Raw genomic sequence first — 113365 nt, 5'->3', positions numbered from 1 at the left:
TTTAAATCACCAACCTTCGCCGCGCTTAATGCTGCGACGACCAGCCCTTATAGCTGCCCACGTTGTCACGCGTGACGAGTTGCGGCGTCATCTGGATCAGCGGATTGGCGGGCTTCTTGCCATTCATGATGTCGTAGCCTACGGTCACGGCCGTTTGCGCCATCTTCCACGGATCCTGGCTCGCCGACGCCTGCACCAGCGTATCCGTCTTGAGCGCCGATTCAATATCAGGCGCGCCGTCCACCGACGTAATCACGATGTTGCCGCGATGCAACTGCTTCGCCGCCAGATCGCTGCCCACGGCCTGCGGATCGTTGATGGTGAACACGCCCGCCACTTGCGGGAAGCGCGTCAGATAACCCTGCATCGCGTTCATGCCGCCTTCGCGCGAACCTTTGCCATCCTGATCGTCGGAGAGTACCTTGATGCCCGGCGATTTCGCGAGCACCTGCTTGCAGCCGTTCACGCGATCGATCACCGCCGACACCTGCGGGCCATTTTCGATAATCACATTGCCCTTGCCGTTGATTTTCTTCGCAAGGAATTCGCAGGAGATTGCACCGGCCTTGACGTTATCCGTCTGCACGGTGGCGTCCGCACCCGCTGCGCTCACGTCCACGGCGACCACCACGATGCCGGCGGCGCGCGCCTTGCGCACGGCGGGTTCAATGGCCTTCGGATCGGAGGCGTTCAACAGAATCATGTCCACGTGCGCCGAAATGAAATTGTCGATCTGCGTGAACTGCTTGTTCAGGTCGTAATCGGCGGAAACGGCTGTGACTTTGGCGTTCGGGTTGATCTGCTTAGCCTTCGCTTCCGCGCCCTGCACGATGGTCACGAAATAAGGATTGCCAAGCGAACCCACGGTGATGCCGATCGACTTCAACTGCTTGTCGGCGGCGTGTGCGCCCTGAAGCGCGAATCCCATCGTCAGAGCAACAGCGGCGAGCAGAGTCTTTTTCTTGAACATGAACATGTCTCCAGAGAGGTCCTGTTAGTGTCGTGCAGGGCGGGCGCAGGAGGACCGCTTGCGCCCGCGGTTTTAATTCATCGATGTCTTGCGGTAGAGCGAATCAGGTGCGAGCCGAGCCGCGCTGGCGGTAACGATCGAGCGCCACTGCGCCGACGATCACGAGGCCCTTGATGATGTATTGCCAGATGTCCGACACGCCCAGCAGCACGAGGCCGTTGGTGAGCACGGCGATGATGAGCGCGCCAATCAGCGTGCCGACGATCGAACCCACGCCGCCCACGAAACTCGTGCCACCCAGAATCACGGCCGCGATGGCGTCGAGTTCATACGACTGACCGAGTTGCAGGCCGTTGGCCGCGTAGAGGCGCGCCGCCGACATTACCGCGCCCAACCCGGCGAGCAGGCCCGACACGGCATAGACGAACATTTCGATAGCCCAGACCTTGATGCCCGAGAGGCGCGCCGCTTCCGGGTTGCCGCCCACCGAGTAAATATGCAAGCCCAGCACGGTACGGCGCAGCACGAACCACGAAGCCGCTACCACGACAAGTGCGATGATCACGAGCCAGGGCACGCCCAGCACCGAACCGTTGCCGATAAAGGCAAACGACAGTTGCGGGTTGAAGATCGTGGTGTCGTGGCCCATCAGGCGCGCGATACCGCGCACAGCCGTGAGCGAGCCAAGCGTGACGATGAAAGGCGGCAGACGCAGCAGGGAAATCAACGCGCCGTTGATGACGCCGAAGCCCAGGCCCACGCCGAGAGCGGCCGGAATACCGAGCCAGCCCATGCCCGCGATGGTCGAACCGAGCATGGCGGCAACAGCCGCAGCAGCGAGAATCGAGCCCACTGAAAGATCGATGCCGCCCGTGAGGATCACGAACGTCATGCCGGCGGCCAGCACGATATTGATGGAGGCTTGCTGGGTCACGATCGACAGGTTCTCGAAGGTGAAGAAGCCGTCGTTGAGCAGTCCGAAACCAATGCACAGCAGCACCAGCACCGGCAGCATGCCTGCCGTGCGCATGATGGACTTCATGCGCGCGCGATGGCCGTCGATGGCTTGGCTGCGCGTGGACTGCGTGCCTTGCGCAGCAGGTGTGCCATTGGCCGCGACGCCGTGGCGGGGAATAATATTTTTCATGATGTCGTGCTCCTCAATATCTCTTCGACGGATGCGTGCTGCGTGCGTCCTGTAGGTGTCTGCGTTTCAGGCGGCCTGTGTATCAGGCGGCCTCATCCAGCGCGCCCTGCGAGCCGGTGGCGAGTTCGATGATGGCTTCCTGACTGATGGGCTTGCCGGTATAGCCGCCCAGCTCTCCGGCGAATTCGCCTTCGCGCATGACCAGCACACGATCGGCCACGCCGATGATTTCGGGCAGCTCGCTCGAAATCACGATGATCCCCACGCCGGTTTTGGCGAGGTCGTTGATGATGCGGTAGATCTCCGACTTCGCACCGATATCGACGCCGCGGGTCGGTTCGTCGAGGATCAGCACGCGTGGCTTCGTTTCCAGCAGGCGCGAGAGCAGCACCTTCTGCTGATTGCCGCCCGAGAGCGCACCCACGTTCACGCGCGGGCTGGGTACGCGAATCGACAGCGCGCGGATCGAGTCCTTGGCGCGCGCCGAACCGCGTGCGAGATCGAGCACGCCAAAGCGCGCATCGCGTCCGGCCACGGCCACGTTGATGTTGTCGCGCACGCTCATATCGAGGAACAGGCCTTGATGCTTGCGGTCTTCGGTCAGATAGACGAGTCCCGCGTCGATGGCGTCGCGCGGCGTATGCACGGCAAGCGTGCGCCCGTCGATGGCGATCTCGCCGCGTGCGCGTGGTTCCGCGCCGAAGATCAGGCGCGCGAGTTCCGTACGGCCCGCGCCCACCAGTCCCGCGATGCCGAGCACTTCGCCCGCATGCAGATCGAGACTGCAGCCGCGCACGCGCTTATCGTCCGCGACATCGCGCACGGTCAATACCACCTTGCCTGGGTCGTAAGGCGCGTGGGCTTTTTTGTAGAACCCCGAAATATCGCGGCCCACCATCATGCCGACGAGGCTTTCGGCGCTGAGTTCCTCGCGCATCAGCGTGCCGACGTAGCTGCCGTCGCGCAGCACCGAAACGCGGTCGGATAGCTCATAAATCTCGGCCATGCGATGGCTGATGTAGATGATCGCGAGACCTTCTTCGCGCAGTTGCAGAATCAGCTTGAAAAGGCGTTCGGTTTCGCGCGAGGAGAGCGGCGTGGTGGGTTCGTCCATCACGATGATGCGCGCTTCGGTATGCACGGCGCGCGCGATTTCCACTAGCTGGCGTTCGGCGATCGATAGCGAGCCCACCAGCGTGGTCGGCCCGAAAGTCGCGCCCAGACGCGTGAGCACGTCCTCGCAGCCGCGCTCCATCGCTGCACGGTCAACCACGCCGAAGCGGCGGCTGCCTTTGCGCAGCTCGCGGCCCGCGTAGATGTTTTCGGCCACGCTCAGATTGGGCGCGAGGCTCAGTTCCTGATAGATCACGGCCACGCCCAGTTCGCGGGCGGCAAGTGGCCCATCGATTACCACGGCCTGGCCGTCGAGCAGGATCTCGCCGCCCGGATCGGCCTGATAGGCGCCCGAGAGAATCTTCATGAGCGTGGACTTGCCCGCGCCGTTCTCGCCCATCAGCGAATGGATCTCGCCGGGCCAGACCGAGAGGCGCACATTGTCGAGCGCGCGCACGCCGGGAAAGGTCTTGCTGATGCCCCGCATTTCCAGCAGCGGGGGCGTCGACTCAGAGCGCGACATGGCTCACCTCCTGGGCTTGCGCCTGCATTTGCGTTGGGTTCTGCGACGTTGCCTGCATCTGCGCGCCGGCGCCCATCAGGATGCCCGCGCGCGGAGAAAAGTTGAAAAACATCGGCAGCGTGGCCGCGCCGAGTGCGCCCGCGTCCGGACCAAAGGTGCCGCGCACCAGTTCGGGCGTGCCGCGCGCCTCGGGCGCAGTCGCCGCGACGGCCCAGCGCAGGCGCTCCATGAGCGTGTCGATCAGGCCCGCGTCCACATCGGCGTCCAGCACGACGGCGGGCACGTCGAGCACGCACAGCGCCGAACGTAACGCGGGCGCAAGCGCGTCGATGCAGTCGTCGAGCCATTCTTCGACGGCGGGGTGACCGCTGGCGATATGACCTTCGATATCGGCACGGCTTTCGACACGCGCGCCGCGATATTGCAGGTGTCGGCGCAGCGCGATCAGCGACGCGCGCGAAAGCAGAATGTCCCACTTGCCGTCAGGCTTGTATGCCGAGGGCAGGGTGCTGGGCGGCACCGGCATCACCGCGAAATCGCCCGCATTGCCGGTCAGGCCGCGCACGCAGTCTCCGTCCACCGCAATGCCGCCGCCGATGGCCGGGCCCAGGAAGAGGTAGAGGAAGTCGTCGCGTTGACGCCCGCAGCCGTAGAAGATTTCAGCGATGGCGGCGGCGTTGCCGTCGTTCTCGCTGAATACCGGCAACGCCAGCGCGCGGCCCAGTTCACCCGCGAAATCGACTTCGCTCCAGACGCGGAAGGTATCGGTGGGCAAACCCAACTCGCGCAGCCAGCTGCCGAGGTTGTACGGTTGCGCCACGCCGATGCCGGCCAGACGCTTGCGTTCTTCCTTATCCAGCAGTCCTGATAGTTCATTGATGTCGTGCTGGACGATTTCCTGCGCTTGCGCGGGGCTTGGCAACAGCATGTCGTGCGAGCGGCGCTCGATCATCTGGCCCGCGAAGTTCACCAGCACGGTTTCGATATTGGTCCGGTCGAGGCGCACGCCGATGGCGAACGCGCCGCGCGGAGAGAGGCGCAGCAGCGAGGCGGGCTGGCCGCGTCCGCCGTCGAGGCGCCGGCCGCTCAGTTCGATCAGGCCGCTCTGGATCAGCGAGGTAATGATGCTGCCAACCGCCGTGCTGGTGAGGTTCGCAAGGCGGGCGAGATCGGCCTTCGAGGCTTCGCCGGCGCGCCGCAACGCCTGCAACAGCAGTCGCTCATTGAAGCGGCGAACATTGGCCGAGTTGCTGCCCTGGCCCACATGCGGACTTCTCACGCGTCTCCTCCGGTGGGGCCTGCTGGCCCGCTTTAAATAAATCAAGTTGATTTATTTAAGAGGACCGGGACGTCGATGTCAAGAAGCGGGGATGCTGCGCTGTGTCAGGCCAGATGGGGCTGCTCAGGCGGAAACCCTTGTCGTTATTAGCTTTGCAGGCGCTCATGCGGCGCATACGCCTTTGCCCGCTTGGGGTAAATCCCGAGTCAAGGGGCTAGAAATTCGAGTATTTGATCTTTTGGTGGTCAATTATTCGAGAGGGACGCCTCTGCGAAATCGGGTGGCAACCTGGCATGGGTAGCGTGCTTTTCCTGACCATGCCGATGATCTGGATATTAGTAAGAAATACTAAGTTATTAAACTGCGAGGCTCACGAAAATCAATCAAAAAGGGTGATCGGCATCCATCCCGTGGATATCCCGGCACGGTCAATCGCGTGGCGCAATTTATCGAGTTAATGGCGCGGAGCGTCATGGTTGCCATCTTTTGGCTGATCGATACTCACCGCAATCAGAAGAGCACACCCTGATCGTCAGCGCAGCAAAGGACGTCAATATTGACCTCCGGTGCGACGAGAAAACTGGCAGGTGCCCCAAGACATCACGATCCTATTTGCTGAGAACTCCTAAAATGACACGAGACACGAAGATCGATTTTATCTATCTGTCTGAGCAGGACATGATTGCGGCAGGTGTTACCGATATGCCGGCGTGCGTCGACACCATGGAGGAGATGTTCGGTCTTCTCTATCACGGCGATTACCGCATGGCCGGTGCGAACAACGACTCGCACGGCGCCGCAGTGTTCTTCCCGGAGCAATCGCCATTCGAGCATATGCCAAAGCCGACGGCAGACCGTCGCTTCATGGCCATGCCGGCCTATCTGGGCGGTCGCTTTCGCACGGCTGGCATGAAGTGGTACGGCTCGAACATTGAGAATCGTGAGAAAGGCCTGCCCCGTTCAATTCTCACTTTCGTCTTGAACGATGCCGATACGGCTGCGCCGCTGGCGTTCATGTCCGCGAATCTGCTTTCGGCTTATCGCACCGGCGCGATTCCGGGCGTTGGCGCACGACATCTCGCCCGCAAGGACTCGCGCGTGGTCGGCATCGTTGGGCCCGGCGTGATGGCCAAGACCACGTTGATGGCGTTGATGGCCGTGTGTCCGCTTATCGACACGGTGAAGATCAAGGCGCGCGGCCAGGCGAGCCTGGACAGTTTCCTGACGTGGCTGGATCAGACCTTCCCGCAGGTGAAGACGGTGACCCTCGTGGATACCGTCGAGGCCGTGGTGCGCGACTCCGACATCGTCACCTATTGCAGTTCCGGCGCGACCGGCGATCCCTCGCAGTATCCGCTCGTGAAGCGTGAGTGGGTGAAGCCGGGCACGTTCCTGGTGATGCCCGCGTCCTGCAATATCGACGAAGGCATGGAACAGGCAGACGTGCGCAAGGTGGTCGATAACACCGGTCTCTACGAGGCATGGTTCGAGGAATTGCCCAAACCCGCTCATACGCATGTACCCGTGATCGGCGTGCGTTTCATGGACATGATCGCCGAAGGCAAGATGTCGGCGGATCAGCTGGAGGATCTGGGCAAGATTGTGGCTGGTGAGTCCAGCGGCCGAAACAACGACGAAGAAATCATCATCATGTCGGTGGGTGGGATGCCGGTCGAAGACGTTGCATGGGGAACGGTTGTGTATCGCAACGCCGTGGAGCGTGGCATCGGCGTCAAACTGAATCTGTGGGATGTGCCCGTCCTGCGTTGATTGGACGGTTGCGGCGAGGTGGTGCGAAAAAGCCGCACTCGCCGTTTTGCACCCAGCGCGTGTATTCGTGGAGAAAGTATGACCAGGGTAGTCAAGATCAAGACGGGCTCGAAGTTCGAGGAAATCGGCAGTTATTCGCGCGTGGTATGTGTCGATAACTGGATTTATGTGTCGAACACCGCCGGGCGTCATCCCCAGACACAGCAGATTCCGGAAGACGTGGTCGAACAGACACTTCAGGTGTTTGCCAATATCGAAGCCGCGCTTGCGGCCGTCGATGCAACGCTTGCCGATGTCATAGCGTCGCGCGTATTCATTCAGAACCCTGACGACACGATGGCCGTGATGACGAAGATCGGCGAGAAGTTTCGCGGCATCGATCCGGTCAGTACGGTGACCTGCCCGCCGCTCGGTTCGACCGTCTATAAGGTCGAAATCGAAGTCACGGCATACCGTGGCGCGTCGCGCGTCGAGATCGAAAAACGCACCGTTGCGCTTTGAATTGATGTACCGGCGGCTCGTCATGCCGCCTGGTGCGCGTCTTGTTTGAGGATGATCCGTGGCCCCCAGAATTCAGCCCGTCACAACATCGACGGCATTTCCCTCCAGCACGACCGTTGTGGTGATCGGCGGCGGTATTGTCGGTTTGTCGGCCGCACTCACGCTCGCCGAGCAAGGCATCCCCGTCGTGGTGCTGGAGAAAGGGCGTATCGCGGGGGAACAATCCTCGCGCAATCTCGGCTGGGTACGCAAGATGGGGCGCGCCGCACCAGACGTGCCCATGTCGCTGGCCGCCGATCGTTTATGGGCGCAAATGCCCGCACGCGTCGGTGTCGATGTCGGTTATCGTCAGGCAGGCATCATGTATCTCGCCTCCACCGAAGCCGAAATGGCCGCGCATGAGGGATGGATTCGCTCGGTCGGCCATCTGGATCTCGATTCGCGCATGCTGACGAAAGACGAGATCGATGCCACGGTCCCAGGCGGTAAGGGCAGATGGGCTGGCGGCATTCATACCCCATCGGATGGGCGCGCAGAACCTACGTTGGCTTCAAGCGCGATTGCCGAAGCGGCGCTGCGCCTGGGCGTCGTCATCATGGAGCAGTGCGCCGTGCGTACTTTGACGTTCGCCGGCGGCAAGGTCAGCGGCGTGATGACCGAGCGCGGTGAAATTCGCTGTGAACAGGTGTTGCTGACCGGCGGGCTTTGGTCGCGGCGTTTCCTCGGGAATCTGAATGTATCGCTGCCAACGCTGCCGCTGATCTGTTATGCGATCCGCACTGCGCCGATGGCAGGACCCACGGATATCGCAGTTGGCGGCCCTGACTTCTCGTTTCGCAAGCGGCTTGACGGGGGCTTTACGATCACGCATCGCGCGGCGCTGGGCGCGCCATTGCTGCTCGATCACCTATTGATTGGCCGACAATATTTGCCCGCGCTAAAACATCAGCGTCATGCACTGCGTCTTTCTTTCGGCAAGGATTTCGCGCGCGATCTGGCATTGCCGCGACGCTGGAAAGGCCATGCCGTTTCGCCATTCGAACGTGTGCGTACCATGGACCCCGCGGTCAATGAAGGCATCAATGCCGAAGCCATGCGCAATCTGGCTGCTGCGTGGCCGATATTCGACAATGCGGTGGTTGAAGAAGTGTGGGCAGGTTGCATGGATATCACGCCCGATTCGTTGCCCGTCATTGGGCCGGTTGCAGGCTTGCCGGGTTTAACCGTGGCGACCGGATTTTCCGGGCATGGCTTTGGTACTGCGCCCGCCGCGGGGCATCTGGCCGCAGATCTCGTGGCAGGCAATACGCCGATTATCGATCCGTCGCCTTATCGGCTTGAGCGATTTTCGAATCCGCATAAATAACGCTCACACGCAGGCGTTACTTTCGTTGCGCGCGCAATGGAAATTAAAACTGAAACGGCATTTGGTGGTTTATCGAAATGCATAATTTTGTTCGCTTGAGCAATGCGCCCAAAGGGCGATAAAGTGCGCCGAAGTGAGTGTTGCCAATGTGCCGCGCTCGATCGGAGACGAACATGAATACTACTCATCGAAGCAGCAGTTTCCCGATGATTCGCGGCGCCGTGATGGGTCCCATCGTGCGCGCACTCGACGCAGGCGGCGCCGATTGCGATGCGCTTCTTGCCCAGTTCGGCTTGAGCCGGCGCCAGCTTGCCGATCCCTATGAAATCGTGCCGCTCAGGCGTTATGTCGAGGCGTTCGAGCTGGCGTCGCAGGTTCTCGATGAACCGTGGATCGGCTTGCGTCTTGGCCGGGAAATACCGCTTTCCGAACTGGGTCCCGCAGGTCTGGTGTTTACCTCGTCGCCCAAACTCGGATCGGCGATCCGTCGCTTCAGTGAAGCGCTTGGTTCATGGCAAAGCGCGGTGCTGGTCGATCTCGCCAGCGATAGCGGCTGGCCCATGTGGCGCTATCGCATCGCCAGCTCCGAGATCTGGCCGCGCCGCCAGGATGCCGAATACACCGTCAGTTCCATGTGCCACATGATCCGCCTCGTGCGCGGGCCGCAATGGGTGCCGGTCGAGGTGCATTTCGAGCATGCGGCTCCCGCCGATACCAGTCCCTATCATCGGATCTTTCGCGTGCCGGTGAGATTCCAGCAGCCGGTCAGCGGCGTGGTATTGCATCCTCATGACCTGGACACCACGCTCACGAGTGCGGATACGCGCCTGGCTCGCCTGATGGAGTGCCACGCCACCGATCTGATCTCACGCGAGACGGTGCCCAATGGTCTGGTGGATCAGGTGCGCGATCTGGTGATGCGCCGTCTTGCTAGAGAAAAGCTCGTAATTGCCGACATCGCGCGTGATATTGGCCTGTCGAATCGTACGTTGCAGCGCCATCTGGCCGCAGCCGGTACATCCGTGCGCGACATCATCCGCGAAGAGCGCCAACGCAGCGTGACGGTGTTGCGTGAGCGCGAAGGCATGACCAACTCGGCAATCGCGCATGCGGTGGGTTATGCGGACGCAACCGTTCTGTGGCGTGCGAAGCGCCAATGGAACCGGTCGGCCTGATTGTGTGGCGTGGTTTATCGATACTCTGGCGTAACCCGCCAGTTCGCAATCGAGTCGGAGTGCTTAACATGAAATACGGTAATCAACTATTTCATGACCTCGCCGCGATGTGCCATCGCCGCGTGAGCTACTCAGGAGAACAACCATGTCGCTTCGGCTCGACAATTTCATCGACGGCGCATTTCAGGCCGCAGCCAGCGCGGAGACCTTTGCGAAAATCGAACCGGCCACCGCGCTCGAACTGGCAACGGTCGCCGCGTCGGGTCAGGCCGATGTGGAGGCGGCCGTCGCAGCCGCCCGTCGCGCGTTTCTCGGTAGCTGGCGCGACGCCGGCGCAGTGCGTCGAGGTCAATATCTGAACCGGCTGGCGGATCTGGTCGAACGCGACGCCGATGTCTTTGTCGATCTGCTCGCCTGTGAGCAAGGGCGCGCGTCCATGGAAATGCGCCTGATGGACGTCCCGATGACGGTGGACACCTTGCGTTATTTCGCTGGCTGGGCGGACAAGCTGGAGGGGCGCACGATTCCCACGGCGGGCAGTATGGGGCGTCAGACGCTGAACTACACCGAGCTGGAGCCGCTGGGCGTGATTGCGCAGGTGATTCCATGGAACGCACCGCTGATGATTTGCGCGTGGAAACTTGCGCCTGCGCTCGCGGCGGGCTGTACGGTCGTCATCAAGCCGTCTGAAGATGCGCCGGTGGCATTGACGCATTTGATGCGTCTGGTGGCCGAAGCCGCCATACCGCCAGGAGTCGTTAATCTTGTCCATGGCATCGGGCCGACGGCTGGGCGTGCGCTGGTGACGCATCCGGACATCGCCAAAGTCAGCTTCACGGGCAGTACAGAAGTCGGTCGTGCAATCTCCCGCGATCTTGCTGGTACGTTCAGGCCTCTCACGCTTGAACTGGGCGGCAAGGCGGCGCAGATCGTGATGGCGGATGCCGATATCGAACAGGCGGTTGCGGGCCTGATGATGGGCCTTTACGCGAACCAGGGGCAGACTTGCGCAGCGGGGTCGCGCATCCTCGTGCATCGCTCGATCAGCAAGGCGGTTTCTCAGGCGCTGGCCGCCGCGACCGACGCAATCCGGGTGGGCGACCCGCGCGAAAATGGTGTGCAAATGGGCGCGTTGATCAATGCGCGTCACAAGGCGCGCGTCGAACGTTATATCGATCTGGCTATTCAGGAAGGCGCTACGCGGCTTGCAGGCGGCAGGGCTGTGCCGGACCACGGCAACTTCGTGAGCCCAACGCTTTTCGCTCACGACGATCCGAATGGCACGTTGGCCCAGGAAGAGATTTTTGGCCCAGTAGGTGTCGTGATTGCGTTCGACGATGAAGAAGAGGCCGTACGCATCGCCAATTCCACGCGTTATGCGCTCTCGGCTTCGTTGTGGACGCGCGATGTGTCGCGCGCGCATCGCCTTGCGAGACGGGTCGACGTGGGCGCGGTGGCGGTGAATTGCTGGAGTCCGCTGGACCCGCGTCTTGCCTGGGGCGGCCATAGGGATAGCGGCGTGGGCCATGATCTTTCGCGTCGTGCACTTGAATCGTATCTGCGCGAAAAAACAGTAACGCTCGCACTGTGAAATCGGAACGGCGGAAGACCGTGTTGTCATCGAATGGTCTTCCGCTTGAGGCATGCGTTCAGAACTTATGCCGCATGCCGATGCGGATTACCGCCTGCTTGTCGTTCGCCGATGCCGACGGTCCGTTAATGGCCGCCACCGCGGCTTTGCCCGTCGAATCGACGCCCGACGCCTTTTGATAGACGCCGATGATATAAACATCGGTGCGCTTGGAGAGCAGATAATCCAGTCCCGTTGCGAACTGGTTATAGGACGCGCCGCCTTGTCCCGCCATGGAATTGCCATGGGTGTAGTCATAGGCCGCGCCCCACAACAAGGCCGGCGTGAATTGATAGCGGAAATTCGCTTCGACGTTATTGAAGATCGCCGTGCCGCTCAGGCCACGCGGATTTGGCCCGGACGAAAGATCGCCAAGATCGCGAAAGCGGGTATTCGAATAAACGACGCCTGCGGTAGCGGAGCCAATCGTATAGGCGGCTGCCGCATCGAGCACGGTCATCGATTTCGCCGATGCATAGCCGGAATAGACCGGCGAAAGCATGTTATTGCCTGGTACGCCATTGACCACGGCGGCGGGGCTGCCGCCGCTACCAAAGAAGGCCGTGTTGGGGTTCTGCACGTCGAGATAGCCAGCGGCGAGTGTCAGCGCGCTGCTTGAATAACTGGCGGTGGTCGACCAGATGCGGTTGCGCGCAAAGTTGCCCGCTACGCCTCCCGGGCTAAACATGCCCGCGACCGTCAAGCCTGCATAGTTATTGCTGGTGAATTTGATCGCGCTGTTGGTGGAGTTGGTGTTGTTGATATTGTCGAGATCGCCCGGGTGTGCAGCCATATAACCGCCCCATTGGCCGCCGGCCTCCATCGTGCCAATCATGTCGACATTCGTATCGTATTGACGGCCCAGCGTGATCGTCCCGTAAGGCGAAGTCATGCCCACATAGGCTTTCTTGCCGAACAGCAGGCCGCCTTGGCCCGCCTTGCCCGTGCTGGCGTCGAAGCCGTTTTCAAGCACGAAAATCGTTTTAAGACCGCCACCCAGATCTTCCGTACCGCGCATGCCCCAGCGGCTTTGCTGCATCACGCCGCTGAGCAGGCGAACCGCGCTATGACCCGACACACTGCCGTTGGCATTGGCGGTGGCGGCATTGCTGAAATAGCTGAGGCCTTCGTCGATGATGCCGTAGAGCGTCACGGAACTTTGTGCGTAGGCACAAGCAGGGGCGAGGGCGGTAGTGCAAAGGGCGAGAAGCGCTTTTTTCATGGGGTTTTTGACGCTCAGGTTGTAATTGCACGAATCAGGGCGGACCACGCTGTGCGGGTACGCGAGGGGTCGGGCGGCTGTTGACAGCCGCCTGACGAATCGTTGTGCTACTGGAGGGGCGGACGTTACGCTTCGAGCACCGGCGGACGCCGCAAGCTATGCGCGGCTGCCTGCTCGTAGGCATGGCCGAGTTGCAGCACGCCCCAGTCGTCGCGATAACGGCCGGCGATCTGCATGCCGATGGGCAGGCCCGAAGCGCTAAATCCGCAAGGCACCGCAAGCACTGGCGATTCCGTTGAGGAGAGGTACCAGCAGATGCGCATCCAGTCGATGTAACTCGTGTACGTCTGGTTCATGAACGACGCCGGCCAGCGCAATGCTGCGTCGAAAGGATGCATCTGTGTGGCTGGCAGCACATAGAACGCGTGCTCGTTCATGAAGGCGCGCATGCGCTGAAACAGTGCGGTCTTGCGTACGAACATCTGGCCAAGATCGGCCGCGCTCATCGAGCGGTGCAAGCGGTATTCATCCAGTATTTCTGGCTTGAGAAACGATTGCTGCTCCGCATCGAGTTGATCGAAAAGCGTGCCGATCATCCATGCGCGTTCCATTCTGAAGACGTCTTCCGCATCGGCGAGATCCGGATCGGCAAAAACCACTTCGCAGCCGAGCGATTCGAAAATGGCCGCTTGCGCTCGCACGGTGCGCTCGATCTCCGGATCGACCGGCAAACCCGCGAGATTTGCTGAGAACGCCACACGCACGCCGCGGAAATCGCGCTCCAGCGGTTGAACGAATAGCTTCCCGGGTTCGCCAAGTTCCGCTGCCGTCTCGCCGCTCGGTCCTGCGATGGCGCTTAGCAGCAATGCCGTATCCGCGACGTTGCGCGCCATTGGACCGTCCACGCCCAGCGTAGCCCAGCCATTCAGATCGGGCGCGCGGGGTACGCGGCCCGGGGACGGCCTGAGTCCCACGACGTTGTTCCAGGCAGCGGGATTTCGCAATGAGCCGCCCATGTCGCTGCCGCAAGCCAGCGGATTCATGCCGCACGCGAGCGACGCAGCCGCGCCGCCGCTGCTGCCGCCCGCCGACTTGCCGGGGTCCCAGGGATTGCGCGTTACGCCGAACACGCTATTGAACGTATGCGAGCCCGCGCCGAATTCCGGTGTGTTCGATTTGCCGATCATGAGCGCGCCCGCCGCATCGCAACGTCGCACGATCAGGGCGCTTTGAGTGGGGACATGCTGTTCGAAGGCTTCTGAGCCATAGGTGGTGCGTACGCTGCGCGTCGCCGTGAGGTCCTTCTGCGAGACCGGCAAGCCGTGCAGCACGCCTTGCCATTCGCCGCGCGCCCAGCGTGCGTCGATTTCGCTTGCGCGCGTGCGCAACGTATCTATATCGCCGAGTGTGACCAATGCGTTGACTTGCGGATTGACCGCAGCGATGCGCGCCAGATGCGCATCGAGAATGTCGAGCGTGCTAATTTCGCGCTTGCGTTGCAGTTCCAGTAAGGAAATGGCAGATGCTTCGCATAACGAATCAATCGTGTTGATCGAGTGAGATGTCTGCATGTCGTACATGAGTGAATTCCGCTAGTGCGTTGGAAAGAGGGAGGAGAGACTAGATCGCTTCGCGTGCACGTTCCGCGATGAATGCCAGCGGCACCAGCGAGAGCACGCCGCAGACAATGACGTACCACGCGGGCGCGGTGGGATTGCCGGTCGCGCCGATCAACCAGGTCACGAAGAACTGGGCGAAGCCGCCGAAAATCGACACGCCCGCCGCATAAGCAAGCGAAAGTCCCGTGGCGCGCGTGCTGCGCGGAAAAATCTCGGTCAGGAGGGGCCCCGTGGCGCCCGCATTGACGGAGTGCAGCGCAGCGAGTGCGCTAACGACCAGATACAGCGTGAGCGCGGAAGGGCTGTGCGTGATAAGCAGAAAGCCCGGCAAGACCAGCGCGGTCAGCAATACGCGCGACGCGAAATTCACGCGCTTGCGTCCATATCGATCGGACCAGATGCCGCCGACGGGCGACATCACCAGCATCACCGCGCCCGAAAGAATGCCGCACCACATGGCGGTATCCATCGGCAGGTGCAGGAATGTGATCGCATAGGTCGACATGTAATAGAGCACGATGAAATGTGCCGACGTGCCGCCAATCACGAGCAGCAGTGCAAACAGGAGTTGCATCCCGTCGCGGGTAAAGACCGTCTTGAGCACGCCCTGACCCGCGCGCTCTGGAGCGGCCGTGTCGCTTGCGTCTTCACCAATGCGCGAACGCAGATAGAGGCCGAGCGGCGCGATCAGCACGCCTGTGAGAAAGGGCAGACGCCAGCCCCAGCTTTCGAGCGAGGCGGTATCCAGGTAGTGCGAAAGCAGAAAACCCACCATCGACCCCGCAAGCGCCGCCGCGCCCTGGCTCGCAAACTGCCAGCTCGTGATGAAACCGCGCCGGCTGGCGCTGGCGCGTTCGGCCAGCAGCGTGGTGGCGACGCCCACTTCGCCGCCTGCGGAAAAGCCTTGTAGCAGCCGTGCGACCAGAATCAGGAGCGGTGCCGCCATGCCAATGTGCGCATACGTAGGCGTGACGCCGATCAGGCCGGTGCCCAGCGCCATGGCCAGCAGCGTGAGGTTCATTGCCGTGAGGCGGCCAAAGCGGTCCGCAATGACGCCGAACATCACACCGCCCAGTGGCCGCGCCACGAAGCCCACGCCGAAGGTGCCCACAGAAAGCAATAACTGCTGTTGTGCCGAAGCCAGCGGAAAAAAGAGCTTGCCGAGCAGCACGGCGAAGAAGCTATAGACGGTCAGATCGAAGAATTCGAAGGCATTGCCAATCGTGGTCGCGACGATCAGGCTGCGCGTGGAGACCGCGCGCGTCGATGTGCAGGCGCCAGGCGTTGTGCCGCGTAGGGAGGGGGACTTCATGAACGGAATTCCTGTCGTGGGTGAATCGTTCGCGGGTGTTTCGCGCACAGCGCGAGACGCATGACTTGCTGATGACGACAGGCACAGTCTAGGGAGACAAAATAACGCCACGGATTTGCTTTTTCTTATTGTGATAACACGGGGTTATCGCGTGCGCATGTCGCCCTATGGCGCGCCGGTGATCCGGGCTATGCCCCATGTTCGCGCTATTTCGTCCGAGGTAGCATCAGTGGAAGCCATGCAGCCGGAGTCGCGGTGCTGCGCCTTTTCCTATCGACGCGGGATCTCACTCTTGAAACATAATCAGCTACGCGCGCTGGTGGCGATTGCCGAGCACGGCAGCCTGCGGGCGGCGGCCAAAACCGTTTGCCTGTCGCAACCGGCGTTGACCAAGGCCATTCGCGAACTGGAGCAGGATCTGGGCGTGCCGCTCGTCACGCGCAACGCGCGCGGCGCCCAGCTCACGCAATTCGGTCGCGCGATCTATGCACGGGCAAAGTTGATTCTCGCGGAGATGCAGCACGCACGCGACGACGTGTACCGGCTTTCCGGCATGGAGGGCGGAGTGGTGTCCTGTGCGGTTACGCCACTCATTTCCCTCAAGTATCTTCCGCGTGCGATGCGCATGTTCAGGCAACGCATGACGACGACGCGGCTTTCGGTACAGGAGGGCTTTCTGACTCAGGCTACCGCAGGCGTGCGTGACGGCACGCTCGATTTCGCCATTGCGATTGTCAATGACGCGAAGATTTCAAGCGAATTCCAGTTTAAACCTTTGCTCGAAGCGGACTTGATCATTTCGGCGCGCAAAGGACATCCGCTCGCGAATGCGCGATCCATCTTCGATCTGGGAGCCGCTGACTGGATGCTGAATACGACGCCCGAAAGCATCGGGCGCGTCGTACAGGATTATTTCGTGGACATGGGAGCGGCCGCGCCGCGCGTGGTGATCGAATGCAGTTCGTTCAGCGCGAGCTTTTCTTTATCGGCCAACAGCGATCTGCTTTCGTGCTGCCCAAGAAGCTTTCTGGAATCGAGCTGGTTTAGCGATCAGGTGATCGCCGTGCCGGTGGAAGAGCCGTTGCCGCGAGTTTCGGTGGGCATCATCTCGCGGCGCGACGCGCTCAATACGGCGGCGTGCGATTACCTGATCGACTGCTTTTCTGAGGCAGTTTCTGCGCTGCCGTTAGCAGCGCTGTGTCCATGATTCGGGTGCTATCACGTTGGCTCACGCGTTTCACGTGTGAATAGCAGCGTTACCGCCGTGATGACGCCGAGCACGGCCAGGAATAGCGAAACAGGCCAATATGCGTGGAAGCGTGACAGTAGCGCAGTAGCGATCAGTGGCGACAGGCCGCCGGCAAAGATTGACGCCACCTCATGCCCCAGCGCCACGCCTGAGTAACGGACTTCGGTGCTGAACAGTTCGCCGACCAGTGCGGGCAGGGTGCCGATCATCGCGCCGTGACAGATCGCAGCGCCAGCCACCAGCGCGAGCCAGATGAGCGGCGCGGAATGCGTATTCAGCAGCCAGAAGAACGGAAAGGCCATCGCAACGAGCGAGAGCGCGCCGATCATATAGACGGGCTTGCGGCCGATGCGATCGGAAAGCTTGCCCCACGCGAGCATCGCGCCCATTTCGATGATCATTGCGAGCATCACGCCGATCAGCATGGTGGAATTCGGAATACCCGCGAACTTGCCGTAGACCAGCGAGAAAGCGAGAAAGATATAGGCGCCGCCGTTTTCCGCAACGCGCAGACCCATCGCAATGAGAATCTCTTTTGGATGACGTTTGATCGCTTCGAGCACCGGCATGTGTGAAGTCTTGCCCGCTTGTTCCGCGGAAGCGAAATCGCGGCTTTCGGGCAGGCGGCGGCGAATATACACGCCGATCACGAAAATAAGCAGGCTCGCCAGAAACGGCAGGCGCCATCCCCACGTCACGAATTGATCGTGCGGCAACGCCTGAACGGCAAGAAAAGCCGCGGACGAAAGTACGAAGCCGCCGCCCACACCCAACTGGCTCCATGCCGCGTAATAGCCGCGCTTTTCGGGCGGCGCGCTTTCGCTGATCATCAGCACGCCGCCACCCCATTCGCCGCCTGACGCGATGCCCTGAAAGATTCTCAACGTGACGAGCGCAACCGGCGCCCACATACCAACCTGCGCGTAACTGGGTAAAAGCCCAATGCCGAAAGTGGCAACGCCCATGATCAGCAATGTCCAGACTAAAGAGGTTCGTCGCCCGTAGCGGTCGCCGATATGGCCGAAGACGATGCCGCCGAGCGGGCGCGCTACGAAGCCGATAGCGAACGCGGCGAAGGCGCCCAGCGTACCGACGAGCGGGTCGGCGTTGGGCGGAAAGAACAGTTGCCCGAAGATCAGCGCCGCCGCCGTGCTGTAAATAAAGAAGTCGTACCACTCCATCGCATTGCCTGCCACGGACGCAATCACGATGCGCTTGAGGGACGGTTCCGATTGTGCGCTCGTGTGAGCCGCGCGGGCCGGTGAATGAACGGAAGCCATATCTACTCGCGTCGAAAGATTCAGTGCAAGCGTCCACGCCAGTTGCGTGGCGAATGGCAATCAGTGTCCAGGTCAGGCTGCGTGGTGTCAAATCAACCGAAATTGCATGCCATTATCGGCACGATGGATATGTGCGGCTATTTCAGGTTTTGCGTGTGCGCCTGAAAAATGACAGGAGTATGAGCGGAAGCGGCAAGGACAACAAAAGAATCCAGATGAGCACGTAGACCGACTGCAGTCCATCGTTCTGCAGATTCACGAATAGTTTCACCGGGATGCCTTGTGGAAAGTACGAGAATACCGCCGCAATACCAAACTCGCCGATCATTCTGACCCAGGCGACGATGGCGCCCGTGCAGATCTCCCGCGCGGCAATAGGGAGACTGATGTGCCAGAACACGCTCCACGGCGTGCAGCCCAGATCCTGCGCGGCTTCCTCCAGCGCGGGCGGAATGTTTTCGAACGCGGTTCTGGCGGAAACGACGAACCAGGCGAGGCCGCCATAGATCTGCGCGACGATGAACGACGCCGCGTTGTTATTGAGCGACCAGCCCAGGCGCGTGAGGAGTTCGCCGAGCGGGCTGTATGGCCCGTAGGCGCAGACAAGAAGAATGCCGGTCGCCAGAGACGGAGTCAGCAGCGAGAACAGGACGAGCGTTTCGACCGCGCGCCCAATCCATCCGGCAGTTTTCGCCAGCCAGATCGACAGCGGTATGCCGATTGCGATGATGATCAGCAGCGCCCACGCACTGAGTGTCAACGAAACCCGCACCGCATCCCAATCGCCATAGGCAGCGGTAATGCTTCCCCAGTGTGTCTGGCCGATCAAGGCAAGAAAGGGCACGGCCAGGACCGCGAGTGCAGGTACGCGCAAGGCCCAGGCTAGCGCGCGTGGACGATCCAGATGGCGCGCAGACATAAACTGCGGCATGGGATTAACGGAGCGTTTCGCCCTTGGGCTGACCGTATCCGCGCTGTTTGAAAATGGTCTGTCCTTGCGGACTCAACGCAAATTCGGCGAATTTCTTCGCTTCTTCCGGATTCGGCGCATTCTTGAGGATAGCGACATAAAACACCAATGGCTGCGGCGTAAGCGACTTCAATTCGCCAGCGGGATTGCGGATGCTGAAGGAGACCGTGTTGTACCAGTCTTTCGCGTAAGCGGGGTTGCTGAGATTGATTGCGTCCGGAAGCGGAATATAAGGTAGCCCGGCCGATTTCACGGCGCTTTCATAACCTGACGATGCATCCACCTGACCGGCTTCCAGTCGCGTCAACAGACCGCCTTCAGCGAATACTTCCTGCGGGTTTTCCGTGTCCCCGAGGAGCTTTTTCGCCAGACCCGGTTGTTGGTAGTAACGCTCGGCGAGCATCATCGTGAAGATGATGTTCTGGCCTTGCGGGTCGATTTTTGCATCGGTTCGACCAAAACGAAGGCCCGGTTGTGCAAGCACTTGCCACCACGGTTGTGCGCCGGCTGCCTGGCTTGCCGCGAGCTGGCTGGCGTACCGGCTCTTGGGGTTATAGGCGATCACCATGCTGGTGCTGGCGACCGGGATGGCTTCGTCGATCAGACCCGCGCGTTTCAGAATTGCCATCGGCCCGGGTGTGATCGAGAAAAACACATCGGCAACGAGCTTTTTCGAAGCCAGAAGCCGGGCCATTCCGTATGCGCCTTCGCCTTGCCCCTGATACTGGACGTGGTTTGCTTTCGCGAAAGCAGGGCCGAGGCCCTGATCCATCACGACACCCATCGAACCCGCATAGGTCACTCTCACCGCCTCTTCAGCGTGCGCGCTGCCAAACGCCAAGGCAACGACTGCGGTGGATACCCACGCAGCAATACTCGATTTCATGCTTTTCCTCATACCAGTTTCACAAACGATTCCATCCGGCGAGGGCGAATGTAGCGTAATGGCAGTTGTCGGGACGATTACAGTTTGAGCCTTTTGCATGGGCAACAGCATCACGACGGCACATGCATTCGATTTATCAAGCTGATTTTGTCAACGTATATAGCGCGTGAGACATCAAGAAAGTGTCAAGAAAGCCGGTCTTTCGTTTGTTTTTGCCATGCATTTTTCTCATTGCCTCATGAGAAACAAGACTTGGACGGATGACAGTTTTGTGGCTACATTTTGGCGCCGTTATTTCTGCGCGCCGAATCCCGTTCACGCAAAGATGAAAATCGATTTAAGCAGCAGAGATGCTGCGTTTTCTTGTTGCGGCGAACGATAAGATGCACCGGCCCTTTCTGCCACTTCGGCTCAAGCCACTGCACGTTCACAACGAAATATCATGGAAGATGCAAAGAGGCTTCGTCCTCAAAGGCTCGTCTCAAGCTGCCGTAACCCGTATACGCGTAGAAAGTTTCTGAAGCTTGGCGCCTCTGCGCTGGTGGTGGGCCTTGGTCCCGAACTGGCAGCGGCAAACACCGATCCAAAGGTCGTGGGTGTTCGAGTCTGGCCTGCCGCTGACTACACGCGTGTGGCGATCGAATCGACGCAGCCGCTCGAAGTCAAGGAACATCAGCTTGGCACGCCGGAACGGCTGGTTATCGATCTGCAAGGTCTGACGCTGGATCAGCGCCTGAGGGATATCGTGGCGCAGATTCATCCAGACGATCCGCATATCAAAGGCGTTCGCGTGGGGCAGTTTTCGCCGCAGATCGTGCGGCTGGTCGTCGACCTCAAGGGCGCGGTGTCACCGAAGGTCTTCTCGACTGCACCGGCAGGCCGCTATGGCTATCGGCTGATGGTCGATCTTTATGCGGCATCGGCATCGGTTGAATCGACTTCTTCCTTGCAGGTGCAATCGCACGCCCACACCAATCTGGCGCGAAAGCTGACCATCGCAATCGATCCCGGTCACGGCGGCGAGGACCCCGGCGCCATTGGCGGCGCAGGGACCTACGAGAAACACGTCGTACTGGATATTGCACACCGGTTAAACGAGCGGATCCGCGCTTCGTCAACTATGCAGGCCATCATGACGCGCGACGACGACTTCTTCGTGCCACTGGCCACACGGGTCGCCAAGGCCAAAAGTGCTGGCGCAGACCTGTTCGTTTCCATTCACGCGGATGCTTTTACGACTTCGGCTGCGCACGGTTCGTCAGTATTTGCGCTGTCTGAGCACGGCGCGTCGAGCGCTGCCGCGCGCTGGATCGCGAAAAGCGAAAATGCCTCGGATGAAATCGGTGGACTCGATCTGGGCGGCGCTGATCGTCATCTGGCGCCAGTGCTGTTCGATATGTCCACGACGCAGCAAATCAACGACTCGCTCAAGTACGGCGCGTTCGTGCGCGATGAGATTGGTCAGATCAATCAACTGCATGGCAGCGGTGTCGAGCAGGCAGCGTTCGCGGTTCTGAAGGCACCCGATATTCCGTCGATTCTGGTGGAGACGGCATTCATCAGTAATCCGGAAGAAGAGAAAAAGCTTTTGAACGCTGCATATCGACAAAAAATGGCCGATGCGATCTTCAAAGGCATTCAGCGATATTTCGAGAGCCATCCGCCGCTTGCGCATCGCGTGCAGGTCTAACGGCGCTGCGGGCGGTACACACGCGCGGTATGACCTCCATCTTATATATGCGCTCAGCGCATTGATTCAGAAAAATAAGTAACAAAACGCATACATTGATCGGGATACCATTCGGGTTATCCCGGAATACACGTTTTCAGGCCGTTCCCATGAGTTCCAGTTCCACCGCCATTTCTCACAGCAAGCCTTTGGCCTTCGCCCTCGTCACCGTCCTCACAGGCATTGGCGCGGGGCTTGGCGGGATGGGGCTCGCTTTGCTGCTGCATGCCATCCAGCATGTCGCCTATGGCTACAGCATCGGACAGTGGGTGGGGCATGAAAGCTTTCTGGAAGGCGTGAGCGCCGCATCGCCGATGCGCCGGCTAGCCGTTCTGTCGTTCTGTGGCGCCGTCGCGGGCATCGGCTGGGCGGCGTTATATCGTTATGGCAAGCCGCTGGTCAGCATTCGCAAGGCGGTGAGTTCCGCCGATCCGCGCATGCCTTTCGTCAGCACGATGGTGCATGCGCTGCTGCAGATCGTCACGGTCGCATTGGGCTCGCCGCTAGGACGGGAAGTCGCGCCGCGTGAAATCGGCTCGCTGTTTGCCGGTCGTCTTGCCCATCGTGCGGGGCTTACGAGCGACGATTGTCGTCTCATGGTGGCATGCGGCGCGGGCGCGGGCCTCGCAGCGGTCTATAACGTGCCGCTGGGTGGCGCGGTGTTCGTGCTGGAAGTGCTGTTGGGCACGTTCGCGCCTCGCGCGCTGATTGTCGCGCTCGTGAGTTCGACGATTGCGGCGGTAGTGGCGTGGAGCGGATTGGGCAACGAGCAGCAATACCTCGTTCCCGCGTTTGACTCAAACGGCCCACTGCTGATCTGGGCGGCCGTCTGCGGGCCACTGTTCGGTCTCGCTGCATGGGGCTTCGTCAAACTCACTTCCAGTGCACGCGCACACGCTCCGCGCGGTTTGAAACTGGTCGTGTACTCGATCGTGAACTTCGTGGCGATCGGCGCACTGGTGATCGTGTTTCCGCAACTCGCCGGGAATGGCAAAGGCGCTGCGTCGCTTTCGTTCGATGGCAGTCTCACCATCGCGCTGGCCGCCGCGCTGCTTGTGCTGAAGGTTGCCATCGAGGCTTCGAGCCTGCGCGCGGGCGCAGAGGGCGGTCTGCTCACACCGGGTCTGACAAACGGCGCGTTGCTTGCGGTGGTGCTTGGCGGAGTGTGGAGCTTTTTCTTTCCGACGCTCGCGCCTGGTGCGTGTGCGCTGATTGGTGCAGGCGCGTTTCTCGCCGCTTCCATGCAGATGCCGTTGACCGCCGTGGTGCTGATCGTAGAGTTCACGCATGCGGACCACAATCTGCTTTATCCCTTGTTGCTCGCGGTTGCTGGTTCGGTCATGACAATTCGAGTGATGCCTGCCGTGCTGGCCTGGATGAGCCATTCGCGCCTGCGTGCGGAGATTGCGGAAAAGCAGGTCGAACATTCGAACGTTTGAATATTGCCACTTTTGCGCTCATCTCACGCTATATCTGTTCGCTCAATGTCATTCCGTCAAAACGCTGTGATAGCGCTGTGCTCGATCAGCACATTTCTTGTTTTGACCGTTCTGGTTGCGCTTTGCTATTCGCTTTCCGGACATGTCGATGTCGCCGCGACCTCTCAAGATAATCGCTTTGTTGCGTGGCTGTTGCATGCGACCTATCAGCATTCGCTCGATCTACAGTCATCGGCGGTAGTCGTGCCGGGCAATCTGCTGACGCCGGAACATATTAAAACTGGCGCCAGACTTTACGATCAGCACTGCGTATTTTGTCATGGCGCACCGGGCGCGATCCCCGATGCTATTGGTACGGGCATTTCACCTCCGGCTCCCAGGTTGCTCGCGGCCGTGCGCAAGAACAATCCGCAATCGACATATTGGGTTATGCGGCATGGCGTGAAAATGACCGCGATGCCTGCATTTGGGAGATCGCTGCCAGATGGTGATCTCTGGAATCTGGTTGCCTTCCTGCGCGCTGACAAAGGGATCGACGCCGCGCACTACGATTTACTCCGCAAATGAGCGAAGGCGGAAAGCCGATGAAACCCTCTTTCCGCCTCAAGCCGTTTAGAACTGGTGCCGCAGACCGGCAACGAACAGCAGTTGATGCCCGTTCGCCGAAGGCGTCACATTGAACATCGACGCATTGAAAACGGTGTTTCCGCCGCCGCCGCTCACCGTCTGGTAGAGGCTTTCAAGGTACACGTCGGTATGGTGGCTAAAGCGGTAGTCGGCCTGCACAATTGCTTCGTGCCATTTGGGGTTGAGGCTCGAACCCGACGCGTCGAAGTGACCATCCGTATAGGTGTAGGAAGCCGCCAGGCTCAAGGCAGGTGTGACGAAATAGCGACCGTTGATTTCGAAATTGTCGAAACTCAGCATGTCGCCCACCAGCGGCACGAGACTGCCGCCTTGCCAGACGCTGGTGACGTCGCGAGTGGAAGAGTGGGTCCACACCACGCCAACGGCGGCGTGACCGAACGAATATTTGCTGCCTAGTCCCCAGACACGCTCTCGGCCGCCTGTGATCGTTGCATCGCCGTCACTATTGCTGACCGCGCCGTCCGCATTGAAATTCGCCGAACCCGCCGAGCGATCGGTCTGTCCATAGCTCGCTACGAGTGCAATGGGTCCATTCACATAACGGGCGCCAAAACTATAAGCGCGATTGTTGGCGAACTGTCCCGCTTCGTTCGAAAAGCCATACATCGCGCCGAGTGTGAGGCCGCGGTATGTCGGACTCACATAGCGAACCGAATTGCGGATGCTGGTATGGCGAATCATGTCGTCGTTATTGAACGGGTGGGATGCAAGATTGCCGCCCCAGCCGCGCCCTTCGGCGCTCAGCGCGGAAAGCCATTGCGACATGAAACTGTATTGACGGCCAAGCGTGATTTTTCCGTCGGTCGCGGAGGACAAGCCGATATATGCCTGCCGTCCGAACATGTCGCCGGTATTGCCAAGCTTGCCATTTGCGCTGGAAAAACCATCTTCGAGCTGGAAGATCGCAGCGAGTCCGCCACCGAGATTCTCCTTGCCCTGCAAACCCCAACGCGAAGCATGCGTTCCTCCGCTGTCCATTTCGATACCGCTCGTGCCGTGGCCAGCCGAACCGGTGGCCATATTGTTCGCATAGATCAATGCCGTATCGATGGTGCCGTATAAGGTCACGCTGCTCTGCGCGTGGCTGTGGCTGGAAAACGCAGCGAGAATCGCCGAGGCTAATAGCAGTTTTTTCATCTTTTCAATTTCACGTCGCCCGCAAGCCAACCCGCCGCGTAGGGTGGGGCGATATATCTGTTGAGATACAACCACGGCGAAAAAATTGGCGCAACGATGCGCCTTCACAAAATAACCACAAAGCCATCAAATCAATGACAGATGACTTTCTGTGTTGCAAGAATTGACTTCAAATCCTCTAAAAATAATTTAAAAAAGAAATGTCGAAGCGAATGTTAGGCGTGCGGTTCGCATCGATAGCAGTACAGTCGTTAGCATAAATTTGAAGTACAGTTCGTTCGCGCGTGGCGGTGAATTGACGCGCAGAGGCACAAAGAAAACCATAATTGAGTGTGATAGTTTTGATCCGAATAATTGAATATTATTCGGAACGGGGTAGCTCTAATATCAACTGCACAGACGACGTCAATGACGCGTCGTCTAGAAGTCACAACCCAGATTTCATCAGTTGTATTCAGGCATTTGCCAGGAGCTATCCATGACCGACTTGTCCCGACGAAAAATGCTGGTAGGCGCAGCAGCCGGCGCTGCCGCACTGGGCGTTGCCGCTACCGCGAAGGCCGCTACGTTCGGCAATCCGGACCGTCCGCCAGAAGGCCGGGTCAACGCGAAGAGCCCCACCAGTCTTGACGATCCGGGCCCGCAGAACCCTACGCTCGCGAATGAATTCCCCGATTTCCAGAATCCGCCTGCCACTGACATCAACGGTATGGATCTCTTCTGGGCATCGTTCAACAACGCGCACAAGCGTTATCAGAACGGCGGCTGGGCGCGTGAAGTGACGCAGAACGATTTCGCTATTTCGGAGGATATCTCCGGCGTCAATATGCGCCTGTCGCAGAACGGCATTCGGGAAATGCACTGGCATCAACAGGCCGAATGGGCAATCATGCTCGAAGGCGAATGCCGTATCACGATTCTGGACGAGCAAGGTCGCTGCCAGGTGGCCGATGTGAAGAAGGGCGATCTTTGGTATTTCCCCCCGGGGCTGCCGCATTCGCTTCAGGGCCTGGGACCCACGGGCGCGGAATTCATGATCGCCTTCGATAATGGTAAGGCATCCGAATTCAATACGCTGCTGGTCACAGACTGGATTGCGCATACGCCGCCGGAAGTGCTGGCGGCGAACTTCAACGTGCCGCAGGACGCCTTCAAGAATATCCCGACCGACAACCTGTGGATTTTCCAGGGCGACGATCCTGGACCGCTGGCAGCCGCACAGGCCGCGGTCAAATCGCCGCTGGGCGCACCGGATTTCCCGTTTGTCTTCTCGCTTGGTTCGATGAAGCCCTTCAAGGAAACCAGGGGTGGCAGCGTGCGTATTGCGGACAGCCGCAACTTCAAGGTATCCACGGGTATTGCCGCGGCGATGGTGACGATCAAGCCGGGCGGCCTGCGCGAACTTCATTGGCATCCGAACGCCGACGAATGGCAATACTGGATTCAGGGCGAAGGCCGCATGACCGTGTTCGACACCGGCCCGAAGGCCGCGACCGCCGATTTCCGTGCCGGCGATATCGGTTACGTGAAGAAGAGCCTAGGTCACTACATCGAAAACACCGGCGACACCGACATCATCATGATCGAGGTATTCAAGGCCGATCACTTTGCCGAAGTGTCGCTGTCCGACTGGCTCACGCATACGCCGCCGAAGCTGGTGATGGAACATCTGAACATCACGGAAGACGTGCTCAAGCGTTTCCCGAACAATCGTCCGGACGTTCTGCCGGCCTGACGGTGTAGCGCCGCGATGTCCCGCCCACTCTGCACCATATGGCATGGCGTTGGTGCAGAGTGGGCGGCTTGTCGATGGGTCAGGCGGCGGCAGCGATCTGCATCGCATAGGGCGCGGCATGAACGCCCATATCCGCTCGTGCGATGAGCGAAGCGCCTTCCTCCAGAAGAAACGATTTAAATGCGTTGGCCACGGGAGAAAGCGCTTTTCCCGCCAGACGGGTGATTTTCAGTTGGCGAACGACCGGAAGGCCGACGATATCCAGTACGTTCAGCATGTGCGCACGGGACTCGAGCTCGATCGCGGACGCGGGCAGAAAGCTGATGCCGAGCCCCGCCATGACGGCCTGTTTGATGGCTTCGTTATTGGGGATCTCGATGGTGTCGGCAAGTTTGTCGAGCACATCCGGCATGCTGTTTTCCATCGCCGCGTGGGTATCGGAACCGCGTTCTCGAAGGATGAAACGCTCGTTAGCGAGTTCCGCGCGTGAGATCCGTGCGCGACGCGCAAGCGGATGATCGGTCGCAGCGATCACCACGAAACGATGCGGTGCAAAGCTTTCGACACATATGCGGCTATCGGTGGGCGATTCCGACATCACCGCCAGATCGATTTCATTGGCTTCCAGCAGGCGCAGCAACTCGTCGCGATTGCCAACCTTGAATTCAAGCTTTACACCATCGTTACGCCGACGAAACTCAGCAATCAGGCGCGGAAAGAAATACCCACAGGCCGTGACGACGCCAATCTTGAGGCAACCCCCAAAGCCGCTTTTCATCTGCGCAAGAATCTGTTCGACCTGATTGAAACGGTCGATGATTTCGCGGGCGTGGCGCGCCATCTCCTTGCCTGCATCGGTCAGGAAGATCTTTTTACCCAGTTGCTCGAATAAAGGTACCCCGGCATGTTCCTCCAGATGCTTGATCTGGGTCGAGACCGCCGGTTGGGAAAGATGCAGTTCAGTAGCGGCACGCGAAAAACTCAAACGTCGAGCAACGGTCTCGAAGGTCTTGAGCTGACGTAACGTTGCATTTTTCACGGTATTAGACCTCGGGTGCTGGAAAAGTCGCCTCGTCAGTCGCGTTCCACTGCCGGTTCGGCGTTCGTGCGATTCGCAAATCGATCTGAGGCGTAGGGTGCGTCGAACCTGTACGGCGCAGCATAGAAGATCCCCCGGCGATCGGCCATGTTCGCAACATTGAAGAATGTTCATCTTCGGCGCACGCACACTGTTGGAACGCTCACCATCGCGCTAGCCGTGGCTCTGACACCTTAGCGACGTTACATCTGTAATGCGCGCGCCGATTCATGCAATCAACGCGCAATCGGGAATAGAGAAACTCCCGGCAGCTTGTCCCGGTTGACGAGTCTGGGAGTTCTCGACCAGCCATGAATGCGACTGTGTTGGCTATCGAGCAGGGTTTCGTTGCGGCTACAACGTCGCACACATCGAAAGCGGCAGGGAGGGCCTGAAGCGTGCGTTGAACGCCAGGCTACGACCCGGTGCTCGATTGGCCATCGGAACTTCCAGCTGACGCCTAATCATCGATCTGGAAAAACCCATGCGCATTCTTTTTGTTGGCCCGCACACTCACGAATCGGAATGGCTTTGCAAGGCGCTGCGCGAAAGCACGCATAGTGTCCTGTGGAGTACGACGTTTGCTGCTGGCATTCGCGCCGGTCAGGAAGAGTTGTTTGACGCGGTGATACTTATGCCTCAGTCGCTGGCGCCGCTGTCCGGACTGGCCGAGGTTGTGGGTGACATCAGGAGCGTTTCGTCGGACGCGGTGTTTTCGCTTGTTGTAAAGGAATGCACCGCAAGTGAACGCGCGGCGTTCCTCAGAGCCGGTGTCGATACGTGTTTCTCCAGGCCTTATTCGTTCGTGGAAATGCACGAGAAAATTCTCGCGTTCTATCGCACGACGGCCTATGCGCGGCGCAATCGCCGGGCGTTTGAACCGCGCCTGACACTCAACGCATCGACACGTGAACTGGTGGACGGCACAACGCGGCTAGCGATAACGAAGCGTGAATTTCTTGTGCTCGAATGCCTGCTCCGCAATTTCGAGCTTCCCGTCAAGCACGAGCAGCTTCTGCGCTATGCCTGGTGTGACGAAGAGGAAAGCGATATTGCGACCATTCCACCTCTCATCTGGCGACTGCGGCGCAAGATGAAAGAGACGCTGCCAAATGTCTCTATCGTCACTGAACTCGCGTATGGATACCGGCTCACGCACGACATTGAACCTTCAACGATGACATTTCGCGCGAATCAACCGCTTACCGCGACAGCTTGCTCCATTTGAAGCTACCGAATTGAAGTTTGTCCTTGCTGAATTCCGGTCGCCGCCGGCCGGCACTCAATTGTTGCGTGACGATCGTATTGACCTGCTGCAACCGCCGGCCGGCAATCTTGATGGCACGGATGGGCGCGATGCTCAACTGGAAATCGTGCAACGTCACGAGCGTTTTGTATTTTTCAATGCCTTCTGCTGAAAATCTCCAGCCCTTTCCAGCCATGCCGTCGCGCAAGGCGGCGGAGAGGGCATTCTGGCACCCCAGCACCTCTGCAAACGTCACTCGCCCGTAGCCTGCCTCGGCGAGAAAACTGGTGACGAACATCAGTGTGGTCAATGCCTGCGTCGCGCCCAGCCATCCGTTGCCTGTACACATGGCTTCCAGCGCTACGTGATAGCGCATCGACAGTGCATCAGCGCTAGCAGCGGGGAGTGGCAGTACGAACTCGGGAGTCGTCATCATATCGTCGCTCGAAATGCGGAATAGCGCGTGGTTCGCTATTGGCGTTGTTTTGACGAGAAAATGATATCCAGTCGATCAGGGATCGAGAATTTTTGACGATGAAGATAAGTTTAATTCTGCACAGAGCGAGTGAGTCAATAAATTTTATTTCACGATTTTATAAATGGAAAACGTTGAGCGAGCGGATACGATTTCTACGTCTTCTTTCCTTAACGAAATCATGAAATTCAAATTCCTGGTAGCACTATCGGTTCTCGTTGCTAGCGCATCGGCCGTAGCGGCACCGCACCTGACATCCCAGCAATGTAACGACTATCCCTTCAAGCCGTTAAAGAAAGAGGTAACGCATGCGCAACTCCAGCACGAGTTGGCGGAGCTGGAGGCCGTTGGATATGACCCGTCTCACGACGATATTGAATACCCGCAGGATCTGCAATCCGCACAACGTAGGCTTTCAAAGGAATACGCCCGCGATTGCATGGGCTCCAGCCAGCACGTAGCCGCGAACTGATCTCTGTAGCCAAACGTCACACCGAAAAAACCCGACTCAGAGCGCGTGCGATGTCGATTTGCTGGAGTGGTTTGCGCAGCACCATGCGAACACCTGCGTTTGCCGCTTTGCGTTCGAGATCGGCGGTGCCATATCCGCTGCACAGAATAACGGGGATCGCGGGACGAATTTCCAGTATTCGTGCGGCGAGATCGAGCCCGCTCAATTCCGGCATGGTCTGATCCGTCATGACGGCGTCGAAGCGCTCTGGATGACGGGCAAACGCTTCCCAGGCAGCGCTGCTGGATTCAAAGCCTACCGGCTCGTACCCGAGTTCGGCGAGCAGTTCTTCCGCCAGACTGACGAGCGCTTTCTCATCGTCGACAACGAGCACGACTTGCCCGGCGCCGTGTGGCAGTATCACGGGTTCGTTGATGACCTCCGGCGCGGTTTCTGCGCTTACTGGCAGGAACACCTCGAATAGGCTGCCGGTTCCGGGCACGCTTTTAACTGATATGGCTCCGCCATATTCACGCACGATGCCATCGACCAGCGAAAGTCCCAGCCCCGTGCCTTCGCCCGTTCTGCGCGTGGTAAAGAACGGATTGAAAATACGTTCGATGAGGTCCGTAGACATCCCCACACCGGTGTCGCTCACGCTAAGTTTCACGAAGTCGCCAGGGCTGATCAGACCGCTGGTGAAGCTGACTTGTTCAGCAATATGTTCGAGTTCGAGCGTGATCGTCAGCGTTCCACCATTTGGCATCGCATGCAGGGCATTGCTGCAAAGATTCATGACCACTTGATGGATGTGCGTGGTGTCGCCCATGACAACGACGTCGCCCGCATTCAAGCGCAGCGTAATGCGAATTCCGGCAGGGACGCGCGCTTTGAGTAATTCGATTGTTTCCGCAACAACGGGCGAGAGTCGAACCGGCAAGCGCGCCACCATGCCGCTGCGGCTGAAGGTCAATATGCGTTCAACCAGGCTACGTGCGCGATTGCCCGCATTCATGACCTGTTCGATATAGCGAAGCTCGGGTGTCTGTCCATTCAGCACATGAAGCGCGCGCTCGCCGTAGCCTAGAATCGCACCCAGGATATTGTTGAAGTCGTGAGCAATACCGCCCGCGAAGGTTCCCAGCGCTTCCAACTTCTGCGATTGCAGCAGTTGCGCCTCAAGACGACTGCGTTCGATTTCTGATAGGCGGCGTTGCGTGACATCTTCGAGTGTCGCAACCAGTACGTCTTCGGATTCCTGAGCGGACTGTTCCAGTCGATATTCCGTCGAAGCAACACGCGCGACGCTCATATCCGTCCAGATAACGCTCCTGTCATGGTGCAGGAAACGTTGCTCGAAACGCGTGGTGGCAGCAATGCCGCTAACAAGCCGCGCGACATGCCGTTGAATCTGTGCTCCATCTTCGGCATACACAAAGTCGAAGGCGCTGCGTCCAATTAGATCGGCGCCAGGATAACCCACCATGCGTTGAAAGGCTGGATTGCTCGCGATGAATTGTCCCGAAGTCCGCAGGACGATCACGCCAATCGGCGCGTTTTCAAACACCGCGCGCCAACGCTGCTCGCTGAAGTGCAGGCGCTCAGCAAGCCTCTGCTGGCGTCGCATTTGCCGGGCAAGCGCCCACGCAAGCACCGCGACCAGCAAAGAGATGGAGCCGGTACGCAGGATCGCGTTCACGACGCTCGCTTGCCAGTCTGCCAGCACCACTTTGCGGTCGCGGGAAACCGTCACGCGAAGCGGGAAGCCGGTGATGGTGCGTTGTGCCGATTGCAAGTCTGTGGATGGCGTACCGTTGCTTTCTCGTGAGAACGCAACAACGGGCGTGCCATCGTTGAGCGTCAGCTTGATCAGCGTGCCGCGCCCAAGATCGATTTCGCGGTAGAAGCGTTCGAAGTAATCATCCTCGACCAGCGCGCGTACTGCGCCCAGAAAATGACCGTTGGCGTCCCACATGCCCATGCCAACGGCGAAAGTCGGCGTGCTGTCCGCAAGACTTTTTAGCGGTCCGCTGATGACGGTCGTGCCCGGAGCGGCGTGCCGGATCTGCTGAAAATATTCTCTGGGCGCGATATCGATATCGTGCTGGCCAGGGGGCTGCGAACTGGCGACGCGATCGCCTCTCGAATCGAACACGCTCAACTCGCGGATTTGCGGCACATCGGCGACTTCATGGCGCAGGAACGCTTCGAACGCTTTGTCTTGAATCGCGTGCTGCAGCGGCAAAGGCGTCGTGACACTCGTGCGACGCAGAATCAGCTCGATTTCCTGAAGCGAACGGGCTGTCTGCTCCGAAAGCGCGCTGGCGATGCTGGAAAGTTCTCGCTCGTTGCCTTCGAGCGCAAGTTTCCTGGCGCGCCCGCTATCCCACGCAGCGGCGACGCATACGCACACCACAATCACGCACGCGCCCACCACGACCAGCCATCGCCATGGCGTGCCGCCAATTTTTATTTTCTTGAACTCAGTGGGTTTCATGTCCGCGATATGCAGGGTGTTCCGCCTGGCGGCATTTGAATAATTCGTCGATTACCGCGACCAGTGCTGCACCATGAAACGGCTTGGCCAGGACGCCGGCGACGCCAAACTGTCGCGCCGTCTCGGTTGCCATGCCTGGGCCAACAAGAAAATAACCTGAGGTGGCAACAATCGGTGTGCCGGGAAAGGATTGGGCGAGCCGGGCGATCTGGTTCCGCGCCCGACTTTCGGAGCAGTTAAGGTCGACCACGATCACGCCGGGGTGATTCGCATGATGGCCGTCGAATGACTGGAGCGATTGAATGTCCATGACGTCATATCCTGAGTCCTGAAGCTATAGAGAAACCAGATCGAACATTGCCGGGTCGCTATCCAGCACCAGGATGCGCCGAGAATTTTCCATATTGTAATCCCCGTCGTGTGCTGTTGATCGAGCTGGAATGGTTGAGCGTTACACATCATTGAATCGGCTGATCATTGCAGAGTTGTTGCATAAATCTATCCGATCGTTTCATTTGAAACACACTGAGGTGATGGTAGACGGGGACGTGAACACGTTAGAGGTTCGATATTCGTGTTTCTATGTTTCAAATGAAATCCAGCCGTGTATTCATGCAATGAAGTCGTAACCCTGTCTTTGTCAAATGGGTTCGAATTCCCAGCCTCGTCTGGCGGATAGTCAACACATCTTGTAAGGAAGCTTTATGGGCAGCCTCAGTATCTGGCATTGGATCATCGTGCTCGTCATCGTGTCACTGGTGTTCGGGACTAAAAAGCTGCGCAATATTGGCGGTGACCTTGGCGGCGCGGTAAAGGGTTTTAAGGAAGGCATGAAGGAAGTCGACTCGCTCCCTGAGGCCGTCAAGGCGGAGCCTGGCAGTACAGAGCGCCAGGATGCCGGCGCGGCGCGGATGTCTTGATCGGCCAAAGGCTGCGCGACAAGCGCCGCAGGAGCAGAGTATGTTCGATTTTGCACTGTCCAAGATGGCGGTGATTGGCGTCGTGTCACTCGTTGTTCTCGGTCCTGAACGGCTGCCGCGTGTGGTGCGGACGAGCGGCGCGTTATTTGGACGCGCGCAACGCTACATTCACAGCGTGCGGGAAGAGGTGACACGCGAGATAGAGCTCGCGGAATTCAGGCAGGCCGCCCAGCAAGCAGCCGCATCGGCGCGGCTGCTGGAATCGTCGATTCGCGATGGTATCGGCGAAATCGATGCGAGTGCAAAGGCTGTCATGAAGCTGGCGTCCTCCGCCCCCACTAGCGACCCCGTCGCCGAAAATCCGCGTCCTCAAACGACGCTGCCGATGGCGAGATCAAATGAAGTCATCGACCTGATACTCGCCAGACGCCGCCGTTGGCGCGGCCGGCAGGTCACGCTCCCACAGTGGTACAAGCGGGCATCGGCGCGTCGGCGCAAAGTGACGTCGGACGCCGCAAGCGTTGCCCGAGCAGCGTTACAGGAAGTCCCAGGCTTGTCGCCGCGCGAAGCGTCACGGTTGTGCGATCCAGGTGCGGGAGAGCCAGCTTGAACGAACTCATACCCGCAGCAGCGCCCGAATCCGAGTCGCTGATCTCACACCTGGTCGAATTGCGCACCCGCATCGTTCGCGCCGGGATTTCGGTGCTGGTGCCATTCCTTTGTCTGGTTTATTGGGCGCCCGATATCTTCCGTTTGCTTGCCCGGCCGCTCATGGAAAACTTGCCACATGACGGCAAACTGATCGTCACGGACGTGACCGGTTCCTTCTTTGCGCCGATGAAGGTGACGCTCCTGGTTGCCTTCCTCATTGCGCTGCCTTTCGTGCTGTATCAACTGTGGGCGTTTATCGCGCCAGGGCTTTATCAGCACGAAAAGCGGCTGATTGCGCCGCTCGTGTGCAGTAGCTACGCGCTCTTTCTGTGCGGCATGGCATTTGCTTATTTCGTCGTTTTCCCGAATATCCTGCGCGTCATGGCGCACTATAACGCGCCATTGGGCGCAGCGATGAACACCGACGTCGACAAATACCTGAGCTTTGCGATGACGATGTTCGTGGCGTTTGGCGTGACATTCGAGGTGCCGGTTTGCGTGGTCTTGCTGGTGCGCATCGGGCTGGTGAGCGTGGCGCAGTTGAGGTCCAATCGCGCCTATGTGGTAGTGGGGGCGTTTGTTGTTTCAGCGGTCGTCACGCCGCCCGATGTATTTTCGCAATTGATTCTAGCAGTGCCGCTGATTGCACTATACGAAGTCGGCATGATTGCGGCGAGATGTTTCGTCAGGCCGCGCAATGACGCATCTGAAGATAGCGAAGACAATCGTTGCGCCAGCAACTGAGTCGTACGCGTCGATTACCTGGGTTGTATCGACGCGGAACTGACTTTTTCCACCTGATCGAAGAATATATATCCCGCCCCGCGCACGGTCTTGATGTATCGGGGATTCGAAGGATCGACCTCGATCTTCCGGCGTAGCCGCAGTATCTGCACGTCGATCGACCGGTCGTACACATCGTCATACATGCGGCTCGCTTCCAGCAATTGATCGCGCGACAGGATATGTCCCGGCGCGGAAAGAAAGGCGGTCAGAAGCGAGAATTCGCCATTCGTGAGGACGATGGCTTCGCCGCCCGGCGAGGTCAGCCGGCGCGTACCGATATTCAATTCCCAACCATCGAACCGATAGGCGCGTGCGTCAGCATGGCGCCCGGTTGTCGTTGCGGCGGCCGCCGTCGTCGACGCTCTGCGCAACACCGTGCGAATCCTGGCGAGCAGTTCCCGAAGGCTAAACGGCTTGGTCAGATAGTCGTCTGCGCCTAATTCCAGCGCCATGACGCGATCGGCTTCATCCAGACGCCCGGTGACGACGATGATCGGCAGCGACGAGGTCTCGCGCACGCGCCGGGCGATCTGCGTGCCATCGGCATCCGGCAGTTTCAGGTCGAGCACGACCAGATCGAGGGCGTGTTCAGTGAGTGCAGCCGCCATTTCCGCGCCCGTTGCGGCAGTCGCGACACGAAAGTCGTTTTCCTTCAAATAGTCGCCAATGAGTTCCCGCATGGCGGGATCATCGTCCACGACCAGAATATGGGCCAATGGGTGCATGTGTTCGCCGTGGTTGTCGGTTCGAAGGCTCGTGAGCGGCGTAATGGTCTACAAACCAGAACAGGCGCTGTCCATTCTGGTGGTTCTCAACAAGGACCACCAGAATGGACAGCGCCCGGTCATGCTGCTGCCGGAGGCCGCCGCGTTATTTTACGCCGCGGGCAAGCCAGGAATGGCAACGCCAAACGTCTGCAGAATCAGAACGGTATTCAGAATGAGCACGACGGTCGTACCCGCGAGTGCTGCCAGGCGTGTGCCACGGCTATTAACGAATTCTCCCATGATGTCGCGTCGGCTCGTAAAGACGATCAAGGCGATCATCGGCACCGGCAAGGCGAAGCTCAGGACAACCTGGCTGTAGACGAGTGCGTCAGTGGCATTCACGCCCAGTGCAATCACCGCGAAAGCTGGCAACATCGTCACGAGGCGGCGGATCCAGACGGGAATAGGGAAGCCCACGAAGCCTTGCATGATCATTTGCCCGGCCATCGTGCCGACCACCGAACTGGAAATCCCGGAAGCGAGCAGCGAAACCAGAAACACAGCAGCGGCGCCCGCACCCAGCAATGGAGTGAGCGTGCGGTAAGCCGTCTCGACTTCGGCGATATCGGCGTGACCGGCATGGAAGGCTGCGGAAGCCATGACCACCATCGCCATGTTGACCATGCCTGCAAGCGTCAGCGCGATCACCGTTTCCTTATTCGAGAAGCTGAGCAGTTTGCGACGATCAACGTTGTTTTTTGCCGGGGCGCGGTTTTGCGTCAAACCGGAATGCAGATAGATGGCATGAGGCATCACCGTGGCACCCAGAATGCCGGCGGAAACGGCCAGCGCCTGGCTCGAACCCAGATGCGGAACCAGCATGCCGTGCACCGCAGCGCCCCATGAAACGGGTGCCACCAGCATCTCCAGCAGATAACACAACGCGATGATCGACACGAACGCGCCGATAGCGAGTTCGATGGGGCGATAGCCCTGTTGTTCCATCAGCAGGATTGCATAAGTGACGATGCCGGTGATGATCATGCCTTCCACGAGCGGGAGATGCAGGAGCAGGGACAGGCCGATTGCACCGCCCAGAAATTCGGCGAGATCGGTAGCGACGGCGGCAATCTCGCTGACGGCCCACATTGCGTAGACAAGTTTGCGCGGTAATTGCTCGCGGCAAATCTGGGCGAGATTCTTTTGCGTCACGATGCCAAGCTTTGCCGATAAGGCCTGAAAAAGCATCGCAATGATATTGGCCGAGAGCACGACCCAAAGCAGCGAATAGCCAAATTCTGCGCCCGCCTGCAGATTGGTCGCGAAATTGCCGGGATCGACGTAGGCAATCGACGCAATCACGGCGGGCCCAGCGAACAGAAGCCGTGTCAACACGCCTTTCTTTTTTCCTGCGAGCACGTCCTGTATGGCGCGCGTGGTCCGCTCGGTCAAACCAGCGGGTTGTCCGGTGCTCATGAATCCCATCCTTCATCAAATATGGAAAGTGCCGTACGCGCCCTGGCGTGGCGCAGGCCTGCTGTCGCGCGCTGATTGCCGGGCGATCGTGACGGCGGATTCAGCTGTCCAGCAGGATAGCGATGGGAGGTGGGGGCCTTGAATGCCGCAAGGATTAAAGATCTTTCATATTGAGCAGATGGGGCAATGGTGGTGATCGCTCGGATTCGGGGGCGCATTGCGCTGTGCTGGCGAACAGGATCGCTACGCGCGCTATGCTTACGACGCGTCAGCTTCCTGAACCGTGACGGATCTTATGGAGTAGGCACTACATGGCATACCTGCTGCTTATTAGCGAGCCGCGCGGCCAGCGCGAATCGCGTACTCAAGCCGAAGGCGAAGCGCTCTACGCGCGCATGGTGGAATTCGCGGAAGAACTCGACGCGCGTGGCGTGCTGCTCGACGTGCAATCGCTGGTTTCCGATACCGATGCCGCGCGCATCGAGATACGCGAAGGGCGCACGAGCATCGTGGACGGCCCGTTTTCCGAAGCGAAAGAGATGATCGGCGGCTATTTCCTGGTCAATTGCGCCACGCGCGAAGACGCGCTGGCCGTCGCGCGAGCCTGCCCGGCGGCGCAATGGGCAAGCGTCGAGGTGCGCGAAACGGGGCCGTGCTTCCGTTAGCCACAAATCCAGGTGCTTTCCCTGGGTTCGAGAAAAAAATCGTGGCGTGTTGTCGATTTATGCGAGCGTCGCGCGTCGTGTCAATGAGCGCATCGCACGATGCCGCTTTCATCAACCTGCGACCCGCACGATCGACACGATCGACACAAACAGGAACAGGAGCACGCAATGCGATTCATGATCATGGTGCGCGCCAATGCGCAAAGCGAAGCCGGCGAGCAACCCGCGGACGAAACCATCTTTGCCGATATGGCCACTTACCACGAGGAACTGGCGCGAGCGGGCGTTCTGCTCGATGCCGCGGGATTGCAGCCCAGTGCGAACGGCTTTCGCGTGCGCTACAAGGACGGCAAACCCGATATCGTCGATGGTCCGTATGCGGAAACGAAGGAGCTGATCGCTGGCTATACGCTGATCCAGGTGCGCTCGCGCGACGAAGCGCTCGAATGGGCGCGGCGGTTTCCGGCGCCCTTTGGCAAGGACATGGACGGCGAGATCGAAGTGCGTCAACTTTATGAACTCGATGACTTCGAACATCTGGAAAGCATCGAACGCTTTCGCAAACTCGAAACACAAAGCAAATTTAAATAATTTGGCTTCCGAATCAATATCCAGACCTCAGTTAATTAAGGAAACGATCATGCACAAGCACATCTTCGTCAACCTGGGCGTGAGCGATCTGAAGCGCTCGATGGACTTCTTCGGCGCGATTGGTTTTCGCTTCGAGCCTAAATTCACCAATGACAAGGCCGCCTGCATGGTGATCGGCGACAACATCTTCGCGATGCTGCTCACTACGGATTTCATGCGCACCTTCACCGATAAAAAGCTCGTGGACGCTCGCGAGCAGACCGAAATACTCACCTGTCTGTCGTGTGAGTCGCGCGATGAAGTCAATACGCTGGTGGACAAGGCGCTGGCGGCAGGCGGCACCTCGAAGCGGCCGCCGATGGATTGCGGCGACGCCATGTACGGCCGCAGTTTCGAAGATCCAGATGGCCATATCTGGGAGCTGATGTATATGTCGCCCGAAGCGGTGGAGAAGGGCGCGCATTGATGGCTCAGGATGCGGCCGCGGGCGTGGCTCAGGACGGCGCGAAGCTCGCCGCGATCCATCGTTCGATTGAGGCGGTCTGGCGCATCGAACGCGCGCGCGTGATCGCTCACGCCGCGCGTCTGCTGCGCGACGTGGGCCTCGCCGAGGATGCCGCGCAGGACGCACTGGTCGCGGCGCTCGAAAGCTGGCCCGCGAGCGGCATCCCCGCCAACCCCGGAGCGTGGCTCATGACCGCCGCCAAACATCGTGCGCTTGACCGCTTGCGGCGCGCGGCCGCGCACGCCCGCGCGCACGAAGCGATCGGTGCGGATCTTGAAGCGCTGGAGGCGCATTTCGCCCCCGATATCGCCGATACGGTCGACGCCGCGCGCGAGAACGAAATCGGCGACGATCTGTTGCGGCTCATGTTCGTCGCCTGCCATCCCGTGCTGCCGCGCGAGCAGCGCGTGGCGCTCACGCTGCGGCTGCTGGGCGGCCTCAGCACGCCCGAAATCGCGCGGGCCTTTCTGGTGCCCGAGGCCACCGTTGCGCAGCGCATCGTGCGGGCAAAGCGTGCGCTCGCGGCAGCGAACGTGCCGTTCGAAGTGCCCGACGCGAAGGCGCGTGCCGAACGCCTGGCTTCCGTGCTCGAAGTGATCTATCTGATTTTCAACGAAGGCTATGCGGCTACCTCGGGCGCCGACTGGATGCGCCCGGCGCTCTGCGAGGAAGCGTTGCGGCTGGGCCGCATGCTGGCCGGACTTGCGCCAGCGGAAGCCGAAGTGCATGGGCTAGCCGCGCTGATGGAGTTGCAGGCGTCGCGCCTGCCTGCGCGCGTGGATCGTGCGGGACGCGCCGTGCTGCTGGCGGATCAGGACCGCACGCGCTGGGACCGGCTGCTGATCCGGCGCGGCTTCGCAGCGCTTGGGCGCGCGCAGCAATGCGCGTCGGCGGCTTCGGGCGTGCTCGGGCCGTATGCGCTGCAGGCCGCGCTTTCGGCCTGCCACGCCAGCGCGCCGAGCGCCGCACAGACCGACTGGGCGCGCATTGTCGGCTTTTACGATGCGTTGTTGCGCCTCGATCCGTCGCCCGTGGTGCGCCTGAACCGGGCGGTGGCGGTAGGTATGGCGCAGGGGCCGCAAGCGGCGCTCGCGTTAATCGAAGCGTTGGACGAGGAAGCGGTGCTGCGCCAGTATCCGTGGCTGCCTGCCGTGCGCGGCGACCTGCTCGCGAAACTCGGGCGCATCGAAGAAGCGCGTGCGGCGTTCGAAAGCGCCGCTGCGCTCACCCAGAACACGCGCGATCGCGAAGTGCTGCTCGCGCGCGCCGCATCGCTTGCGCCCGCAAGCTCACCGGACGCTTAGGCCCTCTGCGCCGTCTGCGCGGTCTGCGCGGTCTGCAGCCGCAACTGTTCGAGCAGCTTCACTGCCGGGCTCGGCAAGATGCCCTGACGCCTGCGGAACGCCGTAAGCGTGCGTCGTCCCACCACGCCGGGCATTTCGAGCGTGTCGAATACGCCCGCCTTGCTCTCGGTCACATACATCGTCGAGGCCATCCAGCTCAGGAAACGGGAGCTGCCCACCAGGCTCTTGAGGACCGTCACCGAGCGCGTTTCCACCACCACGTTCGGCAAGCCCAGACCCTGTTCCGCGAAGGCCTGCTGCATATGCTCGAATGGGCCGGTGCCGCGCGGCGGTATCGCCCATTGCGCGTCGAGCGTGTCCGCGAGCGTCAAGCCAGGCGTGCTGCGCAGCGGATGATCGAGCGCCGCCACCACGTAGCTGGCGTCTTCCCAGCGGCAATCCGCAATGGCTGTGATTTCGTCGGTATCGGGCACGGCCATGCTCAGGGCTAGATCGATTTCGCGTTTGACGAGCGCATCGGCGAGCCGGTCCCACACGCCTTCGATGATTTCCACGCGCAGATTCGGCCAGCGCGCCAGCACGCCACTCACCGCGAGCGGCAAAACCAGGCTTGCTATGCTGCCCACCGCGCCCACGCGTATCGTGCCGCGCGCCAGACCGCGCATGGCGTCGATCTCTTCGCGAGCCTGCTCGGCTTCGCGTTGCAGGAGGATGGCGTGGGGCAGCAGCGCCTCGCCCACGGCGGTCAGATGCATGCCGCGCGAATGGCGTTCGAACAGCGGCGCGCCCACCTGTTCTTCGAGGCGGCGCACCGCGCGGCTCAACGCCGGTTGGGTGATGTGCAGCGTTTCCGCCGCCCGCCCTAGGCTGCCGCACTCGACGATGGTCGCAAAGGCCTGAAGTTGCTGGAGGTTGTAAGTCATGCCCAAAGGTAATGCCTTTTGCCGGAATCGGCAATTTTCGGTTACCCGAGGGACGCTGATAATCGATCGACGATTCAACGTGCCCGATTTGACGGGCTCAACAGACAGGAGATCGCGCAATGACAGGTAGCGCGCCGCAGCAGACTCAATCCCAGCAATCCCCCGGCAACACGGCGTTGACCGTGCGCGACGCGGTTATCGATTTCGCGCGCCGCGTCGGCATGACGTCGATCTTCGCGAATCCTGGCTCGACCGAGTTGCCGATGTTCCGCGATTTCCCCGCTGATTTCCGCTACGTGCTGGGCCTCCAGGAGGCCGTGGTGGTGGGCATGGCCGACGGCTACGCGCAGAGCACCGGTAACGCGGCGCTGGTCAATCTGCACTCGGCGGCCGGCGTCGGCAACGCAATGGGCAATATCTTCACGGCGTTCCGCAACCGCACGCCGCTCGTCATCACGGCGGGGCAGCAGGCGCGCTCGATCCTGCCGTTCGACCCGTTCCTCGCCGCCACCCAGGCGGCCGAATTGCCCAAACCCTATGTGAAATGGAGCATCGAACCGGCGCGCGCCCAGGACGTGCCGCTCGCGATCGCTCGCGCCTATGCGATGGCGATGCAGGAACCGCGCGGGCCGGTGTTCGTGTCGATTCCGGTCGACGACTGGGACCAGCCCGCCGAGCCGCTTGCCCAGCGCGAACTCGCGCACACGCTGCGCCCCGAACCGGCGATGCTCGCGCGTATCGGCGCGCTGCTCGATGACTGCGCGCGGCCTGCCTTCGTGGTGGGCGGCGCGGTGGATCGGGCGGGCGCGGTGGAAGACGTCGTGGCGCTGGCCGAGCGCCATCGCGCACGCGTATTCGTCGCGCCGATGACCGGTCGCTGCAGCTTCCCCGAAACCCATCGCCTGTTCGCGGGTTTCTTGCCGGCGATGCGCGAACGCATCGTCGATCTGCTCGCGGGGCACGACGCGATCTTCGCGATCGGCGCGCCCGCGTTCACGTATCACGTCGAAGGCCAGGGGCCGCATGTGCCGCCCGGCGCGCAACTGTGCCAGTTGATCGACGATCCCAACGTGGCCGCCTGGACGCCCGAAGGCCTGATTGCCGTCGGCAACGTGCGGCTGGGCGTGCAGGATCTGCTTGCGCGCGCGGCACGACCCGAACGCGCGATGCCCGCGCCGCGCGCACAGCCGCCACGCGCGATGCCGCCGCAACAAGGCGAGCGCATGTCGGTGGCATTTGCGTTGCAGACGCTCGCCGAAGTGCGCGATCCGCACGGGCCGGTGGTGGAAGAAGCGCCCAGTTCGCGGCCGGTCATGCAGACATATCTGCCGATGGTGCGCCCAGGCAGCTTCCTGACAATGGACAGCGGTGGTCTGGGTTACGGCATGCCCGCAGCGGTTGGCGCGGCGCTCGCGCGGCCCGGCGAGCGCGTGATCGCCTTGATCGGCGATGGCTCCAGCATGTATTCGATCCAGGCGATCTGGAGCGCGGTGCAATGGACATTGCCGATTACCTTCGTGATCCTCAATAACTCGCGCTACGCGGCCTTGCAGGATTTCGCGCCGGTTTTTGGCTTTGCGAAGGACGATCCGGTGCAGGGCACCGATCTTCCCGGCCTTGATTTCGTGACGCTGGCGGCGGGCATGGGGTGCGCGGGCGTACGCGTGAGCGAGGCCGCGCCGCTGGCCGGTGCATTACGCGAGGCGTTGGCTGCACAGGGGCCAGCCTTGGTGGAAATCGTCGTCGCCTGACGACGCTATAGAGAACAACGCGACAAGGAGACGGCAATGCATGAAGCGATGGAGATAGCGATTCTCGGCGCGGGGGCGATGGGGTCGCTGTTCGGCGGCCTGCTGGCGGAGGCGGGGCACGACGTCACGCTGCTCGATATCGACGAGGCGCATCTGGAGGCGATCCGCCGCGACGGCCTGCGCCTTGCCACCGACGCGGGCGAGCGCGTGGTCACGAAGTTGCGCGCCTTGCGGCCCGAAGCGGCGCAGCGCGCGCCCGAACTGCTGATCGTCTTTACGAAGACGATGCACACCGAAGCGGCGCTCGATGCGGCGCGTGCGCTGATCGGCCCGCATACATCGGTGCTGTCATTGCAGAACGGGCTCGGCAACGTCGAACGCCTGGCGCGCAGCGTGCCGCGCGAACGCATCATGGTGGGCGTGACGACGTGGCCGGCCGACAAACCCTCGGCGGGCCGTGTGAGCTCGCATGGCAGCGGCATGACGCGCCTGATGAGCGCCGACGGCGAGACGCGCGTGAGCGTCGCGCGCACGGTGGCGGCCCTCAATTCGGCGGGCCTGGCCTGCAGCGCCGACCCGGATGTGTGGATCACGATCTGGGAGAAGGTCGCGTTCAATGCGGCGCTCAACAGCCTCTGCGCGGTCACGCAATGCACCGTGGGCGAACTCTCGAACGTGCCCGACGGCCCTGAGCTGGCGCTGAAGATCGTCGCCGAAGTGGCGGCCGTCGCGCGCGCCAGCGGCGTGGCCGTCGACGAAGCACATATGGTCGGGAACGTGCGGCATGCGCTGGCCAATCATCGCGCGCATCGGCCGTCGATGTTGCAGGACGTGCTGGCGGGCCGCAGAACCGAAATCGAGGCGATCAACGGCGCGGTGGTCGAGGCCGCGCGTGCCGTGCCGATGGCGGTGCCTTGCACGGAAACGCTGCTGCAACTCGTGCGTCTGGTGGACGCCAGCGTGACGCGCTAAAGCGCGCATGCACCAACAACAAAAACGATGGAGACAATTCGATGAACTATTCCCCTGCGGCCTCCGCAGCCGCCGACGCCGACCGCGCCGCGCAGGCCGCGCAGGCCGGAATCGCGCATGGCGGCGCTGCGGTCGATATCGGCCAGGCGCTCGACGACGGTCCCTTCACGTTGCTGCAAAAGTGCGTGGTGGTGCTGGCGGCGCTGTCGATCGTCGTCGACGGATTCGATAGCCAGCTCATTGGTTTCGCGATCCCGATGCTCATCAAGGAGTGGGGCATTACGCGCAACGCGTTCGCGCCCGTGGTGGCGGCGGGACTGATCGGCATGGGCATCGGCAGCGCCTGTGCGGGACTGTTCGCGGACCGCTTTGGGCGGCGCTGGGCTGTGATCGGCAGCGTGCTGGTGTTCGGCGCGGCGACCTGTTCGATTGGCCTTGCGCCCAATATTGCGGTGATCGCGGCGCTGCGCTTCGTGGCGGGCCTTGGGATTGGCGGCGCGTTGCCGAGTTCGACCACCATGACCGCCGAATACACGCCCGCGCGCCTGCGTACCTTCGCAGTTACGGCGACGATTGTATGTGTGCCGCTGGGCGGCATGCTCGCGGGACTGTTCGCGGCGCAAGTGCTGCCCGTGTACGGCTGGCGCGGTCTGTTCGTCGCGGGCGGCGTGTTGCCGCTGGTGCTGGCTGTCGCGCTGCTCGCCTGTCTGCCGGAATCGCCGCGTTTTCTCGCGCGCCGCTCGCCGCGCTGGCCGGAACTCGCGCGTCTGCTCGGCCGCATGGCGCGCGACGTTGCGCCTGACGCCACCTTCACCGATCTGCGTGAGCAACGCGCGGAAAAACATGTCGGCTTTACGGCGTTGTTCCGCGATGGCCGCGCGCCCGATAGCGCCGCAATCTGGGCAGCGTTTTTCATGTGCCTGCTCGCGGTGTACAGCGCATTTAGCTGGCTGCCTTCGATGCTCACCGCCGAAGGCTTGTCCGTCTCGCTCGCGGGCTACGGACTGAGCGCCTACAACCTGGGCGGCGTGATCGGCGCGCTGGGTTGCGCGCTGGCGATTTCCCGCTGGGGCTCGCGCTGGCCGATGCTGTTGTGCTGTGCCGGCGGCGCGGCGAGCGCGTGGATGATTCTCGGCGTGGGCGCGACGCAGCATACGGGGTGGCTGATTGCCGGGCTGGGACTGCATGGGCTGTTTGTGAATGCGGTGCAATCGACGCTTTACGCGCTGTGCGCCTTCGTCTATCCGACCAGCGTACGCGCGACGGGCACGGCTTCGGCGCTGGCATTCGGACGCGTCGGCGCGATTCTCAGCGCGTTCGCAGGCGCGGCGGTCATCACGGCGGGCGGGGCATTCGCCTATCTGCTGATGCTAGGTGCGGCGATGGCGGCGGTGTTGCTCGCGCTTGCGATGGTGCGGCGGCATATTCCTGCCGATCAGGCTCGCTGATCGGTTGACCCTGGTTTGAACCGGGTTCGTCTCATTTGCCGCGCGTAGTCGCACACGCGCGCGGCGCTTCTTATCGTCTGATTCATCGTCTGATTGTGAATTCGCGGCTGCCGGCGAAGGCCGTCGCACGCCATTAATTAGGATGCCAAAACATACTGTCGTACAGGAGACCAGAATCGTCATGAAAGTTCGGATCGCAGCAGGAGCGGCGCTGTTGGGCGCCAGCGCGGCGGCATGCGCGCAGAGCAGCGTCACGCTGTACGGTATCGTCGATACGGGTATCGAATATGTCTCGCATGCCAATGCCGTAGGCGACGCCGTGGTGCGAATGCCCGGCATCACCGGCGAAATGCCGTCGCGCTGGGGCGTGCGGGGACGCGAAGAACTCGGCGGCGGCTGGCGGGCCATCTTTGCGCTGGAGAGTGGCTTCAATATGCGCAGCGGCACGCTCAACCAGGGCGGCCGTATGTTCGGGCGGCAGGCGTGGGTCGGTTTCGATACGCCCTATGGCGCGCTTACGTTTGGCCGCCAGTACACGATGACCTTCTGGGCCATCGCCGATGCCGATCTGCTCGGCCCCGACATTTACGGCGGCACCGCTTCGTTCGATCAGTATTTGCCGAGTTCGCGCAGCGACAACACCGTGGTCTACAAAGGCAGCTACGCGGGCTTCACGCTGGGCGCGACCTGGTCGTTCGGGCGCGATTCGGCGGGAACGGGCAATTCGCCGGGGCAGGGCACGTGTGTGGGGCCGGTGCCGGGCAGTGCGCAGACCTGCCGCGAGTGGTCCGCCATGCTGCGCTACGACCGCAATGGTTACGGCGTGGCCGCATCATACGATCAGCAGCGCGGCGGCGCGGGCGCATCCGCGAATCTATACGATGGCACGCCGACTTTCGCATTCACGAATCCCGGCGACACCGACGTGCGCATGCAACTGAACGGCTATGGCCAGATCGGCGCGCTGCGGCTGGGCGGCGGCTGGCTGGGACGGCGCGTCGACACCGTCTCGCCCGCGACGCCCAACGTACATTCGGATCAGTTCTATCTGACCGCCTCGTATTCGCTCACGCCGGCTTTTATCGTCGATGGCGGCGTCTATCGCATCGTCAACGCGCATGACGATGCGCGTGGCACGATCGCCGCGCTGCGCAGTACGTATCTGCTTTCCAAACGCAGCGCGGTGTATCTGCAAGGCGCGTATCTGTGGAACAGCGCTAAGGCGGCCTATACGGTCAGCCAGGGCGGTGGAGGTACGACGCCCGCGCCGGGCCTGGGGCAACTGGGCATCATGGCGGGCATCCGGCATAGCTTTTGACGCATCAGGCGCGCGCGTTGCAAAAGCGCGCCGCGCCTGACCCGCCTCAAGCCAGTTCCACCCGCTTGATCTCCTTCACGATCACGAGATAGCTAAACACCGTAACCGCGGCGTTCACACCCACGAACGCAAGCGCGCTGTCGAACGAGCCGGTCTTCGCCACCAGATAGCCGATCACGATCGGCGTGACGATACCGGCCACATTGCCGAACATATTGAAGATCGAGCCGGAGAGGCCAATCGCTTCCTTCGGCGCGGTATCGGCGACTACGGCCCAGCCGAGCGCGCCCAGGCCCTTGCCAAAAAACGCCAGCGACATCAGCGCGACCACTAGCCAGTCACTGTGCACGTAATTGCAGCCGACGATGCACGCAGACAGCGCCATGCCGCCCACGATCGGCCCCTTGCGCGCCACGGTGAGCGAGGCGCCGCCGCGAATCAGCGCATCGGACAGCACGCCGCCCAGCACCCCGCCGAGAAAGCCGCAGACCGCCGGCAGCGACGCCACCAGGCCCGCCTGCAGGATCGTCATGCCGCGCGCCTGCACGAGGTAGATCGGGAACCACGTCAGGAAGAAATACGTGATGACGTTGATGCAGTACTGCGCAAGATAAACCCCCAGCAGCATGCGGTTGGTGAGCAACTGGCGCATCAACTGCCAGCCGTTGCTGCTCTGCGCCTGTTCCGAACGTGACTTGCGCTGATGGCCGTTGACGAGGCCGCCGCCTTGCTCGATGTAGTCGAGTTCCTGGCGATTGATATGCGGATGCGTGGCCGGGTTCTTCATCACCTTGAGCCAGACGACGGCGAGCACGAGGCCGCCAACGCCCATCATCAGATACACGTGATGCCAGCCATAGGCATGCGTAACCCACGCCATCAGCGGCGTGAACACCACCGCCGCGAAGTACTGCGCCGAATTGAAAATCGCCGATGCCGTGCCGCGCTCCTTCGTCGGGAACCAGCTGGCGACGACCTTGGCGTTGGCGGGAAAGGCCGGCGCCTCCGCCGCGCCCATCACGAAGCGCAGCGCAAAGAGCGCAGTAACGGCGGCCGCCGCGCTGCCAAGCACGCCAATCGCGCTTTGCAGCAGCGTGAACAGCGACCAGAGAAAGATGCTGGCCGCGTAGACGCGGCGTGCGCCGAAGCGGTCGAGAATCCAGCCTGCCGGCAGTTGCGAGAGCACATACGCCCAGCTGAACGCCGAGAAGATATAGCCCATGCGGATGGCGTCGAAGCCGAATTCGGCGCGCATGGCCGAGCCAGTCACCGAAAGCGTTGCGCGGTCCGCGTAGTTGAGCGTCGTAATGATGAATATCAGCGCGAGGATGACGTAGCGGACTTTGGTGCGCGTTAAGGCTTCGGCGGCGTCTGCGGCGGCGGGGCTGGCGGTACGGCTCAACGGCATGGTGTTGGACCCTTCGGTGCGCGGGAAGCGAGGCTTCCCTGTCTCTGTGCTGCCTTAGTTGTAATACGTCTTTTCAACTTGTCAGAGGCAATCGTAGCGCGCCGATCGGATCGGGATCAACCGTAGAACACTTATTTTTGCCAGTTTTCAGGGTAAACGTGGATTTGTCGAAAGCGCGTGGCTATGGGATCGTCGCAAAAGTTGTTCGACAACATGGCGGATTGGTCTCCGCTCAGGGCACACGCTGCGTGCGCAAAAAAGGAAAACATGAACAGAAAGGTGGTGCAGGGGATGGTGGGGGCGATGATCGGACTCGCAGGTGCAGCGCTTTGCGCCCAGTCGGCGCAGGGGGCGACGTACGTCTACGTGTCGAACGCGGATAGCCAGGATATTTCGGTGTTCCGCATGGACGAGGCTAGCGGCGCGCTAGCGGCAGTCGAAACCGTGCCCGTGGGCGGCACCGTCATGCCGATGACGTTCTCGCCCGATCATCGGCGGCTCTATGCGGGCCTGCGTTCGCAGCCGTATCGCGTGGTGAGCTTTGCCGTCAATCCGCTCGATGGTCGTCTGGGCGAACTGGGCCGCGCGCCGCTGGCCGAAAGCATGGCTTATCTCTCGACCGACGCGACCGGCCGTTATCTGCTGTCGGCTTCGTACGGCGGCAACCAACTGGCGGTGAACCGCATCGGCGTGGATGGCGTGGCGGGCGAGGTGCAGCAGACCATCAAGACGGGACCGATGGCGCATGCGATCCGCGTGTCGGCGGATAACCGCTATGCGTTCGCTTCGGTGCTGGGTTCGGATGCGTGGCTGCGCCTGCGTTTCGACGCCGCGACGGGGCAGTTGACCGAGGACGCCGCGCCCGCCTATGCGCTACCCGAGAAGTCGGGTCCGCGCCATTTTGTTTTCTCGGCGGACGGGCGCTTCGTTTATCTGATCGACGAACTCGACGGCAAGCTGCATGTGCTCGCGTTCGATCGCACGCGCGACACGGTCAAGCCGATCCAGACAATTTCGATCCTGCCGCCCGATTTTCACGGCGATAAACCTTGGGGCGCAGATCTGCATCTGACGCCGGACGGACGCTTTCTGTATGCGTCGGAGCGCACGTCGAGCACGCTGGCGGCGTATCGCGTGAGCGAGACCACCGGCAAGCTTGAGCGCATCGGCACCTACGCAACGCAGAAGCAGCCGCGCGGTTTCAATATCGATCCTTCGGGGCGTTTCCTGTTCGCAGTCGGGCAGTTGTCGCCGACGATGAGCGTCTATCGCATCGATGCGAAGACGGGCGCGTTGCATGAAAGCGGACAGTATCCGGTGGGCAAGGGCGCGAACTGGGTCGAGGTGGTGAATTACGCGGGGTCGAACGAGTAAGCCGACAGCGATATCGCGCGTTTTTTTGCGCGCGCGATATCGCAAACCGCTAACGTCGATCAGGCATCGACGGACATCGATTGCTGCGAAGCGACCAGCTTTGGCGGCGGATTGCACTTGCAGATGCAAAGATCGTCGCTCAAGGCGGCATGACGGCCATCGGGCGCGGTCATGATCTGACGCGGTCCATCGCACTGGATTTTGCCCGTGCTGTTGCAGGCGGGGCATTGCACTTCGTCGCCTTCATGAGCGACATCGCGGCCGGTGAACTGGATCGTCGTTGCGGCGGCGATGACGGTGCCGTTGGCGGTGGTTTTGTCGCCGTTGAGTATGAGGTAGCGTGGCATGTCCGTATGACCGTGTCTTTACTGGTTAGAACTGGCGCTTTTTCAGCGTATAAGCGGACAATCCATATTCTGTACTCGTATCGGCGTCGAAGTAGCCCCCCAGCATAAGTCCATCGTCCGACTGCGTCCACGACTTTCCCGCATCGGTACTGTAGAGGCTGAAATCATGTGGCGCGCCACTGCCGCTGCTATCCGTTGCATAGGCAATCAGTACGCCTCGAACGCCAACGGCCAGACCACTCATGCTCAGAGGCGCTGCAAACTCATGAAGCTGACGGACTGGGGCCGGTTGAGTACTGGTCCACATAGAGATAATGCCACCACGGCTCATTGTGTCTGAATGTGGTCCCGGACTGGCCAGAGCATAAATCGTGTCCTCGCCCGCATTTTTCGGCACCGACTTCATGTCCACTACCGTCTGCCCGGACAATACAGTTTCCGGTTCGAACTGCTGATCACTCCAGCGAAGTCGGTAGACGACGCTAGAGGACTTGGTTTCGTGCAGTTCATCGACGTAATAGGCTACTCGTAGCGTTCCGTCCCTGGCGAGGTCTACGCCGTCGAATGTTGCGCGTGGTTTTGTCAGGCTTGCAAGAGGGGGCGTTGGAATCTCATGCCATGATGAACCGCCGTCGGTTGTTCGCCACACATGCGGCCCCCAACCAATTGCGTAACTACGCGTTGCATCGAGGAAGAGGAGGTGACCTATATTGTGGTTCTCCGGCCAGTTCAGTTGTACCCAGGTGTTGCCGCCATCGCTAGAACGCCAAAGTCTGGTGACCTGTGGTGTAAGGCCATCGGATGGAATAGGCGACAAATAGTCCATCCATCCAGTGCTAACGTATAACGTGCTCCAATCAGGCGAGTGCCACCACACGCCATCCTGTCCTGGTTGGGAAAACAAGCGCACCAGATTACCGTTAATGGAACCTCGCAAGACGCTGACCGTCCAGCGATTCATGCGTTGATTCGCGTCGCTCATCCAGTCTTCCGTTGGCTCAGCCACATCGGGATTGCTTGACTCGCTTGCGGGTTTAAACGTGATGACGGGGCCTGCGACCTTCAGGCTTATAGCTTTATCGCCGCGAATGATGAAATTCCCACCGCCGTAAGGCTTATCGCCTTTCATGAAGTTTGTTGAAATCGTTTCCCAGCCAGTCGACATTTTCTCGTATCCGTAAGTTACAGCCGCTGCAACTAGCAACGCGCCACAGATTAATTTCCACCGCATATCAGTTTGTGACTTCAGTTGAACTTGAAGGAAAGTAAGCGCTGCAGGGTATAGCTCACGACATCAATGCCTTTACCGACGGCTTCTCCTGCTTCTGTTGCTCTTGTTTTCGCCACTCCTACGCCACTGTCGACCGCTTGTCCCCAGGTTCGCGAATCGCCCCATTCCTGAATGTTGGGCTGCATTGCGATTCTGCTCATATCGATCGGCCCAAGATCTGCCAGACCGCCGTCGAGATATGCCAGTGGATGTGTTTTGAACGTTTCTTCGTCCAGTTCAAGCATGAACTGCTGAACATTCATGCTGAAACTGCCGTTGCCAGGTTTGCGGCCGGCTTGCCGGGTTAAGTCGCCGCAGAATTCTAGATTTTAAGAATCTGCATTGTCAACATAATGAAGGGTAGGGTTGAGTGGATCTGGTTTTGGGCGAGTTATTGAGTGAGTCGGAATGGGGGAGTTTCATTCATAATGAATCAACAATGCAGCATCGCCAGTGGTCAGTAATGTCGGAAATACCGGTTTTGAAATCAATCAATTGGTGTGGGCGGTATTATTTGCGATGTAAAAGGCAAAAATGCGCTGTTCGGGCGGTACCGCCAGACAGCGCATTCACCTGGAGCAACACTTCGGTTTTGGTGATTTCGTGTTCCACGTTCCTGTGATCGGCGTGCTCAACGCTCCCCGCCAAACTGGGTGTTAAGCGTTTCCATCCACACCGCGCCAATGGCTTCAAGTGCCGCTTCTTTTTGTTTCTCCACGTCGAGCACAATCAGTCTGCACACCCTGCCGGTCACCGAGCCGAGCCAGTCGAGCTTGTCCACTTGCTGGCTGCACAGCGCGAGCACACAAGCTGGCGGCAAGGGCGCAAGCAGGCGATCGACATCGGATGGCGCGCGGGTCGCGTCCGCATTCAACATCGAAAACGAAGCCAGCCATTCGGCATGCAATTGCGCCGCATCGTGCAGTTCGAGCACACTGAACTGCGGCGCGGTGCCAAAGCGCTCGCACAGCGCCTTGACGATTTCCGGCGGCGTCGTGTGATCGATCACGGCGCACACCTGGGTCAGCGAGCAGGGCGCGCGCAGCCACGATGCGCGCGAGGAGTCGATATCGAAGGCGGCGCGCATGATGCTCAACCGTCGCGGAACAGGAAGCTATACGCATTGAGCGCGGGCACGCCGCCCAGATGCGCATAGAGCACCTTCGAGCCTTCCGGAAACTCGCCCAGACGCACCTTGTCGATCATTCCCTGCATCGATTTGCCTTCGTAGACCGGATCGGTCAGCATCCCTTCGAGCCGCGCGCATAGCCGGATCGCCTCCAGCGTCCCGTCGTTCGGCAGGCCATATTCCGGGCCGCCATAGCGCGTATCGAGCACGATGTCCTCGTCGCGGATCGGCTTGCCGAGATCGACGATCTCCGCCGTATGACGCGCGATGCGGGCGATCTGGTCGCGCGTCTGCGCCGGTTTGGCCGATGCGTCGATGCCGATCACGCGATCGGCGCGCCCATCCTTTGCGAAGCCCACCACCATGCCGGCCTGCGTGCTCCCCGTCACCGAGCAGACGACGATGTAGTCGAAGCGGATGCCCATCTGCGCTTCCTGCTCGCGTACTTCCTCGGCGAAGCGCACGAAGCCCAGCCCGCCGAGCGGATGTTCCGAGCAACCCGCCGGAATCGGGAACGGCTTGCCGCCCGCACGGCGCACGCTTTCGAGCGCGTCTTCCCAACTGGGCCGGATGCCGATGTCGAAACCGTCCGGCGCAAGCCGCACGTCAGCGCCCATGATGCGCGACATTTCGATATTGCCGACGCGGTCGTACACCGCATCGTGATAGTTGACCCAGTTCTCCTGTACGAGCACGCATTTGAGCCCGAGATGCGCGGCGACCGCGGCCACCTGGCGCGTCTGGTTCGACTGGATGCCGCCAATCGAAACCAGCGTGTCGCAACCCTGTTCGAGCGCCTCGGGAATCAGGTATTCGAGCTTGCGCGTCTTGTTGCCACCGAAGGCCAGGCCGCTATTGCAGTCCTCGCGTTTCGCATAGAGCTCGACCTTACCGCCGAGATGCGCGGACAAACGCTTGAGCGGCTGGATCGGGCTGGGGCCGAAGGTGAGCGGATAACGGGGAAATCGGTCGAGGTTCATGCGTCGCTCCTTGGTTTATCGATGATGGGGTGTTCCGTCGCGATAAAAGGATGATAGGAACGCACGCGAAAAATGAGCTTGCGAAATAAATATCGATTACTTACTTTGAAGGCGTGAAGCGTTCAATCGACACACTTTTCGTTCGTATGGATGGAGAATCGCGCAATGAAATTAGCCCGCAAAACCGCCGACGCCACGCCCGCCGCGCCGGTGCTGGACCGCATCGATCGCGCGATCCTGCGGCAATTGCAAACGGATGCGTCGATCTCGAACGTGAGTCTTGCGAGCAAGGTGAAGCTGAGCGCGCCGGCCTGCCTGCGGCGGGTGGAGCGGCTCAAGGAGATGGGCCTGATTCGCAGCGTGGTGGCGCTGCTCGATCCGAAAGCGCTGGGCGCGGGGATGGTGGTGGTGATCGGCTTCGTGCTCGATCGTTCCACGCCCGAGGCCTTCGCCGAATTCGAGAAGGCGGCGCGCAAGGTCTCAGGCTGTATGGAGTGTCACGTGGTGACGGGCGAATTCGATTACTTCATGCTGGTGCGCACGCGCGACAGCGAAAGCTTCAACCGGCTGCATGCGGAGCAATTGCTGTATCTGCCGGGCGTGCGGCAGGTTCGGTCGTTTATGGTGCTCAAGGAGATTCTGTCGACGCATGCGCTGCCGCTGTGACGGTTTTCGAAGCGGCAGCGCATCGGGTCTTACACGGTTAGCGCAGCGAGCAATTGAGCCAGTGCGAAATCCGTTCGCCGTCCAGGCGTGAGCCTTCGGCGCTCGCGCTATCGAGCATCGTCACGATCACGGGGCGGCGGCCATGCACCATCACGCGCATCACCATGTTGTGCCCCGATTCGTTGATGAAGCCGGTCTTCTGCACGCTCGCCTGCACGCGGCCATACCGCACCAGACGATTGCTGCTCACATATTGAAGCTCGCCGTGGCCGGTCGGCACCTGTTGCTCGTTGTCGGTCGAATAACGGCGGATCAGCGGATAACCGTTGGCCGCGCGCACCAGACTCGCCAGTTCGCGCGCCGTGGAGACATTGTGCGGCGAGAGGCCGGTTGCGTTGACGAAGTGGGTGTGCGGCATGCCAAGGCCGCGCGCCTTCGCGTTCATCGCGGCGACGAAGGCCGGACGGCCGCCCGGATAGTCGCGCGAGAGCGCCGCCGCCGCGCGGTTCTCGGACGACATCAGCGCGATATGCAGCATGTCGGCGCGCGTGAGGCTCGAACCCACCGTGAGGCGCGAACTGGTGAACTTGAGCGTGTCCAGATCGGCGCTGGTCACGCCGATGCGTTGCGCGAGCGGCGCGTGGCGCTGGTCGAGCCAGACCACGGCGGTCATCAGCTTGGAAACCGAGGCGATGGGCACGACGTGATCGGCGTTGCGCGCGTAGAGCTGCGTGTGCGTCTGCTCGTCGACGATATAGATGTTGCGCGAAAAGAGCCGCGTGCGCGAGGCCATCGTGAAGCCGCAGCGCGCGAGCAGCCGCGGCGCGTTGGCGGGTGCGGCGGTCGCGGCAGTCGGCACGGCCTGGGTCCCGAGGGAAACGCGCGACGGCGGCATGGCGCGCGACCTGGTGCGCTTCGTACCCTTCGCCCGCGGTTTCACATCCGGCAGCTTGCTGACGGCGACAGCGGGCGCGGCGTGATGCACCGAACGCGATTTGCGCGTGAGCTTTTTCTTTTTCGCCACCATATGCGCGTGAGGCGCGGTGTGATGCGCACGCGTCGTGGCGGCGAGACTGGTGGTCGCCGCGAAACTGGCGAGGAGCAGTGCGGAGAGGGCTAACGAAAGTCGGGAAAGGGAGATCACCGGCAGAGGCAGTTGAAGCAGGTATGAAGACGTACGAGCGCGTACGAATGGGCTGGATGCGCGGCGCACGCGCGAGAGGCTCCATATTACATGCCATGTAAGGCGTGGCGCAGCTTCTTGTAGGGCGAGCGCGCGGAGCGCCGAGCAACGCAGGCGTGTTACCGGTCTCAGGGTTATCGCGGATGCTTGTGTCTGAGGGCGCTTTTAGAATCGCTTTTAGAATGATCGACTGCCAATTTTGCGCCTCCGGAGTTTTCGATGCCTCGTTTTGCCGCCAATCTGTCCATGATGTACACCGAGCACGCTTTTCCAGACCGTTTCGCGGCGGCGGCGCGTGACGGTTTCGAGGCAGTCGAGTATCTGTTTCCCTATGAGTACGCGCCCGAGGAACTGAAGGCGCGGCTCGACGCAGCCGGGCTCACGCAGGTGCTGTTCAACGTGCTGCCGGGCGACTGGACCAACGGCGAGCGCGGCATCGCTTCCCTGCCGGGACGCGAAGACGAATTCCGCCGCAGCATCGATCAGGCGCTCGCTTACGCGCGCGTGCTCGGCAACCGCAAGCTGCACGTCATGGCGGGAATCGTCGCGTCGCCGGAAACACGCGCGGCGCAGCGCGAAACCTATCTCAAGAACCTCGCCTTCGCAGCGCAGGCCGCTCAGGCCGAAGGCGTCACGATCCTGATCGAGCCGATCAACCCGCGCGACATGCCGGGCTACCTGCTCAACCGCCAGGATGACGCGCACGCCATCTGCAAGGAGATCGGCGCGCCCAATCTCCAGGTGCAGTTCGACTGCTATCACTGCCAGATTGTCGAAGGCGATTTGAGTGTGAAGCTCGAACGCGATATGCCCGGCATCGGTCATATCCAGATCGCGGGCGTGCCCGGTCGCAACGAACCCGATCGTGGCGAACTCAACTATCCCTGGCTGTTCGAGCGCATCGACGCGCTCGGCTATACCGGCTGGATCGGCTGCGAATACCGTCCGCGCACGACGGCGTCGGCGGGTCTCGGCTGGATCCGGCCTTATCTGCCCGCGCGCGGCTAAAAGCCGACGGCATCGTGCCGCGCGCAGGTCCGCTTCAGTCGTCGCAGTTCCCACAAGCATGAACGGAGCAATCGAACATGAAAGTGCTGATTACCGGTGGTGCGGGGTTTCTGGGGCAACGTCTCGCGCGCGATCTGCTCGCGCGCGGCGCGTTGCGCAAGACATTGCAGAACGGCGGCACGCCCGAGCCGATCACGGAACTGATCCTGCTCGACACCACGCCCGCGGCGTCGCCCGTGCCTGACGATGCGCGCGTGCGCGTCGAAACGGGCGATGTAGCGGATCGCGCGGTGCTGGAACGCCTGATCGACACGGATACCGCCGTGATCTTCCATCTGGCCGCCATCCTGAGCGCCGAGGCAGAAGCCGAGTTCGATCTGGGCCTGCATATCAATCTGGACGGCACGCGCGCGCTGCTCGAAGTCTGTCGGGCGCGCGCGCATCGTCCGCGTCTCGTGTTCACCAGTTCGGTGGCGGTGTACGGCGGCGCGCTGCCCGAGGAAGTGCAGGACGATACCGCGCTCGATCCGCAGTCGTCGTATGGCGTGCAGAAGGCGATGGCCGAACTGCTGATCGGCGATTATTCGCGGCGCGGTTTTGTCGATGGGCGCGTGCTGCGCCTGCCGACCGTCGCGGTGCGGCCGGGGCGTCCGAGCGGCGCGGCGTCGTCGTTTGCGAGCGGCATCGTGCGCGAGGCGCTCAACGGCGAGACTGCCGTGTGTCCCGTGAGCGGCTCGACCAGCATCTGGCTGCTGTCGCCGCGCAAGGCGGTGCAGTGCCTCGTGACGGCCAGCGAGATCGAAGGGGAAACGCTGGGCACGCGGCGCATCGTCAATCTGCCGGGCGTGTCGACGACCGTGGACGAAATGATCGAAGAGCTGAGCAAGTTCGGCGGCTCGAAAGCCGTGGGGCGCGTGGAGTGGGTGCCCGACGAGGTGATCGAGCGCATCGTCAGCAGCTGGCCGTCGAGCTGGAACGTCACGCGCGCGAAGAAGCTGGGCTTTTCGGGGGACGCGTCGTTTCATGCGATCGTCAAGGTCTACGTGGAAGACGAGCTGCCCTGGGCGGAAAAGAAACGCGCATGAAGCAGAACGACTATGAAGTGCACGACGCGCGCTTTCGCTCGCTGATTCAGGCGAACGCGCCGCTGGAAAAGATCGCCGGCGATTGCCTCTGGACCGAGGGGCCGGCGTATTTTCCGGCGGCGGACATGCTGGTGTGGAGCGACATTCCGAACAACCGCATGATGCGCTGGGTGCCTGGCTTGGGCGCAGGCGTGTTTCGCGGCAACGCGAACTTCAGCAACGGCAACACGCGCGACAACGAAGGCCGGCTGGTGAGCTGCGAACACGGCCGGCGCTGCATTTCGCGCACGGAGCACGATGGCAGTGTGACGGTGCTGGTGTCGCATTTCGAAGGCCGGCGCTTCAATTCGCCGAACGATCTGGTCGTCGATTCGCAGGGCACGATCTGGTTCACCGATCCCGACTACGGGATCATGAGCGACTACGAAGGCTTTCGCGCCGATGGCGAAATCGGCGGCTGCCACGTCTACGCGCTCTCGCACGGCGAACGCGAAGCGCGGCGCGTTGCCGACGACTTCGTCAAGCCGAATGGGCTGGCGTTTTCGCCGGACGAGTCGCGGCTCTATATCGCCGATTCGGGTGCCTCGCACGTGGAGGGCGGCCCGCGCCATATCCGCGTGTTCGACGTCGAGGGTGGCGTGCTATGCAACAGCCGCGTGTTTATCTCGATGTCGAGCGGCGTGCCGGACGGCTTTCGCGTGGACGAATACGGCAATGTCTGGACCAGCGCCGAAGACGGCGTGCATTGCTACTCGCCGCAGGGCGAACTGCTCGGCAAGATCCTGCTGCCGGAAGTGGTGTCGAACCTCACGTTCGGCGGTTTGAACCGCAACCGGCTGTTTATTACCGCGACCTCATCGGTCTATTCGGTCTACGTGGGCGTGCGCGGCGCGGGGCGCTGAACCTCAGGCCGTCGTCGACAGCAGGCCGGTGGTTTGACCGCTGGCCAGCATCAACTGCACCAGTTCGGCCTGCGCGGTTTGCAGCGCGGATTCGATCTGGCTCGCCTGCGAAAGCTTCGCGTTCTGTTGCGCCGACGCACCCGATTTTGCGGTGGCCGCGGTTGTGTCGGTTGTGCCTTGCGTGCCCGATTGCGACGACGAAGAAGAAGCGGACGACGCAGCCTGCGTCGAGCCGCCCGAATTCTGCACCTGCGCCAGCTGGGCTTCGAGCGATTTGATCAGCGCCTTGAGCTTGTCGATGGCGGCCGTGGTCGCATCGCTCGATGACGACGAACCCCCGCCGCCTCCGCCTCCGCCACCACCGGATTTTTTCGCGCTGGACGTGCTCGTGGTGCTCGACGTGCCCGAACTCGAACCCGTCGACGAACTCGACGATGCGCCGCTGGCGGACGTCGTGCTGCTATCCGTGCTGGTGCTGGCGGTCGATGCCGTGCTGGATGCCGCCGTGCCGTTGTTGCTGCTGGTCGTGCCGGTGTACGTGGTGGTGGCGACCGTGGCCGCGCTGGTCGGCTGAATCTGCATGGAATCCTTCCCTTTGTAATGATGCGGCGCGCCTGGCGTGCGCGATAAATACCCCTAAACCGGATAACGGTCGCGATTGCGCAGTTCTTGAGGGGTAAGTTATTACCAGGTCTTACCAGTAGTTGCGCGCCGTGGCCGCCGATCTCACATGCCCTTGAATCGATCCGCATAAAGCCGGCTCACCACCAGCCGCGCTTCGTGGCCGCGCAGTCGCAGCGTGAGCTTGCCGGCCTCGTCGCGCGAGGCGCTGGCGATGGCGTCCGCACGCACAATCGTGCCGCGATGGATCTGCCAGAACGTCTGCGCGTCGAGCCGTTGCAGCAGATCGCGCAGCGAGAGGCGAATCAGGTGCTCGCGATCCGCCGTGACGACACGCACATATTTGTCGGCGGATTCGAAAAACAGCACCTCGTCGACGGGAATCATCGTGATGGTGTTGCCCGCGCTCGCCTGGATCATGCGCAGCGGTTCGATGCCGGGCTCCGCCGACTCGCGCTCGATGCCCAGCAGGCCGCGCAACTGGGCGACGAGCGGTTCGAGCTTGTCCGGCGCTGCGCTGCGTCTGGCGAGCGCAGCGCGAAGCCGCTCGCAGGTTTGCGCAAGCCGTTCCGGCTGCACCGGCTTGAGCACGTAGTCGAGCGCGGCGCGCTCGAACGCGCGCACCGCGTATTCGTCGTAAGCCGTGACGAACACGATGAGCGGCGGCGCGCCGTGGGCGTGGCTATCGGGCCAGTCCTCCACCAGCGCCTGCGCGGCGTCCAGCCCGTTCATGCCCGGCATGCGGATGTCGAGAAACACCACATCCGGGGCGAGAGCCAGGCACTCGCGTAGCGCCGACGCCCCGTCGCCCACTGTCGCCAGCACGCGCAGTTCGGGCCAAAGGCGCTGCAATTCGGCTTGCAGATGGGCGGCCAGCAGGGGTTCGTCTTCGGCGATCAGGGCGGTGGCTTGCATGGCGTCGGGGCGTGTCGGGTCGTGTCGGGGCGTGTCGCAGTCAGGAGAGGGCGGGCGCGTGAATCGGCACGCGCACGATGGCGAGCGCACCGCCGCGGCCGTCATTGGGCTCGGTCAGGGCGAACTGCGCCGCCTCGCCGTACAGCGCGGCGAGGCGCTCGCGCACCTGCCGCAGTCCGAAGCGTGTGCCGTCGGCGGGCGCGGCGTGCAGTCCTGCGCCGGTGTCGCGCACGCTCAGGATCAGCGTCGCGCCTTCGCGGCGGGCGGCGACCTCGATTTCGCCGCCCGCGACGTGCGGCTCCAGACCATGCTTGAGCGCGTTTTCCACCAGCGGTTGCAGGAGCAGCGGGGGCACTGGCAGCGCGCCGAGTGCGTCGGGCAGATCGAGCGTCGCGCGCAGCCGTGGCCCCATGCGGACTTGCATGAGTTCGAGATAGTCGCGCACCCGCGCGAATTCCGCTGTCAGCGCGTGCGTGTCCGAGCGCGAGGCGTCGAGCGTCGCACGCAAAAAGCCGATCAGGTGGTCGAGCATCGCCTGGGCGCGCGGCGGATCGCTGCCGATCAACACGCGCAGATTCGCAAGTGTATTGAACAGCATATGCGGTTCGAGTTGCGAGACGAGCAGGCGCAACTGGGTTTCTGCGGCCGTGCGCAAGGCAGTTTCGGTGCGCGCCTGCATTGCGGCGAGCCGGCCGCGCGCGTAGAAAAACCAGGTGCAGCCGAGCGTCAGAACGAGCGCCGGGCCGAAAGTCGGCAGCAGCACCGAACGGTTGCGGAAAAACGCGATGGGATCGCGGTGTACGCCGGTCAGCCAGTCGCCCAGCGCATGCCCCGCGAAGTAGCCGAGCGCCACCGAGAACACCAGCCACGGCGCCATCAGTGGCCAGCCTGGCCATGCGCGCTGAGGGGCCTGTGCGTCGGATGCGGTGTGGGCGGCGGTGCGGCGTTTCACAAGCGCTGCGAGACCGTAGCGGCCGCCTTCGATCAGCGTCTGGATACACAGCGTGATGCTGAACGAGTACTTGAGGTTGGACACGAACGATTCCTGCACAAGCGCGCCGGACAGCAAAGTGCTGAGCGCGCCGATGGGAATCGCGATGCGGATTTCCCGCCAGAGCCAGTCGAGCGCGTTGCGGTAGGAGGGCATGTCGGCTTCCGGAGTCGGTGCTCAACGAGAGAGGCGCGGCGCGCGCCGTGGTGGGTCAGGTGTGCATCAGGGCAGATTCTAGCGCCGCGGCCGAGGGCTACCAGAGCGCGGCGTCCCGGGTGAGGACGCTGCGGGCGATGCGAAACATCGCATAGCTGCGCGACACGAACACGCCGCTGAACGCACCATAGGCGAGGCCGGTGAGGCAGGCGAAATCCGCGTCGTCAACGCGCGCCGGATGCATCGCGAGCGTCGCGCCAACCACGAACTTCACGCAGAAGAGGCCCAGATAGAGCGCCAGCGGCAGCCAGCTGCCCGGCACGATCAGTCTTTGCTGCGTCTGCGACCAGCGCACGCCGCGCCACGCGCCTTGCGTCGTCATCACCGAAAACAGCGCGCCCGCGCCCAGCGCCCAGGCCGCAAGCGCAAGCGGCTCGTGCGCGAAGTCCGAAACCACGCCGTACAGCGAAAACGCGGTCATGACGAGCGGCAGGGCTGTGGCGCTGCGCAGCGAGCGCTGGCGCGGCACGCTCTGGCGCACGCCCAGAACGATGAGGGCGGCAAGCGTGCCCCAAACCCAGTGGGGCGTGTGTTGGATCAGGCTGAGATACATGGCGGCAACCTCGGTGGTGAGCATCTGAACGGTGAGTGCTTCGATGACGCTCATGGTCGGGCGGCGCGCGGCGCGGCGCGAGCGGATTGCGACAGGCGGCGCGGCGGCGTCGCGAAACGCTGCCTCAAGGGTGTGAACGGCGATGCGCGAGCGTATGATGCGGTGTCGCGCTCAGGCGCTTTTTTCTCGCTCCGCCCCGGCTTACCCGGCGTTATCCACGGCATGCAACTTCCTGGCTCCACCGTCCCCATTTCGCTCGTTCTCGGTTTTCTTGCCGCCGCCGGCGCGCGGCCCGAAGTGGTCGAGCGCTATCTGGAAGAAGCGGGCATCCCCGAAGAATTGCTGAGCGAACCCGGTGCGCGCGTGACTGAAGAGCAGTTCTCCACGCTCTACCGCATGCTCGCCATCGAGCTGGACGACGAAATGCCGGGCGTCTTCAGCCGGCCGTTTCGCAGCGGTACGCTCAAGTTTCTCTGCCTGAGCCTGCTGGATGCGCGCAACCTGGAGACGGCGCTGCATCGCTTTGGCCAGTTTTTCCATATCGTGCTGGACGACTTCCGCCTCGAATCCCGTCGCAGCGCGCTGGTGGCGCAAGTGGAATTGCGCCCGGCTCCGGCCTTTGGTTCGCTGAGTCCCCTGGGGCAGGAGTTGATGCTCAAGCTTGCGCACGGCGTCTCGTCCTGGCTGATCGGCCAGAAGATTCCGTTCCTCCAGGTCGAGCTGGCCTGCGAGCGTCCGGCGCACGCGCACGATCACCGCTACTTCTTTTCCGGGCCGGTGCGCTTTGGCTGCGAGACGGCGCTGTTTCGCTTCAGCGCGGCCTATCTGGATATGCCGATCCGGCAGAGCAAGCGCAATCTGCGCCAGTTTCTCGCGCGCTCGCCCGGCGACTGGATCTTCGAATCGTTCAGCGAGCAACTGGTGAGCCATCAGGTGCGCCAGTACCTGGCGAGCACGCTGCCCGATCTGCCGACCATCGAGGCCGCCTCGGACCATCTGCACTGTTCGGTGCGCACCTTGTGCCGACGCCTCGCCGCAGAGGACACGTCGTTCCAGGCGCTCAAGGACGAATTGCGCCGCGACGTGGCGATCCAGCGCCTCACCGACACCCAGGACACCATCGCGGCTATTGGCGCAGATATCGGTTTCGACGATCCCAGCGCCTTTCATCGCGCCTTCCGGCACTGGACCGGCAGCACGCCCGGGACCTATCGCGGCCGCGACTGATGCGCAACCCCACACGCGGGTGGATTGGACACGCATCGCATCAGGTTTAACCCTGGGCTGCCTTTTATTCAGGCGCTCGACAGGCAGAGCGTGGCCAGATTTGTCACTAGATGGGCCGGTTTGGACAGTCCCGCGCGGGGCCTTTGCCGCTACGATGGGCCGGACATTGCCCCTGTGGCATCGGCTTATGCAACACGCGTAGCCGTTGCATCAATGGGCTTCCCCGATCTACCGCGTGATTGAAAGGTTCGCCATGAGCTTTACTGCCCCCGTCAAAGACATGCTGTTCGTACTGAAAGAGCTGGCCGGCATCGACGCTGTTGCCGCGCTGCCGGGCTACGAAGATGCAGGCTTCGAAACCGCTCAGGCGGTGCTGGAAGAAGCCGCGAAGCTCAGCGGCGAAGTGCTCGCGCCGTTGAATGTCGAAGGCGACCGCGCCCCCAGCAGCTGGCGCGATGGCGAAGTCACGGCGACGCCGGGCTTCAAGGCCGCGTTCCAGCAGTTCGCCGAAGGCGGCTGGCAAGGTTTGCAACATCCCACCGAGTATGGCGGCCAGGGTTTGCCCAAGCTGATCGGCACGCCCTGCAACGAAATGCTCAACGCGGCGAACCTGTCGTTCGCGCTGTGCCCGCTGCTCACCGACGGCGCGATCGAAGCGCTGCTCACCGCCGGCACCGAAGAACAGAAGCAGCGCTATGTGCCGAAGCTGATCTCGGGCGAGTGGACCGGCACGATGAACCTGACCGAGCCGCAGGCAGGCTCCGATCTCGCGCTGGTGCGCTCGCGCGCCGAGCCGCAGGGCGACGGCTCGTACAAGGTGTTCGGCACCAAGATCTTCATCACCTGGGGTGAACACGACATGGCCGACAACATCGTCCATCTCGTGCTGGCGCGCGTGCCGAATGCGCCCGAAGGCGTGAAGGGCATTTCGCTCTTTATCGTGCCCAAGTTCCTCATCAACGAAGACGGCTCGCTGGGCGCGCGCAACGACGTGCATTGCGTGTCGATCGAACACAAGCTGGGCATCAAGGCGAGCCCGACGGCGGTGCTCCAGTACGGCGACAACGGCGGCGCGAGCGGCTATCTGATCGGCGAGGAAAATCGCGGCCTCGAATACATGTTCATCATGATGAACGCCGCGCGCTTTGGCGTGGGCACGCAGGGTGTGGCGATCGCCGAGCGCGCCTACCAGCAGGCCGTGGGCTACGCGAAGGAGCGCGTGCAAAGCCGTCCGGTGGATGGTTCCGCGAAGCAGTCGGTGACGATCGTGCATCACCCGGACGTGCGCCGCATGCTCGCGTCCATGCGCTCGCAGACCGAAGGCGCGCGTGCGCTCGCCTACGTGGCGGCAGGTCATGCCGATGCCGCGCATCATCATCCGGACGAAGCCGTGCGCGCACGTCATCAGGCGATCTACGAATTCCTCGTGCCGATCGTGAAGGGCTGGAGCACGGAGATGGCCAACGATGTCACCAGCCTGGGCGTGCAGGTGCACGGCGGCATGGGCTTCATCGAGGAAACCGGCGCGGCCCAGCACTATCGCGACGCGCGCATTCTGGCGATCTACGAAGGCACCACGGCGATCCAGGCGAACGACCTGATCGGCCGCAAGACCGCACGCGACGGCGGCGCGGTGGCGAAGGCGCTGCTCGACGAAGTCGCGCAGACCATCGAAGCGCTTGGTCAGGCAGGTGGCGCGGCGGCGGCATCGGTGCGCACGCAGCTTGAGCAGGGCGTGCAGGCGCTTTCGCGCGTGATCGACTTCGTGCTGGAAAACGTCAAGCGCGATCCGAACGCGGTGTTCGGCGGCAGCGTGCCGTATCTGAAGCTCGCGGGCATCGTACTGTGCGGCTGGCAGATGGGGCGCGCGCTGCTGGCGGCGCAACGCAATCTCGCCGACGATCCCGCGTTCTACGGCGCGAAGATCGCGATGGCGCAGTTCTACGCCGAGCACATTCTTTCGCAGGCCAGCGGCCACGCGACGGCGGTGCTGACCGCACGCGGCGACGAAGGCGTGCTCGCGCTTGCCGAAGACCAGTTCTGATTCTGGCCAGATTGTGACGAGCGCGGTGGCCTGACACGGGCCGCGCTCCGGTAGTTGGGGGAGACACAGCATGAATGCGAATAACGCAAACGAATTGATCGCGCAATACGGTCCGCGCGAGTCGATGGAATACGACGTGGTGATCGTCGGCGGCGGCCCGGCTGGGTTGTCGGCGGCGATTCGTTTGAAGCAGCTGGCGGCGGAAAAGGGCGCTGAAATCGGCGTATGCGTGCTGGAAAAGGGCTCGGAAATCGGCGCGCATATTCTTTCGGGCGCCGTCATGGATCCGCGCGCCATCACCGAACTCTTTCCCGACTGGAAGGAGCAAGGCGCGCCGCTAAACGTTCCCGTGACGGAAGACAAGTTCCTGTTTCTGTCGGAAACGGGCGCGAAATCCGTGCCGAACTGGGCGCTGCCCGACAACTTCAAGAACCACGGCAATTACGTCATCAGCCTCGCCAACGTGACGCGCTGGCTGGGACAGCAGGCCGAGGCGCTGGGCGTCGAGATTTTCCCCGGCTTTCCTGCCGCGGAAGTGCTTTATAACGACGATGGCTCGGTGAAGGGTGTCGCGACGGGCAACATGGGCATCGGCAAGGACGGCGAACCGACCGAGAATTTCCAGCTCGGCATGGAATTGCACGCGAAATACACGCTCTTTTGCGAAGGCGCGCGTGGTCACCTCGGTCGTCAACTGAACGAAAAGCTCAAGCTCGGCAAGGACGCCGATCCGCAGGTCTATGGCATCGGCATCAAGGAACTGTGGGAAATCGATCCCGCGAAGCACCAGCCGGGCCTCGTCGTACACACGGCTGGCTGGCCGCTCGAAAGCGATACCTATGGCGGCTCGTACCTCTATCACACCGAGAATAATCAGGTGATGGTGGGCTTTGTCGTTGGGCTCGCGTACTCGAACCCGTATCTGTCGCCGTTCGAGGAATTCCAGCGCTACAAGACGCATCCGGCGATCCGCAAGTATCTCGAAGGCGGCAAGCGCGTGTCGTATGGCGCGCGCGCGATCACCGCGGGCGGTTTGATGTCATTGCCGAAGCTCGTGTTTCCGGGCGGCGCACTCGTCGGCGACGATGCGGGCTTCCTGAATGTCTCGCGCATCAAGGGCAGCCACGCGGCGATCAAGACCGGCATGCTGGCTGCGGAAGCGGCGTTCGAAGCGGTGCAGGCGGGTCGTCAGAGCGATGAACTCACGGCGTATCCGGAAGCATTCAAGAAGTCGTGGCTGCACGAAGAACTGTACAAGGCGCGCAATTTCAAGCAGTGGATGAGTAAGGGCTTGTACCTCGGCACCATGATGGTCGGTCTCGAACAGAAGGTGCTGGGCGGCAAGGTGCCCTGGACGCTGCACCATCAGCATCGGGATCACGAAACGCTCAAGCCGGCTTCGCAATGCAAGCCGATCATCTACCCGAAACCTGACGGCAAGCTCACATTCGACCGGCTCTCTTCGGTGTTCATCTCGAACACGAATCACGAAGAGAATCAGCCCGCGCATTTGACGCTCAAGGATGCGAATGTGCCGGTTGGCATCAATCTGACGACCTATGCGGGACCGGAAGCGCGCTTCTGCCCGGCAGGCGTCTACGAATTCGTGAAAGACGATTCGAATGCAGACAGGCTGCAGATCAACGCGCAAAACTGCGTGCACTGCAAAACCTGCGATATCAAGGACCCGACGCAGAATATCGTGTGGGTCACGCCCGAAGGCGGCGGCGGCCCCAACTATCCGAACATGTAATGTCCGCTGCGCAGGCGCGCAGCCCCATCGAATGAGGAGTGCAAAATGAGCAAGGAAGTCGTAGTCGTTGGTGGCGTACGGACCGCAATCGGCAAGTTCGGCGGCAGCCTGAAGGATGTGTCGCCCACGGAACTGGGCGCGCTGGTGCTGCGCGAAGTGCTCGCTCGCAGCGAGGTCAAGCCAGAAGACGTGGGCCATGTGGTGTTCGGCAATGTGATCGCCACGGAGCCGAAGGACCTGTATCTGTCGCGCGTTTCGGCCATCAACGCAGGTATTCCGGAATCGACGCCCGCGTTCAACGTCAACCGCCTGTGCGGCTCGGGCCTGCAGGCGATCGTCTCGGCGGCGCAGACCATTATGCTGGGCGATGCCGATGTCGCCATCGGCGCGGGTGCGGAGAACATGAGCCGCGCGCCCTATATCACGCCTGACGCGCGTTTTGGCGCGCGCATGGGCGATGTGCGCCTCGTCGACATGATGCTGGGCGCGCTCAACGATCCGTTCCATACGGTGCCGATGGGCGTGACAGCTGAAAACGTTGCGCGCAAGTTCGACATCTCGCGCGAGCGTCAGGACGCGCTGGCGCTCGAATCGCATCGCCGCGCCGCACAGGCGATTGCCGAAGGCCGTTTCGCAAGCCAGATCGTGCCGGTGACGCGTACGGTGAAGGGCCGCGAAGTCGTATTCGATACCGACGAACATCTGCGCACCGACGCGACGATCGAAGACTTCTCGAAGCTCAAGCCGGTGTTCGCGAAGGAAAACGGTACGGTCACGGCGGGCAATGCGTCGGGTATTAACGACGCCGCCGCCGCTGTGCTGCTGATGTCGCGCGAAGCCGCTGAAAAACGCGGTCTCGCACCGATGGCGCGCCTCGTTGCCTACGCGCATGCAGGAGTCGATCCGCTGCATATGGGCATTGGCCCGGTGCCGGCCACGCGCCTCGCGCTGCAACGTGCGGGGTTGCGTATCGAAGACCTCGACGTGATCGAATCGAACGAAGCGTTCGCGGCGCAGGCTTGCGCGGTGACGCAGGAACTGGGCCTCGATCCGGTCAAAGTGAATCCGAACGGTTCGGGTATTTCGCTGGGCCATCCGATCGGCGCGACGGGCACGCTCATCACCGTGAAGGCGCTGCACGAACTGCAACGCGTGAACGGACGTTATGCGCTGGTGACGATGTGCATCGGCGGCGGTCAAGGTATTGCGGCGATTTTCGAAAATCTGCGCTAAATCCTGATTTTTCGCTCAATACCATTAGCGTTTGGCACGAGACTGGAGTAACACATGTACCACGAGGCGAATCAAGCCAACGACACGAGCGACGTGAACGAGGACGCTCAGTCCGCTTATGCCTATCCTCTCCTGATCAAGCGCCTGCTGCATACGCCGATGGCGCATGCGCGCGAGCAGGAGATTGTCTATCGCGGCAAGGTTCGCATCAGCTATGCGCAATTGCAGGAACGCATCGCGCGGCTCGCGAACGGACTGCAGCGTCTGGGTGTGAAGCACGGCACCACGGTGGCGGTGATGGATTGGGACAGCCATCGCTATCTGGAGTGTTATTTCGCTATCCCGATGATGGGCGCGGTGCTGCAGACCGTGAACATTCGTCTTTCGCAGGCTGAAATCGCCTATACGATCGATCACGCGCGTGCGGAAGTCGTACTGGTGCATACGGATTTTCTGCCCGTTCTGGAGGCAATCCGCGAGAAGCTGCCGCGCGTGCACACCCTGGTGCTGATCGACGACGAAGGCAATGTGTCGCCGCCGCCGGGACTCGAATTCGCCGATGAATACGAGCGTTTGCTCGCCGCCAGCGCCACGCAATTCGACTTCCCTGACTTCGACGAAAACACGCGCGCCACCACCTTCTATACGACCGGCACGACCGGTCTGCCGAAGGGCGTGTATTTCTCGCATCGCCAGCTCGTGTTGCACACCATCACGGTGATGGCCGCGCTCACGAGTCCCGAACACGGCCAGCGCGTGCATCGCGGCGACGTCTATATGCCGCTCACGCCGATGTTCCACGTACACGCGTGGGGCATGCCGTATATCGCGACGCTGATGGGTTTGAAGCAGGTGTATCCGGGCCGTTATGTGCCGGATCGCATCGTCGAGTTGATTCGTGAAGAAGCGGTGACGTACTCGCATTGCGTGGGTACCATCCTGCACATGATGCTCAGTTGCCCGCAGGCGAAGACCGCCGATTTCAGCAAGTGGAAGGTGGTGATTGGCGGTGGCGCGCTGCCGCATGGTCTCGCGCGTGCGGCGCTCGAACGCGGCATCGACATCTTCACGGGTTATGGCATGTCCGAGACTTGCCCGGTGCTCACGCTCGCGCAATTGATGCCGTCGCGCGAGCCGCGCACGCTCGATCAAGAGGTGAGCCTGCGTTGCCGCACGGGCCTGCCGATTCCGCTCGTCGACCTGCGCATCGTCGATGAAGAAATGCGCGACGTGCCGCACGACGGTGTGGCGAGCGGCGAGGTGGTGGTGCGCGCGCCGTGGCTCACGCAAGGCTATCTGCACAATCCCGAGGCGTCGAAAGTGCTGTGGGAAGGCGGTTATCTGCACACGCAGGACGTGGCGCGCATCGGCCCGGACGGCTATCTGCAGATCACTGACCGCATCAAGGACGTAATCAAGTCGGGCGGTGAATGGGTCTCGTCGCTGGATGTCGAAAGCCTGATTTCGCAGCATCCGGCGGTAGCCGAAGTGGCGGTGATCGGCATCAAGAGCGAGAAGTGGGGCGAGCGCCCAGCCGCCGTGGTCGTGCTGCACGCCGAGCGCGACATGTCCGTGAGCGCCGAGGACATCCGCACGCATGTGATGCAGTTCGTCGAGACCGGCAAGATCTCGAAGTATGCGGTGCCGGAAATCGTCAAGTTTGTCGACGCAATCGAGAAAACCAGCGTGGGCAAGCTGAACAAGAAATGGCTGCGTGAGAATTTCGATTGACGCAGTAGCCAGGTTCTTGCGCCGCCGTGAATGTGACATCGCACGGCGGCGCGGGGAGCAAGCAGCGATCATTCAGGCGCGCCTTGGGCGCGCTTTTTTTCGTCTGCGTTGCGTTCAAGTCACACGCGCGGGTCGCGCCCACGGCAGGCGTCGTCGCGCGCTGGCATCGATGCGCGGCCACTGCATGCGCTCTACCGCGATATGTCGGCGCGGTGCATCGGCAATGAAACGATCAAGCGTTTCGCGGATGTCCCGATCGACGAAATCGGCGCGTTCCGCATCGATCAACACGGTCGCGTGATCGGGAATGCGTGCGAGACAGCGCATCAGCATCGGCTTCGAAAGAAATGAGGCATCCTTACGAAACGAGAGTAGATAGTGCTTGTCGTATTCGGCCAGCGCGAAGGTGTCGTCGAGGTTGGCGCGCATCGCCAGCAGCATGCTCACCGCAATGCCGATTCCAATGCCGATCAGCAGATCGGTCGCCAGCACGCCCACGATGGTGGCGACGAAGGGAATCAGGCGTTCCGCGCCTTCGCGCATCATCGCGACGATGAGTTGCGGCTTCGCGAGCTTGTAGCCGGTCTGGATCAGGATGGCCGCAAGACAGGCGAGCGGGATGAGATTGAGCACGCTCGTCAGAGCAAACACGCTCACCAGCAGCAACACGCCATGCACGAAGGCCGAAAGACGCGTGCGCGCGCCCGCGTTGAGATTGGCGGAGCTGCGCACGATGACCGCGGTGATCGGCAAACCGCCCAGCGCACCGGCAATCATATTGCCGACGCCTTGCGCCTTGAGTTCGCGGTCGGGTGAAGCACGGCGGCGCTGCGGGTCCATCTGCTCGACGGCTTCGAGGCTCAGCAGCGTTTCGAGGCTTGCCACCACGGCCAGCGTGAGCGCGACGCGCCAGACATCGGCGTCCACCAATTGCGTGAAATCAGGCAATGCGAGCGCGCCAGCCAGCGCATCGAACGAGCCGAGTGAGTCGAGCGCCACGCGCTGCGCGGCCGGCAAGCCGAAAGCGGGCGCAAGCATGTCGAGCAGCACCGTCACGCCTATGCCGAGCGCCACGACAGCGAGCGGCCCCGGTACGGCGCGCACCAGCGCGAAGCGTTTTGCGCGCGGCGTTTCCCACACGAACAGCAACGCGACGGATACGACGGCGAGCGCGAGTGCGGGCAGAAGCACCGGGCCGAACGGCGTCGCAAGCGTGGCCGACGATGCAGGCGCGCCGACGCCCATCGCCAATGGCACCTGCTTGACGATCAGCAGCAGGCCGATCGACGCGAGCATGCCCTTGATGACCGGCACCGGCACGAAGCTCGCCAGTTGCCCGGCACGCAGCAGGCCGAACACCACTTGCAGCGCGCCCGCGATCAGCACGGCGCAGAGGAAGGCCGAGAAACTGCCGAGCGTGCCGATGGCCGACACCACGATCACGACGAGGCCCGCAGCCGGGCCGCTCACGCTCAGATGCGAGCCGCTGAGCAGCGCCACCACGAGGCCGCCGACTATGCCCGAGAGCAGCCCGGCAAACGGTTCGACGCCGGAAGCCGTGGCGATGCCCAGGCACAGCGGCAGCGCGACGAGAAAGACCACGATGCCCGCGAACAGGTCGCTGCGCAGGGTCGTGAAGTCGATGGAGCGAGATTTCGGCATGGTTTTCCAGGAGTGGGGAAGGCGGTCGGGAGGGCGTTCAGGCGGCGATGGTCGGCGTGGCAGCCGCTTCGGCTGTTTGAGTCGCATCGTGCAATTGCAGAAGCCGGCCTTCTCGCAGGCCGAAGACCCAGCCATGCACCTGCGGTCTGCGTTTGGCGTCGCGCAGGATCGACGATGCTTCGAGGCGCTGCACCTGCTCGATCACGTTGAGCTCGGCGAGGCGGTCGACGCGGGCGTCCATGTTCGCGATGGCGTCGAGTTCGGCGCGATGACGCGCGGCCAGTTCGCGCAGCCCGGCAATCCGGCGGTTCACGAGCGGCAGCGCGGGCGACTGCGGCGACAGCGCCGCGCGCACGCCGCCGCAATGGTGATGGCCGCACACGATGATGTGCTCCACTTCGAGCACGTGGACGGCGTATTCGACGACGCTGGAGGCGTTGGTGTCGTCGGTGGCGAACAGGTTCGCAATGTTACGGTGTACGAACAGTTCGCCGGGCCGGGCGTTGATGATGCGTTCCGCAGGTACGCGGCTGTCCGAGCAACCGATCCAGAGCACGCGCGGCTGTTGGCCTTGCGCAAGCTGGCTGAAGAAGTCCGGCTCACGGGTGGCGACTTCAGCGGACCAGGCGAGATTGGCAAGCAGGAAGCGTTTCGGAGGATTCATCGTTTGAGGCTCCAGAAGGATGGCGAGTGGCAAGTCCGAATCGCCGGCGGCGAATTTGATGTTTACGAATAGCTTTCGATAGGATGGTTCCGAAAATAAATCGCGCGTTGCGAAAAAAAATCGAAAAATATTCAGACCGTGAGTTTTATGGCATTTGCATGACGATGAAGCCTTTGTGCGGGCGATTGCTGGCCGATAGGCGTGTCATCGTTACGTCGTCAGGGGCTTCCTGATCGTGCTAATTTCCGCCGCGCCTCTTGTCGATTGACCGGATTGACGTTATATTTTTTATAACAATAGAACCTGAGAGAGTACCGAAGCGACGCGGCGCGCCCCGCACATTGCGCGGGCGTGCGGTGATCGCACGGTTGGTCGTATGGCTTCATCCGACACCTGGCTGGTCCGATATCCCCTGTTTCGCGAGGCGCTTTTCCACGGCGCCATGCCGCTCGGCGCATTGCCTCCCCAGGCGCGCGCGGTAGTGGGCAAGCGCGTATTTGCGGGAGACGGCGCAAGAGACATCGCGGGCAGCGCGGCGCTGCACGTCGTCAGTGACGTGCGCGTCGCGTACGTGGAGTTGCCCATGTCGCTCGTCGATCAGGCGGTGCGCGATCATGGCGTGCCCGATGGCGATGACGACGCTTCCCTTAATGACGCCATCGGCGACACGCGCCTGCACTATCCGCGTGTCGCCAGACTGCCGTGTCTGCTGATGCCTGGGCAGGGCGTTTTCCTCGATAGCTGGATGCGCTTTTTCGTCTATCGCGCGCGCGGCGATATCAACGTGCCAGTGCTGGCAGTCGACTGGTTCACGCTGTATGAACGCATTGCGCGTATGCTGGAAAGCGAGCGCGATGCAAGCCCCTCAGCAGGCTCTTATGGGCGCGCGTTCGATGATCGATGGGCTTCGCGCGAGCCCGGTCTGGTCGAATAGAGCCTGATAGCGCTGATTAGAAGAAAGCCTCCGGGATCATGGCGCCAGATCCCCGATGCAAAAGCAGTGGTGCGTTTATCGGCGCGGTAGAATGCCTCGCGTTCCCATGCGCGCGACGTGCGTGGGAAGGACTGCAGTCGACGATATGCGACTTCCTCACCATGACGCGCCCTGCTGATATCTACTTCCGTTTCCTGCAATTGGCGGATGCGCTGCGCGGCTTGCCCGCGCTGCCGGCGCTCGATCCGCTTGAACAGCGCATCCTCGAACTGGTGGCGCGCGTCGGTCAGACGCACGAGCGTCTTTCCGTGCGGGACATCATGGGCAAGAGCGAACTGGGTTCGCCGGCCACGCTGCATGCGCGGCTGACGTCGATGCGCGAGAAAGGCTGGATCCGCCTGGGCGATACCGAGGACGCGCGCCGCAAGCAGGTTGAGCTTACGCCCGCCGCGCTGCGTCATTTCGACAAACTCTCCGAAGCACTGGTGCGCGCTGCGAAGGATCAGTGACCGTTTCGCGTTGTTCGCTTTCCCTCGATTCCGATGATTCACAAGATTCTGGTCAGTGCGTGTCTGCTCGGCAGCCCGGTTCGATACAACGGTGCGGCGAAGACGCTCGCGCATCCGCTGCTCGATGCGTGGCAGCGCGAAGGGCGCATCGTGTCCGTTTGCCCCGAATTGATGGGGGGCTTTGCTGTGCCACGCCCGGCGGCGGAAATCGCGCAGGCGCAGGCGGGTGATGCGGTGCTTGCCGGTCACGCGCGCGTGGTCGACCTGCATGGCGCCGATGTGACGGCCTTGTTCGTCGCGGGGGCGCAGGCGGCTCTTGTCGCGGCGCGCGAGCACGATTGCCGCTTTGCCTTGCTCATCGACGGCAGCCCATCGTGTGGCAGCCGGTTCATTTACGACGGCAGTTTTTCCGCGCAGCGCCATGCAGGGGCAGGGGTGACGGCGGCCTTGCTGCGTGCTCACGGAATCGAAGTGTTTTCCGATTCTGAGATCGGCGCACTTGGAGAGCGGCTGGCTCGCGCAGAGCAGGGCTGATCGCGTAGTTTCTTTCTGGCGGCTCGCGCCCGGCGAGCTTCGCAACACTCCCTCGAATCGCTAATTTCAGGCGCTAAGCACGATCACTCAGGTATTACGCGTCTTTAATACGAACATTATAAAAGTAATGTCTAAATATTAGACTTTAAAGGTAGAAAATTGACGGTTTACGTTGTAATATTTACGGACTGAACGCATTGAGAACCAGCATGTCCGACGCCGCTCCAGACGAAGTCCGCATCACCGCCGAAATCGAGCGCCTCAAGATCGAATTTCCCAAGACACGCGAGTTGTATCGGGAAGTGTGCGCCCTGCTGTTCTTCCGCTTTGGCGTGACGCCAACCGCCAACCGCCTCTATCAGTTAGTACGGCGCGGCAGCATGGGCACGCCCACGGCGGTTCTCTCCGAGTTCTGGGCGGAATTGCGCGAAAAGAGCCGCGTGCGTATCGAACATGCGGATCTGCCTGAAGAGTTGCAGGGTGCGGCAGGCGAACTGGTTGCCGCGCTATGGACGCGCGCGACGGCAGCGGCGCAGGCGTCGCTGGACTCGCTGCGAGTCGAAGTCGAAGAAGCGCGGCGCGAAGCCGAGGCAAGCGTTGCGGCCTTGCAGAACGATCTCGCGCGCACGGAAACGGCGCTGGAACAACGGACCTCGGCGTTGCTCGCCGCGCAGGTGCGCATCCACGAACTGGAGCAGGCGCAGGCAGCGGGCGAGGCCACCCGCGCCGCGTTGGAAGGGCAAATTGCCAGCCTTGAGCAAACCGGCCGGGACCGCGACGCCGCGCTCGTCCAGGCGCGCGCCGACTTTGCCGCTGAACTCGACAAGCTACGCGCGGGCGCCGAACTCGCGGAAACGCGGCTTCAGGCGGCGGAAAAGCGTGCGTTGCTCGAAATCGAACGCGAACGCACCGCCAACACGCGTCTGCAACGCGATCTGGAGGCGGCGACCAAACGCGCATCGCGTGCCGAAGAGACCGCGCGCACCGAATCGCAGTCGCTGCAAAGCCAGTTGGGCGATCTGCGACATCAGGCGGGAATACTGGAAGGGCGTCTGGATGCGTTGCGCACAGCCCACGCCATGCAGGCCGAAGAACTGGAAACATTGCGCAGCAAGGCAAATACGGCAGCCTCCGCGAATAGCGCCCCGGCTGCACGTCGCACGCCACGACGCGCCGCGCGAGCGACTGACGGTGCGGCCAGGCCATTGCGTGTTATGCGCAAAAAGTCGGCGCAAGACTGACTGTGACCCCATCATATCCGCGACGCATCGTGGCTCTATATCTTCGCAGTATGTTGGGTCTACCGTTGGAGCCACCACTTCGCTAACGTAATCGGCTTTCCCCACTTTGAAACAGGAGAAGCCGAGGATGTCCGAGAGCGACAACAACGATACCGACTCTGTCGATTCCGTCGCAACCCAGGGCGCGCCGTCGTCGCGCACGCGTGTGCGCCGCGCCGCCGAGCGCGCCAACTACGATCCCGCCACGCTGCATGCGATTCTCGATGCAGCCTACGTCTGCCACGTCGCGTTCGCTGATGACCAGGGCGTCCATTGTATTCCCACCGCATGCTGGCGCGAGGGCAATCATCTCTACATCCACGGCTCCAACGGCAGCCGCATGCTCAAGCTCGCCGCTCAAGGCGCGCAGGTCTGCGTGACCGTGACGCACATCGACGGCCTCGTGCTCGCGCGCTCGGCGTTCAATCACTCGATGAACTATCGATCGGCGATGATCTACGGCGTGTTCGAAGTCGTCGCGGATGAACACAAGAGCGCCGTGCTCGACGCGTTCATGGAGCACATCGCGCCCGGTCGTGTGCACGAAGCGCGCGAGGGCAATCGCAACGAACTGGCCGCGACCAAGGTGCTGCGCCTGCCGCTCGACGAAGCGGTCGCGAAAGTGCGCGCGCATGGTGTCTCGGACGACGAAGAAGATCTCGATCGCCCGGTTTGGGCCGGCGTATTGCCGATGGCGCTGTTGCCGCTTGCGCCCGAGCGCGACGGCGACCTGCCGCCGGGCGGTGAACCGGCTTATGTGCGTGAGTGGGCGAAGCGCGCCGCAGCCGCGCAACGATGAGCTAGAAAGGGCGCTCAGGAAACCCCCGCTTGTGTCCGTGAAATTGTCGTGCTAATTTTTCATGAAATTAAGCCGATAAAATTTCACGGATGCCGCCATGTTCGTCGAGTCGACCCAGCACGTAGAGAGCTACTACGCCCGCACCCTGCCTGCCGCCGCGCCCGCGCGCGCTGCGCTGGAAGAGGATTGTGATGCGGACGTCCTGATTGTCGGCGCGGGATTCAGCGGGTTGCATACGGCCTTGCGTCTCGCGCTGGCCGGCAAGCGCGTCGTGGTGGTGGAAGCGAGCAGGGTGGCCTGGGCGGCATCGGGACGCAACGGCGGCCAGGCGTTGTTGGGCTGGTCGTGCGATATGGGGCCGCTCGAACATTCGCTGGGCGTCGAGCGCGCCCGTGAACTCTGGGGCAGCATGCGCTGGGCCGCGCGCGAGGTGCGCGAGTTGCCGCAGCGTCATGGCTTCGATATCGATTACCGGCCCGGCAGTCTGTGGGCCGCGGTGAAACGCAATCGCGTCGCGCTGCTCGACGAGGCACGCGACGATGCCGCGCAGAAATGGGGCTACGACGCGCTGCGCGTGATTCCGCAGCAGGACATGCCCGGCTGGATCGGCAGCGCGCGCTATCGCGCTGCGCTCTACGATCCCGAAGCGGGTCATCTGAATCCGCTCAAGCTTGCGCTCGGCATCGCCGCCGCCATCGAGCGCGCGGGCGGCCGCATCTTCGAGCAGACCCGCGTGCTCAAGTGGCGCGAAACGCCATCCGGTTTTATCGCGAACACGGCGAATGGATCGATTCGCGCAGATACGCTGGTGCTCGCCTGCAACGCCTATATCGATCGGCTCGACAGCGAACTGGCGCGCCGCGTGCTGCCCGTCGGCACGTATCAGGTGGCGACCGCGCCGCTCGATCCCGCGCTCGCCCGCGCACTGCTGCCGCGCAATAGTTGCGTGATCGACAATCAGTTCGTCCCCGACTATTTCCGTCTGAGCCCCGATCACCGGCTGCTGTTCGGCGGCGCCTGCACCTATCTGGGCGGCATCCCGAAAGACATCCGGACGGCGATCCGTCCGAGTCTGGAGCGCGCGTTTCCGCAACTGCGCGGCATCGAATTCGAGCATGCGTGGGGTGGTCACATCGACATCAGCATTCGCCGCACGCCCGACGTGGGGCACGCGCGCGGGCGCTACTGGCTGCAAGGTTTCTCCGGTCACGGCGTGTTGCCGACGCTCGCCGCGGCGCGCGCGGTGACCGATGCGATCCTCGGCGATACACGCTTGCTCTCGCACTACGAGGCCATCCATAATCCGCGTTTTCCGGGCGGCGATGCCCTGGCCGCGCCGCTCGAAGCGCTCGGCAAGCTCTGGTATCGCCTGCGCGACGTCGTTTAGAGGGGAGAAACCGGTATGGACAGGCAGGAAGAGATCGAAGGGCTCGCGATCCTGATACGCGATCTGCGCAAGCACAAGAAGGTGACGCTTTCGGAGCTGGCGCAGCGCATCGGGCGTTCGGTGGGATTTCTTTCGCAGGTCGAGCGCGGGTTGTCGCGGCCGACTGTTGCCGATCTCACCGCCATCGGCGAGGCGTTGCAGACGCCTACGACCTACTTTTACAGCGTGAGCAAGCCGCGCGCGCTGCCGTGGGTGACGCGGCCGGCTGAGCGCCGCACGCTTTATTACGGTGGCGGCATCACGGATGTGCTGGTGTCGCCGAGTATGTCGTCGGGTTTTTCGATGCTCGAAAGTCTGCTGGAACCGGGCGCGACGAGCGGCGAGCGTCCCGTCGACGATAGCGACGAACAGGGCGGTTTCGTGCTCGATGGCGAGCTGACGATCTGGCTCGACAGTGATGGTGAACCCGTTACGCTCAAGGCCGGCGACAGTTTCCAGTTGCCTTCGCGCTGCCGCTTCAGTTACGCGAATCTCGCTGAGCAGCCCGCGCGCGTGCTTTGGGTCTTCACCTGACGTTTCTGCATGCTTTTTAAAGGCATGCGTGCTTTCCGGTTGTTTCGCATTCCAAACTAAAATTCCAGCTTGCGCCAACAAGGATCTTGCCGTGACCGCTTTCGCGACCCAACCCGTGACTGAACCCATGACTGAATTCGCAACCAGCGTCGCCCCCGACCTCCTGAGCGAAGTACGCGCTTTTCGCGCGGCCCATCCCGATGTGCAGTATGTCGATCTGATCTGCCTCGATCTGCCGGGCCATTTCTACGGCAAGCGTTACCCCATCGGCATGCTGGAAAAAGTCGCGGCCGGAGCCATGCTCAAGCTGCCGCAGAACTGTATCCTGCTGGGCGCGCAGGGCGGCGTGTATCCGATCGGCGAATACTGCTTCCATGATGGCGATCCCGACGCCGCGCGCCGTCTCGTGCCCGGCACGCTCAAACGGGTGCGCTGGGAGCAGCAGCCGCTCGCGCAGATGCTCATCACCTCGGACGGCACGGCCGCACCGATCGCTTTCGAGCCGCGCGAAGTGCTGGCGCGCGTGCTGGAGCGTTTCGCGCGGCGCGGTCTTAAGCCGGTGGTCGCCTTCGAGCTGGAGTTCTATCTGTTCGACGCGAAGCTGCGCGAGGGCCTGCCGCAGCACGCACGCGACCCGCTGTGCGACGATCCCGACGATCAGCCGAACATGCATATCGAACGGCTCTCGCGCTTCGCGCCGGTGCTGCACGAGATGGTCGAGGCGGCGCGCGAACAGGGTGTCGACGCAACGGTCATGACCGCCGAACTGGGCCCCGGCCAGTTCGAAATCAACTTTGGCCATTGCGAAGACGCATTGCGCGCGGCCGACTGGTCGGCGCTATTCTGTCGCAGCACGCGCGGCGTGGCGACGCGGCACGGTTACCGCGCGAGCTTTATGTCGAAGCCCTGGCTCGACGCGCCGGGCAGCGGCATGCACGTCCACGTCAGTCTCTACGACGAGGCGGGCCGCAATGTGCTGGCGGCGCACGAGCGGCGCGCTCTGCGTCACGCCGTGGCGGGGTGCCTGGCGCTGCTGCCGCACTGCATGCCGGTTTTCGCCGCGAATCACAACGCATTCCGGCGCTACGGCGCGATGGTCAACGCGGCCAGCCGGGCGAGCTGGGGCTTCGAAGATCGCGACGCCTGTATCCGCATTCCGGAGTCGGACGAGGCGAATCTGCGCATCGAGCATCGTCTCGCAGGCGCCGACGCCAACCCCTATCTAGTGCTCGCCGCCATCCTTGCCGGGATCGAATATGGACTCGACGCGGGCCGCGAACCGATCGCGCCGCTCAACGAAAACCGTGCGAGCGGGGTCGATTTTCCGGGCGATATGCTTTCGGCGGTGGCCGCCATGCGCAGCCACGCCGGGGTGCGCGAGGCGCTCGGCGAGGACTTTGTGATGGTCTATTGCGAAAATAAACGGCAGGACCACCTCGATTTTATGAACGCTATTGCCGCACGCGAATATCGTTGGTTTTTGTAAAAATACGCGAAATAGACACTATTTAGCTGAGAAAATCGCCTTGCATGAATCGTTCCTGCATGCCCGGGGCGTCTGTAAGCCCCGTGTGCCTTACGTTTCGATATGCAACGCGATTTGCCTGTTTTGCCCGCGTGAGGTAGGGTATGCAGGTTTTCTCAACTCAACACAGGTAGCAGATGAACAAACAGGAACTCATTGACGCAGTCGCCGCAAGCACGGGCGAGACCAAGGCAGCCACGGGCGCGGCAATCGACGCGATCCTCGAAGTGGTCACCAAGGCGGTCACGTCGGGCGATTCCGTGCAGCTCGTCGGCTTCGGTTCGTTCTCGACCGGCCAGCGCGCAGCACGCGTCGGCCGCAACCCGGCCACGGGCGCGGAAATCCAGATCGCTGCGGCCAAGACGGTCAAGTTCACGGCCGGTAAGGCCTTCAAGGACGCCGTCAACGCGTCGTGATGCTGGCCGCCGCCGCGCGGCGCGTGCGCGGTTCATGATGTAACGCAGGCGTTTTGCGCTTTCGTTGCGTTTGATCCGATGTACGCCCACTGCGCGGTTTCGGCTGCGCATGCGCGGCGGTAGGGTGCATCACACTCCGGGAGCGGAACGCATTGCGTTGCGCTCCCGGTTGCCGTTTACATCGGCGAAATATCCGTTGTCCGAAACAACGGCTTAGAGATCATCCTTGCGCGACGTCGCGAGCTGTTCCGACGCCGCCGCGCCATTGCGCGTGAGTTCGTTACGGCGACGCTTGGCCTCGTACATGGCCGCGTCCGCGGTACGCAGCATGCCTTCCACGCTTTCGCCTTCCTCGCAGCTTGCCCAGCCCAGCGAAAAGCTCAGACGCGGGCCGCCATAGAACTGGTTGTTCAACTCGACCAGCTTGCCGATGCTATCCGCGACGATTTCCGCATCGCGCGCGTCGGCGCCGGGCATCAGCACCGCGAATTCGTCGCCGCCAATGCGCGCGGCCTGATAGGGCTTCTGGATCGCCTTCGCCAGCACTTCGCCCGCACGTCGCAGCAATGCGTCGCCGGAGGCGTGGCCCAACTGGTCGTTGACGGTCTTCAGGTTGTCCATATCCAGCACGATCGCGCTGACCGGGAACGGTCCCTTGCGCTGCAGGCGGTTCACCTCATCGACATAGAACGAGCGATTCTTGAGCTTGGTAAGCACGTCGTGCTTGCCCAGGAATTCGAGGTAAGCCTCGGCTTTCTTGCGCGCCGTGATGTCGGTCAGGGCGAGGAGCACGAGATCCCAGCGTTCCTCGTGACCCGGGAAGACCGAGAACTGCAGATGGACGTTGAGTTCGCTGCCGTCGAGCGCGTAATTGATGACTTCGCGTTGCTGGAACAGGCGGCCTTCCCACAGATCGAGCAACTGCTCGCGAAAATGCGGGCGCATTTCGTCGCGGAAAACCTGCGGCAGGCGCGCGAGCAGCGTGGCTTTGTCGGGCGCGCGATACATGCCAAGCGTGTAGTGATTGACGTCGATCACCTGAATCTCGCTCATGCAACGCTCGACAAACTCGGGGTGCACGTCGGTGAAGGTACGGAAATCGACGATGCCCTGCATGCGCACTTCGTCGAGCAAATCGCGGATCGCCGAAAAATTCTCGACCCACAGCGACACCGGCGCATGCTCGAAAACGCCGAGCGCATACTGTTCGCTCGCCGCCGCCCGATGACGCGCCTCTTCAAGCGCGGAGACATCCTCGATCGAAACGAGCACGCGGCTCCAGTCGTTTTCGTGGCCCGGCAGGATCACACCGCGCAGCAATATATCCATGCGGCGGCCGCCGAGCGTGTAATTCACACTCTTGCTTTCAAACGTGGCGCTGCCTTGCCACATCTGTTCGAGTTCGCCCACGTGCGCCTGGAACATATCGTCGCGCAGGACTTCGGCGAGATGAGCGGTGAGTTCCTCATGACTGCGCGCGCCATAGAGCGCGAGCGTATGCCGGTTCACCTTGAGCACGCGGATGCACGCCGAACATTCGGCCACGCGGCGCGGATCGTCTTCGAGCCAGGTGCGGATATCGGTCACGCCGGCTTCGCGCCAGCGCTCGAACAGGGCGCGCAGCAGACTGTAGTCTTCGAGCCACAGGGACGTGGGCGTGACGTCGAAAAAGTCGAGCAGATCGACGCCCATACTGGCAAAGCTGGCGGCGGTGGCCGGAGTGCCTTGTTGCATGTCGGGTGCAAGGTGAGGAGTTGAGGCGCGCCGCGGTCCGTGCGGCGCGCTATGCGCATCCTACCCGAATACGGGGCGCATGAAACTGCGTTCATAACTCACGATACAGCGGGTCTCGTCCGCGTAACGGAAGGCAGCCTGGCAGTCGGCGTCATGCCGGGATTGCTCGCGGTAGGTTTCGTAGGCGGCCAGGCTCGGGAACGAAAACAGGGCGAGCGCGATATTGTTCGCGCCTTCGCTGGGCAGAAAATAGCCATGATGCTGGCCGCCGAAGCGCTCGACGAGCGGAATCCACCTCTTTGCGTAGGCTTCGAATTCGGCAAGACGATAAGGGTCGATGACGTAGCGCAGCGTGCAGGTGATCATGGTTGGGCAATACCTTCGGTGATGGGTATGGCTTGCGATTCTAGTCCTGCCATGCACTTCAGGCTCAGGCAATGAGCCTTGCCCACAGCGCCAGCGTGAGCGCCGGCAGCATGACGATAAAGCCGATCCTGAAAAACTGCATGAAACTGACTTCCTCGCCTTCGCGGCGAACTGCGGTGAGCCAGAGGATGGTGGCGAGCGAGCCGGTGATCGAGAAATTGGGACCCAGATCGACGCCAATCAGCAGGGCGTCAATGACGCGCTCCGGACTGTGCGCCTGAAAGGCGCTCGCGCTTGCAATGAGTCCGGCAGGCAGGTTGTTGATCGCGTTGCTCCCTAGCGCCACAGCCAGGCCCGACACCGCCGCCGTCGCCGGTGCGTTCTGCCGGGTCGCCAGCGCAAGCAGATGCGAGAGCCCGCCAATCACGCCCGTATGATCCAGCATCTCGACCAGCACAAACAGGCCAGCGACAAGCGGAAGCACGCTCCAGGAGATTGCTCTCACGAGTTCGACGGGAGATTGACGCTCGCGGATCAGGGTCACCGCAGCGGTAACCGTGCCAAGAATGGCGGTGGGCAATCCCAGTTGCAGGTCCAGAGCCGATACGACGAGCAGGGTGACCGCCGTCACACCGATGCCTGCCAGCGTTATCTTGCCATTCGTGCTCAGTCTCTCCACTGTCCGGCCACGCGCACACTTCCCTTTGAGGTCGTCGCGCTGTGTCCAGCGCAGCGCGACAAACGTTGCGGCGATCGACAGCACGGAAGGCAGCGCAAACCGGCTGATCCACAGACTCAGGGCTGGTGTGTGATTCGCGTAGAGCACCAGGTTGGCGGGATTCGAGATCGGCAGCACGAAGCTCGCCGCGTTGGCGATGAATGCGCACACATACAACAGCGGTAACGGTTTCGTCTGGGCTTTTTTCGCAGCGGCGAACACCGCCGGGGTGAGGACGACAGCCGCCGCATCGTTCGACAGGAAAGTCGTCACCACGACGCCCACCACGTACACCAGAAAAAACAGCCGCCGGGGTGAACCGCGCGCATGGTTGACGGCGAGCACCGCGATCCAGTCGAACAGCCCTTCGCGACGACCGAGTTCCGAAAGCAGCATCATGCCGATCAGGAAAAGGTAGACGTCCGCGCCCTTGCCAATTGCCTGCCACGCGAGGCTGGCAGGAAGCAGTCCGAGCATGACGAGTGTCAGCGCGCCGGCGACTGCCCAGATCGCTTCGGGCCAGCGAAATGGGCGCAGGATGACGCCGGCAGTGGCGGCGAAGGCAATGCTCCAGGAGAGCAGAACAGGATTCATGTTGTCAGAGGCGTATCGTTCGTGTTGTCGCAGTGACTGCCGCAGGCTTTCTTGAGCGTCGAACCACAGAAAATCCAGAGCGCGAGCGAACCGGTCGATACGGCGCCCAGCGCAAGAAAGGCGGTTGCGTAGCCAAAATGCTGGGCCAGCATGCCGCCGAGTGCAGGGCTAAGCGCCGCGCCCATCGCTTGCAGGGTCATGACGACGCCCTGGCCAACGTTGACGCGCCCCGTACCCTGCAGCAATCGCACGACCAATGCCGGCACCGCGACGCTTTGCAGGCCCGCGCCAATTCCGTCAAGCGCCTGAACCGGCCACACGCCCCATGCAGCGATAAACATCGCCGCGACGACTCCGCGCACGGGCAGCGCGAGAAAGGTGATCAGGATGACGCCCCAGTAGCCGATGCGTTGAATCAGGCGGTTCGCGAAACATGCGGCAATCAGCATGACGAGTTGCGCGATGACGATCGTCGCGGCGGTGAAGGCGTTCGGGTCTCCCTGATGGGCGGAGACCACGGCGAGCCCATAAAGCGGAAGCATTGCGGCATTGCCCAGATGGAATATCGCCAGCGACAAGGCAAGCAGGAGCAACGGGCGGCAGGTCAACAGCACGCGAAACCCGCTCGCTGGCTCATGCGCTGTCGGCGACGACGGCCCTGAGCCGCGCGCACTGTCATGATCGATCGCGCTGCGACGGATCAGCAGCGTCGAGATGACCGTCATCACGCCAAAAACGCCGGTAAGCACGAACACCGCACCGAATCCGTATTTCCATCCGAGCCAGCCCGAAAGCGCCGCGCCGACGACGTTGCCCGCATGGTTGGCCACCTGGTTGCGGCCGAACTGCCGGTCGAAGCCTGCTTCACGCACGATGCCAAGCGTCACGCCCGCGACCGCGGGCCCCAGCGCCGCGCCAGTCACGGCGGTAAAAATCTGCGAAGCAGCGACCATCCAGTAGCTGTGCGATATCCAGAGCGCGAGCGCTGCAAGCGTTGTCATCACTCCGGCGACGACGATGACGCCGCGTTTGTGATGCGTCGCGTCGATCAGCGCGCCAGCGGGCGATGTCGCGAGCATGCCGGCAATGCCGCCCACCGTCATGACCGTACCGATTGCCTGCGGGTGCCAGCCCTGCGCCTGCAAAAACACGCCGAGAAACGGGCCGATGCCAGCCTGCACATCGGCCATGAAGAAGTTCAGCGCTTCCAGCGCATAGTGCGGGTTCACGGGGCGCTCACCGCGTCAGGCTGGCAACGGCGCGTCGACGAGTTCAGCGATCTCGTCGACTTCGATCGTGCGCCCATGTCTGTTCCTGACGCCGCGTCCCCACGCCTGGACATGCGCGCCGGGCGCCAGATAGCTGGCCAGTTCGGCGGCCGCGTGCGGCGGCATGCGCAACGACGTGCCATCGTCGAGCAAGGCACCGCGCAGTTCGCCTTTCGGGCCGAACAGGGAAAGCACAACTTTGCCGGATGCTTCCATGGGTTTGCGCTCAATGTGCGGCTTCGGAGGCCTCTGCCCGTCATGGTGCGGACCTTCGTCGAGAATCAACACGCCGCTTTGGGTCGAGAGAGACACTGCGGCAAGCATGTTGGCGCCGCGAGGTTTCACTCCGCGGACCCGGACGACCTCGCCCGTTGCCACGTGCCGAGCCAGCTTGTTCGCGAGATGGGGAGGAAAGTGAACCTGCTGCGAATCGAGCACAAAGCCGTCGATTTCGCCGTGCGGGTTCAACAGGAAGCGCACGACTTTCCCGCGGATTTCAGGAAGGCTCTCAGGGTCGATCCAATGCATTGCGTTTCTCCTTGGTGAATGGCTGGGATTTGTCAGAAGGCGCGCTCAGGGCGCGGGTGGAAGACGGTCGTAGAGCGGGGAGAGGTTGCCAGGCGAGCCGAATGCTGTTGCCTGCAAGGCCGCGCCGTACTGGTTGCGCGTTCCGTAACCTCTGGCTGCGACTGTCGCGCCCGTTCTGACCAGTGCGGGGTACTGCTGGGCGATGGGAGGCGTGAGCTTGATCACCGTGCCGTCCGAGAGGATGACGCCGTCGGGCTCGCCGCGCGGCGCGCTGGTCACATACGCAACCTGCCCCTGTGCATCCATCGGGGACAGGCCCGCGCCACGCAGTTCGCGCGGCATCGGGCGCGCAGCCGCATCAGGTGCAGGCGGTTGATCGACGAGTTGCTCGCCGCTTCTTGTATCGGTGATGCGTTGGGCGTCAAGGCTCGCCTCTGAGTTTCGCCAGCCACTCACCTGTACCGCGTCGCCCTTGCGAACCGTCGCGGCAAGCTGGGCGCCCATGTGCGGTGGAAACCGGATCAGCAGACCTTCGCGGGTCAGAAAGCCGTCGACGTCGCCATCCGGATTGATCAGGAAGCGCGCGACAGTGACCTGTGCGGTGCTTCCGGTGGCAAGGCCGGGTAGTGGTGCAAGCGGTGCAAGCGGCGCTGCGCCCGGCGGACGCGCAATAGCTGCGCTGGGCGGTGGCGGGGGAACCGGTGTTGCTTCAGGTTGAGGCTGCGCCGCGCATCCGGCGCTCGCCAGGAGCAGGCTCGCGAGACACGTTGCGGCTGTGTGGCGCAGCACGACTGCGTGCGCCGGGTAGCGGGTCGATTGCATGATTCACTCCTTCGCGTGACGTGGAGTGTTCTGCAATGGCCATGCCATATCTGCGCGGTCGGTATTCCGGGCCTCTATGGCTCTGGACGGACGGCGACATGTCCAGAAACCGGACAGGATGTGTCCGGATTCGTGACAGCGATGCGCTCAGGCAGATGAGTCTCCCATGCCAAGTGCCGCCATCCGCGTGTAGAGCGACTGGCGGCTGATGCCGAGCCTGCGGGCGGCTTCTGCGCGATTGTCTCCGGCCGCAGCAAGCGCATGGGCGATGAGCGCACGTTCCAGCCGGGCCACGGCTTGCGCGAGGGGAAGCTCAAGGAGACTGGCAGGTATCGGATGATCCTTGCAGCCAATCGCCGCGCTCAGGAAGTCGAAGTCTTCGCGCGTCAGCACCGAACCCGGCGCGAGCGCGGCTGCGCGCTCGATCGCGTTGGCAAGTTCGCGGACGTTGCCTGGCCAGCTGAACGTGGCGAGAAGGCGCTGCGCGTCCGCCGAGAGATGTTTGCGCGCGGCATCGGTAGAGGTTGTCGCGAGAAAGTATTCGGCAAGCGGCAGGATATCGGCCACACGTTCGCGCAAGGGCGGCATGTGCAGCGGAATCACGTTGAGGCGAAACAGCAGATCCTGGCGAAAGTCCCCCGCATTCACCATCGATGCGAGATCACGATGGGTTGCCGCGACGAAGCGCACGTCTACATCGACGACCCGGTTGGTCCCAAGCGGCGTAATCTGGCGCTCCTGCAGCACGCGCAGGAGTTTGGCCTGCATGGTGAGCGGCATGTCGCCGACCTCATCGAGAAAGAGCGTGCCGCCGTGCGCTTCTTCGATGCGTCCGCGCCGCTCGCCGTGGGCACCCGTAAACGCGCCTCTGGCGTGCCCAAATAGCTCGCTTTCCAGCAGATCAGCAGGCACGGCCGCGCAGTTCACCGCAACAAAGGGGCCGCTCGCGCGCGCCGAAGCGCGATGCAGCACTTGAGCCGCGACTTCCTTGCCGGTGCCGGTTTCACCCGTGATGAGCACGGTGGCGTGGGTCCCCGCCGCGCGGCCCAGGCGCTTTTGCACGTCGCGCATGGTTTCGCTTACGCCGAGCAGGCGCGGCTCATGCGTTTTCACCTCGTCCCTGAACGTGTTCGCGGCGGCCGCTCGTGCCTGGACGGTCAGGATGCGTTCGAGCAGGGCGATGATCTCGTCGCGTCCGACGGGTTTGGTCAGGTGTTCAAAAGCGCCCAGGCGCATGGCGCCGATGGTGTTGTCGCTCGTCGCGTGTGCGGTCAGCATCACGACGGGAACGGCGCGTGATTGCGTTGCCTCGCGCAGCGTCTGCAGGACAGCGAGACCGTCCGCGCCGGGCAACCGGAAGTCGAGAAAGATGCAATCCGGCGTGGCGCGCTCGCGCAGCAAAGCAAATGCCTCTTCGCCGGAACGCGCCTCCAGCGCGTCATGGCCAAGATCCTGCACGGTTTCCGCGAGGCCTTCACGGAAGGCGTCGTCGTCGTCGATGATCAGTATGGTCGCCATGGCAGGTCAATCACAAAGCACGTGGTATGCGGATCGTCGGCAAGGAACGCCTGGCCGCCGTGCGCTTCGGCGATCTCGCGCACGACAGCAAGGCCAAGGCCCGAGCCATCCGGGCGGCCGGTGACAAACGGCTCGAAGATGCCTTTTCTTTCACTCGCCTTCACGCCTGGGCCGTTGTCTCTGACTTCGAAGCGAAGGCGCTCGCCGCCGTCCGCTTGCGTGTGCCGCGCCGCGACCTTCACGAAGCCGCCCGAAGGCGCATGCGACAGCGCGTTGACGATGAGATTGTCGAGCGCGCGCGCCATCTGCGCGGGATCGAAAACGGGCGGTGTCGCGGCGGTATCGAACTCGATGCGCAGTTCGATCTGGCGGTCCTCCGCACGGGATTCATGCACGACAATGATTTTGTCCAGCCACGCGCCTAAATCGACTTCGCGCGGATCGAGCGCAATGGGCTGCGTCAGCGCGAGCAGACTCGTCAGCTGCGATTCTATGCGGCCAACCTGCTCGATGATGATCTTCAACGCGGCTTCGCGGCGCGCTTCGTCGCCCGCAAGCGCATTCTCGGCCTTCAGGCGCATCGCGCCCGCAGGGTTGCGGATCTCATGGGCGATTTGCGCGGCCATTTTCCCGAGCACGCTGAAGCGTTCGGCGCGCGCGAGTTGAAGCGCCATCTCGCTCGCTTCGCGCTTCAGTCGTTCGGCGCGCTCGACATAGCGGTTGAGCGCTTCGACGATAGGGTCCAGGTCGCGTTCACCGAGCAGTTCAAGTTGCTTGCCTTGCTCGAATGCGCCGTTGGCCGCGAGCGCGCGTTCGAGGCGCGTCAGGTTACGCTTCCAGCGCCGGAAGGCGAGCGCGAGTAAAGAGGTCAGCACGACAATGAAAACGAGGATGCTTGCGAGGATCGTCGCTGCTTTCTCGCCGTAAGGACCAAGCGGCGGTCGCGCCCGAGTCAGCGTCCAGGCAATCAGGCCGGTATGGTGTGGGACCGGGCAGGCCACGGCAATCACGGCGTCCGCTCCGCTCGATACGTCGTCGGCCTTCATCTGGCCGGTCGCCGCCACGTTGTGCAGCGTGCGCAGAATGAGCGGGGTTTCGGCTTCGGGGATGTCGCGCTTGACGCCGCTGCCTTCGTAGGTAGGAAAAGCGTAAGCGAGGAAGCCGTTCGGCGTGTCCGATGCTGCCTCTTGAGTCCAGAAGCCGCCTTCGATTCCATCGGTGCGGATCAGGACAAGATCAAGCACGGCGTGCATGAGGTCGATGTTGGCTTCGCCGGGGCGCTGCATCGACGCATCGTAGCGGGACGCGACTGCCACGCACGCCGCCGCAGCCTGCTGCCTTGCGGATTCGACGCGCTCGCCGAGCGCAGACGACAAGGCCAGCCACACTGATGCAGCCAGCAGGCCGCAAAGCATGGCAACCAGAATCCAGAGCGCGAACAGTTGCGTGGCGAACGAATGTCTCGGCATGACGATCCAGCATGGTGAGTGGGCTCCGACTTGAAGCAAATTTCTCGCCACCCCACTGAAGTCAGTCGACACGGCGCTTCCGGGCCGCTTCCGGGCGGCCCGTTGATGGGCCGGGTTATTCGATTTCGATACTGCCAATTAAATCGGTCGTGAGATTGCGTTGAACGCAATGAGATCAAGGGACACGCCTGGCCGATGCGGCTAGACGTGTCCACGCGATCGCCTTATTGGTCCTTCGCGTCCTTCACGCGCGCATCAGCCTTTTCCTTGTCAGCGTCCGCTTGAGCATCGGTCTTTTCCTTGTCGGCCTTGGCCTGGGCGACGGCAGCTTTCTTGTCAGCCTTAGACTGCTCTTTCGCCGCTTTTTTATCTGCATGGGTGGCCGGTGTGGCCGAAGAATCCCCGTTCGTCTGGGCACAGGCTTCGCTGGTGAACGTCAAAGCGCCAGTGGCGCTCAAGACAAGCAGTGCGGCGCCGAGGACGCTTGCGAGATTGCGATTCGTCGACATATTTTCTCCGGATCTAGTTTGCGAGCATTTCAGACGAGCAAACGACATGCCGCTGCGGGTCTTCTGGGAAGAACTTCGGCAAGTGGTGGCGCAGGTGCTCGACGGCATATGGATTGCGCTTTTAGCTGGCTTGTTTTCCCGAGCCCACCCCGGAGCCACCCATGCCACACCGCAATCGTTCCCTTAGCAAGACCGCCGCGCAATCGAACACCCAGCCAGGCTCGGACGCCAAATCGCAAAGCCTCGAACCGTTTCGCGCACACGCCGACGGTTTGCCCCTTCTGCGCAACAAGAACGGGCGCCGTCTTCCTGAAGGGGCGACGCTCCAGGTGTTGCTTCAAGCTGGACCAGACCGCACTGACCGTGACAACTGGCTCTATGCCGCAGCGCTTTGGCTCAATTCAAACGCCTCATCCAGCCATCCTGTGATGCCGCCCGTCATGATCTTGACCGGGCGGCCGAGTTTCGCCAGCCGGATCGCGCCGCGCACCGCGCCGTTGCAGTGCGGGCCGGCGCAGTAAGTGACGAATAGCGTTTCAGGCGGATATCCGGCCAGCTTCGATTCCACGATCTTGCCGTGCGGCAGATTCACCGCGCCCGGCACATGGCCGCGTGCGAAGAGCGCCGGCCCGCGCACGTCGAGCAGCACGAAGTCGGGCGGGGCGGCGGCTGCGAGCGCGGCGTGGACATCGGCGCAATCGGTCTCGAACTTCAGCAACGCGCTGAAATGCGCGAGCGCGTCTTCGCTCGGCGCGGCGGGGATTTCGGATACGAACGACATGCCTGGCTCCTGGTTGTGGTGTCGATGGCTGTCATTCTCGTGCCCGCCCAGAAAGCGCGACAGTGGCGCGATTGCCAATCTCCGGTAACATCGCGCCATGTCCGATCCTGCACGCCAATCCGCCCATCTTGCGCATCTCGTCGTGGCGCTCGCCTACGACCGTCTCTGCACGTTCGAATTCGGGTGCGTGACCGAGCTGTTCGCGCTGGAGCGTCCCGAACTCGATGTGCCGTGGTATCGCTTCGCCGTCTGCGCCGCCGAGCGCGGGCCGTTACGCGCCGCTGGCGGCATTACCGTAACCGCGCCTTATACGCTGGCGATGCTCGATCGCGCGCAGACCATCGTGATTCCGGGCTGGCGCGATCCGGACGAACCGCCGCCCGAGGCCTTGCTGAAGAAGTTGCGTGCGGCCCATGCACGCGGTGCGCGGCTCTGCTCGATCTGCTCCGGCGTGTTCGTGCTGGCGGCGGCGGGCGTGCTGGATGGCAAGCGCGTGACCACGCACTGGCGCTACGCGCAGCGCCTGCAGCAGCGCTATCCCGAACTGCACGTCGAGCCCGACGCGCTTTATATCGACGAAGGTCAGGTGCTGACCTCGGCGGGTTCCGCGGCGGGCATCGACATGCTGCTGCATCTGGTGCGCCGCGACCACGGCGGCGCGGTGGCGAACCGCGTGGCGCAGCGGCTCGTCGTGCCGCCGCATCGCGAGGGCGGTCAGGCGCAGTTCGTGCCGCGCCCGATGCCGCGCGACGAGGCGGCCCCGCTTGCCAAGCTGATGGACTGGGTGCGCGAGAATCCGCGCATGGAACATAGCGTGGCGTCGCTGGCGGAGCGTGCGGCGATGAGCGCACGCACGCTGCAGCGGCATTTTCTCGACGCGACTGGCATGGGGCCGTACGCCTGGGTCGTGCGCGAGCGCGTGAGCATTGCGCGCGATCTGCTGGAATCGCGGCCCGACTTGCCGATGGATCGCGTGGCGGATCTTGCGGGCTTTGGCTCGGAGGAATCGCTCAGGCGGCATTTCCGCCGCATTGCGCTAACGAGTCCCGCCGCATATCGCGAGCAATTCGCGCGGCGCTGACGCGTTTATCCTCCGACTCACGATTAATCGATCAGTATTCCAGAACGATCTTGCCGAAGTGCCCACCGGCCTGCTGCAGCCGGAACGCGTCTCCGATCGCTTCAAGCGGGAACGAGCGGTCGATCACGGGCTTGACGCCGGTTGCGTCGATGGCGCGCACAAGATCGATCTGATGCTGCCGGCTGCCGACGATCAAACCCTGTAGACGCTGTTGCCGCCGCATCATCGTGCCAGTCGGTACGGGGCCTTCGATGCCGGTGAGCACGCCGATCAGCGCGATGTGTCCGCCCACGCGCGTCGCCAGAATCGATTGTTCGAGCGTGCCGGGACCGCCCACTTCGACCACATGATCGACGCCCCGTCCGTTGGTGTATTCGAGCACCTGGCGCGACCATTGGGGCTCGCGGCGATAGTTGATCAGATGGTCCGCGCCCAGCTTTCGTGCGCGTTCGAGTTTTTCGTCGGAGGACGAGGTGGCGATCACCGTCGCGCCCATCGCCTTCGCGTACTGCAGCGCGAAGACCGACACGCCGCCCGTGCCGAGCACGAGCACGGTTTCGCCCGCCTTCAATGCGCCGTCCACCACCAGTGCGCGCCACGCGGTCAAACCGGCTGTCGTGAGCGTGGCCGCTTCGGCGTGGGTGTAGCCGCGCGGGCTGTGGGTGAAGGCCGTGGCCGGTGCGACCACGGCTTCGCGCGCATAACCGTCCACGCCGTCACCGGGTGTGGCGGAGAAGTCGGGAATCGTCGGCGCGCCGTCCAGCCAGGGCGGGAAGAACGTCGAGACCACGTGATCGCCCACCGCGAATTCGGTCACGTCCGGTCCCACGGCTTCGACGACGCCCGCGCCGTCCGACATCGGAATCCGCCCATCGGCTGCGCCCATGCGACCGAGCACGACACCCAGGTCGTGGTAGTTCAGCGAACTGGCGTGCACGCGCACGCGGATTTCGCCTGCCTGCGGTTCGCCGGGCGCGGCCATATCGACGAGCTTGAGGTTGTCCAGGCCGGCGGGCGCGATCAGCTTGATGGCTTTCATTGGTGACTCCGGGAGAGATAAAGGCGCTAAAACGCCCAACAGACGAAGCATAGACGCGCCTTCGCTCTGCCTGCCGCGAGCAGGGCCACGTCGCAGGAATTGCGTCGTTTACTTTGGACGAAATGATTTGCTATTGACAAATAATTTATGCCACTCCTATGATGCGCCCACGGTCGTCAGAAAGTGACTGGCAAGCGGGATGGGTGCATGCTGCAACGCAGCATCGTCGTGCGAAGCGGGTCAGGATTGCCGTCGCCGACCTGAGCCTTCATCGGCCGGGTCGTTACAAAGGCGCATCAGACGCCGCTACCACATGGTTTGGAGACAGGCTCATGCCTCAATCGATCGTCACGGACTCTGCGTCCGAGTCTGCGTTCGCCCTTAACGCCACCGCAGCGCCAGCCCAGGCGTCGAATGCCGCCGATGACCTGCTGTATCGCAAGGTCGCCTGGCGCGTCATCCCGTTTTTGTTCCTCTGCTACGTCGTGTCGTTTCTCGACCGCATCAACATTGGCTTCGCGCAATTGCAGATGAAGCACGATCTTGGCTTCAGCGATGCGATGTACGGCCTGGGCGCGGCCGTGTTCTACGTCGGCTACGTGCTGTGCGAAGTGCCCAGCAACTTGCTGCTGGCGCGTTTCGGCGCTCGCCGCACCTTCATGCGGATCATGCTGCTGTGGGGCATCGCCTCAACCTGCATGATGTTCGTGCATGCGCCCACGCACTTCTACGCGCTGCGTTTCCTGCTGGGCGTGTTCGAGGCGGGCTTCTTTCCCGGCATCGTGCTTTATCTGACCTACTGGTTCCCGCCGCGCCGTCGCGCCGCGGTGTTCTCGATCTTTTTTGCGGGCGTGGCCGTGGCCGGCGTGCTGGGCGGACTGATTTCCGGCTGGATCATGCGCGATCTGAATGGCGCGATGGGGCTTGAAGGCTGGCGCTGGATGTTTGCGATCGAAGGCCTGCCCGCCGTGCTGCTCGGGCTGATGGCTGCGTTCAAGCTCGTGGACGGCCCCGCGCAGGCGCGCTGGCTGAGCGATACGGAAAAAGCGCATCTGATCGCCCAGCGCGATGGCGATACCGCGCACGACAGCAAGCCGCACGCGCATTCGTCGCGCGCATTCCTCGCTGCGTTGGGCAATCCGCGCGTCTATCTGTTCGCGTTCATCTATTTTTCGCTGACCTGCGCCTCGCTCACGCTGAACTTCTGGATGCCGCTGATGATCCGCGACTTCGGCGTGCATGACGTACTCGCGATCAGCCTGTACACGGTGATTCCGAACGCGGTGGGCGCGGTGGGGCTGATGTTGATTGCGCGCCGCTCGGACCGTCGCGGCGAGCGCCGCTGGCATTTCGCGGCCTGCACGATCGGCGGCGGCATCGCGCTGACTTTGCTCACGCTGCATCTGGCGAGCTTTGCCGCGATGATGGCGATTCTGTCGCTCGCCGCCGTGCTGATCTTTGCCGCGCTGCCGATTTTCTGGGCCGTGCCGCCCGCGTATCTTTCCGGCAAATCGGCGGCGGGTGGCATCGCGCTAATCAGCAGTATCGGCATCACCAGCGGCATCGTGAGTCCGTGGGTAATCGGTCTCATCAAGACGCACACGGGTAGCATGGATAACGCGCTTTACGCGCTCGCCGCGTTGCTGGCGGTGAGCGGCGTGGCGTTACTTCTGGGCGTGCCGGCTGCTGGGCGAACCGCGCGTCGATAAACGGCGTGCGTGCTCAGTCAGGCAGTTCTTCGATCGAATCCACGCGGTCTGGATAAAACGCCAGATGATACTTGATCTGTGCGACGGCGTCGTAAGGCGCTTCGTAGGTCCAGATCGCGTTGATCGAGCGCTCGCCACCGGGCGCGATCGAGTAGTAAGAGGCGTCGCCCTTGTAGGGACAGTAGGTGCTGTGATCGGTGCGCGCAAGCAGGGCCATGTCGGCGTCTTCGCGCGGGATGTAGGTCACGCCGGGGTAGCTGGCTTCGCGCAGCGTCAGCGCGCGGCGCGTATCGGCGACGATCTTGCCCGCCACTTTCACGACCACGCGCGACGGATTGCGCTCGATCGTAATGGGATGGTCGGGGCCGGGGATTTTGACGGTTTTGCTAGCTTTGGCGGCATCGGCGGTCATGGTGGCGTTCCTTTGCGTTCGGCTGGAAACGCAACGTTACACCCGTGGCCGCTTTCACGCTGAAGTCGCGCTGAAAGCGGCCACGCCCGCGACCGATGCGTTATTGCTGAGGCGCGCCGTTCCAGGCGGGCAGGGTCGTGCCGTGATAAACCGCCAGAATCTTCTGCGCGACATTGGCCTGCTGATAGCTCGCGACCAGATCGCGCACCCACGGCGCGTTGGCGTCTTTCTCGTTGACGGCGATAAAGTTGCGATACGGGCTGCCGTCCACCTTTTCCTGCGCAATGCGTTCCTGAGGAATGCGGATGCCGGCCTTGACGGCCCAGTCGGTATTGACCACGGCGGCGTCCAGGTCGCCGATGGCGCGTCCGACGATACCGGCGTCAAGCTCCTTGATCTTCAACTGCTTCGGATTGCTTGCAATGTCGCGAGCCGTCGGCAGCAGACCGACGTTGTCGCGCAGCTTGATCAGCCCATACGATTGCAGCAGCAACAGCGAACGGCCTTCGTTGCTGGGATCGTTCGGCACGCCGATGGTCGCGCCGCTCGGCAGTTCGGCGACCGAATGATGCTTGCGCGAATACAGGCCGATCGGCTGCACGTAGGTGAAGCCCACGGGCACGATGGCGTAGTGGCGCGCGTTGATCTGCGCATCCAGATACGGCTTGTGCTGGAACGAGTTGGCGTCCAGATCGTGTTGCGAAAGCGCTTCGTTAGGCTGCGTGTAGTCGGAGAACGTCGTCACCTTGACGTCGATGCCGTGCTGCGCGGCGTTGGCGGCGACCACGCGCCAGACGTCCTCGTCCTCGCCCGACATGATGCCCACGCGCACCGTATGCTGCGCCGCTGCGGCGGACTGGCCGAACGGCACCAGTGCCGCGCCCGCGATCAGCGCGATGGAGGCCAGCCCCGATGCCAGCAGTGTTCTCTTGTTCTTGTTCATATCCGTGTGACCGTCACGTGGTGAAAGATGGGGCGATGCTAGGGCGTGCCCGCGTTGCCGCCAAACAATTTCGCGCGCGTTGGTTATCGCACGGATTGTCATAAGCTTTTCACGCCACGTGGAAAACGCCTTTGCACAAGGCGCTTTCTGCTAAACGATGGTTTCCGCGATTTGCGCAAAGCATATGTGAAAACGTCGCTTTGACGGCTGCGATGCGCTGTCTACGATGCAGCGGATGCTATCTGGATGGGTTTCGCTTATGTCGACCATTGCTGTTCCTCCTCACGAATCCGCGTTCGGCGCGCGCGCCGCTGACGCAACAACTCACGCCGTGATCCGCTCCGCTGAAGACGTCGCGCGTCTCGTCAACGCCGGACCGACCCAGGGCACGAAAACGCGCGCGGTGATCGCCATCGCATTAGGCGGCGTGTTTCTCGATGCCTACGATCTCACTTCGCTCGCCTATGGCGTGAAGGACATCGCACGCCAGTTCGCACTCACGCCGGCGCAGGTCGGGCTGGTGTCCGCTGCGATCACCTTCGGCGCGATTCTGGGCGCGCTGTTCGGCGGCTATCTGACCGATCGCATCGGTCGATATCGTGTCTTCATGGCCGACATGCTGTTCTTCGTCGTGGCGGCGATCATCGCGGGCCTCGCGCCCAATGCGTGGGTGCTGGGCGGCGCGCGCTTTCTGATGGGCTTCGGCGTGGGGCTGGATCTGCCGGTGGCGATGGCCTTTCTCGCCGAGTTCTCGCGCGTGGCGGGGCGCGGCAACAAGGCGGCGAGCGTCGCGGCCTGGTGCCCCGCCTGGTATGCGGCCACCAGCACCTGCTATCTGCTGATCCTCGGTCTCTACGCGATCCTGCCCGCGCATCACACGGACTGGCTGTGGCGGCTGACGCTTGCCTTCGGCGCGGTGCCCGCGATCGTCATCATTCTGGTGCGCCGCCGCTATATCAGCGAATCGCCGGTGTGGGCTGCGAATCAGGGCGACCTCGACGAAGCGGCGCGCATTCTCAAACGTTCGTGGGGCATCGATGCCGTGGTCGAACGTCCCGCCGATCAAACCGCGGCGCAAGCCCAGGCCGCCGTCGCGCCGCGCGCAACGTGGCGCAATTACGGCGTGCTGTTCAACGCCACCTATCGCCGCCGCACGATTCTCGCGGCGGCTATCGGTGCGGCGTCGTCGTTCGGCTATAACGCGATCATCTTTGGCCTGCCTGTGATCATCGCGAGTTTCCTGAAGCAGGGGCCGCTGACGACCATCGTCGCGTCGCTGCTGCTCAATCTGCTGTTTGCGTTCGTGGGCGGGCTGATCGGTGTGCGCACCGCGCCGACGGTAGGCGCGTGGAAGATGACGGTGCTCGGCCATAGCTTGCAGGTGATTGCGTTGGTGGGTCTCGCACTGATCGGCCATCCGTCGAGCAGTGCTTTTGTCGTGCTCGCCATTCTTCTGCTTGGGGCGTATCTGTTTGGGCAAGGTTTTGGGCCGGGTTCGCATTCGATGACTTACGCGTCGCTCAGTTATCCGACTTCGCTGCGCGGTATCGGCGTGGGTTTCAATCAGACGCTGGTGCGTTCGTCTTCCACCGTATCGCTGTTTTTGTTCCCGGTATTGGCCGCGGCGCTCGGCACCAAAGTGTTCTGGGTGATTGCGATCGCGCCGTTCACATCGTTGCTCGTGCTGCTGGCGATCCGCTGGGAGCCGTCGGGCTATGACATCGACAGCGAAGACTATGGCGATGCCGCCGCCGCGCGTCATGCACACGCAAAGGCGAACGCCGACGAATGCCCCGCATGCATGCGCGCATAGCCGATAACGTCATATGCAATCGCAGAAAAACTAGTAGGGGATTGGAGTTCGCACTGTTCAAATGCCTGGAAGGACCCGCGTTTAAGCGTCGATATCAAGCGGTATCGCACGCGGGACGCCAATCAGGTTAGTCAGGTCAGTTCGAATCGCCATGCCCACTAGTGATCACTCCAACGCCGCGGCGCGTGTGCCGCAGCTACCCGATCCGCGCCGAGTCAGGCGCATTGCCAACGACGCCCAGGCGCTCGAAGCGGCGCGCCTGCTCGCGCAATCCGTTGCATCCAGCGCTTCGCAGCGCGACCGCGAACGCGCGCTGCCGTGGGACGAACTTGAGCGCTGGTCCGAAAGCGGGCTGGGCGCGATTACCGTGCCGCGCGAATACGGCGGTGCGGAAGTTTCGTACGCCACGCTCGCCGAAGTGTTCGTGATTCTCTGCGCAGCCGATCCTGCATTCGGCCAGATTCCGCAAAATCATTTCGGTGTGCTGGGGTTATTGCGCGAAAGCGGTTCGCCCGCACAAAAGGCGCGTCTGTTTGGCGAGGCGCTGGCGGGGCATCGCTTCGGCAACGCCGGACCGGAACGCCGCTCGGCCGCTTCGCCCACGATCCTGCAGGGCGCCACGCGTCTCTCTTCGACCGCCGATGGCCTGCGTCTGAACGGCGAGCGTTTCTACTCGACGGGCGCCTTGTTCGCGCATCGCGTGCCAACCCGCGCCACCGACGACGAAGGCCGCGCCGTGCAGGTCTGGGTGCCGCGCGACGCAGCCGGTCTCACGGTGATCGACGACTGGAGTTCTTTCGGCCAGCGCACCACGGCCAGCGGCACGGTGCGCTTCGACAACGTCGCCATCGACCCGCAAGACGTGTTGCCGCTCTGGCAACTCGCGGATCAGCCCGGTCTTTTCGGTCCCACTTCGCAGATCATTCAGGCCGCCATCGATCAAGGCATCGCTCAGGCGGCGATTGCCGACGCCATCGCCTTCGTGCGTGATCGCGCGCGTCCGTGGATGGACTCGGGCGTGGCGCGAGCCGCGGACGATCCTTACATCATCGCCGATATCGGCCGTCTGCAAATCGATCTGCACGCCGCGCATGAGGTGCTGCTCGACGCGGGGCGTTTGCTCGATGAACTCGCCGTGGAGCGCTTCAGCAACGGGCTGAGCGAGAAAGCCAGTGCGCGCGCTTCGGTGGCGGTGGCGGCGGCGAAAGTGCTGACCACGCGCATCGCGCTCGAAGCGAGCGAAAAGCTGTTCGAACTCGCGGGTTCGTCGGCGACGCGCGCGGCGCACAACCTCGACCGCCACTGGCGCAATGCGCGTACGCATACGCTGCACGATCCGGTGCGCTGGAAACTGCATCTGCTGGGCAACTATCACCTGAATGGCGCGCTGCCCGCACGTCATTCGTGGAATTGAACAGGCCTTGGACAGAATTCGATCGGGAAAAGAAGCATGAATGTCGATATTTCTCCAGCGCTGCTGGAGCGCGGCGGCGAGCCGCCAGCGCACGCACCCAAACAAGTCCCCGCACGCGTCGAAAGCGATGCGCAGGCCGTCGCCGTAGCGCAGCGCCTGGCCGATGATTTCGCGCAGGAAGCCGCGTTGCGCGACCGCGAACGCCGTTTGCCCTGGGCAGAGCTCGACGCCTTCGTCGCAAGCGGCCTCTGGGCGATTACCGTGCCGCGCGAATTCGGCGGCGCAGGCGTGAAAAACGGCACGCTGGCCGAGGTCACGGCGACCATCGCGGCGGCAGACGGCTCGCTTGGGCAGATTCCACAGAATCACTTCTACGCGCTCGAAGTGCTGCGCGTGGGCGGCAGCGAGGCGCAGAAGCGCTTCTTCTACGACCGCGTGCTGGCCGGCGAACGCTTCGGCAACGCGCTGGCGGAGATCGGCCACAAGGATTTCATGCGTCGCACGCGGCTCTCGCGCGATGCACAGGGCTGGCGCATCGACGGGCGCAAGTTCTATTGCACCGGCGCGCTCTACGCGCACTGGATTCCGACGCTGGTGGTGAGCGAAGAGGCGGGGCGCGACGTCACGTATCTCGTGTTCGTGCCGCGCGTAGCCGACGGCGTGACGATCACCGACGACTGGGACGGCTTTGGCCAGCGCGTGACCGGCAGCGGATCGGTGCAGTTCGATGGCGTGCGCGTGGAGCCCGAATGGATCGTGCCGTTCCAGACTTCGTTTGAGCGCGCGACCACCATCGGCCCGCTCGCGCAGATCATCCATGCGGCGATCGATCTGGGCCAGGCGCGCGGCGCGTTCGAGGCGGCGCTGCGTTTCGTGCGCGAACGCTCGCGTCCGTGGATCGACGCGAAGGTCGAGCGTGCCGCCGACGATCCGCTCACCATCGCGCTGTTCGGCGATCTGTCCGCGCGTCTGAGTGCCGCCGAGGCGCTGGTGCGCCGCGCAGGCCGCTTCGTGGATGCCGCGCAGGCCGCGCCCGATGAGCAATCGGTCGCGCAAGCCTCGATTGCCGTCGCCGAGGCGCGCGCGCTCACCACGACGATTTCGCTCGACGCCGGTTCGCGCCTGTTCGAACTGGCGGGCACGGCGGCAACGCTCGACGGTCTGGGCCTCGACCGATTCTGGCGCAATGCGCGCACGCACACGCTGCACGATCCGGTGCGCTGGAAGTATCACGCGATCGGCAACTTCTATCTGAACGATGCGCTGCCGCCGCGCCACGGCGCTTTGTGAGGTCCGCAACCATGGCAAAAACGAACAAAAAGACGCTCCTGCTCAACGCGTTCAACATGAATTGCGTGGGCCATATCAATCACGGCTTGTGGACGCATCCGCGCGACCAGTCGGCGGATTACCGCAAGATCGCCTACTGGACCGATCTTGCGCGCACGCTCGAACGCGGGCTGTTCGACGGCTTGTTTCTTGCCGATATCGTCGGCGTCTACGATGTCTATCAGCGCAATGTCGATGTGACGCTGCGCGAGTCGATCCAGTTGCCCGTGAACGATCCCACGCTGCTCGTGCCGGCGATGGCAGCGGTCACGCAACATCTGGGTTTCGGCGTGACGGTCAATCTCAGCTATGAGGCGCCGTATCTGCTGGCGCGGCGCTTTTCCACGCTCGATCATCTGACGCAGGGGCGTATCGGCTGGAATATCGTGACCGGCTATCTGGATAGCGCGGCGCGGGCGATGGGCGTGTCGGAGCAGTTGCCGCACGACGAGCGTTACGAGCGCGCCGACGAATACCTCGACGTGCTCTACAAGCTCTGGGAAGGCAGTTGGGAAGCCGATGCGGTGCTGCGCGACAAGGCCGCGCGCGTGTATGCGGATCCGGCGAAGGTGCATCGCGTGCAGCATGCGGGGCGCTATTACAACGTGGATGGCTACCATCTGGCCGAGCCTTCGCCGCAGCGCACGCCGGTGCTGTTCCAGGCGGGCAGTTCGGGGCGCGGGCAGCGCTTCGCCGCGCGTCACGCCGAATGCGTGTTCATCTCGCCGCCCAATCGTGCGGTGGGGCGCGAGACGGTGCGCGCGCTGCGCGAGCAACTGGTGCGCGCCGGCCGGCGTCCCGACGACGTCAAGGTGTTCGTCGGCGCGGCGGTGGTGACGGGCGCGACCGAGCGCGAGGCGCACGAGAAGTACGCGGACTATCGGCGTTATGCGAGCCGCGAGGCGGGGCTGGCGCATTTCGCGGCGAGCACGGGTATCGACTACGCGCAGTACGATCTGGACGAGCCGGTTGATTACACGCCGGGCAATGCCATCGAATCGGCCACGCGCACGGCGAAGCAGCACGGCTGGACGCGTCGCTCGCTGCTGGAGATGTTCGAGCTGGGCGGGCGGTATCCGGCAATCGTCGGCACGCCGGCCCAGGTCGCCGACGAGTTGCAGGCCTGGGTCGATGAGGCCGATGTGGACGGTTTCAATCTGAGCCGCACGGTGGTGCCCGAAAGCTACGAGGATTTTGTCGATCTGATCGTGCCCGAATTGCAGGATCGCGGCATCTATAAGACTGCGTACGAGGAGGGCACGCTGCGACAGAAGCTGTTTGGGGAGGGTGATACGCTTGCGCAGCGGCACACAGGCGCGTCGTTCCGGCGGGAGGCGGTGGCGTCGGCCTGATCTACCGATCAGCATTATCGGTATCAGTGATATTTCCTGTTTATGCGTGTCAGCGATATTGCTTAAATATCGTCTACAGGCATATACTCGTTTTATGCTTTACAGGAATATCGCATGAAGATCATCGTCCACACGCCGGCGGGGCTTGCCGAGATCCTGCATTCGGCCAGAAAAGAGTGCGGCCTGACCCAGACACAGGCTGCGGCGAAGCTTGGCATCGGCCAGCCGCGCCTGTCCGCGCTCGAAACCACCGGCACGGCCAGCATCTCGCTCGAACAGATGCTCGCGCTGTTCGCGCTCTACGATCTCGAACTGTGCGTGCAGACGCGCCATCACGACGCGCCGCAATACGAGGTCCGCGAAGACCAGCCGGAGTGGTAGCCGATGGGCCGCAAATCGCATTCGCGCACCCTGTCGATCTGGGCCAATGGCGAGCGCGTCGGCAGCTGGACGCTGACCGGCGCGGGCGAGGCCGAACTGCGTTATGACGCCCGCTGGAAAACGTCCGAAGCGGGGCGGCCATTGTCGCTTTCGCTGCCGTTCGGCGTAGGCGAGCGGCCGCTGCGCGGCACGCGCGTCTATCACTACTTCGACAATCTGTTGCCCGATAGCGCGGTGATCCGCCGTCGTATCGCGGCGCGCTTTCGCACGGACTCCATTGAAGCGTTCGATCTGCTCAAGGCGATCGGCCGTGACTGCGTGGGCGCGGTGCAACTGCTCGACGAGGACGAAACGCCCGCGCCGCTCGCGCGCATCGACGGCACGCCGCTCGACAATACCGCCATCGAAAAGCTGCTGCTGGAGACCTCGGGTGCGGTGCTGCCCGGCGCTGGCGACGCAGAAGAAGAACTGCGCATTTCGCTGGCCGGCGCGCAGGAAAAGACCGCGTTGCTCTATCACGCAGGCCGCTGGCTGCTGCCGCACGGCGCAACGCCTACCACGCACATCCTCAAGCTGCCGCTGGGTTTCATCGGCCATCGCAAGGTGGACTTCAATACCTCAGTCGAAAACGAGTGGCTGTGTCTGGCCGTGCTCAAGGCGTACGGGTTGCCGGTGTCGTCGGCGAGCATTGCGACATTTGGCGCGCAGAAAGTGCTGGCGGTCGAGCGCTTCGATCGCGCCGTCTCGCGCAGCGGCGCATTGTTGCGACTGCCGCAGGAGGATTTTTGCCAGGCGCTGGGCGTCGCGCCCCATCTCAAGTACGAAGCGCAGGGCGGTCCCGGCGTGCGCGAAATCGCCGATCTTCTGCGCCAGTCGCAGTCCGCGCGCGAGGATATCGAAACCTTTCTTGCCGCGCAGATTGTCTTCTGGATGCTGGCCGCGCCCGACGGCCATGCCAAGAACTTCAGTCTGCGTCTGCTGGCGGGCGGGCGTTTTCAACTTGCGCCGCTCTACGACGTCATGTCGATCTGGCCGGTGGAGGGTGACGGCGGCAATCAATGGTCGTGGCACAAGGCGACGCTGGCGATGGCCGTGTGGGGCAAGAGCCGCCATTACCGCATGCGCGACGTGAAACGCGTGCATTTCGACGCCACCGCGCAGTTGTGCCACTACGGGCCGGATGCCGCGCCGATCATCGAACGCCTCGTCGAACGTACGCCGAAGGTGATCGAAACCGTGGGGGCGAACCTGCCCGAAGGCTTTCCGCAACGCGTGGCCGAGCGGCTGTTCGACGGGTTGCGTTTCTCTGCGCAGCGGCTCGCGGCGTCATGACTTTCGTTGCTCGCGGCGCGGCCAGGGCAAAATAGTCTCCGAAACCAGATTCACCCCGATTCACCGTAACGACGCACCCGCCTTGCCACTGAATTCGCAGTACACAACCGTATCCCGGCACGTTGACCGTTGCCTTGCCGTTTCCGGAGGCGCACCCGATGTCCGATCCTGAATTCCAGGTCCTGCTGGTCGACGACGACGAAGCTCTGCGCGATCTTCTGCGCGTCTTCTTCCAGCAACGCAATATCGAATTTTCCGTGCTGCACGATGCGATGCAACTGGAGCGCCGTCTCGAACGCGAGCGGCCCTCGGTCATCGTGCTCGACGTGATGATGCCGGGCGTTGACGGCCTGACCGCGCTGAAGGAACTGCGCGGGCGCGGCGACCGCATTCCCGTCATCATGCTCACGGCCCGCGCCGATGGCACCGATCGCGTGGTCGGCCTCGAACTGGGCGCGGACGATTACCTGGGCAAGCCTTTCATGCCGCAGGAACTGCTCGCACGCATTCGCGCCGTGCTGCGCCGTCAGGTCGACCCCGACCGCGGCGCACCTGCCGAGCGCCGCGCGCCGTGCCGTTTTGGTCCGTTCGAGCTGAATTTCGCCACCCGCACGCTGCTGCGCGACGGCGAGCCCATCAAGCTCACCGGCAGCGAATACGCCATGCTCGAAGTGTTCGCGCTGCATCCCATGGAAACGCTCTCGCGCTCGCGCCTGCTCGACCTGCTGCATGGACCCGGCGCGGAAGTGACCGAGCGCGGCATCGACGTGCCGGTCTGGCGGTTGCGCCGCCTGATCGAAGTCGATCCGTCCAATCCGCGCCGCCTGCAAACCATGCGCGGCGTCGGCTATATGTTCGTGCCCGACGAAGACGTCGATAAACCTGCCGATGACGATGCAGATCAAGCGAACCTTTGACACGCTGTTCATCCGGCTTTCGCTGATGACGATCGGCCTGATCGTCGCAGTGCATTTCGCGGCGCTATTGCTGATCGACCAGGCGCGCGCGCGTATCGATGCACAGCGCTCGATCGACTACATGGTGGTGGCCGCGCAGGTGCGCGAGCGCGATCCGGTGCTGTCGGATCAAGTGGCGCAGACGCTGGGCATTCAGTACGTTGGCGTGGAGAAGGCGATCGCTGCCGGTTGTCCCGCGCCTTGCGCCGATACCAACGGTCCGTTGGAAGAAACGTTGCGCCCGCGCCTTGGGCCGGGCAGCCATGTCGTGGTCGAGGCTGACAACGGTGGCGTGTGGGTGCGCAAACAGGGCGCGCCGTACTGGATCGTGTTGCCTGGATTCATGCCGCCGCTCAGCCATTTCATGGGGTTTTCGGTGATTACGCTGATTGGCGCGATCATCGTGGCGGTGGTGTTCGCCTGGCAGGTGCAGCGCCCCGTGCGCTCGCTGGCGCGTGCCGCGCGCGAATATCGCATCGGTCGCGGCGTGCATCGCGTGGAGGAGGCCGGCCCGCGGGAAATACGCGAACTGGCGAGCGATTTCAACGACATGGTGAGCGAACTGGCTGAAGCGGAGCGCGAGCGCGCCGTCATGCTGGCGGGCATCGCGCACGATCTGCGCACGCCCATCACGCGCATGCAGTTGCGCGCCGATCTGCTCACCACCGACACCGATCGCGCCGCCTTCCTGCGCGAGACCGAATCGATGTCGCGCATCGTCACGCAGTTTCTGGACTTCGCGCGCGAGAGCGTGAATCACTCGGCGTTCGTGGGTGTCGACGAGCATTGCCGTCGCGACTACGGCGCGCAACAGGACGACGACGCGCTCGTTAGACTCGACCTGCGTGCGGGCGAGGGTTTTCAGTTGCCCGCTGTCGATCTCGACCGCATTCTGTCGAACCTGATTGAAAATGCGCTGACCTATGGCGAGCCGCCGGTGGAAGTGTCGACGTCACGGGAAGAAGGGCGCTACGTGCTGCGCGTGCGCGATCACGGCGCGGGCGTGCCCGAAGACGATCTGCATCGCGTGCAGCGCCCTTTCGTGCGGCTGGATGCGGCGCGCAGCGGCGAAGCCCATTGCGGGCTGGGGCTGGCGATCGTGCGCCGGCTCGTGCGTCATCACGACGGCGCGATGGACGTGACCAATGCCGCGCAAGGCGGCCTGGTCGTGACGATGAGCTTTCCTTATCCGCGCAAGGCGGGTTGAACGGTGGCGTCCACGCTATCCGCACGGCGCACCGCCTGCGGCGCAATATGATCGGGAGTGCTGAGTTGTACGCAACACAGCACCGTATCCACCACGCGCGCGACGAGCGCATCGTCCGCGCCGGGCTGGCCGCCCGCTAGTTCGCGGCAGAAGAATCCGGTGAGCGCTGCGTAGATAAAGCGCGCCGATGCATGCGTGTCGAGCGCACCGTCGATCTCGCCGCAGCGGGCCGCGTCGCCGAGCACATCGGCGATTTTCGTTTCGGCGTTTGCCACAGCCAGTTCCATCCGTTTGGCGAGGGCCGCGTTGCGGCGCACCGATTCGGCGTCCGCGAGCGCAATGCCATAGAGCCGCCGCGCCGATCGATTGCCCAGCATCCGTTTGAGCTTGCCGCGCAATGCCTGCGTGAGCCACGCCATCGGCCGCATGCTGGCGGGACGTGAGGGCAGATCGAAAGGCGCGAGCGACAGATCGGGGCGCTCGAACAGCGCTTCGAACACATCGGCCTTGCTCTTGAAATGCACGTAAATCGCGCCGCGCGTCACACCGGCTTTGGCTGCGATTTCGTCGAGCGTGGTTTGCGCGAATCCCTTGCGCGCGAATATCTGCTCCGCGCAGTCGAGCAGCGTTTTACGCAATGCGAGCGACTGCTCTCTCGTCCTTCTCATATCAGACAGCCCTTCAAATTCTCTTTACCTCGGGCGCATTCCGGCGCGCACGAACGGCATCCGACCCCGCTGCGCAGCGCCACCAGCAAGGCTTGAGCGCACGTTGGGCATCGAGTTGGGGCGATCTTACCCGTCTGTTTTACACGTTTGCTTAGTGAATCTTACGGAGCGTTTGCCTCGTAACCCAGCGCCCTGCGTGGCCGCGTACATTGCGCGTGAAGCAATGTTTAAGGGATTGGTAAGCCAGCAGGGCCGCAAGCCCGCCGCGCCTCAAGCGAATATGACAAGACATTCAGGAATTCACGCCATCACACCGGGAACGCCCATCATCCGCGCCGCCATTGCAGTTCTGTGCGCCACCATCGGTCTCGCTGCCTGCTCGGACAAGCCGCAAGCCACCGCCAACGCCACGCCGGAAGTCAACGTGCTTCGCGTGCAAACCACCGCCGTACCGGTTTCGGTCGAACTGCCGGGCCGCGTCAGCGCGCATCTGGTTGCCGAAGTGCAGGCGCGTGCAACCGGCATCGTGCTCAAGCGAACCTTCGTCGAAGGCAGCCAGGTCAAGGCCGGGCAATTGCTCTATCAGATTGACCCGGCGCCGTATCAGGCCACGCTCGACAACGCCAAGGGCGCGCTCGCCAAGGCGCGCGCGACGCTGATCGCCGCACAGGCACAGGCCGACCGTTACAAGGTGCTGGTCGCCGCCAACGCGGTCAGCAAGCAGGACTACGACAACGCCGTGGCCTCCGCAGGCGAGGCGCAGGCCGACGTGGAAGCCGACGCCGCAAGCGTCGAAACCGCGAAGATCAACCTCAGCTACACCAACGTCTATTCGCCGATCTCGGGCCGCATCGGCAAGTCGTCGGTGACGCCCGGCGCGTACGTGCAATCGAGCGGCGCAACGGAGCTGGCGACCGTGCAGCAACTCGATCCCGTCTATGTGGACCTCACGCAGTCGAGCGTCGACGGTCTGAAACTGCGCCGCGCCGCCGCCGAAGGCAAGGTCACGCTGACCGGTCCGCACGCGGCCAAGGTGCAACTGATCCTCGAAGACGGCCAGCCGTATCAGGGCGATGGCCACCTCGAATTCTCCGATGTGACGGTGGATCAGACCACCGGTTCGGTCACCGTGCGCGCCACCTTCGACAATCCGCAGAACGTGCTGCTGCCGGGCATGTACGTGCGCGCGCGCATCGATGAAGGCTACAACGAGCAGGCCGTGCTGCTGCCCGAAGCCGCCGTCCAGCACGACCAGAAGGGCAATGCTACGGCGCTCGTCGTCAATGCGCAGAACAAGATCGAATCGCGCCAGCTCACCACGGGCGGCGTGAACAACGACAACTGGATCGTCGAAAAGGGCCTCGAAGCAGGGGACCGCGTGGTCATCTCGGGCGGCATGAAAGTGCAGCCGAACGAGACCGTCAAGACCGTCGATCAAGGCGTGACGCCGACCTCGACCGTTGCGCCTGCAACAGATGCGGCTTCGGCTGCCGTGGCCGCGTCCGCCGGCGCAGTGTGAGGTTGCATTAAATGGCTCGATTTTTCATAGACAGGCCCATCTTCGCCTGGGTGATCGCGATCATCCTGATGATGACGGGCGCCGCATCCATCTTTAACTTGCCGGTGGCGCAGTATCCGACCATCGCGCCGCCTTCCATCCAGATCAGCGCGAGCTATTCGGGCGCTTCGGCAAAGACCGTCGAAGACACCGTGACCCAGGTGATCGAGCAGCAGATGAGCGGTCTCGACCATCTGCTGTATATGTCGTCGACGTCCGATGATTCGGGTGCGGCCACGATTACGCTGACCTTCGCGGCGGGCACCAATCCCGACATCGCGCAGGTGCAGGTGCAGAACAAGCTGCAGCTCGCCACGCCGGTGCTGCCAACCGTCGTGCAGGAAGCGGGCATTAAGGTCACCAAGTCCAGCAGCAGCTTCCTGATGGTGATGGCCTTCGTGTCCGCCGACGGCAGCATGGACCGCTACGACCTGGCGAACTATGTGGCTTCGCATATCGAAGACCCGCTGAGCCGCGTCGATGGCGTCGGCACGGTCACGCTGTTCGGCACGCAGTTCTCCATGCGCATCTGGCTGGACGCTAACAAGCTCAACCAGTACGCGCTCACGCCCGTCGACGTTGAAACGGCGATCACCAACCAGAACGTGCAGGTGGCGGCCGGTTCGATCGGCGGCACGCCGTCCGTGAAGGGCCAGGCGATGCAGGCGACCATCACGGAAGCGTCGTTCCTTCGTACCCCGGAAGAATTCGGCAATGTGCTGCTGAAGGTGAATCAGGACGGCTCGCAGGTGCGCCTGAAAGACGTTGCGCGCATCGAACTGGGTGGCGAAAACTATAACTTCGACACCAAGTACAACAATGCGCCGGCAGCCGGTTTCGGTATCCAGCTTGCGACGGGCGCGAATGCGCTGCAGACGCAGAAGCTGGTGCAGGCCAAGCTCGCGGAACTGTCGAAGAACTTCCCGCACGGTCTGGTGGTGAAGTATCCGTACGACACCACGCCGTTCGTGCGTCTGTCGATCGAGGAAGTGGTCAAGACGCTGCTCGAAGGCATCGTGCTGGTGTTCCTCGTGATGTATCTGTTCCTGCAGAACCTGCGTGCGACGCTGATCCCGACCATCGCCGTGCCGGTGGTGTTGCTGGGCACGTTCGCGATCATGGGCGCGGTGGGCTTCTCGATCAATACGCTGTCGATGTTCGGCCTTGTGCTCGCGATCGGCCTGCTGGTGGACGATGCGATCGTGGTGGTCGAAAACGTCGAACGGGTGATGGCGGAAGAAGGTTTGCCGCCAAGGGAAGCGACCCGCAAGGCCATGGGCCAGATCACGGGCGCGCTGGTGGGCGTGGCGCTGGTGCTCTCCGCCGTGTTCGTGCCGGTGGCGTTCTCGGGCGGTTCCGTTGGCGCCATCTATCGCCAGTTCTCGCTGACGATTGTGGCGGCGATGGTGCTGTCCGTGCTCGTCGCGCTGGTGCTCACCCCTGCGCTGTGCGCAACCCTGCTCAAGCCGATTCCCAAGGGCCATCACGAAGTCAAGAAGGGCTTCTTTGGCTGGTTCAACCGCACCTTCGACAAGAGCCGCGACAAGTATCACGGCGGCGTGCAGCACGTCATCAAGCGTTCGGGCCGCTGGTTCGTGATCTATCTGGCGGTGATCGTCGGCGTGGGCTTCCTGTTCGTGCGTCTGCCGAAGTCGTTCCTGCCCGATGAGGACCAGGGCACGATGTTCGTGCAGGTGCAGACGCCGCCGGGCTCGACCCAGGAAACCACGGCGCGCTCGCTCAAGGCCGTGGCCGACTATCTGCTCACGGACGAGAAAAACATCGTCGAATCAGTGTTCACGGTGAACGGCTTCAACTTCGCGGGCCGTGGCCAGAATTCCGGCATGGTGTTCGTGCAGATGAAGGACTTCGACAAACGCCGCGCCTCGAACGAGAAGGTGCAGGCGCTGGTGGGCCGCGTGTTCCAGCACTTCGCGAATTACAAGGACGCGACGATCATTCCGATCAACCCGCCTTCGATTCCTGAACTGGGCACGGCCTCCGGTTTCGACTTCGAGCTGACCGACAACGCCTCGCTTGGCCATGAAAAGTTGATGGCCGCGCGCAACCAGTTGCTGGCGATGGCCGCGAAGGATCCGAGTCTCGCGCTGGTGCGCCCGAACGGTCTGAGCGATACGCAGCAGTACAAGGTGGATATCGATCGCGAGAAGGCTGAAGCGATGGGCGTGTCCGCCTCCGATATCGACGATACGTTCTCGATTGCGTGGGGTTCGAAGTACATCAACAACTTCCTCGACACCGATGGCCGGATCAAGCGCGTCTACGTGCAGGCCGATGCGCCGTTCCGTATGAACCCGGACGATCTGGGCCGCTGGTATGTGCGTGGCTCGTCGGGCACGATGGTGCCGTTCAACGCCTTTGCGAAGGGCAAGTGGACCTTCGGTTCGCCCAAGCTCGAACGCTACAACGGTATTTCGGCGCTGGAAATCCAGGGGCAGGCCGCAGCCGGCAAGTCGACCGGCCAGGCAATGAGCGCGATGGAACAGCTCGCCTCGAAACTGCCGGCAGGCATCGGCTATTCGTGGACCGGTCTGTCGTTCCAGGAAATCCAGTCGGGCAGCCAGGCGCCGTTGCTCTACGCGATCTCGATCATCGTGGTGTTCCTGTGTCTGGCGGCGCTGTATGAAAGCTGGTCGATTCCGTTCGCGGTGATTCTGGTGGTGCCGCTTGGTGTGATCGGCGCGCTGCTCGCGGTGACCTTGCGCGGCCTTGAAAACGATGTGTTCTTCCAGGTGGGCCTGCTCACGACTGTGGGTCTATCGGCGAAGAACGCGATTCTGATCGTGGAATTCGCGCGCGAATTGCAGGAGCAGCAAGGGATGTCCGCCGTCGCGGCGGCGCTCGAAGCCGCACGTCTGCGACTGCGCCCGATCCTGATGACGTCGATGGCCTTCGTGCTGGGCGTGCTGCCGCTGTGTATCAGCAACGGCGCGGGTTCGGCCTCGCAGCACGCGATCGGCACAGGCGTGATCGGCGGCATGTTCACGGCCACCTTCCTCGCCATTTTCATGATTCCGATGTTCTATGTGGTCATTCGATCGAAGTTCGGCGGCGAAAAGCCGGCCAAACCCGAAGCAGCGCTCGTGCAGGAGGACGGCCATGAATAAGCTCAACTTGAGCGCGCTGGCCGCGGCGGTGGTCTGCCTGACTTCCGCCTGCACGCTGGAGCCGCATTACACGCAACCGGCTGCGCCGGTGTCCGCCGCGTATCCGACCGGGGCGGCGTACGACAGCCAGCCCACCGACGGCGCGCGCACTGCGCAGGGGCTCGCGGCGGCCGATATCGGCTGGCGCGACTTCTTCAAGGATCCGCGTCTGCAAAAGCTCATCGAGCTCGCCTTGCAGAACAACCGCGATCTGCGCGTTTCCGTGCTGAAGGTGGCGCAGGCGCGCGCGCAGTACCGCATCGAACGCGCGAACCTGCTGCCGACGCTTTCCGCGACCGGCACGGGCACCCGCACGCGTACGCCTGCGGATCTCTCGTACGTTGGCCGCGCGACCGTCTCCAGCGACTATCAGGCTGCTGCGGGCGCGTCGTGGGAGCTCGACTTCTTCGGCAAGGTGCGCAGCCTCTCGAATCAGGCGCTGCACACTTATCTGTCGACGGCGCAGGCGCGCAAGGCGGCCGAGATCACGCTGGTCTCGGAAGTCGCCGACCAGTACCTGACGATGATCGCTTACGACGACTCGCTCAAGGTCACGAAGGCGACGCTCGATTCCGCGCAGAAGTCGTATCAACTCACCAAGACGGAGTACGACACGGGCACGAGTTCGGAACTCGATCTGCGTGAGGCGCAAGGCGTCGTGCAGCAGGCGCACGCGAATTACGAAAGCCAGTTGCGTCTGCGCGCGCAGGCCGAAAACGCGCTCGTGCTGCTGGTGGGCGCGCCACTTCCGGCCGATCTGCCAGCGGGCTTGCCGCTCGATTCGCAGGATCTGCTCGCCGATATTCCGGCCAACCTGCCGAGCGAACTGCTCACGCGCCGCCCCGACATTCTTGAAGCCGAGGAAACGCTCAAGGCCGCCAACGCCAATATCGGCGCGGCGCGCGCGGCGTTTTTCCCGAGCATCAGCCTGACTGGGCAGTTCGGCTATGCGAGTGCGAGCCTGGGTTCGCTCTTCAAGCCGGGCCAGCTCGCGTGGAATTTCGGCCCGACCATCACGATGCCGATTTTCGAAGGCGGCGCGAACAAGGCGGCGCTCGATGTGGCGAAGCTGGAGAAGGACGAGGACGTGGCCGCGTATGAGAAGGCCATCCAGACGGCCTTCCGCGAAGTGGCTGATGGTCTCGCGGCGCGCGGGACGTACGACACGCAGATCAGCGATCTGCGCGACTACACCAACACCCAGCAGCGCCGTTATTCGCTGTCGGACCTCCGTTATCGCAACGGTGTGGACAGCTACCTGACGGTGCTGAGCGCACAGACGGACCTGTACACGGCGCAGCAATCGCTCATCAGCGCGAATCTGGACCGGCTGACCAATCTCGTCGATCTGTATCAGTACCTGGGCGGCGGCTGGATCGCCAATACCGGCGATGCGCCGCGCAATGCCGATTCGGATAGCACGGCCATGCAGACGTCGAAGGCCTCGCCACCTGGAGCAAGCGCGGTCCATTAAGCGAAGCGAGGGGGTTTCCCGCGTGCGGGGCAAGTGTCGTTTCCATGACTTGCCCTGCGTGCGGAATTCTGGCGTGATATCACATCGTCATGGCCATTCATTCCCTCGCGCTCGCCTGATATGGAAAGCTCCCGCCTCAATTTCTCCTTGCGCCAGCTGCGCTACTTCGTAACGGCTGCGGAAACGCTGTCGTTCACCTCCGCCGCGCGGCTGATGCATATTTCACAGCCTTCCATTTCCAGTGCGATCTCCGAACTCGAAGACGCATTCGGCATTCAACTATTCATTCGCCATCACGCCGCTGGCCTCTCGCTGACGCAGGCAGGGCGCGAATTGCTGGGCAAAACGCGCGATCTCCTGAAGAACGCCGAAGAATTGCAGTCGGTCGCCCGGGGGCTGGATACCGGCATGACAGGCACGATCGCATTGGGGTGTCTCGTTTCGCTGGCGCCGCCGCTGCTTTCCGGGCTGATCAGCCGCTTTTTGGCCGATCATGCGGGCATTGCCTTCAAAACCATGGAGGCGCACCAGGACGGCTTGTTCGAAGGGCTACACGACGGCTCGCTCGATATAGCGCTGACTTACGATATCGATCTCACCGATGACATCGAATTTCGTCCGCTAGTGCGTCTGCCGCCGTATGTGATCCTGCCGAGCAAGCATCCGCTTGCGCAACATCGCGCGGTGTCGCTGGCGAATCTCGTCGACGAACCGTATGTGATGCTCGATCTGCCGCATAGCCGTGAATATTTTTCTTCTTTATTCGATGCGATCGGGCAGCGTCCCGTGCCGGTTTTCCGCTCGTCTCAACCTGAAGTCGTGCGCGGTATGGTGGCGAATGGCCTGGGCTACAGCATTCTGAATTTCCCGCTTAAATCGACGCAAACCGTCGACGGCGAAGATTTCGTGGTGAAGCGCTTCAAGGAAAGAGTCGTTGCGACGACGCTGGGCATTGCGCATTCGCGCACGATGAAGCCGCGCATGGTGGTGCAGCGTTTCGCCTCGTTCGCCGAGGAGCTGATCAAGCACCAGTATGCGCGGCCCTGATCGGCAGTCTAGAACGAGTAGATAAACTGCGCGCCCAGCAAGTCGTTGCTCTTGCTGTACGAGCCGTCGTTACGCAGGAACACCTTCTGCGACGCCCAGTCGTGGCGATATTCCACCTTCACCGTGATCTGCTGGGTCGGGTAGAACAGCAGGTCCAGCGCTACGTCCTGACGCACCGCGCCCTTGCATTCGAAGCCGTAGCCACCGTCGGCCTTCGAATTTGCCAGGCAGTCTGCACCAATGCCGAAGCCGTTATAGGGGTCCATGCCGTTGCCGTTGAGCGCCACGCCGCCACCGCCGCCGCCGTTCTTGCTGTCGGCGAGCAGGTCGTAACGGGCGGTCACGCCCATGCGGCCCACCACCGGCGCGTTGAACTTGCGGTGCGCGAGCAGCGAGAAGCCGTACCACTGCGCGTTGCCGCCGTTATACGCGGCGCGCTGCTGCTGGCCGTAGTCGACTTCGGCGTTGTACTGGATATCCGCTGCGGTATAGCTCGCATCCATTTCACCGAAGAAGAAATAACCGCCCGAACTCGATGCCTGTCCGCCCGGACCATAGGTGACGAGGCCCGTGGTCGCATCGGTGGCACTCGACAGCGTCTGGCGGCCGATATTGAACGATCCGCCGATATCCAGCGCGCTCGACCACGTGTAATCCGCGCGGGCCGTGAAGGTCGGGATCTTGTTGCTGGTGGTGATCGGATCGCCCAGCGCGTTCGTGCCCGTCTGCGTGACCGAGCCGTAGGTGCGGTACTGCTCGTTACCCAGCATGAACTTGAAGGCCCACTGGCTGC

General features: G+C 62.4%; 103 protein-coding genes. 57 read left to right on the top strand and 46 right to left on the bottom strand.

The genetic code is table 11. From position 1 onward, the window contains the following. Window positions 1-25: 25 nt before the first annotated feature. From F3J17_RS15540 to F3J17_RS15525, 4 genes are all read right to left on the bottom strand, one after another. The gene (locus tag F3J17_RS15540; protein ID WP_167060038.1) at window positions 26-970 is read right to left on the bottom strand and encodes an ABC transporter substrate-binding protein; all 945 of its coding nucleotides are present in this window, start codon (window positions 968-970) and stop codon (window positions 26-28) included. A 103-nt stretch (window positions 971-1073) separates the two neighbouring features. Next, window positions 1074-2117, bottom strand: a complete 1044-nt coding sequence (locus F3J17_RS15535; protein WP_167060035.1) for a ribose ABC transporter permease — start codon at window positions 2115-2117, stop codon at window positions 1074-1076. Window positions 2118-2199: 82 nt separating this feature from the next. Continuing rightward, window positions 2200-3753 (bottom strand): sugar ABC transporter ATP-binding protein, encoded by a 1554-nt coding sequence (locus F3J17_RS15530; protein WP_167060032.1) that lies wholly within the window; start codon window positions 3751-3753, stop codon window positions 2200-2202. Then, complete coding sequence (locus F3J17_RS15525; protein WP_167060029.1) at window positions 3740-5032, bottom strand: ROK family transcriptional regulator; 1293 nt, start codon at window positions 5030-5032, stop codon at window positions 3740-3742. Before F3J17_RS15525 ends, F3J17_RS15530 begins: the two co-directional genes overlap by 14 nt. Window positions 5033-5662: 630 nt before the next feature. On the opposite strand from F3J17_RS15525, the gene F3J17_RS15520 reads away from it, so the two are divergent. The 5 genes from F3J17_RS15520 to F3J17_RS15500 all read left to right on the top strand — a co-directional run bounded on the left by F3J17_RS15520 (window position 5663) and on the right by F3J17_RS15500 (window position 11435). After that, on the top strand, window positions 5663-6802 hold the full coding sequence (locus tag F3J17_RS15520; RefSeq protein WP_167060026.1) for a tyramine oxidase subunit B: 1140 nt from the start codon (window positions 5663-5665) through the stop codon (window positions 6800-6802). Window positions 6803-6880: 78 nt separating this feature from the next. Next, window positions 6881-7303 carry a RidA family protein gene (locus F3J17_RS15515; RefSeq protein ID WP_167060023.1) on the top strand — a complete coding sequence of 141 codons (423 nt, stop codon included), beginning with the start codon at window positions 6881-6883 and terminating at the stop codon, window positions 7301-7303. A 58-nt stretch (window positions 7304-7361) separates the two neighbouring features. Then, window positions 7362-8669, top strand: coding sequence for an FAD-binding oxidoreductase (locus tag F3J17_RS15510; protein ID WP_167060020.1), 1308 nt, complete (start codon window positions 7362-7364; stop codon window positions 8667-8669). 173 nt (window positions 8670-8842) lie between these two features. Then, complete coding sequence (locus tag F3J17_RS15505; RefSeq protein ID WP_167060017.1) at window positions 8843-9844, top strand: AraC family transcriptional regulator; 1002 nt, start codon at window positions 8843-8845, stop codon at window positions 9842-9844. Between the two features lie 145 nt (window positions 9845-9989). After that, complete coding sequence (locus F3J17_RS15500; RefSeq protein WP_167060014.1) at window positions 9990-11435, top strand: aldehyde dehydrogenase family protein; 1446 nt, start codon at window positions 9990-9992, stop codon at window positions 11433-11435. Between the two features lie 58 nt (window positions 11436-11493). Here F3J17_RS15500 and F3J17_RS15495 read toward each other — a convergent pair whose 3' ends face one another. The 3 genes from F3J17_RS15495 to F3J17_RS15485 all read right to left on the bottom strand — a co-directional run bounded on the left by F3J17_RS15495 (window position 11494) and on the right by F3J17_RS15485 (window position 15627). Then, window positions 11494-12696, bottom strand: coding sequence for a porin (locus tag F3J17_RS15495; RefSeq protein WP_167060011.1), 1203 nt, complete (start codon window positions 12694-12696; stop codon window positions 11494-11496). Between the two features lie 125 nt (window positions 12697-12821). Further along, window positions 12822-14267, bottom strand: a complete 1446-nt coding sequence (locus F3J17_RS15490) for an amidase (protein ID WP_240160993.1) — start codon at window positions 14265-14267, stop codon at window positions 12822-12824. A gap of 49 nt (window positions 14268-14316) precedes the next feature. Continuing rightward, window positions 14317-15627, bottom strand: coding sequence for an MFS transporter (locus tag F3J17_RS15485; protein WP_167060005.1), 1311 nt, complete (start codon window positions 15625-15627; stop codon window positions 14317-14319). Between the two features lie 157 nt (window positions 15628-15784). Here F3J17_RS15485 and F3J17_RS15480 point away from each other — a divergent pair, with 157 nt between their 5' ends. Then, window positions 15785-16834: a LysR substrate-binding domain-containing protein gene (locus F3J17_RS15480; RefSeq protein WP_240160992.1), complete on the top strand. Its 1050-nt coding sequence runs from the start codon at window positions 15785-15787 to the stop codon at window positions 16832-16834. An 11-nt stretch (window positions 16835-16845) separates the two neighbouring features. Here F3J17_RS15480 and F3J17_RS15475 read toward each other — a convergent pair whose 3' ends face one another. From F3J17_RS15475 to F3J17_RS15465, 3 genes are all read right to left on the bottom strand, one after another. Further along, the gene (locus tag F3J17_RS15475) at window positions 16846-18156 is read right to left on the bottom strand and encodes an MFS transporter (RefSeq protein WP_167059999.1); all 1311 of its coding nucleotides are present in this window, start codon (window positions 18154-18156) and stop codon (window positions 16846-16848) included. 142 nt (window positions 18157-18298) lie between these two features. Further along, complete coding sequence (locus F3J17_RS15470) at window positions 18299-19075, bottom strand: ABC transporter permease subunit (protein WP_167060482.1); 777 nt, start codon at window positions 19073-19075, stop codon at window positions 18299-18301. Between the two features lie 16 nt (window positions 19076-19091). Further along, complete coding sequence (locus F3J17_RS15465) at window positions 19092-20012, bottom strand: extracellular solute-binding protein (protein WP_167059996.1); 921 nt, start codon at window positions 20010-20012, stop codon at window positions 19092-19094. Window positions 20013-20604: 592 nt separating this feature from the next. Here F3J17_RS15465 and F3J17_RS15460 point away from each other — a divergent pair. The 3 genes from F3J17_RS15460 to F3J17_RS15450 all read left to right on the top strand — a co-directional run bounded on the left by F3J17_RS15460 (window position 20605) and on the right by F3J17_RS15450 (window position 23747). Next, the gene (locus F3J17_RS15460) at window positions 20605-21702 is read left to right on the top strand and encodes an N-acetylmuramoyl-L-alanine amidase (RefSeq protein WP_345891202.1); all 1098 of its coding nucleotides are present in this window, start codon (window positions 20605-20607) and stop codon (window positions 21700-21702) included. A 149-nt stretch (window positions 21703-21851) separates the two neighbouring features. Further along, a complete protein-coding gene (locus F3J17_RS15455; RefSeq protein ID WP_167059990.1) occupies window positions 21852-23180 on the top strand; it encodes a chloride channel protein in 1329 nt (442 codons plus the stop codon). A 45-nt stretch (window positions 23181-23225) separates the two neighbouring features. Next, a complete protein-coding gene (locus F3J17_RS15450; RefSeq protein ID WP_167059987.1) occupies window positions 23226-23747 on the top strand; it encodes a c-type cytochrome in 522 nt (173 codons plus the stop codon). A gap of 45 nt (window positions 23748-23792) precedes the next feature. Here the strand turns inward: F3J17_RS15450 and F3J17_RS15445 are convergent, their stop codons facing one another. After that, window positions 23793-24965, bottom strand: coding sequence for a porin (locus F3J17_RS15445; RefSeq protein WP_167059984.1), 1173 nt, complete (start codon window positions 24963-24965; stop codon window positions 23793-23795). Window positions 24966-25443: 478 nt separating this feature from the next. On the opposite strand from F3J17_RS15445, the gene F3J17_RS15440 reads away from it, so the two are divergent. Next, complete coding sequence (locus tag F3J17_RS15440) at window positions 25444-26700, top strand: oxalate decarboxylase family bicupin (RefSeq protein WP_167059981.1); 1257 nt, start codon at window positions 25444-25446, stop codon at window positions 26698-26700. Window positions 26701-26779: 79 nt separating this feature from the next. Here the strand turns inward: F3J17_RS15440 and F3J17_RS15435 are convergent, their stop codons facing one another. Beyond that, a complete protein-coding gene (locus tag F3J17_RS15435; protein ID WP_345891201.1) occupies window positions 26780-27739 on the bottom strand; it encodes a LysR substrate-binding domain-containing protein in 960 nt (319 codons plus the stop codon). Between the two features lie 523 nt (window positions 27740-28262). Between F3J17_RS15435 and F3J17_RS15430 the strand changes: the two genes are divergently transcribed. Beyond that, on the top strand, window positions 28263-29006 hold the full coding sequence (locus F3J17_RS15430) for a response regulator transcription factor (protein ID WP_167059975.1): 744 nt from the start codon (window positions 28263-28265) through the stop codon (window positions 29004-29006). Here F3J17_RS15430 and F3J17_RS15425 read toward each other — a convergent pair. Beyond that, window positions 28981-29460, bottom strand: a complete 480-nt coding sequence (locus tag F3J17_RS15425) for a hypothetical protein (RefSeq protein WP_167059972.1) — start codon at window positions 29458-29460, stop codon at window positions 28981-28983. The genes F3J17_RS15430 and F3J17_RS15425 overlap by 26 nt on opposite strands. Window positions 29461-29623: 163 nt before the next feature. Here F3J17_RS15425 and F3J17_RS15420 point away from each other — a divergent pair, with 163 nt between their 5' ends. After that, window positions 29624-29971 carry a DUF4148 domain-containing protein gene (locus F3J17_RS15420; protein WP_240160991.1) on the top strand — a complete coding sequence of 116 codons (348 nt, stop codon included), beginning with the start codon at window positions 29624-29626 and terminating at the stop codon, window positions 29969-29971. Between the two features lie 16 nt (window positions 29972-29987). Here F3J17_RS15420 and F3J17_RS15415 read toward each other — a convergent pair whose 3' ends face one another. Then, a complete protein-coding gene (locus F3J17_RS15415; protein WP_167059969.1) occupies window positions 29988-32447 on the bottom strand; it encodes an ATP-binding protein in 2460 nt (819 codons plus the stop codon). Further along, window positions 32434-32757 (bottom strand): response regulator, encoded by a 324-nt coding sequence (locus F3J17_RS15410; RefSeq protein ID WP_167059966.1) that lies wholly within the window; start codon window positions 32755-32757, stop codon window positions 32434-32436. The genes F3J17_RS15415 and F3J17_RS15410 overlap by 14 nt, the downstream gene beginning before the upstream one ends. Window positions 32758-33151: 394 nt before the next feature. On the opposite strand from F3J17_RS15410, the gene tatA reads away from it, so the two are divergent. From tatA to tatC, 3 genes are read left to right on the top strand one after another with little or no spacing between them, the layout of a single operon-like run. Next, window positions 33152-33367, top strand: a complete 216-nt coding sequence (tatA, locus tag F3J17_RS15405; RefSeq protein ID WP_167059963.1) for a Sec-independent protein translocase subunit TatA — start codon at window positions 33152-33154, stop codon at window positions 33365-33367. Window positions 33368-33407: 40 nt separating this feature from the next. Continuing rightward, the gene (locus F3J17_RS15400; RefSeq protein ID WP_167059961.1) at window positions 33408-33977 is read left to right on the top strand and encodes a Sec-independent protein translocase subunit TatB; all 570 of its coding nucleotides are present in this window, start codon (window positions 33408-33410) and stop codon (window positions 33975-33977) included. Continuing rightward, the gene (tatC, locus tag F3J17_RS15395) at window positions 33974-34762 is read left to right on the top strand and encodes a twin-arginine translocase subunit TatC (RefSeq protein WP_167059958.1); all 789 of its coding nucleotides are present in this window, start codon (window positions 33974-33976) and stop codon (window positions 34760-34762) included. Before F3J17_RS15400 ends, tatC begins: the two co-directional genes overlap by 4 nt. Window positions 34763-34776: 14 nt before the next feature. Here the strand turns inward: tatC and F3J17_RS15390 are convergent, their stop codons facing one another. After that, window positions 34777-35529 (bottom strand): response regulator, encoded by a 753-nt coding sequence (locus F3J17_RS15390; RefSeq protein WP_167059955.1) that lies wholly within the window; start codon window positions 35527-35529, stop codon window positions 34777-34779. A gap of 150 nt (window positions 35530-35679) precedes the next feature. Beyond that, a complete protein-coding gene (locus tag F3J17_RS15385; protein WP_205194806.1) occupies window positions 35680-36987 on the bottom strand; it encodes an Nramp family divalent metal transporter in 1308 nt (435 codons plus the stop codon). Window positions 36988-37298: 311 nt separating this feature from the next. Here F3J17_RS15385 and F3J17_RS15380 point away from each other — a divergent pair, with 311 nt between their 5' ends. The 4 genes from F3J17_RS15380 (at window position 37299) to F3J17_RS15365 (ending at window position 40052) form a co-directional block, all read left to right on the top strand. Beyond that, window positions 37299-37652, top strand: coding sequence for a YciI family protein (locus F3J17_RS15380; protein ID WP_167059949.1), 354 nt, complete (start codon window positions 37299-37301; stop codon window positions 37650-37652). A gap of 168 nt (window positions 37653-37820) precedes the next feature. After that, on the top strand, window positions 37821-38243 hold the full coding sequence (locus tag F3J17_RS15375) for a YciI family protein (protein ID WP_167059946.1): 423 nt from the start codon (window positions 37821-37823) through the stop codon (window positions 38241-38243). A 49-nt stretch (window positions 38244-38292) separates the two neighbouring features. After that, entirely contained in the window at window positions 38293-38709 is a 417-nt protein-coding gene (locus F3J17_RS15370; protein ID WP_167059943.1) for a VOC family protein, read from the top strand. Beyond that, a complete protein-coding gene (locus F3J17_RS15365) occupies window positions 38709-40052 on the top strand; it encodes an RNA polymerase sigma factor (protein WP_167059940.1) in 1344 nt (447 codons plus the stop codon). The genes F3J17_RS15370 and F3J17_RS15365 overlap by 1 nt, the downstream gene beginning before the upstream one ends. Here the strand turns inward: F3J17_RS15365 and F3J17_RS15360 are convergent. Beyond that, a complete protein-coding gene (locus tag F3J17_RS15360; RefSeq protein WP_167059937.1) occupies window positions 40049-40975 on the bottom strand; it encodes a LysR family transcriptional regulator in 927 nt (308 codons plus the stop codon). The genes F3J17_RS15365 and F3J17_RS15360 overlap by 4 nt on opposite strands. A gap of 119 nt (window positions 40976-41094) precedes the next feature. On the opposite strand from F3J17_RS15360, the gene mdlC reads away from it, so the two are divergent. The 4 genes from mdlC to F3J17_RS15340 all read left to right on the top strand — a co-directional run bounded on the left by mdlC (window position 41095) and on the right by F3J17_RS15340 (window position 46464). Continuing rightward, window positions 41095-42726, top strand: a complete 1632-nt coding sequence (mdlC, locus tag F3J17_RS15355) for a benzoylformate decarboxylase (RefSeq protein WP_167059934.1) — start codon at window positions 41095-41097, stop codon at window positions 42724-42726. A 48-nt stretch (window positions 42727-42774) separates the two neighbouring features. Continuing rightward, window positions 42775-43698 (top strand): 2-dehydropantoate 2-reductase, encoded by a 924-nt coding sequence (locus tag F3J17_RS15350; RefSeq protein ID WP_167060476.1) that lies wholly within the window; start codon window positions 42775-42777, stop codon window positions 43696-43698. A gap of 41 nt (window positions 43699-43739) precedes the next feature. Continuing rightward, entirely contained in the window at window positions 43740-45146 is a 1407-nt protein-coding gene (locus tag F3J17_RS15345) for an MFS transporter (protein ID WP_167059932.1), read from the top strand. A gap of 181 nt (window positions 45147-45327) precedes the next feature. Then, window positions 45328-46464, top strand: a complete 1137-nt coding sequence (locus tag F3J17_RS15340) for a porin (RefSeq protein WP_167059930.1) — start codon at window positions 45328-45330, stop codon at window positions 46462-46464. Window positions 46465-46510: 46 nt separating this feature from the next. Here F3J17_RS15340 and F3J17_RS15335 read toward each other — a convergent pair whose 3' ends face one another. Beyond that, entirely contained in the window at window positions 46511-47872 is a 1362-nt protein-coding gene (locus tag F3J17_RS15335) for an MFS transporter (protein WP_167059928.1), read from the bottom strand. Between the two features lie 291 nt (window positions 47873-48163). On the opposite strand from F3J17_RS15335, the gene F3J17_RS15330 reads away from it, so the two are divergent. Further along, window positions 48164-49246, top strand: coding sequence for a beta-propeller fold lactonase family protein (locus tag F3J17_RS15330; protein ID WP_240161005.1), 1083 nt, complete (start codon window positions 48164-48166; stop codon window positions 49244-49246). 59 nt (window positions 49247-49305) lie between these two features. Here F3J17_RS15330 and F3J17_RS15325 read toward each other — a convergent pair whose 3' ends face one another. The 5 genes from F3J17_RS15325 to F3J17_RS15305 form a co-directional block, all read right to left on the bottom strand. After that, window positions 49306-49593 carry a PAAR domain-containing protein gene (locus F3J17_RS15325; protein WP_167059924.1) on the bottom strand — a complete coding sequence of 96 codons (288 nt, stop codon included), beginning with the start codon at window positions 49591-49593 and terminating at the stop codon, window positions 49306-49308. A 25-nt stretch (window positions 49594-49618) separates the two neighbouring features. Beyond that, complete coding sequence (locus F3J17_RS15320) at window positions 49619-50758, bottom strand: glycosyl hydrolase (protein WP_167059922.1); 1140 nt, start codon at window positions 50756-50758, stop codon at window positions 49619-49621. Window positions 50759-50838: 80 nt separating this feature from the next. Continuing rightward, window positions 50839-51126, bottom strand: coding sequence for a hypothetical protein (locus F3J17_RS15315; RefSeq protein WP_167059919.1), 288 nt, complete (start codon window positions 51124-51126; stop codon window positions 50839-50841). A gap of 368 nt (window positions 51127-51494) precedes the next feature. Then, a complete protein-coding gene (locus F3J17_RS15310) occupies window positions 51495-51950 on the bottom strand; it encodes a hypothetical protein (protein WP_167059916.1) in 456 nt (151 codons plus the stop codon). Between the two features lie 5 nt (window positions 51951-51955). After that, complete coding sequence (locus F3J17_RS15305; RefSeq protein WP_167059913.1) at window positions 51956-52972, bottom strand: 1-aminocyclopropane-1-carboxylate deaminase; 1017 nt, start codon at window positions 52970-52972, stop codon at window positions 51956-51958. Window positions 52973-53137: 165 nt separating this feature from the next. Between F3J17_RS15305 and F3J17_RS15300 the strand changes: the two genes are divergently transcribed. Then, on the top strand, window positions 53138-53638 hold the full coding sequence (locus F3J17_RS15300; RefSeq protein WP_167059910.1) for an Lrp/AsnC family transcriptional regulator: 501 nt from the start codon (window positions 53138-53140) through the stop codon (window positions 53636-53638). Between the two features lie 37 nt (window positions 53639-53675). Here the strand turns inward: F3J17_RS15300 and F3J17_RS15295 are convergent, their stop codons facing one another. Next, complete coding sequence (locus tag F3J17_RS15295; protein WP_345891200.1) at window positions 53676-54782, bottom strand: serine hydrolase; 1107 nt, start codon at window positions 54780-54782, stop codon at window positions 53676-53678. A gap of 258 nt (window positions 54783-55040) precedes the next feature. Here F3J17_RS15295 and otnI point away from each other — a divergent pair, with 258 nt between their 5' ends. From otnI to F3J17_RS15280, 3 genes are all read left to right on the top strand, one after another. Further along, window positions 55041-55829 carry a 2-oxo-tetronate isomerase gene (gene otnI, locus F3J17_RS15290; RefSeq protein WP_167059907.1) on the top strand — a complete coding sequence of 263 codons (789 nt, stop codon included), beginning with the start codon at window positions 55041-55043 and terminating at the stop codon, window positions 55827-55829. A 77-nt stretch (window positions 55830-55906) separates the two neighbouring features. Next, window positions 55907-56914 carry a D-erythronate dehydrogenase gene (gene denD / locus F3J17_RS15285; RefSeq protein WP_167059904.1) on the top strand — a complete coding sequence of 336 codons (1008 nt, stop codon included), beginning with the start codon at window positions 55907-55909 and terminating at the stop codon, window positions 56912-56914. Then, window positions 56911-57816, top strand: coding sequence for an SMP-30/gluconolactonase/LRE family protein (locus F3J17_RS15280; protein WP_167059900.1), 906 nt, complete (start codon window positions 56911-56913; stop codon window positions 57814-57816). The genes denD and F3J17_RS15280 overlap by 4 nt, the downstream gene beginning before the upstream one ends. A gap of 3 nt (window positions 57817-57819) precedes the next feature. On the opposite strand, the gene F3J17_RS15275 is transcribed toward F3J17_RS15280, so the two are convergent. Then, entirely contained in the window at window positions 57820-58065 is a 246-nt protein-coding gene (locus F3J17_RS15275) for a hypothetical protein (protein WP_167059897.1), read from the bottom strand. Window positions 58066-58114: 49 nt separating this feature from the next. Here F3J17_RS15275 and F3J17_RS15270 point away from each other — a divergent pair, with 49 nt between their 5' ends. After that, window positions 58115-58390 carry a hypothetical protein gene (locus F3J17_RS15270; RefSeq protein ID WP_167059894.1) on the top strand — a complete coding sequence of 92 codons (276 nt, stop codon included), beginning with the start codon at window positions 58115-58117 and terminating at the stop codon, window positions 58388-58390. Window positions 58391-58542: 152 nt separating this feature from the next. On the opposite strand, the gene F3J17_RS15265 is transcribed toward F3J17_RS15270, so the two are convergent. The 3 genes from F3J17_RS15265 to F3J17_RS15255 form a co-directional block, all read right to left on the bottom strand. Then, complete coding sequence (locus F3J17_RS15265; protein ID WP_167059891.1) at window positions 58543-59352, bottom strand: LytTR family DNA-binding domain-containing protein; 810 nt, start codon at window positions 59350-59352, stop codon at window positions 58543-58545. A gap of 40 nt (window positions 59353-59392) precedes the next feature. Continuing rightward, window positions 59393-60499, bottom strand: a complete 1107-nt coding sequence (locus F3J17_RS15260; protein WP_167059888.1) for a histidine kinase — start codon at window positions 60497-60499, stop codon at window positions 59393-59395. A gap of 97 nt (window positions 60500-60596) precedes the next feature. Then, a complete protein-coding gene (locus tag F3J17_RS15255) occupies window positions 60597-61166 on the bottom strand; it encodes a DUF6622 family protein (protein ID WP_167059885.1) in 570 nt (189 codons plus the stop codon). 168 nt (window positions 61167-61334) lie between these two features. Between F3J17_RS15255 and F3J17_RS15250 the strand changes: the two genes are divergently transcribed. The 5 genes from F3J17_RS15250 (at window position 61335) to F3J17_RS15230 (ending at window position 69100) form a co-directional block, all read left to right on the top strand. Further along, window positions 61335-62339, top strand: coding sequence for an AraC family transcriptional regulator (locus F3J17_RS15250; protein ID WP_167059882.1), 1005 nt, complete (start codon window positions 61335-61337; stop codon window positions 62337-62339). 253 nt (window positions 62340-62592) lie between these two features. Next, on the top strand, window positions 62593-64383 hold the full coding sequence (locus F3J17_RS15245; RefSeq protein ID WP_167059879.1) for an acyl-CoA dehydrogenase: 1791 nt from the start codon (window positions 62593-62595) through the stop codon (window positions 64381-64383). Between the two features lie 70 nt (window positions 64384-64453). After that, entirely contained in the window at window positions 64454-66136 is a 1683-nt protein-coding gene (locus tag F3J17_RS15240) for an electron transfer flavoprotein-ubiquinone oxidoreductase (RefSeq protein WP_167059876.1), read from the top strand. Window positions 66137-66181: 45 nt separating this feature from the next. Continuing rightward, the gene (bktB, locus tag F3J17_RS15235; protein ID WP_167059873.1) at window positions 66182-67369 is read left to right on the top strand and encodes a beta-ketothiolase BktB; all 1188 of its coding nucleotides are present in this window, start codon (window positions 66182-66184) and stop codon (window positions 67367-67369) included. 54 nt (window positions 67370-67423) lie between these two features. Continuing rightward, a complete protein-coding gene (locus F3J17_RS15230) occupies window positions 67424-69100 on the top strand; it encodes a fatty acid--CoA ligase (protein ID WP_167059871.1) in 1677 nt (558 codons plus the stop codon). A 114-nt stretch (window positions 69101-69214) separates the two neighbouring features. On the opposite strand, the gene F3J17_RS15225 is transcribed toward F3J17_RS15230, so the two are convergent. Together F3J17_RS15225 and F3J17_RS15220 are read right to left on the bottom strand one after the other, a co-directional pair. Then, the gene (locus tag F3J17_RS15225; protein WP_240160990.1) at window positions 69215-70762 is read right to left on the bottom strand and encodes a SulP family inorganic anion transporter; all 1548 of its coding nucleotides are present in this window, start codon (window positions 70760-70762) and stop codon (window positions 69215-69217) included. Between the two features lie 37 nt (window positions 70763-70799). Continuing rightward, the gene (locus F3J17_RS15220) at window positions 70800-71426 is read right to left on the bottom strand and encodes a carbonic anhydrase (protein ID WP_167059865.1); all 627 of its coding nucleotides are present in this window, start codon (window positions 71424-71426) and stop codon (window positions 70800-70802) included. Window positions 71427-71802: 376 nt separating this feature from the next. Between F3J17_RS15220 and F3J17_RS15215 the strand changes: the two genes are divergently transcribed. From F3J17_RS15215 to F3J17_RS15175, 9 genes are all read left to right on the top strand, one after another. Beyond that, window positions 71803-72360, top strand: a complete 558-nt coding sequence (locus tag F3J17_RS15215) for a hypothetical protein (protein WP_167059862.1) — start codon at window positions 71803-71805, stop codon at window positions 72358-72360. 161 nt (window positions 72361-72521) lie between these two features. Beyond that, a complete protein-coding gene (locus tag F3J17_RS15210) occupies window positions 72522-72869 on the top strand; it encodes a winged helix-turn-helix domain-containing protein (protein ID WP_167059859.1) in 348 nt (115 codons plus the stop codon). Between the two features lie 33 nt (window positions 72870-72902). Continuing rightward, window positions 72903-73403: a DUF523 domain-containing protein gene (locus F3J17_RS15205; RefSeq protein WP_167059856.1), complete on the top strand. Its 501-nt coding sequence runs from the start codon at window positions 72903-72905 to the stop codon at window positions 73401-73403. A gap of 209 nt (window positions 73404-73612) precedes the next feature. Next, the gene (locus F3J17_RS15200; RefSeq protein ID WP_167059853.1) at window positions 73613-74644 is read left to right on the top strand and encodes a DNA-binding protein; all 1032 of its coding nucleotides are present in this window, start codon (window positions 73613-73615) and stop codon (window positions 74642-74644) included. Between the two features lie 127 nt (window positions 74645-74771). After that, window positions 74772-75482, top strand: coding sequence for a pyridoxamine 5'-phosphate oxidase family protein (locus F3J17_RS15195; protein WP_167059850.1), 711 nt, complete (start codon window positions 74772-74774; stop codon window positions 75480-75482). 97 nt (window positions 75483-75579) lie between these two features. After that, window positions 75580-76869: an FAD-binding oxidoreductase gene (locus tag F3J17_RS15190; RefSeq protein ID WP_167059847.1), complete on the top strand. Its 1290-nt coding sequence runs from the start codon at window positions 75580-75582 to the stop codon at window positions 76867-76869. Window positions 76870-76884: 15 nt separating this feature from the next. After that, window positions 76885-77442: an XRE family transcriptional regulator gene (locus tag F3J17_RS15185; protein ID WP_167059845.1), complete on the top strand. Its 558-nt coding sequence runs from the start codon at window positions 76885-76887 to the stop codon at window positions 77440-77442. 127 nt (window positions 77443-77569) lie between these two features. Then, entirely contained in the window at window positions 77570-78928 is a 1359-nt protein-coding gene (locus F3J17_RS15180; protein WP_167059842.1) for a glutamine synthetase family protein, read from the top strand. Between the two features lie 176 nt (window positions 78929-79104). Continuing rightward, window positions 79105-79383, top strand: a complete 279-nt coding sequence (locus F3J17_RS15175; RefSeq protein ID WP_027818693.1) for an HU family DNA-binding protein — start codon at window positions 79105-79107, stop codon at window positions 79381-79383. A gap of 213 nt (window positions 79384-79596) precedes the next feature. Here the strand turns inward: F3J17_RS15175 and F3J17_RS15170 are convergent, their stop codons facing one another. The 10 genes from F3J17_RS15170 to F3J17_RS15125 form a co-directional block, all read right to left on the bottom strand. Further along, window positions 79597-81075 (bottom strand): GGDEF domain-containing protein, encoded by a 1479-nt coding sequence (locus F3J17_RS15170; RefSeq protein WP_167060469.1) that lies wholly within the window; start codon window positions 81073-81075, stop codon window positions 79597-79599. Between the two features lie 102 nt (window positions 81076-81177). Beyond that, window positions 81178-81483 carry an NIPSNAP family protein gene (locus F3J17_RS15165; RefSeq protein ID WP_167059839.1) on the bottom strand — a complete coding sequence of 102 codons (306 nt, stop codon included), beginning with the start codon at window positions 81481-81483 and terminating at the stop codon, window positions 81178-81180. A gap of 64 nt (window positions 81484-81547) precedes the next feature. Continuing rightward, a complete protein-coding gene (locus F3J17_RS15160; RefSeq protein ID WP_167059836.1) occupies window positions 81548-82795 on the bottom strand; it encodes an arsenic transporter in 1248 nt (415 codons plus the stop codon). After that, window positions 82792-84024: an MFS transporter gene (locus F3J17_RS15155; RefSeq protein WP_167059833.1), complete on the bottom strand. Its 1233-nt coding sequence runs from the start codon at window positions 84022-84024 to the stop codon at window positions 82792-82794. Before F3J17_RS15155 ends, F3J17_RS15160 begins: the two co-directional genes overlap by 4 nt. Window positions 84025-84039: 15 nt before the next feature. Continuing rightward, window positions 84040-84591 carry a hypothetical protein gene (locus F3J17_RS15150; RefSeq protein ID WP_167059830.1) on the bottom strand — a complete coding sequence of 184 codons (552 nt, stop codon included), beginning with the start codon at window positions 84589-84591 and terminating at the stop codon, window positions 84040-84042. A 45-nt stretch (window positions 84592-84636) separates the two neighbouring features. Further along, complete coding sequence (locus F3J17_RS15145) at window positions 84637-85413, bottom strand: hypothetical protein (protein ID WP_167059827.1); 777 nt, start codon at window positions 85411-85413, stop codon at window positions 84637-84639. 147 nt (window positions 85414-85560) lie between these two features. Further along, entirely contained in the window at window positions 85561-86931 is a 1371-nt protein-coding gene (locus F3J17_RS15140) for a sigma-54 dependent transcriptional regulator (RefSeq protein WP_167059824.1), read from the bottom strand. Next, window positions 86916-88400 carry a HAMP domain-containing sensor histidine kinase gene (locus F3J17_RS15135; protein WP_167059821.1) on the bottom strand — a complete coding sequence of 495 codons (1485 nt, stop codon included), beginning with the start codon at window positions 88398-88400 and terminating at the stop codon, window positions 86916-86918. The genes F3J17_RS15140 and F3J17_RS15135 overlap by 16 nt, the downstream gene beginning before the upstream one ends. Window positions 88401-88624: 224 nt before the next feature. Then, window positions 88625-88909, bottom strand: a complete 285-nt coding sequence (locus tag F3J17_RS15130) for a hypothetical protein (RefSeq protein ID WP_167059818.1) — start codon at window positions 88907-88909, stop codon at window positions 88625-88627. A gap of 376 nt (window positions 88910-89285) precedes the next feature. Then, window positions 89286-89690, bottom strand: coding sequence for a rhodanese-like domain-containing protein (locus tag F3J17_RS15125; RefSeq protein ID WP_167059815.1), 405 nt, complete (start codon window positions 89688-89690; stop codon window positions 89286-89288). Window positions 89691-89787: 97 nt separating this feature from the next. Between F3J17_RS15125 and ftrA the strand changes: the two genes are divergently transcribed. Continuing rightward, the gene (gene ftrA / locus F3J17_RS15120) at window positions 89788-90771 is read left to right on the top strand and encodes a transcriptional regulator FtrA (RefSeq protein ID WP_167059812.1); all 984 of its coding nucleotides are present in this window, start codon (window positions 89788-89790) and stop codon (window positions 90769-90771) included. A gap of 31 nt (window positions 90772-90802) precedes the next feature. On the opposite strand, the gene F3J17_RS15115 is transcribed toward ftrA, so the two are convergent. Beyond that, complete coding sequence (locus F3J17_RS15115; protein ID WP_167059809.1) at window positions 90803-91810, bottom strand: NAD(P)-dependent alcohol dehydrogenase; 1008 nt, start codon at window positions 91808-91810, stop codon at window positions 90803-90805. A 332-nt stretch (window positions 91811-92142) separates the two neighbouring features. On the opposite strand from F3J17_RS15115, the gene F3J17_RS15110 reads away from it, so the two are divergent. Further along, window positions 92143-93519, top strand: a complete 1377-nt coding sequence (locus F3J17_RS15110) for an MFS transporter (RefSeq protein WP_167059806.1) — start codon at window positions 92143-92145, stop codon at window positions 93517-93519. 13 nt (window positions 93520-93532) lie between these two features. On the opposite strand, the gene F3J17_RS15105 is transcribed toward F3J17_RS15110, so the two are convergent. Continuing rightward, a complete protein-coding gene (locus F3J17_RS15105) occupies window positions 93533-93931 on the bottom strand; it encodes a DUF427 domain-containing protein (protein WP_167059803.1) in 399 nt (132 codons plus the stop codon). Between the two features lie 100 nt (window positions 93932-94031). Further along, a complete protein-coding gene (locus F3J17_RS15100; protein WP_167059800.1) occupies window positions 94032-94874 on the bottom strand; it encodes a MetQ/NlpA family lipoprotein in 843 nt (280 codons plus the stop codon). Between the two features lie 259 nt (window positions 94875-95133). Between F3J17_RS15100 and F3J17_RS15095 the strand changes: the two genes are divergently transcribed. From F3J17_RS15095 to F3J17_RS15060, 8 genes are all read left to right on the top strand, one after another. Beyond that, window positions 95134-96687, top strand: coding sequence for an MFS transporter (locus F3J17_RS15095; protein WP_167059797.1), 1554 nt, complete (start codon window positions 95134-95136; stop codon window positions 96685-96687). Between the two features lie 151 nt (window positions 96688-96838). Continuing rightward, entirely contained in the window at window positions 96839-98101 is a 1263-nt protein-coding gene (locus F3J17_RS15090) for an SfnB family sulfur acquisition oxidoreductase (protein WP_167059794.1), read from the top strand. A 36-nt stretch (window positions 98102-98137) separates the two neighbouring features. After that, window positions 98138-99391: an SfnB family sulfur acquisition oxidoreductase gene (locus tag F3J17_RS15085; RefSeq protein WP_167059791.1), complete on the top strand. Its 1254-nt coding sequence runs from the start codon at window positions 98138-98140 to the stop codon at window positions 99389-99391. A gap of 11 nt (window positions 99392-99402) precedes the next feature. Next, complete coding sequence (locus F3J17_RS15080; RefSeq protein ID WP_167059788.1) at window positions 99403-100782, top strand: LLM class flavin-dependent oxidoreductase; 1380 nt, start codon at window positions 99403-99405, stop codon at window positions 100780-100782. A gap of 114 nt (window positions 100783-100896) precedes the next feature. Continuing rightward, window positions 100897-101163, top strand: coding sequence for a helix-turn-helix transcriptional regulator (locus tag F3J17_RS15075; protein WP_167059785.1), 267 nt, complete (start codon window positions 100897-100899; stop codon window positions 101161-101163). A 3-nt stretch (window positions 101164-101166) separates the two neighbouring features. Further along, on the top strand, window positions 101167-102495 hold the full coding sequence (locus F3J17_RS15070) for a type II toxin-antitoxin system HipA family toxin (protein ID WP_167059782.1): 1329 nt from the start codon (window positions 101167-101169) through the stop codon (window positions 102493-102495). Between the two features lie 158 nt (window positions 102496-102653). Next, window positions 102654-103412, top strand: coding sequence for a response regulator (locus F3J17_RS15065; protein WP_167059780.1), 759 nt, complete (start codon window positions 102654-102656; stop codon window positions 103410-103412). Beyond that, window positions 103396-104658, top strand: coding sequence for an ATP-binding protein (locus F3J17_RS15060; RefSeq protein WP_167060466.1), 1263 nt, complete (start codon window positions 103396-103398; stop codon window positions 104656-104658). Before F3J17_RS15065 ends, F3J17_RS15060 begins: the two co-directional genes overlap by 17 nt. On the opposite strand, the gene F3J17_RS15055 is transcribed toward F3J17_RS15060, so the two are convergent. Beyond that, entirely contained in the window at window positions 104637-105326 is a 690-nt protein-coding gene (locus F3J17_RS15055; protein WP_167059778.1) for a TetR family transcriptional regulator, read from the bottom strand. The genes F3J17_RS15060 and F3J17_RS15055 overlap by 22 nt on opposite strands. Before the next feature lie 280 nt (window positions 105327-105606). On the opposite strand from F3J17_RS15055, the gene F3J17_RS15050 reads away from it, so the two are divergent. The 4 genes from F3J17_RS15050 to F3J17_RS15035 all read left to right on the top strand — a co-directional run bounded on the left by F3J17_RS15050 (window position 105607) and on the right by F3J17_RS15035 (window position 112572). After that, window positions 105607-106845 (top strand): efflux RND transporter periplasmic adaptor subunit, encoded by a 1239-nt coding sequence (locus F3J17_RS15050; RefSeq protein ID WP_167059776.1) that lies wholly within the window; start codon window positions 105607-105609, stop codon window positions 106843-106845. Window positions 106846-106856: 11 nt separating this feature from the next. Further along, window positions 106857-110012 (top strand): efflux RND transporter permease subunit, encoded by a 3156-nt coding sequence (locus F3J17_RS15045; RefSeq protein ID WP_167059774.1) that lies wholly within the window; start codon window positions 106857-106859, stop codon window positions 110010-110012. Continuing rightward, window positions 110005-111525, top strand: coding sequence for an efflux transporter outer membrane subunit (locus tag F3J17_RS15040; RefSeq protein ID WP_167059772.1), 1521 nt, complete (start codon window positions 110005-110007; stop codon window positions 111523-111525). The genes F3J17_RS15045 and F3J17_RS15040 overlap by 8 nt, the downstream gene beginning before the upstream one ends. A 120-nt stretch (window positions 111526-111645) precedes the next feature. Continuing rightward, window positions 111646-112572 carry a LysR family transcriptional regulator gene (locus F3J17_RS15035; RefSeq protein ID WP_167059770.1) on the top strand — a complete coding sequence of 309 codons (927 nt, stop codon included), beginning with the start codon at window positions 111646-111648 and terminating at the stop codon, window positions 112570-112572. A gap of 8 nt (window positions 112573-112580) precedes the next feature. Here the strand turns inward: F3J17_RS15035 and F3J17_RS15030 are convergent. After that, window positions 112581-113365: DUF3138 family protein (locus tag F3J17_RS15030; RefSeq protein ID WP_167059768.1), on the bottom strand; the 785-nt coding region annotated here is incomplete at its 5' end.

Source organism: Burkholderia sp. Ax-1719 (assembly GCF_011753055.1).
Lineage (GTDB): Bacteria > Pseudomonadota > Gammaproteobacteria > Burkholderiales > Burkholderiaceae > Paraburkholderia.
Note: the sequence above shows the minus strand (reverse complement) of the source record. Positions and strands in the feature narration are given on the sequence as shown.

What these genes read in the sequence shown, in the direction of transcription:
- F3J17_RS15515 (WP_167060023.1), top strand. Translation starts at nt 6,881, where the DNA reads ATGACCAGGGTAGTCAAGATCAAGACGGGCTCGAAGTTCGAGGAAATC.
- F3J17_RS15200 (WP_167059853.1), top strand. Translation starts at nt 73,613, where the DNA reads ATGTCCGACGCCGCTCCAGACGAAGTCCGCATCACCGCCGAAATCGAG.
- F3J17_RS15170 (WP_167060469.1), bottom strand. Translation starts at nt 81,075, where the DNA reads ATGGGCGTCGATCTGCTCGACTTTTTCGACGTCACGCCCACGTCCCTG.
- F3J17_RS15050 (WP_167059776.1), top strand. Translation starts at nt 105,607, where the DNA reads ATGACAAGACATTCAGGAATTCACGCCATCACACCGGGAACGCCCATC.
- F3J17_RS15225 (WP_240160990.1), bottom strand. Translation starts at nt 70,762, where the DNA reads ATGCCGAAATCTCGCTCCATCGACTTCACGACCCTGCGCAGCGACCTG.
- F3J17_RS15280 (WP_167059900.1), top strand. Translation starts at nt 56,911, where the DNA reads ATGAAGCAGAACGACTATGAAGTGCACGACGCGCGCTTTCGCTCGCTG.
- F3J17_RS15540 (WP_167060038.1), bottom strand. Translation starts at nt 970, where the DNA reads ATGTTCAAGAAAAAGACTCTGCTCGCCGCTGTTGCTCTGACGATGGGA.
- F3J17_RS15140 (WP_167059824.1), bottom strand. Translation starts at nt 86,931, where the DNA reads ATGGCGACCATACTGATCATCGACGACGACGACGCCTTCCGTGAAGGC.
- F3J17_RS15270 (WP_167059894.1), top strand. Translation starts at nt 58,115, where the DNA reads ATGGCGGCCGTGGTCGCATCGCTCGATGACGACGAACCCCCGCCGCCT.
- F3J17_RS15340 (WP_167059930.1), top strand. Translation starts at nt 45,328, where the DNA reads ATGAAAGTTCGGATCGCAGCAGGAGCGGCGCTGTTGGGCGCCAGCGCG.
- F3J17_RS15165 (WP_167059839.1), bottom strand. Translation starts at nt 81,483, where the DNA reads ATGATCACCTGCACGCTGCGCTACGTCATCGACCCTTATCGTCTTGCC.
- ftrA (WP_167059812.1), top strand. Translation starts at nt 89,788, where the DNA reads ATGTCCGATCCTGCACGCCAATCCGCCCATCTTGCGCATCTCGTCGTG.
- F3J17_RS15335 (WP_167059928.1), bottom strand. Translation starts at nt 47,872, where the DNA reads ATGCCGTTGAGCCGTACCGCCAGCCCCGCCGCCGCAGACGCCGCCGAA.
- F3J17_RS15520 (WP_167060026.1), top strand. Translation starts at nt 5,663, where the DNA reads ATGACACGAGACACGAAGATCGATTTTATCTATCTGTCTGAGCAGGAC.
- F3J17_RS15315 (WP_167059919.1), bottom strand. Translation starts at nt 51,126, where the DNA reads ATGAATGTTCAGCAGTTCATGCTTGAACTGGACGAAGAAACGTTCAAA.
- F3J17_RS15065 (WP_167059780.1), top strand. Translation starts at nt 102,654, where the DNA reads ATGTCCGATCCTGAATTCCAGGTCCTGCTGGTCGACGACGACGAAGCT.
- F3J17_RS15320 (WP_167059922.1), bottom strand. Translation starts at nt 50,758, where the DNA reads ATGTCGACTGGCTGGGAAACGATTTCAACAAACTTCATGAAAGGCGAT.
- F3J17_RS15325 (WP_167059924.1), bottom strand. Translation starts at nt 49,593, where the DNA reads ATGCCACGCTACCTCATACTCAACGGCGACAAAACCACCGCCAACGGC.
- F3J17_RS15130 (WP_167059818.1), bottom strand. Translation starts at nt 88,909, where the DNA reads ATGTCGACGAATCGCAATCTCGCAAGCGTCCTCGGCGCCGCACTGCTT.
- F3J17_RS15045 (WP_167059774.1), top strand. Translation starts at nt 106,857, where the DNA reads ATGGCTCGATTTTTCATAGACAGGCCCATCTTCGCCTGGGTGATCGCG.
- F3J17_RS15205 (WP_167059856.1), top strand. Translation starts at nt 72,903, where the DNA reads ATGATTCACAAGATTCTGGTCAGTGCGTGTCTGCTCGGCAGCCCGGTT.
- F3J17_RS15105 (WP_167059803.1), bottom strand. Translation starts at nt 93,931, where the DNA reads ATGACCGCCGATGCCGCCAAAGCTAGCAAAACCGTCAAAATCCCCGGC.
- F3J17_RS15455 (WP_167059990.1), top strand. Translation starts at nt 21,852, where the DNA reads ATGAGTTCCAGTTCCACCGCCATTTCTCACAGCAAGCCTTTGGCCTTC.
- F3J17_RS15125 (WP_167059815.1), bottom strand. Translation starts at nt 89,690, where the DNA reads ATGTCGTTCGTATCCGAAATCCCCGCCGCGCCGAGCGAAGACGCGCTC.
- F3J17_RS15415 (WP_167059969.1), bottom strand. Translation starts at nt 32,447, where the DNA reads ATGAAACCCACTGAGTTCAAGAAAATAAAAATTGGCGGCACGCCATGG.
- F3J17_RS15375 (WP_167059946.1), top strand. Translation starts at nt 37,821, where the DNA reads ATGCGATTCATGATCATGGTGCGCGCCAATGCGCAAAGCGAAGCCGGC.
- F3J17_RS15480 (WP_240160992.1), top strand. Translation starts at nt 15,785, where the DNA reads ATGTCGCCCTATGGCGCGCCGGTGATCCGGGCTATGCCCCATGTTCGC.
- F3J17_RS15230 (WP_167059871.1), top strand. Translation starts at nt 67,424, where the DNA reads ATGTACCACGAGGCGAATCAAGCCAACGACACGAGCGACGTGAACGAG.
- F3J17_RS15185 (WP_167059845.1), top strand. Translation starts at nt 76,885, where the DNA reads ATGGACAGGCAGGAAGAGATCGAAGGGCTCGCGATCCTGATACGCGAT.
- F3J17_RS15215 (WP_167059862.1), top strand. Translation starts at nt 71,803, where the DNA reads ATGGCTTCATCCGACACCTGGCTGGTCCGATATCCCCTGTTTCGCGAG.
- F3J17_RS15505 (WP_167060017.1), top strand. Translation starts at nt 8,843, where the DNA reads ATGAATACTACTCATCGAAGCAGCAGTTTCCCGATGATTCGCGGCGCC.
- F3J17_RS15400 (WP_167059961.1), top strand. Translation starts at nt 33,408, where the DNA reads ATGTTCGATTTTGCACTGTCCAAGATGGCGGTGATTGGCGTCGTGTCA.
- F3J17_RS15490 (WP_240160993.1), bottom strand. Translation starts at nt 14,267, where the DNA reads ATGCAGACATCTCACTCGATCAACACGATTGATTCGTTATGCGAAGCA.
- denD (WP_167059904.1), top strand. Translation starts at nt 55,907, where the DNA reads ATGAAAGTGCTGATTACCGGTGGTGCGGGGTTTCTGGGGCAACGTCTC.
- F3J17_RS15220 (WP_167059865.1), bottom strand. Translation starts at nt 71,426, where the DNA reads ATGAATCCTCCGAAACGCTTCCTGCTTGCCAATCTCGCCTGGTCCGCT.
- F3J17_RS15330 (WP_240161005.1), top strand. Translation starts at nt 48,164, where the DNA reads ATGGTGGGGGCGATGATCGGACTCGCAGGTGCAGCGCTTTGCGCCCAG.
- F3J17_RS15070 (WP_167059782.1), top strand. Translation starts at nt 101,167, where the DNA reads ATGGGCCGCAAATCGCATTCGCGCACCCTGTCGATCTGGGCCAATGGC.
- tatA (WP_167059963.1), top strand. Translation starts at nt 33,152, where the DNA reads ATGGGCAGCCTCAGTATCTGGCATTGGATCATCGTGCTCGTCATCGTG.
- mdlC (WP_167059934.1), top strand. Translation starts at nt 41,095, where the DNA reads ATGACAGGTAGCGCGCCGCAGCAGACTCAATCCCAGCAATCCCCCGGC.
- F3J17_RS15150 (WP_167059830.1), bottom strand. Translation starts at nt 84,591, where the DNA reads ATGCATTGGATCGACCCTGAGAGCCTTCCTGAAATCCGCGGGAAAGTC.
- F3J17_RS15245 (WP_167059879.1), top strand. Translation starts at nt 62,593, where the DNA reads ATGAGCTTTACTGCCCCCGTCAAAGACATGCTGTTCGTACTGAAAGAG.
- F3J17_RS15425 (WP_167059972.1), bottom strand. Translation starts at nt 29,460, where the DNA reads ATGATGACGACTCCCGAGTTCGTACTGCCACTCCCCGCTGCTAGCGCT.
- F3J17_RS15260 (WP_167059888.1), bottom strand. Translation starts at nt 60,499, where the DNA reads ATGCCCTCCTACCGCAACGCGCTCGACTGGCTCTGGCGGGAAATCCGC.
- F3J17_RS15420 (WP_240160991.1), top strand. Translation starts at nt 29,624, where the DNA reads ATGGAAAACGTTGAGCGAGCGGATACGATTTCTACGTCTTCTTTCCTT.
- F3J17_RS15380 (WP_167059949.1), top strand. Translation starts at nt 37,299, where the DNA reads ATGGCATACCTGCTGCTTATTAGCGAGCCGCGCGGCCAGCGCGAATCG.
- F3J17_RS15500 (WP_167060014.1), top strand. Translation starts at nt 9,990, where the DNA reads ATGTCGCTTCGGCTCGACAATTTCATCGACGGCGCATTTCAGGCCGCA.
- F3J17_RS15310 (WP_167059916.1), bottom strand. Translation starts at nt 51,950, where the DNA reads ATGCGCGCCGCCTTCGATATCGACTCCTCGCGCGCATCGTGGCTGCGC.
- F3J17_RS15210 (WP_167059859.1), top strand. Translation starts at nt 72,522, where the DNA reads ATGACGCGCCCTGCTGATATCTACTTCCGTTTCCTGCAATTGGCGGAT.
- F3J17_RS15470 (WP_167060482.1), bottom strand. Translation starts at nt 19,075, where the DNA reads ATGTCTGCGCGCCATCTGGATCGTCCACGCGCGCTAGCCTGGGCCTTG.
- F3J17_RS15095 (WP_167059797.1), top strand. Translation starts at nt 95,134, where the DNA reads ATGTCGACCATTGCTGTTCCTCCTCACGAATCCGCGTTCGGCGCGCGC.
- F3J17_RS15090 (WP_167059794.1), top strand. Translation starts at nt 96,839, where the DNA reads ATGCCCACTAGTGATCACTCCAACGCCGCGGCGCGTGTGCCGCAGCTA.
- F3J17_RS15475 (WP_167059999.1), bottom strand. Translation starts at nt 18,156, where the DNA reads ATGGCTTCCGTTCATTCACCGGCCCGCGCGGCTCACACGAGCGCACAA.
- F3J17_RS15465 (WP_167059996.1), bottom strand. Translation starts at nt 20,012, where the DNA reads ATGAAATCGAGTATTGCTGCGTGGGTATCCACCGCAGTCGTTGCCTTG.
- F3J17_RS15240 (WP_167059876.1), top strand. Translation starts at nt 64,454, where the DNA reads ATGAATGCGAATAACGCAAACGAATTGATCGCGCAATACGGTCCGCGC.
- F3J17_RS15175 (WP_027818693.1), top strand. Translation starts at nt 79,105, where the DNA reads ATGAACAAACAGGAACTCATTGACGCAGTCGCCGCAAGCACGGGCGAG.
- F3J17_RS15085 (WP_167059791.1), top strand. Translation starts at nt 98,138, where the DNA reads ATGAATGTCGATATTTCTCCAGCGCTGCTGGAGCGCGGCGGCGAGCCG.
- F3J17_RS15430 (WP_167059975.1), top strand. Translation starts at nt 28,263, where the DNA reads ATGCGCATTCTTTTTGTTGGCCCGCACACTCACGAATCGGAATGGCTT.
- F3J17_RS15265 (WP_167059891.1), bottom strand. Translation starts at nt 59,352, where the DNA reads ATGCAAGCCACCGCCCTGATCGCCGAAGACGAACCCCTGCTGGCCGCC.
- F3J17_RS15100 (WP_167059800.1), bottom strand. Translation starts at nt 94,874, where the DNA reads ATGAACAAGAACAAGAGAACACTGCTGGCATCGGGGCTGGCCTCCATC.
- F3J17_RS15035 (WP_167059770.1), top strand. Translation starts at nt 111,646, where the DNA reads ATGGAAAGCTCCCGCCTCAATTTCTCCTTGCGCCAGCTGCGCTACTTC.
- F3J17_RS15195 (WP_167059850.1), top strand. Translation starts at nt 74,772, where the DNA reads ATGTCCGAGAGCGACAACAACGATACCGACTCTGTCGATTCCGTCGCA.
- F3J17_RS15115 (WP_167059809.1), bottom strand. Translation starts at nt 91,810, where the DNA reads ATGAAAGCCATCAAGCTGATCGCGCCCGCCGGCCTGGACAACCTCAAG.
- F3J17_RS15160 (WP_167059836.1), bottom strand. Translation starts at nt 82,795, where the DNA reads ATGAATCCTGTTCTGCTCTCCTGGAGCATTGCCTTCGCCGCCACTGCC.
- F3J17_RS15135 (WP_167059821.1), bottom strand. Translation starts at nt 88,400, where the DNA reads ATGCCGAGACATTCGTTCGCCACGCAACTGTTCGCGCTCTGGATTCTG.
- F3J17_RS15495 (WP_167060011.1), bottom strand. Translation starts at nt 12,696, where the DNA reads ATGAAAAAAGCGCTTCTCGCCCTTTGCACTACCGCCCTCGCCCCTGCT.
- F3J17_RS15530 (WP_167060032.1), bottom strand. Translation starts at nt 3,753, where the DNA reads ATGTCGCGCTCTGAGTCGACGCCCCCGCTGCTGGAAATGCGGGGCATC.
- F3J17_RS15145 (WP_167059827.1), bottom strand. Translation starts at nt 85,413, where the DNA reads ATGCAATCGACCCGCTACCCGGCGCACGCAGTCGTGCTGCGCCACACA.
- F3J17_RS15440 (WP_167059981.1), top strand. Translation starts at nt 25,444, where the DNA reads ATGACCGACTTGTCCCGACGAAAAATGCTGGTAGGCGCAGCAGCCGGC.
- otnI (WP_167059907.1), top strand. Translation starts at nt 55,041, where the DNA reads ATGCCTCGTTTTGCCGCCAATCTGTCCATGATGTACACCGAGCACGCT.
- F3J17_RS15410 (WP_167059966.1), bottom strand. Translation starts at nt 32,757, where the DNA reads ATGGACATTCAATCGCTCCAGTCATTCGACGGCCATCATGCGAATCAC.
- F3J17_RS15365 (WP_167059940.1), top strand. Translation starts at nt 38,709, where the DNA reads ATGGCTCAGGATGCGGCCGCGGGCGTGGCTCAGGACGGCGCGAAGCTC.
- F3J17_RS15305 (WP_167059913.1), bottom strand. Translation starts at nt 52,972, where the DNA reads ATGAACCTCGACCGATTTCCCCGTTATCCGCTCACCTTCGGCCCCAGC.
- F3J17_RS15360 (WP_167059937.1), bottom strand. Translation starts at nt 40,975, where the DNA reads ATGACTTACAACCTCCAGCAACTTCAGGCCTTTGCGACCATCGTCGAG.
- F3J17_RS15075 (WP_167059785.1), top strand. Translation starts at nt 100,897, where the DNA reads ATGAAGATCATCGTCCACACGCCGGCGGGGCTTGCCGAGATCCTGCAT.
- F3J17_RS15390 (WP_167059955.1), bottom strand. Translation starts at nt 35,529, where the DNA reads ATGCACCCATTGGCCCATATTCTGGTCGTGGACGATGATCCCGCCATG.
- F3J17_RS15485 (WP_167060005.1), bottom strand. Translation starts at nt 15,627, where the DNA reads ATGAAGTCCCCCTCCCTACGCGGCACAACGCCTGGCGCCTGCACATCG.
- F3J17_RS15250 (WP_167059882.1), top strand. Translation starts at nt 61,335, where the DNA reads ATGCAACTTCCTGGCTCCACCGTCCCCATTTCGCTCGTTCTCGGTTTT.
- F3J17_RS15055 (WP_167059778.1), bottom strand. Translation starts at nt 105,326, where the DNA reads ATGAGAAGGACGAGAGAGCAGTCGCTCGCATTGCGTAAAACGCTGCTC.
- F3J17_RS15370 (WP_167059943.1), top strand. Translation starts at nt 38,293, where the DNA reads ATGCACAAGCACATCTTCGTCAACCTGGGCGTGAGCGATCTGAAGCGC.
- F3J17_RS15450 (WP_167059987.1), top strand. Translation starts at nt 23,226, where the DNA reads ATGTCATTCCGTCAAAACGCTGTGATAGCGCTGTGCTCGATCAGCACA.
- F3J17_RS15445 (WP_167059984.1), bottom strand. Translation starts at nt 24,965, where the DNA reads ATGAAAAAACTGCTATTAGCCTCGGCGATTCTCGCTGCGTTTTCCAGC.
- F3J17_RS15180 (WP_167059842.1), top strand. Translation starts at nt 77,570, where the DNA reads ATGACTGAATTCGCAACCAGCGTCGCCCCCGACCTCCTGAGCGAAGTA.
- F3J17_RS15255 (WP_167059885.1), bottom strand. Translation starts at nt 61,166, where the DNA reads ATGAGCGTCATCGAAGCACTCACCGTTCAGATGCTCACCACCGAGGTT.
- F3J17_RS15350 (WP_167060476.1), top strand. Translation starts at nt 42,775, where the DNA reads ATGGAGATAGCGATTCTCGGCGCGGGGGCGATGGGGTCGCTGTTCGGC.
- F3J17_RS15040 (WP_167059772.1), top strand. Translation starts at nt 110,005, where the DNA reads ATGAATAAGCTCAACTTGAGCGCGCTGGCCGCGGCGGTGGTCTGCCTG.
- F3J17_RS15300 (WP_167059910.1), top strand. Translation starts at nt 53,138, where the DNA reads ATGAAATTAGCCCGCAAAACCGCCGACGCCACGCCCGCCGCGCCGGTG.
- F3J17_RS15080 (WP_167059788.1), top strand. Translation starts at nt 99,403, where the DNA reads ATGGCAAAAACGAACAAAAAGACGCTCCTGCTCAACGCGTTCAACATG.
- F3J17_RS15110 (WP_167059806.1), top strand. Translation starts at nt 92,143, where the DNA reads ATGCCTCAATCGATCGTCACGGACTCTGCGTCCGAGTCTGCGTTCGCC.
- F3J17_RS15385 (WP_205194806.1), bottom strand. Translation starts at nt 36,987, where the DNA reads ATGAGCACCGGACAACCCGCTGGTTTGACCGAGCGGACCACGCGCGCC.
- F3J17_RS15190 (WP_167059847.1), top strand. Translation starts at nt 75,580, where the DNA reads ATGTTCGTCGAGTCGACCCAGCACGTAGAGAGCTACTACGCCCGCACC.
- F3J17_RS15535 (WP_167060035.1), bottom strand. Translation starts at nt 2,117, where the DNA reads ATGAAAAATATTATTCCCCGCCACGGCGTCGCGGCCAATGGCACACCT.
- bktB (WP_167059873.1), top strand. Translation starts at nt 66,182, where the DNA reads ATGAGCAAGGAAGTCGTAGTCGTTGGTGGCGTACGGACCGCAATCGGC.
- F3J17_RS15345 (WP_167059932.1), top strand. Translation starts at nt 43,740, where the DNA reads ATGAACTATTCCCCTGCGGCCTCCGCAGCCGCCGACGCCGACCGCGCC.